Annotated in this window: 115 protein-coding genes, 1 tRNA gene and 1 riboswitch (1 of these 117 running past the window's edge); of the genes, 54 read left to right on the top strand and 62 right to left on the bottom strand. The window is 72.1% G+C overall.

The window, feature by feature from the left end; all coding sequences use genetic code 11:
* From BM339_RS36650 to BM339_RS36640, 3 genes are all read left to right on the top strand, one after another.
* Positions 1-520, top strand: the 3' portion of a protein-coding gene (locus tag BM339_RS36650; RefSeq protein ID WP_075023882.1) for a succinic semialdehyde dehydrogenase. The gene continues 1,061 nt to the left of window position 1, outside the view; only the last 520 of its 1,581 coding nucleotides appear in the window; the start codon falls outside the window, past its left edge; its stop codon occupies positions 518-520.
* Positions 521-529: 9 nt separating this feature from the next.
* The gene (locus BM339_RS36645) at positions 530-2,281 is read left to right on the top strand and encodes an FAD-dependent oxidoreductase (RefSeq protein WP_075023881.1); all 1,752 of its coding nucleotides are present in this window, start codon (positions 530-532) and stop codon (positions 2,279-2,281) included.
* 299 nt (positions 2,282-2,580) lie between these two features.
* Positions 2,581-2,901, top strand: a complete 321-nt coding sequence (locus tag BM339_RS36640) for a hypothetical protein (RefSeq protein WP_143118752.1) — start codon at positions 2,581-2,583, stop codon at positions 2,899-2,901.
* 52 nt (positions 2,902-2,953) lie between these two features.
* On the opposite strand, the gene BM339_RS36635 is transcribed toward BM339_RS36640, so the two are convergent.
* Positions 2,954-3,847: a zinc metalloprotease gene (locus BM339_RS36635; RefSeq protein WP_075023879.1), complete on the bottom strand. Its 894-nt coding sequence runs from the start codon at positions 3,845-3,847 to the stop codon at positions 2,954-2,956.
* 170 nt (positions 3,848-4,017) lie between these two features.
* On the opposite strand from BM339_RS36635, the gene BM339_RS36630 reads away from it, so the two are divergent.
* Entirely contained in the window at positions 4,018-4,746 is a 729-nt protein-coding gene (locus tag BM339_RS36630; protein ID WP_075023924.1) for a DNA alkylation repair protein, read from the top strand.
* Here BM339_RS36630 and BM339_RS36625 read toward each other — a convergent pair.
* The gene (locus BM339_RS36625) at positions 4,734-5,684 is read right to left on the bottom strand and encodes a zinc metalloprotease (RefSeq protein WP_021594094.1); all 951 of its coding nucleotides are present in this window, start codon (positions 5,682-5,684) and stop codon (positions 4,734-4,736) included. The genes BM339_RS36630 and BM339_RS36625 overlap by 13 nt on opposite strands.
* Positions 5,685-5,909: 225 nt before the next feature.
* Between BM339_RS36625 and guaA the strand changes: the two genes are divergently transcribed.
* Both guaA and BM339_RS36615 read left to right on the top strand, forming a co-directional pair.
* Positions 5,910-7,523: a glutamine-hydrolyzing GMP synthase gene (gene guaA / locus BM339_RS36620; RefSeq protein WP_177287869.1), complete on the top strand. Its 1,614-nt coding sequence runs from the start codon at positions 5,910-5,912 to the stop codon at positions 7,521-7,523.
* 135 nt (positions 7,524-7,658) lie between these two features.
* Positions 7,659-8,162, top strand: coding sequence for a GNAT family N-acetyltransferase (locus BM339_RS36615; protein WP_075023877.1), 504 nt, complete (start codon positions 7,659-7,661; stop codon positions 8,160-8,162).
* A gap of 14 nt (positions 8,163-8,176) precedes the next feature.
* Here BM339_RS36615 and BM339_RS36610 read toward each other — a convergent pair whose 3' ends face one another.
* Positions 8,177-8,818, bottom strand: a complete 642-nt coding sequence (locus BM339_RS36610; RefSeq protein ID WP_075023876.1) for a TetR/AcrR family transcriptional regulator — start codon at positions 8,816-8,818, stop codon at positions 8,177-8,179.
* A 71-nt stretch (positions 8,819-8,889) separates the two neighbouring features.
* Here BM339_RS36610 and BM339_RS36605 point away from each other — a divergent pair, with 71 nt between their 5' ends.
* The 3 genes from BM339_RS36605 to BM339_RS36595 all read left to right on the top strand — a co-directional run bounded on the left by BM339_RS36605 (position 8,890) and on the right by BM339_RS36595 (position 17,510).
* Positions 8,890-10,347 (top strand): carotenoid oxygenase family protein, encoded by a 1,458-nt coding sequence (locus tag BM339_RS36605; protein WP_075023875.1) that lies wholly within the window; start codon positions 8,890-8,892, stop codon positions 10,345-10,347.
* Positions 10,348-10,492: 145 nt separating this feature from the next.
* Positions 10,493-13,933 carry a bifunctional glycosyltransferase/CDP-glycerol:glycerophosphate glycerophosphotransferase gene (locus BM339_RS36600; protein ID WP_075023874.1) on the top strand — a complete coding sequence of 1,147 codons (3,441 nt, stop codon included), beginning with the start codon at positions 10,493-10,495 and terminating at the stop codon, positions 13,931-13,933.
* A gap of 40 nt (positions 13,934-13,973) precedes the next feature.
* Positions 13,974-17,510, top strand: a complete 3,537-nt coding sequence (locus BM339_RS36595) for a bifunctional glycosyltransferase/CDP-glycerol:glycerophosphate glycerophosphotransferase (RefSeq protein ID WP_075023873.1) — start codon at positions 13,974-13,976, stop codon at positions 17,508-17,510.
* A 122-nt stretch (positions 17,511-17,632) separates the two neighbouring features.
* On the opposite strand, the gene BM339_RS36590 is transcribed toward BM339_RS36595, so the two are convergent.
* The 8 genes from BM339_RS36590 to BM339_RS36560 all read right to left on the bottom strand — a co-directional run bounded on the left by BM339_RS36590 (position 17,633) and on the right by BM339_RS36560 (position 26,031).
* Positions 17,633-18,334, bottom strand: coding sequence for a class I SAM-dependent methyltransferase (locus tag BM339_RS36590; protein WP_021594087.1), 702 nt, complete (start codon positions 18,332-18,334; stop codon positions 17,633-17,635).
* A gap of 111 nt (positions 18,335-18,445) precedes the next feature.
* Entirely contained in the window at positions 18,446-19,225 is a 780-nt protein-coding gene (locus tag BM339_RS36585; protein ID WP_024934163.1) for an SRPBCC family protein, read from the bottom strand.
* A 165-nt stretch (positions 19,226-19,390) separates the two neighbouring features.
* Positions 19,391-20,245, bottom strand: coding sequence for an FAD binding domain-containing protein (locus BM339_RS36580; RefSeq protein ID WP_075023872.1), 855 nt, complete (start codon positions 20,243-20,245; stop codon positions 19,391-19,393).
* Complete coding sequence (locus tag BM339_RS36575) at positions 20,242-22,641, bottom strand: xanthine dehydrogenase family protein molybdopterin-binding subunit (RefSeq protein ID WP_075023871.1); 2,400 nt, start codon at positions 22,639-22,641, stop codon at positions 20,242-20,244. Before BM339_RS36575 ends, BM339_RS36580 begins: the two co-directional genes overlap by 4 nt.
* Positions 22,638-23,129 carry a (2Fe-2S)-binding protein gene (locus BM339_RS36570; protein ID WP_021594083.1) on the bottom strand — a complete coding sequence of 164 codons (492 nt, stop codon included), beginning with the start codon at positions 23,127-23,129 and terminating at the stop codon, positions 22,638-22,640. The genes BM339_RS36575 and BM339_RS36570 overlap by 4 nt, the downstream gene beginning before the upstream one ends.
* Positions 23,130-23,314: 185 nt before the next feature.
* Positions 23,315-24,022 carry a CHAP domain-containing protein gene (locus tag BM339_RS36565; RefSeq protein WP_021594082.1) on the bottom strand — a complete coding sequence of 236 codons (708 nt, stop codon included), beginning with the start codon at positions 24,020-24,022 and terminating at the stop codon, positions 23,315-23,317.
* Positions 24,019-24,144, bottom strand: coding sequence for a hypothetical protein (locus BM339_RS51935; protein WP_021594081.1), 126 nt, complete (start codon positions 24,142-24,144; stop codon positions 24,019-24,021). Before BM339_RS51935 ends, BM339_RS36565 begins: the two co-directional genes overlap by 4 nt.
* A gap of 348 nt (positions 24,145-24,492) precedes the next feature.
* Positions 24,493-26,031 carry an alkaline phosphatase D family protein gene (locus BM339_RS36560; protein ID WP_075023870.1) on the bottom strand — a complete coding sequence of 513 codons (1,539 nt, stop codon included), beginning with the start codon at positions 26,029-26,031 and terminating at the stop codon, positions 24,493-24,495.
* 245 nt (positions 26,032-26,276) lie between these two features.
* Between BM339_RS36560 and BM339_RS36555 the strand changes: the two genes are divergently transcribed.
* Positions 26,277-26,699 carry a cupin domain-containing protein gene (locus tag BM339_RS36555; protein ID WP_075023869.1) on the top strand — a complete coding sequence of 141 codons (423 nt, stop codon included), beginning with the start codon at positions 26,277-26,279 and terminating at the stop codon, positions 26,697-26,699.
* On the opposite strand, the gene BM339_RS36550 is transcribed toward BM339_RS36555, so the two are convergent.
* The 5 genes from BM339_RS36550 to BM339_RS36530 all read right to left on the bottom strand — a co-directional run bounded on the left by BM339_RS36550 (position 26,650) and on the right by BM339_RS36530 (position 31,485).
* The gene (locus tag BM339_RS36550) at positions 26,650-27,066 is read right to left on the bottom strand and encodes a hypothetical protein (RefSeq protein ID WP_075023868.1); all 417 of its coding nucleotides are present in this window, start codon (positions 27,064-27,066) and stop codon (positions 26,650-26,652) included. The two genes, BM339_RS36555 and BM339_RS36550, sit on opposite strands and share 50 nt — an antisense overlap.
* A gap of 66 nt (positions 27,067-27,132) precedes the next feature.
* Entirely contained in the window at positions 27,133-29,007 is a 1,875-nt protein-coding gene (locus BM339_RS36545; protein WP_075023867.1) for a Vgb family protein, read from the bottom strand.
* A gap of 178 nt (positions 29,008-29,185) precedes the next feature.
* On the bottom strand, positions 29,186-29,881 hold the full coding sequence (locus tag BM339_RS36540; RefSeq protein WP_075023866.1) for a TetR/AcrR family transcriptional regulator: 696 nt from the start codon (positions 29,879-29,881) through the stop codon (positions 29,186-29,188).
* Positions 29,882-29,981: 100 nt separating this feature from the next.
* On the bottom strand, positions 29,982-30,203 hold the full coding sequence (locus tag BM339_RS36535; RefSeq protein ID WP_244938760.1) for a hypothetical protein: 222 nt from the start codon (positions 30,201-30,203) through the stop codon (positions 29,982-29,984).
* On the bottom strand, positions 30,196-31,485 hold the full coding sequence (locus BM339_RS36530; protein WP_075023864.1) for a PspC domain-containing protein: 1,290 nt from the start codon (positions 31,483-31,485) through the stop codon (positions 30,196-30,198). Before BM339_RS36530 ends, BM339_RS36535 begins: the two co-directional genes overlap by 8 nt.
* A gap of 148 nt (positions 31,486-31,633) precedes the next feature.
* Between BM339_RS36530 and BM339_RS36525 the strand changes: the two genes are divergently transcribed.
* From BM339_RS36525 to BM339_RS36515, 3 genes are all read left to right on the top strand, one after another.
* Complete coding sequence (locus BM339_RS36525) at positions 31,634-32,824, top strand: ATP-binding protein (RefSeq protein ID WP_024934159.1); 1,191 nt, start codon at positions 31,634-31,636, stop codon at positions 32,822-32,824.
* Positions 32,821-33,462 (top strand): LuxR C-terminal-related transcriptional regulator, encoded by a 642-nt coding sequence (locus BM339_RS36520; protein ID WP_021593973.1) that lies wholly within the window; start codon positions 32,821-32,823, stop codon positions 33,460-33,462. Before BM339_RS36525 ends, BM339_RS36520 begins: the two co-directional genes overlap by 4 nt.
* 147 nt (positions 33,463-33,609) lie before the next feature.
* The gene (locus tag BM339_RS36515; RefSeq protein ID WP_177287868.1) at positions 33,610-34,365 is read left to right on the top strand and encodes a DUF4190 domain-containing protein; all 756 of its coding nucleotides are present in this window, start codon (positions 33,610-33,612) and stop codon (positions 34,363-34,365) included.
* 67 nt (positions 34,366-34,432) lie between these two features.
* Here the strand turns inward: BM339_RS36515 and BM339_RS36510 are convergent, their stop codons facing one another.
* From BM339_RS36510 to BM339_RS36495, 4 genes are all read right to left on the bottom strand, one after another.
* On the bottom strand, positions 34,433-35,344 hold the full coding sequence (locus tag BM339_RS36510) for a serine hydrolase (protein WP_075023863.1): 912 nt from the start codon (positions 35,342-35,344) through the stop codon (positions 34,433-34,435).
* A 51-nt stretch (positions 35,345-35,395) separates the two neighbouring features.
* A complete protein-coding gene (locus tag BM339_RS36505) occupies positions 35,396-35,851 on the bottom strand; it encodes an SRPBCC family protein (RefSeq protein ID WP_024934157.1) in 456 nt (151 codons plus the stop codon).
* Positions 35,852-35,963: 112 nt separating this feature from the next.
* Positions 35,964-36,647, bottom strand: a complete 684-nt coding sequence (locus BM339_RS36500) for a PIG-L deacetylase family protein (protein WP_177287872.1) — start codon at positions 36,645-36,647, stop codon at positions 35,964-35,966.
* A gap of 95 nt (positions 36,648-36,742) precedes the next feature.
* Positions 36,743-37,708, bottom strand: a complete 966-nt coding sequence (locus BM339_RS36495) for a nucleoside hydrolase (RefSeq protein WP_244938759.1) — start codon at positions 37,706-37,708, stop codon at positions 36,743-36,745.
* A 100-nt stretch (positions 37,709-37,808) separates the two neighbouring features.
* Here BM339_RS36495 and dhaK point away from each other — a divergent pair, with 100 nt between their 5' ends.
* The 3 genes from dhaK to dhaM are packed head-to-tail and all read left to right on the top strand — an operon-like array spanning position 37,809 to position 39,812.
* On the top strand, positions 37,809-38,804 hold the full coding sequence (gene dhaK / locus BM339_RS36490) for a dihydroxyacetone kinase subunit DhaK (protein ID WP_021593967.1): 996 nt from the start codon (positions 37,809-37,811) through the stop codon (positions 38,802-38,804).
* Positions 38,801-39,424 carry a dihydroxyacetone kinase subunit DhaL gene (gene dhaL, locus BM339_RS36485; RefSeq protein ID WP_218163855.1) on the top strand — a complete coding sequence of 208 codons (624 nt, stop codon included), beginning with the start codon at positions 38,801-38,803 and terminating at the stop codon, positions 39,422-39,424. Before dhaK ends, dhaL begins: the two co-directional genes overlap by 4 nt.
* A 1-nt stretch (position 39,425) precedes the next feature.
* A complete protein-coding gene (gene dhaM / locus BM339_RS36480) occupies positions 39,426-39,812 on the top strand; it encodes a dihydroxyacetone kinase phosphoryl donor subunit DhaM (RefSeq protein ID WP_021593965.1) in 387 nt (128 codons plus the stop codon).
* A gap of 50 nt (positions 39,813-39,862) precedes the next feature.
* Here the strand turns inward: dhaM and BM339_RS36475 are convergent, their stop codons facing one another.
* Positions 39,863-41,314: a gluzincin family metallopeptidase gene (locus BM339_RS36475; protein ID WP_075023861.1), complete on the bottom strand. Its 1,452-nt coding sequence runs from the start codon at positions 41,312-41,314 to the stop codon at positions 39,863-39,865.
* A gap of 291 nt (positions 41,315-41,605) precedes the next feature.
* Between BM339_RS36475 and pcrA the strand changes: the two genes are divergently transcribed.
* Positions 41,606-43,885 (top strand): DNA helicase PcrA, encoded by a 2,280-nt coding sequence (pcrA, locus tag BM339_RS36470; RefSeq protein WP_200871703.1) that lies wholly within the window; start codon positions 41,606-41,608, stop codon positions 43,883-43,885.
* 565 nt (positions 43,886-44,450) lie between these two features.
* Here the strand turns inward: pcrA and BM339_RS49155 are convergent.
* Both BM339_RS49155 and BM339_RS49150 read right to left on the bottom strand, forming a co-directional pair.
* Entirely contained in the window at positions 44,451-44,840 is a 390-nt protein-coding gene (locus tag BM339_RS49155) for a hypothetical protein (RefSeq protein ID WP_021593961.1), read from the bottom strand.
* Positions 44,837-45,076 (bottom strand): ribbon-helix-helix domain-containing protein, encoded by a 240-nt coding sequence (locus BM339_RS49150; RefSeq protein WP_021593960.1) that lies wholly within the window; start codon positions 45,074-45,076, stop codon positions 44,837-44,839. Before BM339_RS49150 ends, BM339_RS49155 begins: the two co-directional genes overlap by 4 nt.
* Before the next feature lie 134 nt (positions 45,077-45,210).
* On the opposite strand from BM339_RS49150, the gene BM339_RS36450 reads away from it, so the two are divergent.
* Positions 45,211-46,059, top strand: coding sequence for an SMP-30/gluconolactonase/LRE family protein (locus tag BM339_RS36450; RefSeq protein ID WP_021593959.1), 849 nt, complete (start codon positions 45,211-45,213; stop codon positions 46,057-46,059).
* Here the strand turns inward: BM339_RS36450 and BM339_RS36445 are convergent, their stop codons facing one another.
* Genes BM339_RS36445 through BM339_RS36435 form a run of 3 tightly spaced genes read right to left on the bottom strand, consistent with a single transcriptional unit; the run spans position 46,060 to position 48,354 of the window.
* Positions 46,060-46,737 carry a winged helix-turn-helix transcriptional regulator gene (locus BM339_RS36445; RefSeq protein ID WP_075023860.1) on the bottom strand — a complete coding sequence of 226 codons (678 nt, stop codon included), beginning with the start codon at positions 46,735-46,737 and terminating at the stop codon, positions 46,060-46,062.
* A 4-nt stretch (positions 46,738-46,741) separates the two neighbouring features.
* A complete protein-coding gene (locus BM339_RS36440) occupies positions 46,742-47,431 on the bottom strand; it encodes an alpha/beta hydrolase (RefSeq protein WP_021593957.1) in 690 nt (229 codons plus the stop codon).
* A complete protein-coding gene (locus tag BM339_RS36435) occupies positions 47,428-48,354 on the bottom strand; it encodes an LLM class flavin-dependent oxidoreductase (protein ID WP_075023859.1) in 927 nt (308 codons plus the stop codon). Before BM339_RS36435 ends, BM339_RS36440 begins: the two co-directional genes overlap by 4 nt.
* A 94-nt stretch (positions 48,355-48,448) precedes the next feature.
* On the opposite strand from BM339_RS36435, the gene BM339_RS36430 reads away from it, so the two are divergent.
* Positions 48,449-48,877: an organic hydroperoxide resistance protein gene (locus tag BM339_RS36430; RefSeq protein WP_075023858.1), complete on the top strand. Its 429-nt coding sequence runs from the start codon at positions 48,449-48,451 to the stop codon at positions 48,875-48,877.
* A gap of 52 nt (positions 48,878-48,929) precedes the next feature.
* On the opposite strand, the gene BM339_RS50330 is transcribed toward BM339_RS36430, so the two are convergent.
* The gene (locus BM339_RS50330) at positions 48,930-49,094 is read right to left on the bottom strand and encodes a hypothetical protein (RefSeq protein WP_177287867.1); all 165 of its coding nucleotides are present in this window, start codon (positions 49,092-49,094) and stop codon (positions 48,930-48,932) included.
* A gap of 288 nt (positions 49,095-49,382) precedes the next feature.
* On the opposite strand from BM339_RS50330, the gene BM339_RS36425 reads away from it, so the two are divergent.
* Positions 49,383-49,700, top strand: coding sequence for a hypothetical protein (locus BM339_RS36425; protein ID WP_021593953.1), 318 nt, complete (start codon positions 49,383-49,385; stop codon positions 49,698-49,700).
* Positions 49,701-49,752: 52 nt separating this feature from the next.
* Here BM339_RS36425 and BM339_RS36420 read toward each other — a convergent pair whose 3' ends face one another.
* Positions 49,753-50,169, bottom strand: a complete 417-nt coding sequence (locus BM339_RS36420; RefSeq protein WP_021593952.1) for a cold-shock protein — start codon at positions 50,167-50,169, stop codon at positions 49,753-49,755.
* A 365-nt stretch (positions 50,170-50,534) separates the two neighbouring features.
* On the opposite strand from BM339_RS36420, the gene BM339_RS36415 reads away from it, so the two are divergent.
* Together BM339_RS36415 and BM339_RS36410 are read left to right on the top strand one after the other, a co-directional pair.
* Positions 50,535-50,936, top strand: a complete 402-nt coding sequence (locus BM339_RS36415) for a DUF6069 family protein (RefSeq protein WP_075023857.1) — start codon at positions 50,535-50,537, stop codon at positions 50,934-50,936.
* Between the two features lie 50 nt (positions 50,937-50,986).
* A complete protein-coding gene (locus BM339_RS36410) occupies positions 50,987-51,427 on the top strand; it encodes a VOC family protein (protein ID WP_075023856.1) in 441 nt (146 codons plus the stop codon).
* A 49-nt stretch (positions 51,428-51,476) separates the two neighbouring features.
* On the opposite strand, the gene BM339_RS36405 is transcribed toward BM339_RS36410, so the two are convergent.
* Positions 51,477-51,989 carry a DinB family protein gene (locus BM339_RS36405; protein ID WP_075023855.1) on the bottom strand — a complete coding sequence of 171 codons (513 nt, stop codon included), beginning with the start codon at positions 51,987-51,989 and terminating at the stop codon, positions 51,477-51,479.
* 175 nt (positions 51,990-52,164) lie between these two features.
* Positions 52,165-53,412, bottom strand: a complete 1,248-nt coding sequence (locus BM339_RS36400) for an NsdA family TPR-like regulatory protein (RefSeq protein WP_075023854.1) — start codon at positions 53,410-53,412, stop codon at positions 52,165-52,167.
* Positions 53,413-53,710: 298 nt separating this feature from the next.
* Here BM339_RS36400 and BM339_RS36395 point away from each other — a divergent pair, with 298 nt between their 5' ends.
* The 4 genes from BM339_RS36395 (at position 53,711) to bluB (ending at position 56,609) form a co-directional block, all read left to right on the top strand.
* Positions 53,711-53,986 (top strand): hypothetical protein, encoded by a 276-nt coding sequence (locus BM339_RS36395; RefSeq protein ID WP_021593947.1) that lies wholly within the window; start codon positions 53,711-53,713, stop codon positions 53,984-53,986.
* Positions 53,983-54,375, top strand: coding sequence for a hypothetical protein (locus tag BM339_RS36390; RefSeq protein ID WP_075023853.1), 393 nt, complete (start codon positions 53,983-53,985; stop codon positions 54,373-54,375). Before BM339_RS36395 ends, BM339_RS36390 begins: the two co-directional genes overlap by 4 nt.
* A gap of 66 nt (positions 54,376-54,441) precedes the next feature.
* Positions 54,442-55,731 (top strand): hypothetical protein, encoded by a 1,290-nt coding sequence (locus BM339_RS36385; protein WP_143118751.1) that lies wholly within the window; start codon positions 54,442-54,444, stop codon positions 55,729-55,731.
* Between the two features lie 29 nt (positions 55,732-55,760).
* Positions 55,761-55,959, top strand: a riboswitch (cobalamin riboswitch).
* 35 nt (positions 55,960-55,994) lie between these two features.
* A complete protein-coding gene (gene bluB, locus BM339_RS36380; protein WP_075023851.1) occupies positions 55,995-56,609 on the top strand; it encodes a 5,6-dimethylbenzimidazole synthase in 615 nt (204 codons plus the stop codon).
* Here the strand turns inward: bluB and BM339_RS36375 are convergent.
* On the bottom strand, positions 56,518-57,687 hold the full coding sequence (locus BM339_RS36375; RefSeq protein WP_083598362.1) for a glycosyltransferase 87 family protein: 1,170 nt from the start codon (positions 57,685-57,687) through the stop codon (positions 56,518-56,520). The genes bluB and BM339_RS36375 overlap by 92 nt on opposite strands.
* Before the next feature lie 134 nt (positions 57,688-57,821).
* Between BM339_RS36375 and BM339_RS36370 the strand changes: the two genes are divergently transcribed.
* From BM339_RS36370 to BM339_RS36355, 4 genes are read left to right on the top strand one after another with little or no spacing between them, the layout of a single operon-like run.
* Positions 57,822-58,949 (top strand): sensor histidine kinase, encoded by a 1,128-nt coding sequence (locus tag BM339_RS36370; protein ID WP_075023849.1) that lies wholly within the window; start codon positions 57,822-57,824, stop codon positions 58,947-58,949.
* A complete protein-coding gene (locus tag BM339_RS36365; RefSeq protein WP_075023848.1) occupies positions 58,946-59,617 on the top strand; it encodes a response regulator in 672 nt (223 codons plus the stop codon). The genes BM339_RS36370 and BM339_RS36365 overlap by 4 nt, the downstream gene beginning before the upstream one ends.
* A gap of 38 nt (positions 59,618-59,655) precedes the next feature.
* A complete protein-coding gene (locus BM339_RS36360) occupies positions 59,656-60,039 on the top strand; it encodes a BlaI/MecI/CopY family transcriptional regulator (protein ID WP_075023847.1) in 384 nt (127 codons plus the stop codon).
* Positions 60,036-60,944, top strand: coding sequence for a M56 family metallopeptidase (locus BM339_RS36355; RefSeq protein ID WP_075023846.1), 909 nt, complete (start codon positions 60,036-60,038; stop codon positions 60,942-60,944). Before BM339_RS36360 ends, BM339_RS36355 begins: the two co-directional genes overlap by 4 nt.
* 279 nt (positions 60,945-61,223) lie before the next feature.
* Here the strand turns inward: BM339_RS36355 and BM339_RS36350 are convergent, their stop codons facing one another.
* The 3 genes from BM339_RS36350 to BM339_RS36340 form a co-directional block, all read right to left on the bottom strand.
* The gene (locus tag BM339_RS36350) at positions 61,224-61,700 is read right to left on the bottom strand and encodes a pyridoxamine 5'-phosphate oxidase family protein (RefSeq protein ID WP_075023845.1); all 477 of its coding nucleotides are present in this window, start codon (positions 61,698-61,700) and stop codon (positions 61,224-61,226) included.
* Positions 61,701-61,719: 19 nt separating this feature from the next.
* On the bottom strand, positions 61,720-63,165 hold the full coding sequence (locus BM339_RS36345) for an MFS transporter (protein WP_075023922.1): 1,446 nt from the start codon (positions 63,163-63,165) through the stop codon (positions 61,720-61,722).
* A gap of 72 nt (positions 63,166-63,237) precedes the next feature.
* Positions 63,238-63,726, bottom strand: coding sequence for a MarR family winged helix-turn-helix transcriptional regulator (locus tag BM339_RS36340; protein ID WP_075023844.1), 489 nt, complete (start codon positions 63,724-63,726; stop codon positions 63,238-63,240).
* A gap of 224 nt (positions 63,727-63,950) precedes the next feature.
* On the opposite strand from BM339_RS36340, the gene trpS reads away from it, so the two are divergent.
* A complete protein-coding gene (gene trpS / locus BM339_RS36335; RefSeq protein WP_075023843.1) occupies positions 63,951-65,000 on the top strand; it encodes a tryptophan--tRNA ligase in 1,050 nt (349 codons plus the stop codon).
* A 26-nt stretch (positions 65,001-65,026) separates the two neighbouring features.
* On the opposite strand, the gene BM339_RS36330 is transcribed toward trpS, so the two are convergent.
* The 4 genes from BM339_RS36330 to BM339_RS36315 form a co-directional block, all read right to left on the bottom strand.
* Entirely contained in the window at positions 65,027-65,644 is a 618-nt protein-coding gene (locus BM339_RS36330) for a TetR/AcrR family transcriptional regulator (RefSeq protein ID WP_200871702.1), read from the bottom strand.
* The gene (locus BM339_RS36325) at positions 65,634-66,557 is read right to left on the bottom strand and encodes a saccharopine dehydrogenase NADP-binding domain-containing protein (RefSeq protein WP_075023842.1); all 924 of its coding nucleotides are present in this window, start codon (positions 66,555-66,557) and stop codon (positions 65,634-65,636) included. The genes BM339_RS36330 and BM339_RS36325 overlap by 11 nt, the downstream gene beginning before the upstream one ends.
* Positions 66,554-67,363: a class I SAM-dependent methyltransferase gene (locus BM339_RS36320; RefSeq protein ID WP_075023841.1), complete on the bottom strand. Its 810-nt coding sequence runs from the start codon at positions 67,361-67,363 to the stop codon at positions 66,554-66,556. Before BM339_RS36320 ends, BM339_RS36325 begins: the two co-directional genes overlap by 4 nt.
* Positions 67,364-67,440: 77 nt before the next feature.
* Positions 67,441-68,310 carry a LysR family transcriptional regulator gene (locus BM339_RS36315; protein ID WP_075023840.1) on the bottom strand — a complete coding sequence of 290 codons (870 nt, stop codon included), beginning with the start codon at positions 68,308-68,310 and terminating at the stop codon, positions 67,441-67,443.
* Positions 68,311-68,386: 76 nt separating this feature from the next.
* On the opposite strand from BM339_RS36315, the gene BM339_RS36310 reads away from it, so the two are divergent.
* Genes BM339_RS36310 through BM339_RS36300 form a run of 3 tightly spaced genes read left to right on the top strand, consistent with a single transcriptional unit; the run spans position 68,387 to position 70,858 of the window.
* On the top strand, positions 68,387-69,103 hold the full coding sequence (locus BM339_RS36310; protein WP_075023839.1) for a CTP synthase C-terminal region-related (seleno)protein: 717 nt from the start codon (positions 68,387-68,389) through the stop codon (positions 69,101-69,103).
* Between the two features lie 32 nt (positions 69,104-69,135).
* On the top strand, positions 69,136-69,774 hold the full coding sequence (locus BM339_RS36305) for a TetR/AcrR family transcriptional regulator (RefSeq protein WP_024934149.1): 639 nt from the start codon (positions 69,136-69,138) through the stop codon (positions 69,772-69,774).
* Between the two features lies 1 nt (position 69,775).
* On the top strand, positions 69,776-70,858 hold the full coding sequence (locus tag BM339_RS36300) for a winged helix DNA-binding domain-containing protein (protein ID WP_256255647.1): 1,083 nt from the start codon (positions 69,776-69,778) through the stop codon (positions 70,856-70,858).
* On the opposite strand, the gene BM339_RS36295 is transcribed toward BM339_RS36300, so the two are convergent.
* Complete coding sequence (locus tag BM339_RS36295; protein ID WP_021596480.1) at positions 70,855-71,343, bottom strand: MarR family winged helix-turn-helix transcriptional regulator; 489 nt, start codon at positions 71,341-71,343, stop codon at positions 70,855-70,857. The two genes, BM339_RS36300 and BM339_RS36295, sit on opposite strands and share 4 nt — an antisense overlap.
* An 85-nt stretch (positions 71,344-71,428) precedes the next feature.
* On the opposite strand from BM339_RS36295, the gene BM339_RS36290 reads away from it, so the two are divergent.
* The gene (locus BM339_RS36290; protein ID WP_337959942.1) at positions 71,429-72,199 is read left to right on the top strand and encodes a dioxygenase family protein; all 771 of its coding nucleotides are present in this window, start codon (positions 71,429-71,431) and stop codon (positions 72,197-72,199) included.
* Between the two features lie 37 nt (positions 72,200-72,236).
* On the opposite strand, the gene BM339_RS36285 is transcribed toward BM339_RS36290, so the two are convergent.
* Positions 72,237-73,091: an NAD-dependent epimerase/dehydratase family protein gene (locus BM339_RS36285; protein ID WP_075023837.1), complete on the bottom strand. Its 855-nt coding sequence runs from the start codon at positions 73,089-73,091 to the stop codon at positions 72,237-72,239.
* 252 nt (positions 73,092-73,343) lie between these two features.
* Between BM339_RS36285 and BM339_RS36280 the strand changes: the two genes are divergently transcribed.
* Entirely contained in the window at positions 73,344-73,856 is a 513-nt protein-coding gene (locus BM339_RS36280) for an O-acetyl-ADP-ribose deacetylase (protein WP_083598361.1), read from the top strand.
* Here the strand turns inward: BM339_RS36280 and BM339_RS36275 are convergent.
* Positions 73,820-74,635, bottom strand: coding sequence for a TIGR03084 family metal-binding protein (locus tag BM339_RS36275; RefSeq protein WP_075023835.1), 816 nt, complete (start codon positions 74,633-74,635; stop codon positions 73,820-73,822). The two genes, BM339_RS36280 and BM339_RS36275, sit on opposite strands and share 37 nt — an antisense overlap.
* A gap of 55 nt (positions 74,636-74,690) precedes the next feature.
* Entirely contained in the window at positions 74,691-76,289 is a 1,599-nt protein-coding gene (locus BM339_RS36270; RefSeq protein ID WP_075023834.1) for an AMP-binding protein, read from the bottom strand.
* A gap of 190 nt (positions 76,290-76,479) precedes the next feature.
* On the opposite strand from BM339_RS36270, the gene BM339_RS36265 reads away from it, so the two are divergent.
* Complete coding sequence (locus BM339_RS36265; RefSeq protein ID WP_256255646.1) at positions 76,480-77,301, top strand: class I SAM-dependent methyltransferase; 822 nt, start codon at positions 76,480-76,482, stop codon at positions 77,299-77,301.
* Here BM339_RS36265 and BM339_RS36260 read toward each other — a convergent pair.
* Positions 77,289-78,047 carry an SDR family NAD(P)-dependent oxidoreductase gene (locus tag BM339_RS36260; protein WP_024934146.1) on the bottom strand — a complete coding sequence of 253 codons (759 nt, stop codon included), beginning with the start codon at positions 78,045-78,047 and terminating at the stop codon, positions 77,289-77,291. The two genes, BM339_RS36265 and BM339_RS36260, sit on opposite strands and share 13 nt — an antisense overlap.
* 134 nt (positions 78,048-78,181) lie before the next feature.
* On the opposite strand from BM339_RS36260, the gene mshA reads away from it, so the two are divergent.
* From mshA to BM339_RS36245, 3 genes are read left to right on the top strand one after another with little or no spacing between them, the layout of a single operon-like run.
* Positions 78,182-79,504 (top strand): D-inositol-3-phosphate glycosyltransferase, encoded by a 1,323-nt coding sequence (gene mshA, locus BM339_RS36255; RefSeq protein WP_024934145.1) that lies wholly within the window; start codon positions 78,182-78,184, stop codon positions 79,502-79,504.
* Positions 79,501-79,998 (top strand): type III secretion system chaperone family protein, encoded by a 498-nt coding sequence (locus BM339_RS36250; protein ID WP_021596489.1) that lies wholly within the window; start codon positions 79,501-79,503, stop codon positions 79,996-79,998. Before mshA ends, BM339_RS36250 begins: the two co-directional genes overlap by 4 nt.
* 29 nt (positions 79,999-80,027) lie before the next feature.
* Positions 80,028-80,828, top strand: a complete 801-nt coding sequence (locus BM339_RS36245) for a phosphoglyceromutase (RefSeq protein WP_021596490.1) — start codon at positions 80,028-80,030, stop codon at positions 80,826-80,828.
* A 52-nt stretch (positions 80,829-80,880) separates the two neighbouring features.
* Here the strand turns inward: BM339_RS36245 and BM339_RS36240 are convergent, their stop codons facing one another.
* Both BM339_RS36240 and BM339_RS36235 read right to left on the bottom strand, forming a co-directional pair.
* On the bottom strand, positions 80,881-81,366 hold the full coding sequence (locus tag BM339_RS36240) for a carboxymuconolactone decarboxylase family protein (protein ID WP_021596491.1): 486 nt from the start codon (positions 81,364-81,366) through the stop codon (positions 80,881-80,883).
* 96 nt (positions 81,367-81,462) lie between these two features.
* On the bottom strand, positions 81,463-82,644 hold the full coding sequence (locus BM339_RS36235) for an MFS transporter (protein WP_218163854.1): 1,182 nt from the start codon (positions 82,642-82,644) through the stop codon (positions 81,463-81,465).
* An 81-nt stretch (positions 82,645-82,725) separates the two neighbouring features.
* Here BM339_RS36235 and BM339_RS36230 point away from each other — a divergent pair, with 81 nt between their 5' ends.
* Positions 82,726-83,139 carry a MarR family winged helix-turn-helix transcriptional regulator gene (locus BM339_RS36230; protein WP_021596493.1) on the top strand — a complete coding sequence of 138 codons (414 nt, stop codon included), beginning with the start codon at positions 82,726-82,728 and terminating at the stop codon, positions 83,137-83,139.
* A gap of 22 nt (positions 83,140-83,161) precedes the next feature.
* On the opposite strand, the gene BM339_RS36225 is transcribed toward BM339_RS36230, so the two are convergent.
* The gene (locus BM339_RS36225; protein ID WP_200871701.1) at positions 83,162-84,235 is read right to left on the bottom strand and encodes a WD40/YVTN/BNR-like repeat-containing protein; all 1,074 of its coding nucleotides are present in this window, start codon (positions 84,233-84,235) and stop codon (positions 83,162-83,164) included.
* A gap of 47 nt (positions 84,236-84,282) precedes the next feature.
* Positions 84,283-84,945 (bottom strand): phosphate signaling complex protein PhoU, encoded by a 663-nt coding sequence (gene phoU, locus BM339_RS36220; RefSeq protein ID WP_021600145.1) that lies wholly within the window; start codon positions 84,943-84,945, stop codon positions 84,283-84,285.
* Between the two features lie 178 nt (positions 84,946-85,123).
* Between phoU and BM339_RS36215 the strand changes: the two genes are divergently transcribed.
* Positions 85,124-86,329, top strand: coding sequence for a sensor histidine kinase (locus tag BM339_RS36215; RefSeq protein WP_075023831.1), 1,206 nt, complete (start codon positions 85,124-85,126; stop codon positions 86,327-86,329).
* A 5-nt stretch (positions 86,330-86,334) separates the two neighbouring features.
* Complete coding sequence (locus tag BM339_RS36210) at positions 86,335-87,006, top strand: winged helix-turn-helix domain-containing protein (protein WP_476920303.1); 672 nt, start codon at positions 86,335-86,337, stop codon at positions 87,004-87,006.
* 53 nt (positions 87,007-87,059) lie between these two features.
* Here BM339_RS36210 and BM339_RS36205 read toward each other — a convergent pair whose 3' ends face one another.
* Together BM339_RS36205 and BM339_RS36200 are read right to left on the bottom strand one after the other, a co-directional pair.
* A complete protein-coding gene (locus BM339_RS36205) occupies positions 87,060-87,986 on the bottom strand; it encodes a copper chaperone PCu(A)C (protein WP_143118750.1) in 927 nt (308 codons plus the stop codon).
* Between the two features lie 171 nt (positions 87,987-88,157).
* On the bottom strand, positions 88,158-88,931 hold the full coding sequence (locus tag BM339_RS36200) for a hypothetical protein (protein WP_075023829.1): 774 nt from the start codon (positions 88,929-88,931) through the stop codon (positions 88,158-88,160).
* Positions 88,932-89,281: 350 nt separating this feature from the next.
* Between BM339_RS36200 and BM339_RS36195 the strand changes: the two genes are divergently transcribed.
* Together BM339_RS36195 and ispF are read left to right on the top strand one after the other, a co-directional pair.
* Positions 89,282-89,764 carry a CarD family transcriptional regulator gene (locus tag BM339_RS36195; protein ID WP_021599843.1) on the top strand — a complete coding sequence of 161 codons (483 nt, stop codon included), beginning with the start codon at positions 89,282-89,284 and terminating at the stop codon, positions 89,762-89,764.
* Positions 89,765-89,798: 34 nt separating this feature from the next.
* Entirely contained in the window at positions 89,799-90,269 is a 471-nt protein-coding gene (ispF, locus tag BM339_RS36190; RefSeq protein WP_021599844.1) for a 2-C-methyl-D-erythritol 2,4-cyclodiphosphate synthase, read from the top strand.
* Positions 90,270-90,274: 5 nt separating this feature from the next.
* On the opposite strand, the gene fahA is transcribed toward ispF, so the two are convergent.
* From fahA to BM339_RS36175, 3 genes are read right to left on the bottom strand one after another with little or no spacing between them, the layout of a single operon-like run.
* Positions 90,275-91,492: a fumarylacetoacetase gene (gene fahA / locus BM339_RS36185; protein WP_075023827.1), complete on the bottom strand. Its 1,218-nt coding sequence runs from the start codon at positions 91,490-91,492 to the stop codon at positions 90,275-90,277.
* A gap of 59 nt (positions 91,493-91,551) precedes the next feature.
* A complete protein-coding gene (locus BM339_RS36180; RefSeq protein WP_075023826.1) occupies positions 91,552-92,337 on the bottom strand; it encodes a hypothetical protein in 786 nt (261 codons plus the stop codon).
* Positions 92,338-92,365: 28 nt separating this feature from the next.
* Complete coding sequence (locus BM339_RS36175; protein WP_075023825.1) at positions 92,366-93,421, bottom strand: DUF2637 domain-containing protein; 1,056 nt, start codon at positions 93,419-93,421, stop codon at positions 92,366-92,368.
* A gap of 207 nt (positions 93,422-93,628) precedes the next feature.
* Between BM339_RS36175 and BM339_RS36170 the strand changes: the two genes are divergently transcribed.
* From BM339_RS36170 to rlmB, 5 genes are all read left to right on the top strand, one after another.
* Positions 93,629-94,375, top strand: coding sequence for a DUF6585 family protein (locus BM339_RS36170; RefSeq protein WP_075023824.1), 747 nt, complete (start codon positions 93,629-93,631; stop codon positions 94,373-94,375).
* Positions 94,376-94,478: 103 nt separating this feature from the next.
* Positions 94,479-94,835, top strand: coding sequence for a YciI family protein (locus BM339_RS36165; protein ID WP_235206289.1), 357 nt, complete (start codon positions 94,479-94,481; stop codon positions 94,833-94,835).
* Entirely contained in the window at positions 94,832-96,097 is a 1,266-nt protein-coding gene (locus BM339_RS36160; RefSeq protein WP_425475847.1) for an RNA polymerase sigma factor, read from the top strand. Before BM339_RS36165 ends, BM339_RS36160 begins: the two co-directional genes overlap by 4 nt.
* 105 nt (positions 96,098-96,202) lie before the next feature.
* Positions 96,203-97,597, top strand: a complete 1,395-nt coding sequence (gene cysS / locus BM339_RS36155) for a cysteine--tRNA ligase (RefSeq protein ID WP_021599542.1) — start codon at positions 96,203-96,205, stop codon at positions 97,595-97,597.
* Positions 97,598-97,720: 123 nt separating this feature from the next.
* Positions 97,721-98,632, top strand: coding sequence for a 23S rRNA (guanosine(2251)-2'-O)-methyltransferase RlmB (gene rlmB / locus BM339_RS36150; RefSeq protein WP_024934139.1), 912 nt, complete (start codon positions 97,721-97,723; stop codon positions 98,630-98,632).
* On the opposite strand, the gene BM339_RS36145 is transcribed toward rlmB, so the two are convergent.
* The 3 genes from BM339_RS36145 to BM339_RS36135 are packed head-to-tail and all read right to left on the bottom strand — an operon-like array spanning position 98,605 to position 100,675.
* The gene (locus BM339_RS36145; protein ID WP_075023823.1) at positions 98,605-99,765 is read right to left on the bottom strand and encodes an RNA polymerase sigma factor; all 1,161 of its coding nucleotides are present in this window, start codon (positions 99,763-99,765) and stop codon (positions 98,605-98,607) included. The genes rlmB and BM339_RS36145 overlap by 28 nt on opposite strands.
* Positions 99,762-100,109, bottom strand: coding sequence for a YciI family protein (locus BM339_RS36140; protein ID WP_075023822.1), 348 nt, complete (start codon positions 100,107-100,109; stop codon positions 99,762-99,764). Before BM339_RS36140 ends, BM339_RS36145 begins: the two co-directional genes overlap by 4 nt.
* A complete protein-coding gene (locus tag BM339_RS36135) occupies positions 100,106-100,675 on the bottom strand; it encodes a dihydrofolate reductase family protein (RefSeq protein ID WP_075023821.1) in 570 nt (189 codons plus the stop codon). Before BM339_RS36135 ends, BM339_RS36140 begins: the two co-directional genes overlap by 4 nt.
* 123 nt (positions 100,676-100,798) lie before the next feature.
* Between BM339_RS36135 and BM339_RS36130 the strand changes: the two genes are divergently transcribed.
* A tRNA-Thr gene (locus tag BM339_RS36130) sits at positions 100,799-100,871 on the top strand.
* Positions 100,872-100,939: 68 nt separating this feature from the next.
* On the opposite strand, the gene BM339_RS49145 is transcribed toward BM339_RS36130, so the two are convergent.
* The 4 genes from BM339_RS49145 to BM339_RS36110 all read right to left on the bottom strand — a co-directional run bounded on the left by BM339_RS49145 (position 100,940) and on the right by BM339_RS36110 (position 102,751).
* On the bottom strand, positions 100,940-101,062 hold the full coding sequence (locus tag BM339_RS49145; RefSeq protein ID WP_256255644.1) for a hypothetical protein: 123 nt from the start codon (positions 101,060-101,062) through the stop codon (positions 100,940-100,942).
* Between the two features lie 485 nt (positions 101,063-101,547).
* Complete coding sequence (locus BM339_RS36120; protein WP_177287865.1) at positions 101,548-101,976, bottom strand: hypothetical protein; 429 nt, start codon at positions 101,974-101,976, stop codon at positions 101,548-101,550.
* Positions 101,977-102,245: 269 nt separating this feature from the next.
* Positions 102,246-102,473, bottom strand: a complete 228-nt coding sequence (locus BM339_RS49140; protein ID WP_143118748.1) for a hypothetical protein — start codon at positions 102,471-102,473, stop codon at positions 102,246-102,248.
* Positions 102,473-102,751, bottom strand: a complete 279-nt coding sequence (locus BM339_RS36110) for a hypothetical protein (protein WP_143118747.1) — start codon at positions 102,749-102,751, stop codon at positions 102,473-102,475. Before BM339_RS36110 ends, BM339_RS49140 begins: the two co-directional genes overlap by 1 nt.
* A 219-nt stretch (positions 102,752-102,970) precedes the next feature.
* Here BM339_RS36110 and BM339_RS36105 point away from each other — a divergent pair, with 219 nt between their 5' ends.
* The 3 genes from BM339_RS36105 to BM339_RS36095 are packed head-to-tail and all read left to right on the top strand — an operon-like array spanning position 102,971 to position 105,612.
* Entirely contained in the window at positions 102,971-104,068 is a 1,098-nt protein-coding gene (locus tag BM339_RS36105; RefSeq protein ID WP_143118746.1) for a hypothetical protein, read from the top strand.
* Complete coding sequence (locus BM339_RS36100; protein ID WP_075023815.1) at positions 104,055-105,236, top strand: hypothetical protein; 1,182 nt, start codon at positions 104,055-104,057, stop codon at positions 105,234-105,236. The genes BM339_RS36105 and BM339_RS36100 overlap by 14 nt, the downstream gene beginning before the upstream one ends.
* Positions 105,190-105,612, top strand: a complete 423-nt coding sequence (locus tag BM339_RS36095) for a gamma-glutamylcyclotransferase family protein (protein ID WP_218163853.1) — start codon at positions 105,190-105,192, stop codon at positions 105,610-105,612. The genes BM339_RS36100 and BM339_RS36095 overlap by 47 nt, the downstream gene beginning before the upstream one ends.
* Positions 105,613-105,698: 86 nt before the next feature.
* On the opposite strand, the gene BM339_RS36090 is transcribed toward BM339_RS36095, so the two are convergent.
* The 3 genes from BM339_RS36090 to BM339_RS36080 all read right to left on the bottom strand — a co-directional run bounded on the left by BM339_RS36090 (position 105,699) and on the right by BM339_RS36080 (position 109,987).
* Positions 105,699-106,175, bottom strand: coding sequence for an NUDIX hydrolase (locus tag BM339_RS36090; RefSeq protein ID WP_256255642.1), 477 nt, complete (start codon positions 106,173-106,175; stop codon positions 105,699-105,701).
* A 17-nt stretch (positions 106,176-106,192) separates the two neighbouring features.
* Complete coding sequence (locus BM339_RS36085) at positions 106,193-108,070, bottom strand: IS481 family transposase (protein WP_075023813.1); 1,878 nt, start codon at positions 108,068-108,070, stop codon at positions 106,193-106,195.
* Between the two features lie 138 nt (positions 108,071-108,208).
* The gene (locus BM339_RS36080; RefSeq protein WP_143118649.1) at positions 108,209-109,987 is read right to left on the bottom strand and encodes an IS481 family transposase; all 1,779 of its coding nucleotides are present in this window, start codon (positions 109,985-109,987) and stop codon (positions 108,209-108,211) included.
* Positions 109,988-110,117 lie beyond the last annotated feature (130 nt).

Raw genomic sequence — 110,117 nt, 5'->3', positions numbered from 1 at the left:
GGCCGTGGAGGAGGGCGCGACCGTTCTCGCGGGCGGCAAGGCCCGTCCCGACATCGGCCCCCTGTTCTACGAGCCGACCATCCTCACGGACGTGACCGGCGACATGGACCTGTGCGCGAACGAGACGTTCGGGCCCGTCGTCGCGGTCTACAAGTACCGGGACGAGGACGAGGTCGTCGCCCGCGCCAACGACACGCCCTACGGGCTGAACGCCTCGGTCTGGACGAAGAACGCGGCGAAGGGCCGCCGCCTGGCGTCCCGCATCCACGCGGGGACGGTCAACGTCAACGACGGGTACGGCGCCGCGTTCGCGTCGTACGACTCCCCGATGGGCGGGATGAAGCAGTCCGGTGTGGGGCGCAGGCACGGGTCGGAGGGCCTGCTGAGGTTCACCGAGGTGCAGACGGTCGCGAGCCAGCACTTCATGGATCTGGAGCCTCCGGGCTCGATCGGCTACGCCAAGTACGCCGATCTGATGTCGTCCGGCATCAAGCTCATGAAGAAACTCCGCATCAAGTAGGGAACGCCCGTGACGCATGACTTCGACGTGCTCGTCGTCGGGTCGGGGTTCGGCGGCAGCGTGTCGGCGCTCCGCCTGACCGAGAAGGGGTACAGGGTCGGGGTGATCGAGGCGGGCCGCCGCTTCGACACGAACCCGTCCGGGGCGCCGGGGTCCCGGTATCCGGAGCTGCCGAAGACGAACTGGCGCGTGGCCCGCTACCTGTGGGCGCCGGCGCTCGGCCTGACCGGCATCCAGCGGATGCACCTCATCCGCGGCGCGAAGTCGAGCCGGGTGATGGTGCTGGCGGGGGCGGGCGTCGGCGGCGGGTCGCTCAACTACGCCAACACGCTGTACGTCCCGCCGGAGCCGTTCTTCAGGGACCGGCAGTGGGCGCACATCACCGACTGGCGGGACGAGCTTGCGCCCTACTACGAGCAGGCGAAGCGCATGCTCGGCGTCGTCCGGAACCCCACGACGACGGCGGCCGACGAGGTCATGAAGAAGGTCGCCGACCGGATGGGCAAGGGCGGGACGTTCGTCAGCACGCCCGTCGGCGTCCACTTCGGGCGCGGTGCCGGGATCGAGAGCGCCGACCCCTACTTCGGCGGGGTGGGCCCGCGGCGGCGCGGCTGCCTGGAGTGCGGCGAGTGCATGGTGGGCTGCCGCCACGGCGCGAAGAACATGCTCACGGAGAACTACCTGTACCTGGCCGAGCGGGCGGGCGCCCGGATCATGCCGCTCAGCCGCGTGACCTCGGTGCGGCCGCTGCCCGGCGGCGGGTACGAGGTCGCGATCGTGCGGACCGGCTCGTTCGGACGGAACCGCAAGGCCCTCACCGCCGGGCAGGTCGTCTTCGCCGCCGGCACCTACGGGACGCAGAAGCTCCTGCACAGGCTCAAGTCGACCGGGCTGCTGCCGCGCCTGTCGGACCGGCTGGGCGCCCTGACCCGCACCAACTCCGAGGCGATCCTCGGCGGGGGCCGCCGCAACGGCCGGCCGGGGCCCGACTTCTCCGAGGGCGTCGCGATCACCTCGTCGTTCCACCCGGCGCCGGACACGCACGTCGAGCCCGTCCGGTACGGCCGGGGCTCGAACCTGCTCGCCGGCCTGCAGACCCTGCTGGTGGACGGCGACCGCCCGGGGGAGCGGCACCGGCCCCGCATCCTGAAGTTCGCCCGGGAGGCGGTGCGCCGGCCGCGCGACCTCGTCCAGCTCCTCGACGTGCGGCACTGGTCGGAGCGGACGGTGATCGCGCTGGTCATGCAGACCCGCGACAACTCGATCACGCTGAGCCCGAAGCGGGGCCCGTTCGGCTGGGACGTCCGCGCGTCCGCGGGGCACGGCGAGCCGAACCCGACGTGGATCCCCGAGGGGCACGAGGCGACGCGGCGGATCGCCGAGGAGATCGGCGGCATCGCCGGCGGCACGTGGGGCGACCTGTTCGACGTCCCGATGACGGCGCACTTCCTCGGCGGCTGCGCCATCGGCGACTCCGCCGAGTCGGGCGTGATCGACCCCTACCACCGCGTCTACGGGCACCCGGGCCTGCACATCGTGGACGGCTCCGCGGTGTCGGCCAACCTCGGCGTCAACCCGTCGCTGACCATCACCGCCCAGGCCGAGCGCGCGATGGCGTTCTGGCCGAACCGCGCGGAGGGCGACCCCCGCCCCGCGCTGGGCGACCCCTACCGGCGCCTCGCGCCCGTCCCTCCGAAGAACCCGGTCGTCCCGGACGGCGCGCCCGCGGCACTGCGCCTGCCCATCGTCGACATCACCTGACATCGCGGCCTCCCCCGACTCGACTCCCTGGATTCTCGGACCCGCCGGAGCCCCGGGGAGGGGAAACGCGTTCCTGTGGATAACCCCCGGTGGTCGGCCAAGCCCCGGGGAGTGTTGTCGGCTATGTCGGGTTGAGGGGAGACGCGCCGGAAATGGGGATGGGGGGTTGCGGCTGGGGGTGCGCTTAGCGTTCGGGAATGCGCAAAGAAATCCCCCTGATCGTGGCGTTAGGCGTTCCTCTCGTGCTCGCGGCGACCGCTGGTCCGGTGCAGGCAGCGGACCGTCCGCAGGTGCTGCCGATGAGTGCGAAGCTGCGGAGTGAGCTGGCCCACGTGTACGAGCGTGAGCACAATCCTGGGCACTACCGCCGTCTCGTAGTGGAGAAGCAGAACGCGCACTACGGACGAGTGGGCGGACGCTACTACGCCGTCCTCGCACTCTGGTACCGCGACAGTCCCACCAAGAACACCGACGCGGGGGCGGCCTTTACCCGGCAGGCGCCCACAGGGCGTTGGAAGGTGATCATGGTGGACGGCGCCTACGACCCGTGCGCGCGTCCGGCTCCTGCGGCCCTCATGCGCGCGTGGCGCATGAAGGTCGCCGACTGCACCGCCCCGTAGGCGGCTACGTCCGGCGCCACAGCACGAGGGCTGCGGCGCCGGACGCCGTTCGTCAGGCGCGGTAGGCCGCCCACTGGGACTGCATGCGCTCCGCCTGGCCCGGAGTGAACTCGTACATGCAGGCGTCGTAGCTGTAGTCCATGAAGTTGTGGATGGGGTCGGCGCCTGCCGTGGAGCAGGTGTCGCGGCCGGTCGGGCAGCCCGACGCGGGGCTCTGCTCGGCGGGCGTGTCGGACACGCGGTCGCCCTGGCCGCCGCAGCCGTCCTGGAAGGTGTGGTACAGGCCCATCCAGTGGCCGACCTCGTGGGTACCGGTGTCTCCCTCGTTGTAGTTGCCCAGGGAGCCGCCCGGCAGGCTCTGGTAGTGGATGACGACGCCGTCCATCGACGGCTGGGAGCTGTACTCGCTCGGGAACGTCGCCCAGCCCAGGAGGCTGCTTCCCAGGTCGGCGGTGTAGAAGTTGAGGTCCTGGGCGTCGCCGGTGTGCAGGGCGTTCTTCATCTGGCTCTCGTAACGCTCGGGGTCGGAGAACCAGGACGCGTTCTGCGTCCGCTTGATCTCGGCGAGCGTGAAGGTGACGCCGCTTCCGGCGTAGGCGTCGTTGAGGACGTCGAGCTGGTTGTTCAGCACCGCGTCCGACACGTTGCCGGCGCTGCCGTAGACGACGTGGAAGTGCACGCGGACGGTGACGGCCGCGGCGGTTCTCGCCTTCTTCAGCTTGCCCAGGCGCTTGTGGAAGTCCTTCTCCATCGCGGCGACCTTGGCCGCTCCGGGCTGGTTCCGCTCCGTGACGTGGGCTCCGGCCTGGACGCGGGCCTGGGCGGGCTGGTCCGCGCACCGGGCGGACGGGGCCGCCGGGGCGGCGAGGGTGGCGGGGGCGGCGGGTGCGTACGCGGTGAAGGCGGCCGCCAGACCGAGGGCAGCGGCGATTCGGGCGCGTTTCATGGAACTCCTTGGGGGTGCGGCGCGAGCGGGGGAGCGCGCGCTGGGGGAGCGGAGTCTGTGCTGAGACAAGGGTGAAGGCGAATAATCATCACGTCTTTAGCAAACCTGGACGAACAGGTACGGGTAATGCTGAACACGGCGCCATGGCGCGACGGCGTAGCGTGTCCCGCATGGACGTGGAGGGGGAGACGGCGCGGGTCCTGGCGGAATTGCGGGCACAGGCGGATTCGTCACGGGCCGAGAACGAGAAGCGTTACCTGAAAAGCGGTCTCGTCCACATCGGCGTGCCCGTCCCGGCACTGCGGAAGGTCGCGCTGTCGGCGGTCGAGGCCAAGCCCACGCGGGAGGAACTGCTCGCTCTCGCCCGCGAACTCTGGGACGTCACCGACGAGGGCCGTCCCGTCCATGAGGCGCGCGTGGCGGCCATAGAGGTCCTCGCGAAGCGGGCCGCGTTGCTGGAGCCGCGCGATCTCGGAATGGCCGAGGCGCTCGTACGCGACTCGGCAAGCTGGGTGTACGTCGACCATCTCGCGGAGAAGGTGGTCGGTGATCTGGTCGTCCGCCACCCTGACCTGGCGACGGCACTGGACGCTTGGGTGGCCGACCCCTACATGTGGATCCGGCGTACGGCCGTCCTGGCCCTGCTGCGAGGCGTACGGACGGGAAACCCTGACCTGGGCAGGATCGACCGCTTCGGGGACGCGCTCATAGACGAACGCGAGTTCTTCATCCGCAAGGCCCTCGGGTGGGTCCTCCGCGAACTGTCCAAGAAGGACCCGGCGTGGGTGACCGCGTGGGTCGAGCCTCGCGCCGGCGCCATGTCAGGCGTGACACTGCGCGAGGCCGTCCGCCACCTGCCGCCCGCCGACGCGGCCCGGATCAAGGGTCAGGCGCGGTAGGCCTTCCACACCTTGTGGACACGGGTGCCCTGTCCGGCGGTGAACGACGTCATGCACGTGTCGTGGCCGTAGTCCATGTAGTTGTGCACCGGGTCGCGCCCCGGGGACGGGCAGGTGTCCTTACCGGTCGGGCAGCCGTTCGTGGGGTCGCGCTCGGGCGGGGTGTCGGAGACCCGGTCGCCCTTGCCGCGGCAGCCGTCCTGGAACGTGTGGTAGAGGCCCAGCCAGTGCCCGACCTCGTGCGTCGCGCTGAAGCCCTTGTTGAAGTGCTTGATGGAACCGCCCGGCATGCTGGCGTAGTGAATCGTGACCCCGTCCATCTTGGGATCGGTCTTGTACTTCCACGGAAACGTCGACCAGCCGAGAAGGTCTCCGCCTATGTAGGCGCTGTAGAGGTTCAGCGTCCCCTTGCCGCCCCTGCGCAGCTTCGGCTTGTACGTCCCCTCGTAGCGTTCCGGGTCGCCGAACCAGGCCGCGTTGTCGCTGCGGCTGATGGCGCGGAGCCGGAAGGAGACACGCGTGTTCGCGCCTCCGTTACGTCCTCCGTAGGACGCGTTCAGCGTGCTGATCTGCCGCTTGACCGCCGCGGTGGACACGTTGCCCTTGGCGCCGTCGTGAATTACATGGAAGTAGACGGGGATCGTGATCTGAGCAGCGCGCTGCAGGGCAGGGTCCGTAGAGCCGTCCGGACGTTCTGTCGAGCCCGCTGCCAGCCCCAGACCGTCCAGAACCTGGTTGAGACGCTGTTCGACAGAGGCCGCCTCGGCGGGCGTCAGCTCGTTGGGCTCCTCGCCATGGCCGCCTGTCCGCAGCCTCGCCTCCGGGTGCGCGCAGTCCGCACGGTCGAGCGACAGGGCGGGTCTGGCCGGCCCGGAGGGCCCCGTCGGCGCCGCGGGAGCGAGGGCGGCGAGCAGGGCGGCGGCGGCGAGCAGCTTCACGGCACTCCTAGGGAGGTCGCTTGCGGACGGGAAGCGGGCGAATACGAGGCGTCATCAACAGGTATCAGAGCGAAGCCCTCCGGTGCGTGCGCTCAAGGTAAATGGATGCCGACCGTTATCGGCTGATCGCACCATGTGAGGGTGGTCTGCGAGGTGCGCCGCATCGGCGCAGGCAGCGCCCCCTTAGACTGGGAGGCCCTTCCGGCCGTGCGAAAGGCGTAGTTGGTGGCCGCAGACCAGTCCTTTGACACCGTCCTCGTCGTCGACTTCGGCGCGCAGTACGCGCAGCTGATCGCGCGGCGGGTCCGCGAGTGCCATGTGTTCAGCGAGATCGTGCCGTCCACCATGCCGGCGGCGGAGATGCTGGCCCGGCGGCCGAAGGCGATCATCCTGTCGGGCGGCCCGGCGTCGGTGTACGCCGAGGGCGCCCCGATCGTGCCGGAGGGGTTGTTCGACCTCGGCGTCCCGACGCTCGGGATCTGCTACGGCCACCAGGTGATGGCGCAGGCCCTCGGCGGGACGGTCGAGAACTCCGACGTCGCCGAGTACGGCGGCGCGACCGTCGCCGTCACGTCCCCGGGCATGCTGTTCGCGGGGCTGCCGCACGAGCAGGCGGTGTGGATGTCCCACCGCGACTTCGTCAGCAGGGCGCCGTCCGGGTTCACGGTCACGGCGAGCACCGACGTCACGCCGGTCGCCGGCATGGAGGACCTGGAGCGCGGCTTCTTCGGCGTCCAGTTCCACCCCGAGGTCCTGCACACCGCACACGGCATGGAGATCCTGCGGCGCTTCCTCTACGAGGGCGCCGGCTGCCGCCCGAACTGGACGATGGTGAACATCGCGGACGAGTCGATCGAGGCCGTCCGGGAGCGGGTGGGGCGCAAGCGGGCCATCTGCGCGCTGTCCGGCGGGGTGGACTCCGCCGTCGCCGCCGCGCTCGTCCAGCGCGCCATCGGCGACCAGCTGACCTGCGTGTTCGTCGACCACGGGCTGCTGCGCAAGGGCGAGCCCGAGCAGGTCGAGAAGGACTTCGTCGCGGTCACCGGGGTGAACCTGCACGTGGTGGACGCCCAGGAGCGCTTCCTCGCCGCCCTCGACGGCGTCACCGACCCGGAGGAGAAGCGCAAGATCATCGGCCGCGAGTTCATCCGGGTGTTCGAGGAGGCGGCCCGCGAAATAGTCCACGGTGGATCCGGGGGAGCTGGGGGGTCGTCCCCCCAGAAGGGTGCTGAGGACGCCTCCGAGCCGGTCGAGTTCCTCGTCCAGGGAACCCTCTACCCGGACGTGGTCGAATCGGGCGGCGGCACCGGCGCGGCGAACATCAAGTCGCACCACAACGTGGGCGGCCTGCCCGACGACCTCCAGTTCGAGCTGGTGGAGCCGCTGCGCACCCTGTTCAAGGACGAGGTCCGCGCGCTCGGCGAGCAGCTCGGCCTGCCGTCGGAGATCGTCTGGCGGCAGCCGTTCCCGGGCCCCGGCCTCGGCATCCGGATCATCGGCGCCGTCACCCGCGAGCGGCTGGACATCCTGCGCGACGCCGACGCCATCGCCCGCGAGGAGCTCACCCGCGCCGGCCTCGACCGCGACATCTGGCAGTTCCCGGTCGTCCTGCTCGCCGACGTCCGGTCCGTGGGCGTCCAGGGCGACGGCCGGACGTACGGGCACCCGATCGTCCTGCGCCCGGTGACCAGCGAGGACGCGATGACGGCCGACTGGGCGAAGCTCCCGTACGACCTGCTGCGCCGCATCTCCACCCGCATCACCAACGAGGTCCGCGAGATCAACCGGGTGACGGTCGACATCACGTCCAAGCCTCCGGGCACCATCGAGTGGGAGTAGGCGGTCCCGCCCGCCCGGCCGTGGTGATTCCGTGGCGGATCCGTGGGAGCACGGATGTCCCGCCCCCTCCGCGGGCGGCACGCTCGACGAGCCGGTGACCGCCGGCCCGCCGTCCGCCGCCCGAGGAGGAACGCCATGGACTACGGCCAGCTCGTCAGGAAACTGTCCGTGCCGCCCGGTTTCGCCGTGCCCACACGGCTGACCCACGGCGACATCGTCGCCAGGGCGCTGTCGCGTGCCGATCTGGCCGATGACGTGCGCGGCATCAATGCGAGCATCGACATCATCCGCCGGACCCGTGGCGGCTCCTGGCCGGTGGAGAAGGTCACCGAGGAGTTCAATTTCGTCGACCTCGTGTGGCACGAGTGCGAGTTCCGGGAGGGCGACTCCTTCGCCTATGCCGTGTACGACGTCGCCGGTGCTTACCTCGGCTGCTGCTACCTGTATCCCATGGGACGGCGCACCCCGCTGTCCGAAGAGCTGGCGAAGTACGACGTGGACGTGAGTTGGTGGGTGACGCCCTCGGCGTACAAGGCCGGCCACTACAGCGGCCTCTACCGTGCCCTGCGCCATTGGCTGGCCGAGGACCTTCCCTTCACGGAGCCGTACTTTTCCAACCTGGAGATCCCCTCCGACTGAGAAGTGCCCGGACGTCAGGTTGGTCGTGCGCGATCGGCGGCATGGGTGGCGAGGGCTTCGGCGGCGTCGGCGAACATGTCGGCCAGCGCGGACGGGGTGGTGTCGAACTCGCCGTCCAGCCAGGCGATGAGGTTCTCGCCCCAGCCGGCCACCAGCATCGTCGCGGCGAAGTGCATGCGGGCCCCGGCGGCGGGCGGGATGTCGTAGAACTGCCGGGCGTAGTCGATGACGAGGCGCGTGTACCGGCGGCGGGCGGCCTGCCGGCGCGCGCGCAGGACGGGGCTGGCGGCCGCTTCGATGAGGACGACGCGGACCTTGCGCGGGTCGGCGCGGCCCAGGTCCAGGGCGGCCATCGCGGCGGAGCGGACGGTGGTGCGCAGGTCGGCGTCCGGTCCGGCGGCGGCCACTCCCTGAGCGGCGGCGTCGGCGACCTCGGTCACGATGCGGTCGTGGACGTCGGCCAGCAGCGCGTCCAGGTCGGCGTAACTCTCGTAGAAGTAGCGGGGGTTGAGGCCGGCGCGCGCGCAGACCGCGCGCAGGGACGTGCCCTGGACGCCCTCCGTGCCGAGCAGGTCGAGGGCGGCTTCCAGGAGCGCGGCGCGGCGGCCGGCGCGGCGGCGGTCGGCGGTGACGCCGCCGTAGGGGCGGGGACTCACCCGACAATCTTGACACACCTGTTTCCAGAATCTACGTTTCTGGAAACAGGTGTAGCCAGTTGGAGACGGCCATGTCCCTGCCCACCACCACGCCGGACATGGGGCAGATCTTCGCCCCCCTCATGCACGAGCACGACTACGTCATCGACGCGATCGACGGGGCGCTCCCGGCCGGCCTGACCGGGACCCTGTACCGGATCGGCCCGGGGAAGTGGGAGGTCGGGCGGACGCTGATGCACCACCTGTTCGACGGCGACGGGATGGTCTCGCAGTTCGCCTTCGACGGGCGGTCGGTGCGGTTCCGCAACCGCTACGTCCGGACGGGCCAGTTCAAGCACGGCCTGGTCTCCGGCGACCTGCGCGGCCCCGGCGTGGGGACGGCCCTCCCGGGCGGTCTCTGGGCCAACTTCGCCAAGGGGAAGGGGCCCGCGAACGTCGCGAACACGGGGGTGGCGATGCACGCCGGCCGGCTGCTGGCCCTGTGGGAGGGCGGCCCCCCGCACCGCCTCGACCCCGACACCCTGGAGACCCTCGGCCTGTACGACTTCGGCGGACGGCTGCGCGGCGCGCTCAAGTCCTTCTCCGCCCACCCCAAGTGGGATCCGGCGACGGGCGAGATGTTCAACTTCGGCCAGGATCTCGCCCCGCTGCCCGCCCTGAACTGCTGGAAGGTCGACCGGCGCGGCCGGATGCGGCGGCTCGCCAAGGTCCGGATGCTGAACATGCCGTGGAACCACGATGTGGCGCTCACGACCCGCCACATGGTGTTCGTCCTGGACCCGTACATGTTCGACCTGCGCACCATGATGAGCGGCGCGCCCGTCTTCGACGCGATCCAGCACCGTCCGGAGAAGGGGACGCGCTTCGTGCTCGTGCCGCGCGACGGCGGCCCCGCACGGATCGTGGAGCATGAGGCGCTCGTCCACGTCCACGTCGCGAACGCGTTCGAGGACGGCGGCGACACCGTCGTCGACCTGGTGCTGCTGGAGGACTTCGCCGCGGTCAGGCGTGACCTGTCCGAGTTCCGGACGCGCTTCACGGACCCGCCGCCCAGCAGGCTCATGCGGTACCGGATCACCCCCGCCGGGCGGGTGATCGAGACGCAGCTGTCCGAGCGGCCCGGTGAGTTCCCGCAGTACGACTGGCGGCGGTCCACGCGCCGGCACCGCTACACCTACATGACCGGGCGCACGGGAGCCGGCGGCGAGTACGACAGCGTCCTGAAGGTCGACAACGACACCGGCCGGACCGAGGTCCATGGGATGGGGCCGCACACGTTCGTGGGAGAACCCATCTTCGTCCCGCGCACGACCGATTCCGCTGAGGACGATGGGTGGCTGCTGGCCGTGGTCTACCTCGCCGCAGAGCATCGCTCGCAGCTCAGCATCCTGGACGCCCGGGACCTGGAGAACGTAGCCACGCTTCACTTGAAGCACCATCTTCCCTTCGGTTTCCACGGCACGTTCACGCGCAGGGTCGCCGATCCCGGGGCGCCGATCCCGCATCCGGACCGGCTGCCGATTCCCTGAGCGTCCGGGGCCCCCGACCTTCATGCGCCGGTCAACGGCCGCCAGGTGAGGTCAAGTCTGCGTCAGGGGACGGCCTGGCAATCGCGATGCGTGTTCAGGTGATGGCGTAACGTCACCATGCTCTGTGGGGCGAGGAGGAGGCCCCATGTCCCCGAAGCTCAGCGTCGTCGTGCCGTTCCACAACACCGAGGAGTACTTCCGGGAATGCCTGGAATCGCTGGCGGGCCAGACGCTGCGCGACCTTGAGGTGGTCCTGGTGGACGACGGGTCCACCGACAACGGCGCGGTGATCGCCAAGGAGCTGTGCGCCCGCGACCCGCGGTTCCGCCTCGTCGCCCGGGAGCACGAGGGGCCGGGACCCGCCCGCAACGCCGGGGTGCGGCAGGCGAAGGGCGAGTACCTGGCGTTCGCCGACGCCGACGACGTCGTGGACCGCGAGGCCTACGCGCGGCTGGTCGGGTCGCTGGAGCGGACGGGGTCCGACCTCGCCTCCGGGAACGTCCAGCGGATGGACGAGGACAGGACGTGGCAGTCGGTCCTGCACGAAGGTGTCTTCGAGGAGTCGCGTTCGAGGACGCATGTGTCGTCCATGCCGCTGCTCATGCGTGACCGTACGCCGTGGAACAAGGTCTACCGGCGTGACTTTTGGAACAGCTCCGGCCTGGAATTTCCCCCGGGCTTCTACGAGGACCCTCCAGTCACGGCGCGCGCGCACGCCCTGGCACGGTCCGTGGACGTCCTGAGCGAGACGGTCTACTACTGGCGCAAGCGGCCCGGGTCCATCACAGAGGACCGCTACGACTGGGACAACATCAGCCAGCGGATGCGGTCGGCACAGGCCGTCCGGGACGGTCTGGCCGGCTACGCGCCCCAGCTTCTGAACGCCTACGACGAGCACGCCCTCGTCCCGATCGAGCTCCGCGTCCTGTTCGAGGCGCTCCCCCGGACGCACGTCGAGCACCGCGAAGAACTCGTCGCCATGGGTGCGGAACTGGCGGGAGACATCAGCCCCCGCGTCCTGAAGCGCCAGCCGGCGATGACGCGCCTGCAACTGCACCTGCTGTGCCGGGAGATGCTTCCAGAGCTGCTGGAGGTCCTGCGCTTCGCGCACCTGCGCAAGACGGCGGACGCGCCGAGGGTGCGGCGCGGCCTGCGGCATCGCTGGTACGCGGAGTTCCCGTTCTTCGAGGACGAGGAGCGGGCCGTCCCGTCGCACGTGTACGACGTGACCGACGAGCTGAGGCCGGTGGCGGCGATCGACGGGGCCACGTGGGTGGACGGGCGGCTCCGCGTCGAGGGCCACGCCTACATCCGGCACCTGGACTCCTCCACTGAGGACGGGTCGCGCATCCGGCTGTGGCTGGTGGCGGCGAACAAGCGGGGCATCATGCGCGTGCCGGTCAGGCGGGTCCGGAGGCCGGACGTGACCGCCCGGTCGCGGCAGTCGGCGGTGTCCTACGACTGGTCCGGGTTCGTCGCGGAGATCGACCCGTCCGCGCTGAGGATGTTCGGGCGCTGGCGGGAAGTCGACTGGGTCCCGTGCGTGGAGATCGTCAACCGGGGCCTGCGGCGCCGGTCCACGTTCTCCAACCCGCGGCTCACCGCGCGGCAGTGGCCGGACGACCAGGAGTGCGCGCCGGACGTGCTCGTCCAAGGCGTCGCCGCGCGGCACCGGTTCGTGATCCAGGTCCGGCCCACGCCGGCGGCGGTCGTCGGCTGCCATCTGGAGGGCGGCGAGCTGTGGCTGGACGGCTGGAGCCGCGCCCCGCTGGGCGGCGAGCCGCGGGTCACCGCCACCCCCAGGGCGGGGAGGGCCACGGTGACCGGCCCGGTCGACCCGGCCGGCGGCGGTTTCCGGGCGAGGCTGCCGGTCGCGGGGCTGGCGCGGCGGCAGGGCGACTGGGAGGTCTTCCTGCCGGACGGGGTCCGGCCGTACCTGGACGAGCATCCGGCGGGCACGGCGTTCCCGGTCCCCGGCGGGGAACTCGAGATCGCCAGGACGCGGCGCAGCACGCTGCGGATCGTCGTCCGCGGACGCGTCCTCGCCGTCGACGAGGTGTTCTGGTCGCCCGACGGTGCCCTGCACCTGGCGGGCACATGCGTGGACCGCGTCGGACGGCCGGAGTCGCTGACGCTCCGCCGGAGGCGGTCATGCGAGGAGCACATCGTTCCCCTGGCCTGGGACGGCGAGCGTTTCACGGCGAAGTTCTCGCCCGCGCGAATGCCGGTGCTCGGCCTGTCCCGGCCGCTGGTCGCCGGTACCTGGGACGCCCTCGCCGTCGTCGGCGGCCAGGAACAACCCGTCGTCCTCAGACGGCACACCCTGCGCGACGTGCCCGAGCCGTACGAGGCGGGCCTTCACCGGATCACCGTCCGGGCCCAGAAGACCGACCATCTGGTGCTCCGGGTAGAGACGGCCCTGGACGACGACGAGCGCGGAGCCTACGCGCAGGCGCGGATACGTTCCGGGCACTACCGGCGCCATCTGAACCTGCCCGTCCGTGAACTCGCCGTATTCGACGCGTACCGGGGACGCCAGTACTCGTGCAACCCACGCGGCATCTACGACGAGCTTCGACGCCGCGAAACCGACCTGGAATGCGTGTGGGTCACCGAGAACGGCCAGTTCGGTAAGCCGGCGGGTGCCCGGACCGTCCTGGCAGGTACGCGCGAGCACTACGAGGCGCTCGCCCGCGCGCGCTACGTCTTCGGCAACTGGTCGCAGAAGGAGTGGTTCTCCAAACGCGACGACCAGACGTACGTGCAGTGCTGGCACGGGACGCCTTTGAAGAAGCTCGGCTACGACGTCAAGAAGATGCCCTACAAGCGCGCCGAGGGCGTCGACTGGATGGAGTACGACGTTTCCCGCTGGGACCTCCTGCTCGCCCAGAACGCGTTCTCGGTGCCGCTGTTCCGGCGCGCGTTCAACTACGACGGGGACGTCTTCGAAAGCGGCTACCCGCGCAACGACATCCTGCGCAGCCCGCACCAGGAGGAGATAGCCGCGGCGGTGCGCCGGCGCCTCGGCATCCCGGAGGGCAAGCGGGTCGTCCTGTACGCGCCGACGTGGCGGGACGACTTCCACCACGCGGTCGGCAAGCGAGCCTTCCGTCTGGAGTTCGACATCGACCGGTTCAGGGCCGCGCTGGGCCGCGACCACGTCCTGCTCCTCCGGACGCACTACCTCGTCACCGACCGGCCGAGGCTCAAGCCGGGCGACTGCGTCATGGACGTCTCGGTCTACCCCGACATCTCCGAGCTGTTCCTCATCACCGACGTGCTCGTCACGGACTACTCCTCGTCCATGTTCGACTTCGCCGTCACCGGCCGCCCGATGGTGTTCTTCACCTACGACCTGGAGCGCTACCGCGACCACGTGCGCGGCTTCTACTTCGACTTCGACGCGGAGGCCCCGGGCCCGCTGCTGCGGACCGCGCAGGAGGTCGTCGAGGCGCTGGGCGAGCCGGCCGCTCTGGAGGCCGGATACCGGGACGCCCGCGCCGCGTTCGCCGCCCGGTACTGCCCGCACGACGACGGCCACGCCGCCGCCCGGGTGCTCGACCGGGTCCTCCAGCCGCCCCGATGACCACCGACCAACCCCTGAGAACCCCACCACGGAGCCGCTCGTGTCCCCGCAGGTAAGCATCGTCGTCCCCTTCCACACCACCGATGGCCGGCTGGCGGAGTGCCTGGAGTCGCTCGCCGCGCAGACGCTGCGCGACGTCGAGGTGCTCATGGTGGACGACGGGTCGGGCGACGGCGGAACGGTCCTCGCCAAGGACTTCGCCGCGCGCGACGACCGCTTCACGCTCGTCCAGCCCGGTCCCGGCACGGCCGCCGTCGACGCCGGTGTCGAGGAGGCGAAGGGCCGCTACCTCGCGTTCGCCGACGGTGAGGACGCGCTGCCGCCGTATGCCTGCGAGCTGCTGGCCGGGACGCTGGATTCGACCGGATCGGACCTCGCGGGCGGAAACGTCATGTGCCTGGACGGGGAACAGGTGTGGCAGTCGCCGCTCCATGGGGACGCCTACGCGCAGACGGTGAAGTCGACGCACGTGACCGGTCACCCGTCCCTGCTGCAGGACAGGATGGTCTGGAACAAGGTCTACCGGCGCTCGTTCTGGGACGCGCACGGGTTCGAACTCGGGAACGGCCAAGACGCGCTGGTCGCCGTGCAGACACAGGTGCTGGCCTCCGCCGTGGACGTGCTCGACGCGACCGTCTACTTCTGGCGGGACCGTCCGGGGACGGCGACACGGCTGCGTCCCGGCCCGGCGGACATCACCCAGCGGATGGCGACCCTGGCGAGCGTGCGGGATTTCGTCCGCGAGCACGCACCGGACCTCCTCCCCATCTACGACACGTACGCCCTGGACCTGGACGTGCGTGAACTCATGCTCGCCCTGCCCGCCGCCACGTGGGAGGAGCGGGAGCGCCTGGTCGAGCTGGGCGCCGAGGTCGTCGCCGACGCCGGGCGTTCCCCCGCGGCCGGGCTGGAGGCGCTCAGGAGGCTGGAGACGTACCTGCTCGGCGAGCGCATGCTGCCCGAGCTGCTGGAGGTGCTGCGCTTCGAGGAGAACGGGCCGCGGGACGTCCCGCTCGTGTCACGGGGCCGCCTCCGCCCGCGCTGGTACGCCCGCTACCCCTTCTTCGACGACGCGGAGAGGGGCGTCCCGGAGGACGTGTACGACGTCACCGACGAACTCGCCCTGTGGGCGGACGTCGACCGCGTCGAGTGGGACGTCGACACGCTCATCGTCGAAGGCCACGCCCACTTCGACCGGCTGGACGTGTCGTCGGCGGCGGACTCCCGGATCCGCGTCTGGATGCGCGACGTGCGGACCGGCAAGGAGATCAGGCTGCCCGTGGAGCGGAGCCGCCGGCCGGAGGTCACGGCGCGCTCCGGCCAGTCCGGCGTCTCCTACGACTGGTCGGGGTTCACCGTGCGGGTGGAGCCCGACTACCTGCTGGACGGCGACGAGTGGCGGACGGCCACCTACGAGCTGTTCGCCGAGGTGACGACGGCCGGGCGCAGGGCGTCCCGGCGCCTGACCGCGATGGCGCCGGCCGTGCGCTGGACGGCGCCTCGGCAGGTGGACGAGCACGTGGCCGTCCAACCGGCCGCCGGTGACGACGACGTGTTCGTCGTCCACGTCAAGCGCGCCAAGGCCGTCGTCACCCGCATCCGCTGCGAGGACGGCACGCTGGTGCTGACCGGATGGACGCGGCGCGCGCTCGGCGCCGGAGCCGCCATGGTGGCGCAGCGCCGCCACGGGGGGCCCGAGGTCCGGGGCGAGGTGACGCTGCGGCAGTCGGCCGTCCTGCGCATGGCGGAGGGCACCGGGTTCGACTTCACCGCGAAGCTGCCCCTGGAGTTCCTCGGTTCCATCCCGCCCGGCGAGAACGGGTCCGCGCCCTACCGCGCGCACCTGCGCGACGCCGTCGACTGGGACATCCGGCTGACCGGCGAGGGAGGCCCGCTGAGGCTCGCCGTCGCGAGGAACGTCAAGGTCGCCCGGTACGCGCTGCCCGACCGTGCGGGACGCGGCCGGGAGTTCGCCCTCACCCGCACCGCCTTCGGGAACCTGCGCGGTGTGGAGCGAAGCCGCCGCCCGGTCGTCACGGGCGCGGAGTGGGACGAGAACGGCCGGCTCACGCTGAGCGGAGACTTCAGCGACCCTCGAACCCGTCCCGACCGCCTCGTTCTGCGGCGGCGCCGGTCGGGCGACGAGCACCGCGTCCCGGTCACGTGGGAGGAGGACCGCTTCACCGCGGCGGTCACGCCGTCCACGATGGCCGTGTTCGGGACGGACCTGCCGCTGAGCAGCGGCACCTGGGACCTGGTGGCGCGCACGAGTGCCGGCGAGGTGGCCGTCGTCGTCGCGCGTGAGGCCATCCCCGACCTCCCCGGCCCGCGGCGCCTCGGCACGCACGACTTCGCGGTCGGCGTCCACCAGGTCGACGCCCTGACCCTGGAAAGCCGCCCCGCCCTTGAGGAAGACGAGGCGGGCGGCCACGCACAGGTGCTCCTCCAGCAGCGCGACTATCCCGTCTATCTGCGGAGCCCCCTGTCGGACATCGCCGTGTTCGACAGCTACAACGGCTCGCAGTACAGCTGCAGCCCGCGGGCCATCTACGAAGAGCTGAACCGTCGCGAGACCGATCTGGAATGCGTGTGGGTCTCCCAGGACGGCCAGTTCGCGGTCGACGGGAAGGCTCAGACCGTCCTGGCGGGAAGCCGCGAGCACTACCGCGTCCTGGCGCGCGCCCGGTACATCGTCACCAACCAGGGATTGCCGTCCTGGTACGTCAAGCGGGAGGGGCAGACCTACCTCCAGACATGGCACGGCACCCCGCTGAAGCGTCTCGCCTACGACCTGCGGGACATGCCGTACCAGCGCGCCGAGCGCCTGGACTGGATGGAACGGGAGGTGCCGCGATGGGACCTCCTGCTGTCTCCGAGCCCGTACGCCACCCAGGTCATGCGGCGCGCGTTCAAGTACGACGGTGAGGTCCTGGAGACGGGATATCCCCGCAACGACATCCTCAGCACACCCGAGTGGGAGCGCATCGGGACGCGCATCCGCAAGCGCCTGGGCATCCCCCAGAGGAAGAAGGTCGTCCTCTACGCGCCGACATGGCGGGACGACCGGTGCCACCCTGACGGCAGGCGCGGGTTCTCCCTGGAACTGGACGTGGAGACCATGCAGCAGGCCCTGGGCAAGGATCACGTCCTTCTCCTGCGGACCCACCACCACGTCACCGACCGGGACCGTATCGCCACGGACCAGGCCGGCGGCTTCGCCATCGACGTGTCCCGCTACCCCGACATGGCCGAGCTGTACATGGCGGCCGACGTGCTCATCACGGACTACTCGTCCGCGATGTTCGACTACGCCGTCCTGGGCCGCCCGATCGTCCTCTACACCTACGACCTGGAGTGGTACCGGGACCACCTGCGCGGCATGTACTTCGACCTGGAGGCCGAGGCCCCCGGGCCGGTCGTGCGGACGTCCGCGCAGGTGGCCGAGGCGGTCAGGGCCGCGCCCGGCGGCGAGCAGGACTACGCGGACGCCTACGACCGCTTCTTCGTGAAGTACTGCCCGCACGACGACGGCCAGGCGGCGTCCAGGGCGGTCGACCGCCTCTTCGGCGCGTCCTAGGCGGTGCGTCCTGAGCGGTGCGTCCTGAGCGGTGCGTCCTGAGCGGTGCGTCCTGAGCGGCGCGTCCTGAGCGGCGCGTCCTGAGCGGTGCGTCCTGAGCGGCGCGTTCTAGGCGCGCCGTCTCAGCCCGGACGGCGGGCCCGCGCGAACAGCCACGCGCCCGGCCACGACGAGACCGGCAGCCGCCGTTCCAGCGCGGCGGACAGGCGCAGGGCCTCGTTGGCGAGCGGGTGCAGGGGAGCCAGGTCCTCTCCCCGCGCCGTCCGGTTCCTGAGCAGGCGCAGGAACGGCCGATGCAGGACGCCCCTGCTCCACACGCGCTCCAGCACGAGCCCGGCACCCTCCAGCAGCTCGGCGAGCGTGCGGCGGGTGTAGCGGCGCACCCGTCCGAGCGACACGTCATGCGCCGACCACAGGGCCATGTCGCACGGCACGGACACCAGGGCGGTCCCTCCCGGCCGCAGCACCCGCACGATCTCCGCGGCCGCCCGCGCGTCGTCCTCCACGTGTTCGAGCACGTCCAGCGCCAGCGCCAGGTCGTACTCGCACGGCGGGAGCGGCAGGTACCGCGCGTCACCCTCGTAGGCCTCCACGCCGGACGCGCGGGCCAGCACCACGGCCTCCGGGCTCAGGTCGATCCCGGTCGCCCGCCAGCCGTGCCGCATCAGCACCCGGCAGCAGGAACCCGACCCGGCCCCGATGTCGACGCCCGTCCCGGGCACGCTGAAACGCAGCAGCTCCGCGGACAGCATCTCCCGGCGCTCGCGGTACCACCAGTTGCCGTCCTCGATCCGCGCGATCCGCTGAAGGTCGATGGTGTCCACAGGACAAGCCGACGGCATCGGCGGCGGCGCGTTCCACCACCGCCGCCGAACGCGCACGGATCGTTGACCCCGGTTTGACCCGGGGCCGGTACCGGCCGGTCTCCGCGGAGGTCAGCCCTTCTTCCGCCGCCGCAGGAAACGGAAGGCCAGCAGCACCGCGATCAGGCCGCCCAGCGCCGGCACCGCGCGCTTGGCGACCGACGGCCCCGCGACCTCCAGCAGGTCGATCGCGTCGTCCTTGGTCGCCACGTGGAGCGGCGGCCGCGCGGGCGCCGCCTTGGCCGGTCCGGGCTTGTCCGCGGACTCCTCCGGCTTCGCGGACGCCGTCCCGGTCTCGGCCTCCACCTCCGGCTTCGCGGCCTCGGCGGGGCTCTCAGGGGCCGCCGCCGGGGCTTCGGCGGGAGCCTCCGCAGGAGCCTCGGCGGGCGCCGCCCCGCGATCCTCGCCCGAGGTCTCCAGCTCGGCCGCCAGCGACTTCGCGAACCGGTCGATGACCTTGGAACCGACCTCCGACAGGATGTTGCGGCCGAACTGCGCCGGCCGGCCCGTCACGTTCAACTTCGTGTGGACGGTCACGCGCGTCGTGCCGTCCTCCTCGTGCAGCCTCGCCTGGACGGTCGCCGCCGCCGTCCCCGACCCGCGGGCCTCCTTGCCGGACGCCTCCATCGTCACCACGCGGGCGGACTCGTCCGCCGAGACGATGCGCGCGGTGCCGCGGTAGGTGATGGTCATCGCGCCGACCTTCACCTTCATCCGCCCGGCGAACTCCTCGCCCTCGGCCGAGTCGAGGGTCGCCCCCGGCATGCACGCCGCGACGCGCTCCACGTCGAGCAGCACCTGCCAGGCCTGATCGACCGGAACGGGGACGGTGAAATCGTGGTCGAGTTCCATGATCAAATGTCCTTATCGTCCGCGGACCCTGCCGCGACCCTACGGTGGCCGCCCGTCGCGCCGCCAGTGGGGATCCCGACGGCCCGTACCCGGCGGCGCGCCGGCCATGCGGCCGGACGCCCGCGAACCGCGGGATCCGGCCGCACGACCGCGCCGTGCGAGAGGTCAGCCCGCGGCGGCGGCGAGCGCCCGCGCCGTGAGGACCGTCGCCAGATGCGCCCGGTACTCCGACGACCCGTGCAGGTCGGTGGGCGGTTCCGTGCCGGCCGCCGCCTGCGCCGCGGCCGTGCGGAACGCGTCCTCCGACGCGGCCCCGCCCCGGACGGCGGTCTCGACCGCGTCGGCCCGCACCGGCTTCGGACCCATGTTGGTCAACCCGACGCGCGCCTCCTCGATCCCGTCGCCGTCGCGGCGGACCGCGCACGCGACACCGATGATCGCCCACGCCTGCGCCGTCCGGTGGAACTTCTCGTAGTGCACGCCCCAGCCCGCGCCCATCTTCGGCACGCGCACGCCGACGAGCAGCTCGTCCGGCTCCATCGCCGACGTCATCCAGTCGACGAAGAACTCCGACGCCGGGATCTCCCGCTCCCCGCGCACGGACCGGACGAGCAGCACCGCGTCCAGCGCCAGCGCGACCGCGGGAAGGTCGGCCGCCGGATCGGCGTGGGCCAGCGACCCGCCGAACGTCCCGCGGTGCCGGACGGCCGGGTCGGCGACCGTCTCCGTCGCCCGCGCGATCAGCGGCGCGTGCTCGCGCACCAGCGGATCACGGATCACCTGGTGGTGCGTCGCCATCGCGCCGATGACGACGGCGTCGCCCTCGTCGCGGATCTCCCGGAGGCCGTCCACCCGGTCCAGGTCGATCAGGGCGTCCGGGTAGGCGAGCCGCAGCCGCAGCAGCGGCATCAGGCTCTGCCCGCCGGCCAGCACCTTCGCGTCCTCGCCCGCGTCGGCCAGCGCCCGGCAGGCGTCGTCCACCGAGGCGGGACGGACATAGTCGAACGTCGCGGGGATCACTGGGCACCTCCGGCCGAACCGAGCCCGCCGCCCGCGCCGGGTTCGGCCGCGGCGGGCTTCTCCTCCGCGTGCAGCGCGCGCCACACGCGTTCGGGCGAGCACGGCATCGGCACGTCGTGCACGCCGAACGGCCGCAGCGCGTCCACGATCGCGTTGACGACCGCCGGCGTCGAGGCGATCGTGCCCGCCTCGCCGACGCCCTTCACACCCATCGGGTTGGACGTCGCCGGCGTCTCCGTCCGGTCGGTCGTGAACGCGGGCAGGTCCGCCGCCGACGGGACCAGGTAGTCGGCCATGGTCGTCGTCGTGAGGTTGCCCTCCGCGTCGTACACCGCCTCCTCGTAGAGGGCCTGCGCGATGCCCTGCGCGAGCCCGCCGTGCACCTGCCCCTCCACGATCAGCGGGTTGACGACCTTGCCGACGTCGTCCACCGCCACGTACTTGCGGAGCTTCACCATCCCGGTCTCGGTGTCGACCTCTGCCGCGCACAGGTGCGTGCCGTGCGGGAAGGAGAAGTTGTCCGGGTCGAACGTGGCGTCGGAGTCCAGCGAGGGCTCGATGCCGTCGGGCAGGTCGTGCGCGGCGAACGCGGCCAGCGCGACCTCCTGCAGCGTCTTGCCCTCCTCCTGGACGCCGCGGACGCTGAACCGCCCGCCGCTGAACTCAAGGTCCTGTTCGGAGGCCTCCAGCAGATGCGCGGCCACCTTCTTGGCCTTGTCGACCACCTTCTCGCAGGCCGAGAACAGCGCGACACCGCCCACGGCCAGCGAACGCGAACCGTAGGTGTCCATCCCCTTGTGGGATATCGCCGTGTCGCCGTGCAGGACCTTCACGTCCTCGAACGGCACGCCCAGCCGGTCGGCGGTGATCTGCGCCCACGCCGTCTCATGGCCCTGCCCGTGCGCGGACGAGCCGGTGACCACCTCGACCTTGCCCGAAGGCAGCACGCGGACGGCGGCGTGCTCCCAGCCGCCGGCACCGTACGACAGCGAGCCCAGGACGCGGGACGGAGCGAGACCGCACATCTCCGTGAACGTGGACACCCCGATGCCCAGCTGCACCGGATCCTGCCGTTCCCGCCGGTCCGCCTGCTCCGCGCGCAGCTTGTCGTACTCGAACAGCTCCAGTGCCTTTCCCGTCGCCGCCTCGTAGTTGCCCGAGTCGTACGTGAGACCCGCGATCGTCTCGTACGGGAACTCCTCGTGCTCGATCCAGTTGCGGCGCCGCACCTCGATGGGGTCGAGCCCCAGCTCGGCGGCGAGCTCGTCCATGACCCGCTCGATCGCGAACGTGGCCTCCGGACGCCCGGCGCCCCGGTACGCGTCCGTGGGCGTCTTCGTCGTGAAGACCCCCGTGCAGGTGAACGACAGCGCGTCCATCTTGTAGATGCCGTTGAACATGAACGCGCCCAGCAGCGGGATGCCGGGAGTGACCAGCATCAGGTACGCGCCCATGTCGGCCAGCAGATCCACCTTCAGGCCGCGGATCCGGCCGTCCTGCTCCGCCGCGAGCGTGATCCGCTGGATCTGGTCGCGCCCGTGGTGGATGGTCATGTTGCCTTCGCTGCGCGTCTCGGTCCACTTGACGGGACGGCCGAGCCTGCGCGCCAGCAGCAGCGCCAGGACCTCCTCCCCGTACACCTGCAGCTTGGAGCCGAAGCCGCCGCCGACGTCCGGTGCGACGACCCGGAGCCGGTGCTCGGGGATCCCGGTGACCGTGGCCAGCATCAGCCGCAGGATGTGCGGGATCTGCGTGGCCGAGTACAGCGTGAACTCGTCCCCTTCGGGGACGCACAGGACCGACCGCGGCTCCATCGCCGTCGGGATCAGCCTCTGCTGGATGTAGCGGCGCTCGATCACGACCGGCGCGTCCGTCATCGCGGCGTCGAGATCCCCGTTCTCGAACACCCACGTGTAGGACTTGTTCGTGCCCAGACCGTCGTGCACCAGATCGGCGCCGTCGGCGATCGCCGCCTCCATGTCCACCACGGCGGGCAGCGGCTCGTAGTCGACGTCGATCTCCTCCAGGGCGTCGACCGCCGCGGCCCTGTCCCGGGCCACGACGCACGCCACCGGCTCACCGACGTAGCGGACCTCGTCCACCGCCATCGGCGGATGGTCCGGCAGCCTCATGTCCTCCGTCACGACCCACGCGCAGGGCAGCGACCCCTGCTCGTCGGCGAAGTCCCGCCCGCTGAACACCCCGACCACGCCGGGACGCTCCTTCGCCGGGCCGGTGTCCACACCGGTGATCCGGGCGTGCGCGTACGGGCTGCGCAGGAACGCCACGTGCAGCGTCCCCGCCGGGGTCATGTTGTCGGTCCACCGCGTCCGGCCGGTGATGAGCCGGGCGTCCTCCGACCGCTTCCGCGGGCTGCCTACCTCCTGCACGGTCACGGCGTCACCTCCTGCCGGCCCGGCTCGCGCATCTCGCTCGCCGCGCGCCGGACGGCCTTGACGATGTTCTGGTAGCCGGTGCACCTGCACAGATTGCCTTCGAGGCCCTCCCGGACCTCCTCCTCGGACGGGTCGGCGTTCTCCCGCAGCAGGTCGAGCGACGCCATGATCATGCCCGGCGTGCAGTAGCCGCACTGGAGCGCGTGCTCCTCGTGGAAGGCCCGCTGCATCGGGTGCGGGGTGCCGTCGACGCCGAGGCCCTCGACGGTCGTCACGTCACGGCCGTCTGCCTGGACGGCGAAGACGGAGCAGCTCTTCACGCTCAGCCCGTCCATCAGGACGGTGCAGGCTCCGCAGTTGCTGGTGTCGCACCCGACCGGGGTTCCGACCTTCCCCAGCCGTTCGCGCAGGTATTGGACGAGAAGGAGGCGCGGTTCGACGTCGTCCTCGTACGTCGCTCCGTCGACCTCGACACGAATACGTGGCATGCGTTTTCTCCCAGGGACGTCTCGGGGTGGACTTGGAGAGACGTCCCCTGGGCGGGGCGCGCGAATCCGGCCACGTCATCGGGGCCACCTCCGTGGAAGGCGACCCTACGAACCTATTCCGCTGTTGAATCCCGTACTAGCCCCAGACGCGGTTTGTTTACCGACGTCTGGGGCACTGATGGGCGCTAGTGGACGCGGAGTAGAACAGGCCAGGTCTTCGCGCCGACGATGCCGTCGTCGTCGACGCCGCCCCACCGCTGGACCGCCTTCACGGCCTTCTCGGTGGCGTCGTCGAACTTGCCAGTCATGCTCACCTCGGGGTGGCTGCGGGCCAGCAGCAGCCCCTGCACGCTCTCGACGTGCTCGCCGGTGTCGCCCTTGCTCAGCTCGGGGAGCTTCTTCACCATGTCCTCCGTCCAGTTGCCCCCGCCGTAGGCGGGCCTTCCGTAGCCGGCGATCACACCGGAGTCCCGGACGCGCCGCTTCACCGCGTCGCCGGTGTTGCCCTCGATGGTCTGCAGCCGCCCCCCGCCGAGCACCTTCTCGACGACGCCGACGTGGTCGATGGCGCCCACGTTGTTGGTGGCACCCCAGTCGAAGAACACGATGTCCCCGGGCTTGGCCTGATTCACACTGGCGGTCGTCCCGCTGTGCCAGCGTCCGGCCTTCTGGAACGCTTCCGCATGCCAGACCGTGTAGGCGTAGTCCTTGCCCAGGCAGACGGCGTCGTGGTTGCCGCTGTGGCGCGCCCAGTAGGTGACGGCCATGTCGCACCAGGCCGCTCGGAGGAACTCGTCTCCGTGCCTGGAGGCGTACTCCTTGGTGATGGTGTTCGGGCGGCCTGACATGCCGAGCGACTTGCGGGCCTCGGCGATCATTCCGGCCGCGCTCATCCGGAACCCTCCCCACGGAAGATCCCGTCGGCGTCGGGCTCGCCGTAAAGCTCCCTGAGGATCTGCTCCTCGTCGGGTTCGGTGGCCCGGTGGACGTCGGGGTGGACGTCCACTTCGTCCATATGAGTGGCTTCTGTCGCGTCTGTTCTGTTTTGGGGGGTCATGTGCTCCTCCGGGAGCGTCGGCCTTTGCCGTCCCTTCCGTTCCGTTCCGTGGGCGGCTCCCAACCGACCGTAATGGGCCGACCCCTTACTTCTCCGGTTTTCGCCCTAAAACACACCCTTGGACCCCGACACCCTCTCCACCAGGTAAGACGCCGGACGAGGCGGGGGCCCAGCGAGTGCACGCAGGCGATTTCCGGTGGTTAGGGGGTAGAGCCCGCCGTATGTTCCTCTTCTTCTCGTCCAGGTTGGGGTGCTTCGGATCGATGCTCGTGACTCTGGTGCTCACCTGGATCGCGTATCTGGTCCTCAGCCGCTGATTCGGCGCGGATCGAGGGTCTCGGTGTGGAGGATCGCGCCGTCCAGGTCCCGTAGGTGGACGGTCAGGGCCTCGGTGCGCCCGTCGATCCGGACCTCGCCGAAGAACTGGTGGCCCTCGGCCGGGGACGTGTTGGCGCGGGGCGGCGCCTTGACGAACCTGAGCTGCGGGCCGAACGTGCCGTCGAGTTCGTTGGGGCCGAAGGCGCCGGCGTTCAGGGGACCCGACACGAACTCCCAGAAGGGGTCGAAGTCGGTGAAGGACGCCTTCGCCGGGTCGTAGTAGTGGGCGGCCGTGTAGTGGACGTCGGCCGTCAGCCACACCATGTTCCGGACACGGTGCCGCCGCGCGTAGGAGAGCAGGTCGGCGATCTCGCGCTCGCGGCCCAGCGGGGCGCCGTCGTCGCCTTGGGCGGCGCTCTCCTGCGCGGTGCCGTCCGGGACGATCAGCCCGATCGGCATATCGGCCGCGATGATCTTCCAGGTCGCCCGGGAACGGCGCAGTTCCTGCTTCAGCCAGGTCAGTTGTTCGGCGCCGAGGAGGCCGTTCTTTTGGGTGGGGGAGGTGTTCGCGTCGTTCGGGGTCTTGTACGTCCGCATGTCGAGCATGAAGACGTCCAGGAGCGGGCCGTAGGAGATTCGCCGGTACATGCGTCCGGAGCGGGCGGTGCGTATGGGCGTGTACTCGAAGACCGCCTGACGTGAGCGTTGCGCTAGGACGTCCACCCGTTTCTCGGTGTACTGCGGGAGGTCGAGGATCTCGCCGGGGTACCAGTTGTTCACGGTTTCGTGGTCGTCCCACTGGTAGAGCATGGGGACGCGCGCGTTGAACGCCCGGAAACCGGCGTCCTCCAGGTTGTAGCGGAACTGGCCGCGGAATTCGGCGAGCGTCTGGGCGACGGCAGACTTCTCCTGCGTGACGATGTTCCGCCAGACGCGGCCGTCCGGCAGGGTCACCGTCTCGCTGAGCGGGCCGTCGGAGTAGACGAGGTCGCCGCTGCACAGGAAGAAGTCGGGGTCGGCGGTGGTCATGGCCTTGAAGATGCGGTAGCCGCCGAGGTCGGGGTTGATGCCCCAGCCCTGGCCGGCGAGGTCGCCGGACCAGACGAAGCGGATGTCCCGGCGGTCGTGGGGCGCGGTGCGGAGCCGGCCGGTGACCGGCTCGGAGGTCAGCCCCCGGTCCAGGCCGGCCAGGCGGACCCGGTAGTGCAGGTCCTCGCCCGGGGGCAGGCCGCGCAGCAGTGTCTTGCCGGTGAGGTCGGTGTCCGGCGTCATGATCGGGCCGCGCACGGTACGGGCGTGCCGGAAGTCGGGGCGGCGGCTCACCTCGACCAGCATCCGGGCGGGCCGGTCCGAGCGTGCCCACACCACGGCCTCGCGGGCCGTGACATCGCCGCTCTGGACGCCGTGGGTGAGGTTCGGGCGGTCGCGGCGCAGCAGGGCGGCGCCGCCGGGACGGTCGCCGAGCAGGGAGAACGTCGCCCCACCGGTCATGACGAGGCCACCGCGCAGTACGGTCCGACGGTCCATGGGCGCTCCGTTCACTCGATCCATACCCGCGCGCATGCTCTCCACGCCGGGCGGACGTCCGGTGGACTCTGGGTGATCGGCTTGACAAGGGTCGGTTACGGAGTGTCTTCTTGTCTCCGTGACGAAGCGCGTGTCGACCGACAGCCCCGTGGCCCTGCGCCGCGTGGCCAGCGCGCTGTGTCCTTCGTGTTGTCGCTGACCTCAGTTCATACCGGCCGACACACGTACACGAAGGACTTCTTTCCGTGGTTCCCGATCTCACCATGCGTGGCCAGGACGATCCGCACGGCCGCGCGACCATCGTCAGCCCGCCGACCGTCGGGCAACTCGCCGCCCGTGTCCGCGAGCTGGCCGGACGTCCCGGCGAGTGGTGGGGGCTCGTCCGCTTCGACGCCGCCGGGCCGGTGCATGTGCCGCTCGACGGGGAGGCGTGGCTGACCACCTGGCCGCCCGGTCCCGGCGGGACGGTGCACGGCCAGGTCAGCACCCTGATCGCGGGTGAGCTGGCGGCGGTGACGATCACCGGGCGGGGCGTCACCGAGCGGGCGCTGCGGGCCAACCGGGTGCGGGTGCACGGCGGGCCGCACGCGGTGACGAACCCGGGTCCGGCGTTCGCGGTCAGCCTGCACGCCGGTGGAGCACGTCCCGGCGACCTCCCGTCCAGCTGACCACGAGCTTTCCCGAGCGCAGCTCGGCGTGGCCGGTGAGCCGGTCGCGGGAACCGTTCGCGCAGGTCAGCTTGATCTTGCCGGACGCGTCGACCGTCCCGGTGCAGAAGCCGGGCGCGTTCAGGGCGGCGGCGCCCCGGTAGAGGAAGAGCGCCACCCGGCGGGAGCCGGAGCCCGCCGTCGTCCAGTTGCCGTCGAGCGACGACTTCTTCTCCGCGCCGGGCCGCACGCCGTTCAGCACCGGCGGTGTGGGGCGGGCCGAGGCCGTCGTGAGCTTGGACGAGGACGCTGCGGGCGGTTCGGAGTCACTGCAGCCGGCCAGCGAGACCGTGAGCACCAGGGGCAGCGCGAGCACGGCCGGGCGCATGGGTCCTCCAGGAGGTAGGGCGCGCGGCGGGCCCCAGGGGGCGGGCCCGCCGCGCGGGCGCGGGGGTCAGCGCGGGGCGACCCGGACGGTGGTCTTGCGCGGGGCGGCCGGGAGGGCGCCGGGCGCGACCGGGGTGCGGGCCTTCTCGAGGAGTTCGGCCGCCGGGCCGGGCACCGCGGTCTCGGGTGTGTTGGAGGGGTTGATCCCGGCGGCGAGGCTGATGATCCCGGTCAGGTTCATCGAGTTCTCGGACGCGGGGGACGGCAGCCCCATCATCTGGTTGATGACACCGTCCAGGATCCCGAAGGGGCCGCAGCCCTTGGCGGCCGGGACGGCGACCGGCGCGTCGATCGCGATCTGCGCGGCGCCCCACGACATGGCCGGGTTGATGGCCAGGCCGCCGGTCCGGAACGCGGGCGCGAGGTCGGCCTCGATGGGGCCGATGACGCAGGTCGCGCCGAGCAGCTGGTTGTTGAGGTGGACGTTCAGGGACGCCTTGGCGCCGAGGCCGCCGGAGAGCGAGACGTGGATCGGGCCGGCGAGCGACTGGGTGACGGTCAGCCGGTTGACGTCCCACATGGCCGCGGGGGTCTTGCCGAGGATCGGGCCGACCAGCGGTAGCTGGCCGATCAGCCCGCCCGGGACCTCGACCGGCGCGGACTCCAGCTGCCGTCCCGTGACCGGCGGTTTCAGCACGAGGTCACCGGTCTCGTCCGGTTCGCCGATGTAGCCGGTGATGCGGATGGCGCCGGCGGGCAGTTCCTGCTCGAACGAGCCGATCTTCACGCTGCCGCCGGTGGTGACCTGGGTCTGGCAGATCTGCCCGGCCGGGCACTGGTTCATGAACCGGGCCGCGCCGTTGGGCGAGCTGCCGGCCCTGGTGGGCGGGACGGCGGGGTTGCGGGTCCCGGCGGGCGGTGCGGCCGGGTCGAGGTGGCCGATCAGGCCGCGTCCGGGCTCGGTGAACCACAGGTGCCCGCCGGGTCCGCTGATGATCCGGGCGGGGGCGGACAGCGTCGCCGGCAGCGGGTGCTCGCGCATCGCGCCGGACAGCGGGTCGACGCTCGCGATGTTGCTGGCGGCCATCTCGGTGATCCAGAGTCTGCCGTCCGGGCCGGCGGTGATGCCGCTGGGCATGGAGTCGGCGACGGGGGTGGCGTACTCGGTGACCGCGTGCGTGACGGGGTCGATGCGGCCGACCTTGCCCGCGCCGGGCTCGGTGAACCAGAGGTCGCCGTCGGGACCGGTGACGATGCCGCCCATGACGGGGCTGCCGTTGCGGCCGTTCGGCGTCGGGTAGGACGCGACCGCGCCGGTGGCGGGGTCGAGGCGGCCGATCGTGCCGCCGTTCGTGGTGAACCAGATGGCCCGGTCGGGGCCGGTGGTGAGCTCGACGGGGACGAGTCCCGTGGCGTAGGCGGTGACGGTGCCGGACGCGTCGATGCGCCCGATGGAGCCGGAGGAGCGGCCGGTGAACCACATGGCGCCGTCCGGTCCGGCGGTGATCCCGGTGACCTGGGCGTTGCGGAAGCTCACGGTGCCGGTGGTGGGCAGCTCGTAGAGGGTGGACGCGCCGGTCGCGGGGTCCACGCGGCCGACCCGCGGGACGCTGGTGGACAGGTCGGTGAACCAGAGCGACCCGTCCGGCGCGGCGGCCATCGCGTCGGGGATGCCGAGCAGGTCCCTGGAGTTGGGGCCGACGGCGTACTCGGTGACCTTGCCGGCGGCGTCGACACGGCCGATGCCGCCGCTGTTCGCGGCGTACCAGACGGTCCCGCCGGGGCCGGCGGCGAGGCCGGACGGCACGACGTCCGGGACCGGAAGGGCGATCTGGGTGACCGGGCCCGCGGCGGCGGCGACGCCCGGGACGGCGGTCAGGGCGCCCGCGGCGAGCGCCAGCGCCGCGGCGAGGGAGAGGGCTTTCCTGCGTCGATGGCGCATCGCCACCGCCTCCTTGGGAACCGTGGAACCCCGAGTCCGAGACAAGATCCACCGCCACTAGAAACCCGTAGGTTTTTCACGTCAAGACGCCGGATGATCTCGGGCCGTTTCCGGTCAGGAGGTCAACCGGCGGACCGCGGCGGGGGTCGTCGGCACGTCCAGGAGCCGGAGGCGCCGGTCAGGCGGGATCGAGGAACGCGGACGCGGTCTCACGGCCGGCGAAGGGGAGCAGCGCGAAGTAGGTGAGCGGCGCCAGCAGCGCCGGCAGATCCTCCGTCTCGTCCGTCTCCATCCGGACGTGGATCGCGCTGTAGACGCCGCCGACGATCGCGTCCACCACCGCGACCGGGACGGGCGGCAGCGACGGATCGGTGAAGAAGGCGCGGAACCGCGCGAGGTTGTCGATGCGCGCCCGCCGGACCTGCGGGCCGGCCGCGTTCACCTCCACCAGCGACGCCCGCGCGAACCGCGGCTCGCGGGCGAGGACGGCGAGCAGCGTGCGCAGCGCCGCGTGGATCCCCTCCGGCCAGGACGGCGCGGACTCGTACGCCTGCGTCATGCGGCCGAGCAGGATGTCCATGCCGCGCCGGTAGGCGGCGAGGAAGCAGTCGTCCAGGTCGGTGAAGTGCGCGTAGAACGTCTTCTTGGTGACGCCCGCGCCCTCGGTCACGCGGCTGATCGTGGTGTGGGCGTAGCCGCGCTCGGACACGATCTGGACGAACGCGTCGATCAGGCGCTCCCGCTGGATGCCGGCGACGGTCTCGGGGGACAGGCCGTGCCGTCCGGGCTTGATGGCGCGGCCGGGGTCGAGCGCGGAGCGGGATCCGGGCAGCACGTCCGCGCACCCCTCCGGGTTCCCGGCCTGCCCCGACATCCGACCTCGTTCCGTCACCTGCCGTCGAGATCACACTACTCGGCGTTCCCGGCGGGCAGGAAAGGCGGGCGGGCGTGCGGCCCGTGCCACGGCCCGCGTGTCAGCGCAGGTCGCGGCGTCGCGAGCGGGTCAGCACCCGGACGGTCCCGACGAGCCCGAGGCCGATCAGCACCACGGGGATCAGCGTCGTCGCGGGCAGGACGTCCTCGTCCGACAGGCCGTCCACGAGGAACAGGGCCGCGAGGAGGAGGAAGAACAGCCCCGTGACGGGCCCGGCCGGGTCGAACCGGAACCTCTTCTTCGCCACGTCCCCCTCAGCCACGGTGCACGTCCACGTCTCCGAGCTTGCCGCGGATCCGCAGCACGATCACCGGCGGGTTCCCGCTCGATCCGCTCTCCGGTTCCAGGGTCCGGACGTCCCTGGCGTTCGGCCCGCTCGTCGTCCGCCGGTCGACGCGCAGGTCGCCGAGCCCGATCTTCGCGTCCAGCAGGACGCGGGCGGTGGGCGGCAGCGTGACGTCCAGCCCGCCGAGCCCGACCCGCGCGTCGATCTCGATCCGCTGCCCGGCGGCGAGCGGGAGGGCGGTCAGGTCGAGATCGCCCTGGCCGACGCCGACCTTGTAGACCTGGTTCGTCTGGGCGGGGTCGGTGGGACGCCACTCGATCTCCCCGTACTCGGCGTTGCGCGGCGCGTCGCCCGCCACCGCCGTGGTCAGCATGGCGAGGGTCAGCACGGTGCCGGCCGCCGCGAGGCCGCGGGTCCGGAACCAGCCGCCGAGGACGAGGCCGCACCCGATGACGGCCAGGGCGGGCGCCATGACGATCAGCCACGAGTCGGGCGCCGTGTACGCCTGCGCGACCGGGATCATCGCCGCGCCCGCGGCCATCGCGGCCAGCAGCGTGATCGTCGCGACCGGCGAGTGCCCGCGGCCGTGCCGCCCCTTCGCGGGGGCCGCGGGCCGGACCGGCTCGGGGGCCTCCTCCCACGCGGCCGAGTACGCGGCGAGGTCGATCATGCCCTCCGGGAGCCCGCCCGCCGCGGCCGGGCGCGGCTCGTCCTTGCTGAGGGAGACGCCCGCGCCGTCCTGCCGCGCCCAGGGCGCGGACGGCTCCGGCGGGTGCCCGGTGATCCGTTCGGGGACGGTCCGCGCCGCGGAGACGAGGTCGACGCCCCGCGAGTGCGCGACGAGCAGCACCAGCCCGAACACGACCAGGAGCGCGATCGCGTCGGTGGAGACGCCGCCGACCACGCTGAACACGACGCCGGCGCAGAGCAGCGCGCCGAGGATCGACAGGACGCCCTGCGCGTCGAACCACCGCTTGAAGAGCTGCTCGGCGAGCGACGACTCCTCCGGGCTCGCCGGCATCAGCAGCGCCGCCGCGATGTAGAGGCAGACGCCCTGCCCGTGCGCGAGGACGAGGACCGCGAACCCCACCCTGAACACGACGGGGTCGATGCCGGTGTAGCGGCCGAGGCCGGTGCACACTCCGGCTATCAGCCGCCGGTCGGCGTCACGCGTCAGCCGCCGGTAGCCCGTGTCCGTCTTCTCCTGGACAGTCTTCTCCTGGACCGTCTCGTCCCGGACCGTCTCTTCCTCGCCCATGCCGCCATCGTCGCGCGTCCCGCCCGCCCGGGGTATCGGGGACGTCCCTGATTCGGACCCTGAGACGGGCCCGGGGTGGTTCCCTGATGCGGTTCGCGCCGGGGCATGTGACGATCGATGACGTGGGAGAACGCAGGGGAGGACGGCGGTGAGCCAGGAGACGGCCGAGCGGCCGGGGGCGACGCCGGTCGCGCCGCTCCGGCTGGAGCGCGCCGCGGAGGGCCGGCTGGTCGCCGGGGTGTGCCGCGGCCTGGCCGCGCACCTCGGCGTGGACGTGTTCCTCGTCCGGGCCGCATTCGTGCTGCTCACGATTGCGAGCGGGCTCGGTGTCGCCGCGTACGCCGCGTTCTGGATCCTGGTGCCGGCCGCGGAGAAGGCCGGCCGGCCGGCCGGGCGGCGGGGCCGCGACTGGGGCCAGTTGCTCGCCTACACGGCGGTCGCGCTGGGCCTCGCCGCGCTGCCGTGGGGCGCCGCCGGGGTCGCCCGGTGGGCGCTGTGGCCGTTCGTCGTCGGCGGGGTCGGCGCCGCGATCCTGTGGCAGCAGGCCGACCGCGACCAGCGGCAGCGCTGGACGCTCCCGCTGCGCGAGCGGTGGCTGCGCAGCCTGCTCGGGCTGCTCCTCGTCGTCGGCGGCATCGGTGGGTTCGTGGCGCAGAACGTGGACGCCGACCAGGCGCGGTCGGTCGTCATCGCCATGCTGATCATCCTCACCGGGGTCGCGGTGATCGTGACGCCGTGGGTGGTGCGGCTCTGGCAGGACCTGGACGCCGAGCGGCACGAGCGCATCCGGTCCCAGGAGCGCGCCGAGCTGGCCGCGCACATCCACGACTCGGTGCTGCACACGCTGACGCTCATCCAGCGGAACGCGCACGACACCCGCGAGGTGCAGCGGCTCGCCCGTTCCCAGGAGCGGACGCTGCGGACCTGGCTCTACCAGCCGCGCGCCGACCCCGACCGGACGTTCGCCGCCGCGATCCGGGAGACGGCGGGCGAGGTCGAGGACGACCACGGCGTGCCGATCGAGGTCGTCTGCGTGGGCGACACGGCGCTGGACGAGCGGCTCGGCGCCGCGCTGCAGGCCGCCCGGGAGGCGATGGTGAACGCGGCCAAGTACGCCGAGGCGCCGTCGGTGTCGGTGTACGCGGAGGTGGAGGGCGACGAGATCGCCATCTTCGTCCGCGACCGGGGCAAGGGCTTCGACCTCGACCAGGTCCCGGAGGACCGGATGGGCGTCCGGGGGTCCATCATCGGACGTATGGAACGCAACGGCGGCAAAGCGACCGTTCGTACCGCCCCCGGCGAGGGAACCGAAGTGCGGCTGGAGATAAAGAGGGCATGAGCGACGGGTTGAAGAAGGTCGTGCTGGTCGACGACCACCAGATGTTCCGGACCGGCGTGAAGGCGGAGCTGGGCGGCGGCGTCGAGATCGTGGGCGAGGCCGGCGACGTCGACGAGGCGGTCTCGGTGATCCGCGCGACGCGGCCGGACGTGGTGCTGCTGGACGTCCACCTGCCCGGCGGCGGGGGCATCGAGGTGCTGCGGCGGCTGCACGGCGCCGTCACCTCCAAGTTCCTCGCGTTGTCGGTGTCGGACGCGGCGGAGGACGTGATCGGCGTCGTGCGGGGCGGGGCGCGCGGCTACGTCACCAAGACGATCTCCGGGCCGGAGCTGACGGACGCGATCGGCCGGGTGGCCGAGGGCGACGCGGTGTTCTCGCCGCGCCTCGCCGGGTTCGTGCTGGACGCGTTCGCCGCCACGGACGTGCCGGCGGTGGATCCCGAGCTCGACCAGATCACGCAGCGGGAGCGGGACGTGCTGCGGCTGATCGCCCGCGGCTACGCCTACAAGGAGATCGCGAAGGAGCTGTTCATCTCGGTCAAGACGGTGGAGACGCACGTGAGCAGCGTCCTGCGGAAGCTCCAGCTGTCGAACCGGCACGAGCTGTCCCGCTGGGCCGCCGCCCGCCGCCTCGTGTAGCGGCCTTGCGCAGCGGGCAGGGCGGATACCTTTGCCCACGCCTGCCCCGGAGGTAAACGTTTTCACCGCGACTGTGAGCAAATCGTAATATCGGAATCCGGCCCAGGCTGATCATCGATACCGTCCGATATGGGACAGTCGCTCCCCATGACCTACCCTCCCCCCGGGCCCGGGCAGCCGGGCCCCGAAGCTCCGTATCCGCCCCCGCCCATGCCGGTGGAACCCGGCTACGGCTCTCCTTACGGCTCCAAGGCCGACAAGACCAACGGCATGGCGATCGCCGCGTTCGTCACCGGCCTCCTCGGCTGCCTCGGCGTGCTCGGCATCATCCTCGGGGTCATCTCGCTCAGCCAGATCGGCAAGAACGGCGGCAAGGGCCGGGGACTCGCGATCGCCGGCATCATCCTGTCCTGCCTGTGGATCGTCGTCGGCATCGCCCTGTTCGCGCTGCGCGGCAGCGGCGGCTCCGGCGACGACACCGGCGGCGCCACCCCCAAGGTCACCCAGACCAAGCCCGAGAAGGTCGACGCCCAGAAGATGCGGGTCGGCAACTGCATCAACGACGACGCGGGCGCGACCAGCGGCACCGCGACCAGCGAGCCGGTCGAGGTGGAGAGCGTCAAGATCGTCCCGTGCACCCAGCCGCACGACGGCGAGGTGACGGCGGTGTTCCGCCTCAAGGGCTACGCGATGCCGCCGGAGTCGCAGCTCCAGCAGCTCGCCTCCAACGGCTGCAAGGCGCGCACGCAGGCGCGGCTCCGCCGCGACCCGGCCGCCGGAAGCCTCGCGAACTCCTACTACTACCCGACCGCGGACTCGTGGAAGTCGGGTGACCGGACCGTCACCTGCGTCGCCGTGGCAGCCGCCGAGGGCAAGAAGCTCACCCGGCCACTGGCCCGCTGACGATCCCGGCGCGTGCTGGGCGGCCGGCCCGCCGCCCGGTCCCCGGGATCCGCCGCCGGACGCCGGCTCACGCGTGCGACGCGCGCATCGTGTCGGCGACCATGTCGGCGACGTGCTCGACCGTCGCCACACCCGAACCCATCGTCGGGTTGCCGCCGCTGCACACCGCGATGAGGAAGTCGTGGTCGGCCCCGGTGATCCGGCCGACGCTGTTGACCGCCCACCCGTGACCCTGGCGGTACACCGGCGTCCAGCCGTTCTTGAGCGCCACCTTCTCGCCCGGACGGGCCGCGGCGCTGATCCCCCACGCCTGCTCCTCCATCACCGAGCCCATCAGGCCGAGGATGTAGCGGCGGCCGGGCGCCTTCAGCGCGCTCCTGTCGGACGCCAGGTGCCTGAGCAGCCGCACCTGGTCGGCGGGACTCGTCCAGGACGAACCCCACGACCCGGGGAACGGCTTCGTCTGCTTCAGGCCGAACGCCGCGTTCGCCTTCCTGACGCCGGCCCCGCCGCCGGCCGCGGAGTAGAGGGCGTCCGCGGCGGAGTTGTCGCTCTCCCGGATCATCCGCTCGGCCAGGTCGCGCTGGCCGTCCGACAGTCTCCGCTGGTCGCGCTGCCGCTGCAGCAGGAGGCTCGCCAGGATGTCGACCTTCATGACGCTGGCGGAGACGAAACGCTCCTGCTCGTTCTCGCCGAAGGCCAGCCCGGTCTTCAGGTCCGTCGCCATGATCCCGGCCTCGCCGGGGCGCTTCTCGAAGTAGGCGCGGACCGCCCGGCGCAGCGCCGCCGCGTCGAACGGGCGGGTCGTCGCCCTGGCCGCGGCGGTCCGTCGCCCGGCGGGCACCCTCCTGACGGACTCGGACGCGTTGACGGTGACGCCGCTCCTGCGGTTCGGCCCGTCCGCCACGGCCAGGTACGTGGCTGCCCCCGCTCCGGTGGCACCCGCCGCCAGGACGAGCGTGATGAGATGGCGCCGCATCGATCCCCCCGAACTCGTGCGACATTCCGTGCGACCGGATGAACCGGTGCGTCAGATGGCGCCGGGAAGGCGGGCGGCGCAGCCCGGCTCACAGCGCTCGGCGTGCCGCGCCACCCGGCGCGCGTAGGCGTCCAGCCGGCGGCGCAGGACGGCGCGCGTGAACGGCCCGGTGCCCGGGAACCCGTCGACCTCGCCGCGCCAGCGGATCAGCGTGCCCGCGGCGTGCGCCTCCAGCGTGACGTCGGCGCGCAGGCGGCGCGGCGGCGGCCCGGCCTGCGCGACGTACCCGTAGTGCCGCGGCGGATCCCAGGCCACGACCTCCTCGCGCCAGGACCGGACGTACCGGACGGCCCCGAGCCCGTTCGGGTGCTCGGCGCCGGCGGACTCCCGCCGCACGCGCGTCCAGAACCCGCCCCAGGCGTCCCACGCCTCGGCCACGCACAGATGCTTGAAGATCACTTCCGGTGCTGCGGAGGATGTGGCGGTGGCCTCGATCTCCTGCGGCATGATGACCCCCCGTGTTGTGACACATGGGGTACATGCCCGATCTGGGGCTAATTACGGCCTGTAAAGAGTCATATTTGATGCGTGACCGTATTTAGGGGTGGGTGGGTGCTCGTCACGCGGTGTCGATGACGTGGAAGGACTCGGCCAGGGTGCCCTCGGGCAGCCCCGCCGCCGCGGCGTTGCCGCCCAGCCAGCCGCGCAGCATCTCCGCCAGCCCGTCGCCCATGTGCGCCGTCTGGCTGGCGTGCGCCCGCAGCGCGTTCAGCTTCCGCTCGAACCGGGCGGTGATGTCGACGTAGTGGTTCACGACGGGCCCGCCGCTGAACCACACCTCGCGGACCGTCCACGCCTCCAGCCCCTCGTCGGCGAGCAGCTCCGGGAACGCGTACGGGTTGCGGGCGTCGGGGTAGACGGCGTCCAGCGCGGCGGAGCCGACCGCCCGGTGGTCGGGGTGGCTCGGGTAGATCCGCTCGTAGTTGCGCTCCGGGCTCGGCATCACCACCCGGTCCGGCCGCACCTGCCTGATCACCCGGGCGATGTCGCGGCGCAGGTCCAGCGTCGCCTCGACCCGGCCGTCCGGGTAGCCGAGGAACCGGACGTCGCCCACCCCGACGCACTTGGCCGCCGCGCGCTGCTCCTCGCGGCGCAGCGCGGCCATCTCCGCCCGGGTGATCGCGTCGTCGAAGCCGCCCGCGTCGCCGTCGGTGACCATGAGGTACACGACCTCGATGCCCCGGTCCGTCCAGCCGGCGACCGTCCCGGCCGCGCCGAAGTCGATGTCGTCGGGGTGCGCCATCACGGCGAGGACCCGCTGCAGCCCGCTGTCGTCCAGAACGTTGGTCACGGTTTCAACGATAAGGTCGGCGAACGGTTTCCCGGCAATCCGGAAGATCAGAAGGACGTCAGCGCCGCCAGCAGCCTCTCCTTGAACGCCTCCACGTCGCTGCCGACCGCGACCTTGACCGGGCGGCGGGTGTCCTCGGCGGGCAGCGAGCGCGCGTCCCACACCGTCGTGCCGCGCGTCAGCTCGCCCCGCAGCTCCACCCGGACGGGACGGTGCGCGTACTCGCCGAGGTCCGGGTCGACGACCAGCATCGCGGCGAGCGCGTCGTGGATGACCGCGCCGCGCCGCCTCAAGGTCGGCGTGTAGGCGTCGGCGTAGAACTCCAGGATGCTCGCGGCGAAGCGGGTGACCGGGGTGCCGTGGGCGGCCAGCCGGTCCAGCCAGTCGTCGTGGACGGCGGTCGGGTGCGTCGCGTCCAGCGGCACCAGCACGACCGGCCAGTCCGCCGCGAACACCAGGTCGGCGGCCTCCGGGTCGTGCCAGATGTTCGCCTCGGCGTGCGTGGTGATGTTGCCCGGGTGGTCGAACGCGCCGCCCATGACCACCACCTCGCGGATCAGCGACGGAAGCGCGTCGTCCAGCAGCAGCGCCGCGCCGAGGTTGGTCAGCGGGCCGGTCGCCAGCAGCGTCAGCTCGCCGGGCGCCTCGCGCGCCATCCGGACGATCTGCGCCGCGGCCTGCTCGGCGACCGGACGTCCGGCGGGCTCGGCCAGGTGGGTGTCGCCGAGGCCGTCCGTGCCGTGCCAGTCCAGCGCGTAGTGGACGTCCTGCGCCATCGGCCGGGCGGCGCCGACCGCCACCGGCACGCCCTGCTCGCCCGCCTTGACGCCCGCGGCCTCCAGGACGCGCAGCGTGTTCAGCGCGCCGGTCATCGGGTCGATGTTGCCGTGGACCGTCCCGACCCCGGCCAGTTCCGCCTCGCCCGCCCGGACCAGGGAGGCCAGGTACAGCAGGGTCATCGCGTCGTCGATGCCGGTGTCGCAGTCGTAGAGGATTCGTGGTGCTCTGCTCACGTGTGCAACCTATGCCGCGCGGGGCGCCCCGGCATCCCGATAAACGCAAGATCGACGATTGGGCCTGGGATGCGGCGTCCCACCGGGGTAGAGCAGAGACATGCGCAAACTCATCAACGCTCCGGCGGACGTGGTCTCCGACGCGCTGCGCGGCCTGGCCGCCGCGCATCCCGAGCTGACGGTCGATCCGGGGAACGGCACCGTCGTGCGGGGGGACGCGCCGCGCACGGGCAAGGTCGCTCTGGTGTCGGGCGGCGGCTCCGGCCACGAGCCGCTGCACGCCGGGTTCGTCGGGCACGGGATGCTGGACGCCGCGTGCTGCGGCGAGGTGTTCACCTCGCCGGTGCCCGACCAGATCATCGCGGCGACGATGGCGGTGAGCGGCGGCGCCGGGGTGCTGCACCTGGTGAAGAACTACACCGGCGACGTCATGAACTTCCAGATGGCCGCCGAGCTGGCCGAGGACGAGGACATCGAGGTCACCTCCGTCATCGTCGACGACGACGTCGCGGTCGAGGACAGCACGTTCACCGCCGGGCGGCGCGGCACCGGCGCCACCCTGTTCGCCGAGAAGATCGCCGGTGCGCTCGCCGAGGAGGGCGCCGCGCTCGCGGACGTCGCGGCGGTCGCGCGGGAGGTGAACGAGCGGAGCCGGTCGTTCGGCGTCGCGCTGTCCTCGTGCACCGTCCCGGCCGCCGGGTCGCCCACGTTCGAGCTGGGCGAGGACGAGATGGAGCTCGGCATCGGCATCCACGGCGAGCCCGGCCGCGAGCGCGTCGAGGTCGGCACGGCCACGGAGATCGTGGACGCGTCGCTGAGCGCGATCGACGCCGACATGCCGCTGTCCGGGTCCGAGGTGCTCGTGCTGGTGAACGGGATGGGCGGCACCCCGCTGATCGAGCAGTACGTCGCCTACGCCGCCGCCGCGGAGTGGCTGGAGGGGCACGGCGCGACGGTCGTCCGCCGCCTGGTCGGGCCCTACGTCACCAGCCTGGAGATGGCCGGCTGCATGATCAGCGTGTGCCGGGTGACGCCGGAGCTGACCCGCCTGTGGGACGCCCCGGTCGAGACGCCCGGGCTCCGGTGGGGCCGGTGAACGCCGAGGACCTCGCCTCCTGGATACGGCACGCGGCCGAGCTGGTGGCCGCCGACGCCGGCCGGCTGACCCGGCTGGACGCGGCCATCGGCGACGGCGACCACGGCCACAACCTGGACCGCGGCTTCCGCGCCGCCGTCGAGGCGCTGCCGGACGACACCACGCCGGCCAAGGTGCTGATCGCGGCCGGGCGCGCCATCGTGTCGAAGACCGGCGGCGCGTCCGGTCCGCTGTACGGGACGGCGCTGCGCCGCGCGGGCAAGGCGCTGGGCAACACCGAGGACGTGGACGCCGCCGCGCTGGGCGCCGCGCTGAAGGCCGCGCTGGAAGGCGTCCAAGATCTCGGCAAGGCCGTCGAGGGCGACAAGACCATGGTGGACGCGCTCGTGCCCGCCGTCGCGGCCTACGAGGCGGCGCTCAGCGGCGGCTCCGGCCTGGCCGCCTGCGTGCGCGCCGCCGCGGACGCGGCGGCCGAGGGTGCGGACGACACGGTCCCGATGCGGGCGCGCAAGGGCCGCGCCAGCTATCTGGGCGCGCGCAGCGAAGGGCACCTCGACCCCGGAGCGTCGTCCACGGCCCTGCTGCTCCGCGCGCTGGCCGACGTGGCCGGGGAGGAGTGACGTGGTCGGGATCGTGATCATCTCCCACAGCCCGACGCTCGCGGAGGGCGCCGCCGAGGTGGCGCGGGCGATGGGCATCGGCAAGGCCGTCGTGGAACCCGCCGGCGGCGACACCGAGGGCCGGCTCGGCACCAGCATCGACCTCGTCGAGCACGCCGTCGCCGCAGCGGACGGCGGCGACGGCGTCGTGCTGATCGCCGACATCGGCAGTTCCGTGCTGACCGGCGAGATGCTCATCGAGGACGCCGAGCGCGACGACGTCCTGTTCGCGGACGCCCCGATGGTCGAGGGGGCGGTCGCCGCCGCGTCCATGGCCGCGACGGGCGCGGACCTCGCCGCCGTGCACGCCGCCGCCGAGTCCGCCCGCGACCACCGCAAGACCGGCTGAGCGGCGGCCGTGGCGGGCCGCAGGGGCCGGCCCGCCACGGCGGTTCGGTGCTACTTGCCGAACACCCGGCGCAGCTCGTCCAGCTCCTCCCGGAGGATGTCCTCGTCCGCCAGGGAGCCGCGCCTGGCCAGCTTCTCCGCCGCGACGACCTGGTACTCCGGCATCTGCAGGGTGCCGCAGCAGCGCGACCGGTCCTGGCCTGCCCGCAGGCTCGCCGAGTGCTCGTCGTGCGGCTCGACCTCCGTGACGTCCTGCCCGTCCCCGGTGTAGCCGGCCTCGGCCATCGGCACCCGCCCGCTCATCAGGTCGCGCAGCGGCGTCACCGCCGTCGTGATCTCCCGGACGGCGAACCGGTTGCGGATGAACGTCCGGTAGATCGCCGGGTCGCCGCGGCTCGCCGAGATCTGCAGCATGTTGTTCGCGACGTCGACGTACCGGGCGCCGGTCCCGGGCGACGCGACGATCGCCTCGAACACCAGCCGGCACAGCGCGGACGCCGTCTCGATCAGCACGATCGCCGGGTCCTTGGTGCGCCGCTGCCGGCCCATCTCGAAGGTGTACAGGTCGGCGAGCACGTCGTAGACCGCGCCGGTGAACACCTGCGAGATGGCGTGCACCTCGTTGCCGACGTCGCCGAGCCTGAGGTCGTTGTCGGCGTCGCGGAGCCCGGACGGCCTGCCGAGCGCCCGGCCGAACTCCTCGGCCAGCTCCGGCAGGAACGACCGGTCGTGCAGGTTCGCCTTCGTGAGCGCGACGAGCGCCTCGGCCTGGTCCGGCTCCGCCAGCGCCAGGAAGATCGCCGTGATGTCGCCGAACGCCTCGTGCAGCCCGCCCGTCTGGGGCGGGTTGTCCGCCGACAGCCAGCCCGGCTTGAGGCCGTCCAGGATCGCGTGGCCCGTCTCGTGCGCGACGATGTCGAGCGACCGGCACGTGTGGACGACGTCCGCCGGCGGCCGCCCCTGCGGGGTGAAGGACAGGAACTTCAGCGCCTTCGCCGTCCGGCTGTAGAACGCGTTCGCGCCCTCGCCGGCGTGCGGGAACACGGTGAGGCGGTCGGTGTTGCCGCCGACGTTCCACGCGAACGGGATCGGGTTGCCGCCGTTGTGCCGCTCGTACATCGCCATCGTCCGCCGGACGACGGCGAACGTGTGCGCGCAGTCGAACTCCGCGCTGCCGGCGGCGAACACGAAGTCGCCGCTGACGTTGCGCGCAACCGGGGTGACGCCCGGCAGCTCCGTCCGGACGCGGGCGTCCGCCGGGCCGATCAGCACCACGGTCGGGATGAAGGCCGGCCGGAAGCCGAGCTCGGTGACCGACGGGTCCTGCTTGTAGACGAGGAACCGGTGCCCGCTCCGCGCCGGCACCGGGACCGGCACCGGCCGCGGGACGGGCGGGGCCGCCGCCCCCTGCGCCACCCGCGCCGTCGCGCCCGGCCACTGCGCGGGGACCTCGGCCGTCTCGCCGTCCCGCCGCCCCTGGAGGTCATGCTGGTGGATCGTCATCGATGCCACTTCCCCTTACGGTGCGCGAGTCCCTGATGACTCCGCGCTCCTGCGGAGGGGCATGCCGGGACGCGACACGGGGTTTCGCGTCCTGGTCACGGACCGGCCGGGCCGGTCCGGCGGGGTGTGCCCGCTCCGTACTCGACAAGTTGCGCCGGTCAGGAGATCGAGTCAACCGGACGCCGCGAAAAGGTCCCCCGTCTGTCCACATGCTGCCGCGCGGGCCGGCGGGCGGCCCCGGGTCGGCGGACGAGCCGAAAACGTCTCCGCCGAGCCGTAGACTCGCACGTGATGTCGAAGACCGAAGCTCACCCCTTGCTCGATGGCCTCAACCCGCAGCAGCGCGCCGCCGTCGTGCACTCCGGCGGCCCCCTGCTGATCGTCGCGGGCGCCGGCTCGGGCAAGACCCGGGTGCTCACCCACCGCATCGCCCACCTGCTCGGCGAGCGGGACGTGCACCCCGGCCAGATCCTCGCGATCACCTTCACCAACAAGGCCGCGGCCGAGATGAAGGAGCGCGTCGACGCGCTCGTCGGGCCGCGGTCGCGGGCGATGTGGGTGATGACGTTCCACTCCGCGTGCGTCCGGATCCTGCGCCGGGAGGCCAAGCGCCTCGGCTTCCCCACGAGCTTCTCGATCTACGACCAGGCCGACGCGAACCGGCTGATGGCGCTCGTCTGCCGCGAGCTCGACCTCGACCCCAAGCGGTACCCGCCGAAGTCGTTCAGCGCCCAGGTGTCGAACCTGAAGAACGAGCTGATCGACTACGAGACGTTCAAGAACCGCGCGTCCACGCACATGGAGCAGACGCTCGGCGAGGCGTACGAGATGTACCAGGCGCGGCTCCAGCAGGCCGGCGCCATGGACTTCGACGACCTGATCATGATGACGGTCAACCTGCTGCAGGTGTTCCCGGAGGCCGCCGAGCACTACCGGCGGCGCTTCCGGCACGTCCTGGTCGACGAGTACCAGGACACCAACCACGCGCAGTACGAACTCGTCCGGGAGCTGACCGCCCCGATCTCGGGCGGCCCGGCCGACGGCGGCGAAGGGCTGGGCGCGGCCGAGCTGTGCGTGGTCGGCGACGCCGACCAGTCGATCTACGCGTTCCGCGGCGCCACGATCCGCAACATCCTGGAGTTCGAGCGCGACTACCCGGACGCGACGACGATCCTGCTTGAGCAGAACTACCGCTCCACGCAGACGATCCTGTCCGCGGCCAACGCGGTCATCGAGCGCAACGCCGACCGCAAGCCGAAGAAGCTCTGGTCCGACCAGGGCGAGGGCCACAAGATCACCGGCTATGTGGCCGACAACGAGCACGACGAGGCCGCGTTCGTCGCCCGGGAGGTCGACCGGCTCACCGACGAGGGCGACGCGCGCCCCGCCGACGTCGCCGTCTTCTACCGCACCAACGCGCAGTCCCGTGTCTTCGAGGAAGTGTTCATCCGGGTCGGGCTGCCGTACAAGGTCGTCGGCGGCGTCCGGTTCTACGAGCGCAAGGAGATCCGTGACGCGCTGGCCTACCTGCGCTGCCTCGCCAACCCCGAGGACACCGTCTCCCTGCGCCGCATCCTGAACGTCCCGAAACGCGGCATCGGCGACCGGGCCGAGGCCTGCGTCGAGGCGTACGCGTCCCGGGAGCGGATCTCCTTCTGGCAGGCGCTGCGCGTGCCCGAGGACGTCCCGGGCATGGCGACCCGCTCGATCAACGCCGTCCGCGACTTCGTCACCCTGCTGGACGAGCTGCGCGCCGCCGCCGAGACGCTCACCCCCGCCGACCTGGTCGCCGAGATCCTCAAGGCCAGCGGCTACCTCGCCGAGCTCCAGGCCTCCAAGGACCCGCAGGACGAGACCCGCGTCGAGAACCTCCAGGAGCTGGAGGCCGTCGCCCGCGAGTTCGAGGAGCGCCTCGACGGCGAGTCCGCCGAGGGCCGCCTGCCCGAGTTTCTGGAGCAGGTCGCCCTGGTCGCCGACGCCGACTCCATCCCGGGCGGCGCGAAGGGCGGGCCCGTCCCGCCGGGCGAGCAGCCGGAGGAGACCGAGCACGGCGTCGTCACCCTGATGACCCTGCACACCGCGAAGGGCCTGGAGTTCCCGGTGGTCTTCCTCACCGGCATGGAGGACGGGGTGTTCCCGCACCTGCGCGCCATGAGCAACCCCAAGGAGCTCGAAGAGGAGCGCCGGCTCGCCTACGTCGGCATCACCCGCGCCCGGCAGCGCCTCTACCTGTCGCGGGCCACGATGCGCAGCTCGTGGGGCGCGCCGCAGGTCAACCCGCCGTCCCGCTTCCTCGGCGAGATCCCGAAGACGCTGGTCGACTGGGAGCGCGAGGCGTCCTCGACGTCCGGCTCGGCGATGGCGCAGATGGCGTCCCGCCCGGGGACGCGCTCCCCGGGGAACCGTCCCGTCCCGTCGCTGTCCCCGGGCGACAAGGTCACGCACGACGCCTTCGGCCTCGGCACCGTCGTGTCCGTCTACGACCGGGGAGAGAAGGCCAGCGTCGACTTCGGCGGCGACTACGGCGTCCGGACGCTGGTCCTCCGCTTCGCCACCATCGAGAAGCTCTGACGACGCCTTACCGGCAGGTGCGCGGCACCTGCCGGGGGCCGGTCGCGCGGGTGTAGCGGGCCGCCATGGCGCGCAGGTGGTCCGCGAGGTCCGGGTTCGCGGTCAGCGTCTCCGCGTCGGCGGACGGCCCCGGGCCGGGCAGCGCGACCGTCGCCGCGGTGAGCGCGCCGACGCGGTGGCGCAGCCGCGACGGCAGAGAGGGCTCGCCGAATACCGGGCCACCGGATTCGACTGGCGGGCACGGGAAGCGGCACTGAACGAGTTCCCGCGACGGGATCGGCTATCTGGCATTGCAGTCGACTCGTCCGCAGGCGCTGGCGTATTCCTTGAACGACTCGCCGGTCGGCCAGCTGGCTTGGATCGTGGAGAAGTTCCACGAGTGGACGGACCCGGCGATCGCATCACCCGATGCGGCGGTCGACCGGGATCAGCTTCTCACCAACGTGGGCATCTTCTGGTTCACGGGCTCCGGCGCCTCCTCCGCCCACGCCGTGTACGACGGCATGAAGGCTCGGAGTACGACCGAGGCGGTCGTTTCGCGGCCATGGAGGTGCCGTCCGAGGGGCTAGGGGATCTGCTCCACGCGGACGCCGGGGACGGACTTGTAGACGTCCGGCTCGGCGGTGATCAGCGGCCAGCGGCGCCAGCGGGCGGACCAGGCGGCCTGGGCGGCGTCCATGCCGAGGTTCGGGATCGTGGTGACGAGCAGCCCGGTCTGCTGGGCGATCACGTCGTCGAGGTCGTCGACGTGGACGACCTGCATGCCGGGCAGCCGTTCGAGGACGGCGCGGCCGTGGTCGGGGACGAGTTGCCACGCGCGCGCGAGCGCGGTCGCGGGGATGACGATCGTGGCGTGCTGGGCGATGGACGCGCGGAGCCGGGCGCGGACGTAGATGGTCTTGCCGGTCGCGAGGTCCAGGAGGGCGGTCGAGTCGAAGACGTGACCGGTGATCACGCGACGTCCCGGCGGGACGGCGCGCCGTCCTCGACGAGACGGTCGACCATGGCCTGCTCGTCCGGGCTGGGCGGGCCGAAGAGGTCGTCGATGGTGGAGGCGTCGCGCAGATAGGCCAGCTTGAGGCGCGCCCCGTCCGCGAGGAACCCGGACACCGAGGGGATCTTCTTCTCCTCGGCGAGCCCCTGCAACGTGGCGGCAAGCTCGTCGGGGAGCGTGATGTTGACTCTCGCCATGGGGCACAGAATACACACTCGGATGCCCTCCAGTGTGTACTCGGATGGGTGGAATTCTCAGTCCGGCCCGTGTCGATCCGGGCGGTGGCCGTTCGTGTAGAGGGTGGGACACCGTCGGCGGAGAAGGGACGGGGATGACGATGGAGGTCGTACGGACGCTGCTGACCGGCCGGGGGCTGGTCGAGTCGCCGCGCTGGCACGGGGACCGGCTGTACTTCTCCGACTGGTCGGCGGGCGAGGTCGTCGCGGCTCGCCTGGACGGGTCGAGCGAGGTCGTCGCGCGGGTGGAATCGCTGCCGCTTTGCACCGCCTGGCTGCCGGACGGTCGCATGGTGATCGTCTCGTCCGCCGACGGGCTGCTGCTGCGCCTGGAGCCGGGCGGGCGCCTCGTCACCCACGCCGATCTCGGCCGGAGGGGGTGGAACGACGTCGTCGCCGACGACCGCGGCAACGTCTACGTCAACGCCATCGGCTTCGACCCGACGGCCGGGGAGGAGTTCGCGCCCGGACACGTGTTCCTGGTGCCGGCGGACGGCCCGGTGCGCCAGGTGGCCGACGACATCGCGTTCCCCAACGGGATGGCGGTGACGCCCGGCGGCACGACACTGATCGTCGCCGACTCGTACCGCGGCCGCCTGGTCGCGTTCGACATCGGCGCGGACGGAGGGCTGTCCGGCCGCCGCGTCTGGGCGGAGCTGGGCGAGGGCGTCCCGGACGGCATCTGCGTCGACGCGGAGAACGCGGTCTGGTACGCCGACGTCCCCAACCGGCGGTGCGTGCGCGTCGCCGAGGGCGGCGAGGTGCTGCGGACCGTCGCCCTCGACCGGGGCGGCTTCGCCTGCGTGCTCGGCGGCCCCGGCGGGACGACCCTGTTCGTCACCGCCGCCGAGTGGCGCGGCATGACCGAGGCGGAGCCGGTGGTGCCCGGCAGCGGCCGGGTCCTCACCGTCCAGGTCGACGTGCCGGGCGCCGGGCAGGGGTGATCACCCGGCGGGCTTGCGGGAGCCCGGGGGCGGCAGGCTGAACAGCCCCGCGAGCCGCCGCAGGGCCTCGGTGTCGCCGGACGCCGACGCCGAGCCGTCCCGGATCGCCTCGGCGAACGAGCCGCCGGCGCCCGTCAGGCCGACGAGCGCCTCCTCGCCGATCGTGATCGTCGCGTCCGGGTGCTGGGCGGGGCCGTGCAGCGCCTCGATCGTCCCGTCGTCGATCCGGGCGTGGAAGACCTCGTCGTCGACGCGGAACTCGTACACGGCGCGGAGCCCGGCGGCGGCCTCGGGATCGAAGGAGGCGCGCAGGCCGAGCACCGTCCAGCCCGGGTGGAACGTCTCGGTCTCGCGGCGCTCGCCCATCGCCCACTTCAGGCCCCATCTGGCCAGCGCCATGACGGCCGGGCCGAGGTCCTCGCCGGCCTCGGTGAGCGCGTACGCGGGGGTGCGGGCGGGCGGCGGCAGCGTGATCTTGCGCACTAGGCCCTCGCGCTCCAGGTGCTTCAGCCGGGCGGCCAGCAGCCCGGTGCCGAGGCCGCGCAGGCTCGCCCCGAGGTCGCCGAACCGCTTCGGCCCGGTCAGCAGCTCGCGGACCAGCAGCAGTGTCCAGCGCTCGCCGACGATGTCGAGGGTGCGCGCGGTCGCGCAGTACTGGTTGTACGTTCGCTGTTCCACTTCATCACTCTAGACTTCGCGCTTCCCGTTCCTGAACCTCCAGGAGGAGGCGGGCGAGCGGTTCCGGGTCGGTCAGCATCACGTCGTGGGGGCCGTCGAGGGCGATCGGCCGGTATCCGACGTCCTTGCCGAACCGGTCGAAGGGGTAGGTCAGCGGCCTGCAATAGACGGCCGTCCCGGGGATCCGGTCGACGGCGCCACTGAGGCGGGTGCGCTCGGTGAACGTCCGGAGGGGCTGGGGGAGGAGGCGCGCGGCCAGCCGGTCGGCCACGCCGGGGTCCGTGATGCCGAACGCGGCCGGGGGCGGGGCGGGGATCCGGCGCCCGTCGCCGAGCGTCTCGGCCGCCGTCCGGGCCAACTGGACGAACGGGTCCGGGGCCAGGTCGAACATGCCGGCGCCGTCGGGCCCCGCCCACCCGTCCACCATGACGACGTGGCCGACCCTGCCGGGGCGCGCGTCGGCGGCCTCCCGCACGACCAGGCCCGCGTAACTGTGCCCGACCAGCACGACCTCGTCGCGGACGGTGTCGAGCGCGGCGACGACGGCCGCGGCGTGGTCGTGGAGGCCGTGGTCGTCACCAACGCCGAGGGTGGGGGTGAGCGTGCGCGCCCCGGCGGCGTGCAGCAGCGGGACGACCCGCTCCCAGGCCCAGGGACCGTGCCACGCACCATGAACGAGAACGAACGTGGTCATCGGTGCGCCTTCTCGCGCAGCAGGGGAAGGGCCTCGTCGCCGAACCGCTCCAGGTCCGCGTCGTGGTCCTCGGTCGCCAGCCGGATCACCACGTGGCGGGCGCCGGCTTCGATGTAGCCGCTCAGCCAGTCGGCGGCCTGGCGGGCCGTTCCGGCGAACAGGGCCTGGACGGACGCGACGAACTCCAGCGGCGCGTCGTAGTAGCGCTCGATGCTCGTCCGCAGCCGGTGGCGGGCCTTCTCCGGGTCGTCGTCCAGGCAGAGCGTCGCGTACAGGGCCGGGGTCGCGCGCCCGATCAGCTCGCGTTCCTTCGCGTACGTGGCCGCCTCGGGCGGGTAGGGGAGCCACCCGTCGGCGAGACGCGCCACGCGCGGCAGTGCCGTCCCGCTCCCCGCCAGCCAGATCGGCGGCCCTCCGGGACTCGTCGGCGGCGGCACGATCCGCACGTCCGAGAACGCGAAGTGCCGCCCCTGGTAGGAGACCGCGTCCCCGGTCCAGAGCCGCCGCATCGCCTCGATCGACTCCTCCATCCGGCCGACACGGCGGCCGAACCCGACCCCGACCGCCGCGAACTGGGCCTCGGTGGCGGGCATCGGGAACCCGGCCCCCATGCCGGCGATCACCCGCCCGCCCGACAGGCGGTCGAGCGTGGCGAGCTGGTGGGCCAGCAGGATCGGATGGCGCAGCGCCGGCAGCAGCACCGCCGTCCCGAGCGCGACCCGCTCGGTGGCCTGCGCCACGGCCGCCAGCAGCATCAGCGGGTCGGCGCGCGGCCTGGTCACGGGGCTGTCGCCCGCCCAGACCGAGTCCAGCCCCAGCTCCTCGGCCCGCCGCGCCTGGGCGACGAGCCGCCCGGGGTCGTGCTCGCCCAGCAGGTCCTGCTCCCGCGTCGGCAGCAGGTAGCCGATCTCCAGCCTCGCCATCGTCGCCTCCGGGTGATCGTGGTTCCACGACCATAACCGTTGACTTCTTCTTTTTGAAGTGCAAGATTCAGACATCAACAGGATGGAGAGTCACATGACCGCACCGCTCTACACGGCCGAGGCGCAGGTGACCGGTGGCAGGAACGGCCGCGGCCGGACGTCCGACGGGCGCCTCGACCTCGACCTGCGCCTGCCGAAGGAGCTCGGAGGGGACGGCGAGGGCGCCAACCCCGAGCAGCTCTTCGCGGTCGGCTACGCGGCCTGCTTCGGCACGGTCCTCGCGATGGTCGGCCAGCGCGAGAACCTCAAGGCCGACGACGCGCGGATCGACGCGTCCGTCGCCCTCATCCCGGCCGGCGGCGGCCGTTTCAAGCTGGGCGCGCACCTGCGGATCTCGCTCCCGTCGGTCACCGACGAGCAGGCCGTCGACCTGGTCAAGGCCGCACACCAGGCGTGCCCCTACTCCAACGCCACCCGTGGCAACATCGACGTGGCCCTCCAGGTGAACGGCACCGACCTGTAACCCCCGCCGCCGAGGTCGGTCGGACCGCTCCGCGCCCCGACCGACCTCGCGTCTAGTCGTACGGCAGGTAGTCGCTGGAGCCAGTGCCGGGCGCTTCCCAAGGGGAATCGGCGTTGGCCGGGCCGGCCGCGAAGACCATGCCGATCGCCAACGCGCTGACGGCCAGGGCAGACGTGATGAGCCGCATTGTCACCTCGATGTCGACGAACCTTTGCACAGAGACAAGCACATGAGCACTTCAGATTTGTGTCATCCCGTCTTCTCCGGCAGGGCCGCGATCGTCCACGAGCCGGCGCGGTGCTGATGGAGTAGGCCCGCTATTGGACTGAGGTCCGCCGCCCCCTGGATCTGAAATGACTCGCTAATCTCGGGTTCATGTCGACGGTGAGGCACGTGGCGCGGGCGGCCTGGATCGGCCATCACGGTTATTCGAGGCCAGCAGACTGGAAGAGACCGGAGTGGTCAGCGCCCTGAAACGTGGCCTTGCGGTTTCGTCGGCGCGAACGTGAACGTCGCGCTCAATCTCTACCAGGCGTGGGAGATCGACCCGAAACTCCTCGCCCGCGTCGCGAGCGCGAGCAGCTTCATCAGCCGCAGTTCAGCCGCGGCCGGCGCCCTCTGCGCCGGCTACATCGTCGCGCGCCTGGGTCCGGAACGGGCCGCGGACGTTGTCTTCGGCCTGATGGCCGTCCTCGTCGCCGTCGTCGTCGTGATCATCTACGCCAACCGGTTGACCAGCCGGGACACGGCCCCCGGCGTCCTCGTCCACGCCCCGCCTCCCGAGCAATCGGAACAGCCGCTGGAGCCCGTGTCGGCCCACTGAGCCGCTACGGCGGGAGGCGACCGCCTCCTTTCGCAAGAGTTTCAGCAGTCTTCTAGTCGCCGGTGAGTGTCACGCTCAGGTAGCCCAGGGCGAAGGCGGAAGGTAGGAACAGGGCGCCCCACTCGATGCTCATGAATATTGAGACGAAGAAGGCCACGAAGGACGCGATGCAGAGCGCCATTAGTGCGTGCCCGAGTGCTCGTCGCCAGCCGGGGACCGGCGTCGAGGTCGGCCTTGGGGGCGGGGCGGGCGGCGGTGGGGCCGACGTTCCCAGCGGAGTGACCGTGACGGCGTGAAGTCCGTGCACGTCGCGTCTGACGTCGAACGACACGCGCTCCCCGGCCTCCAGGGTCTTGTACCCGTTGCGCTGGATATCGAGGTACTGGACACGCAGCTCGGGGCCACCGTCCTGCTGGATGACGCCGAATCCCCGCTCATCGTTGAACCACCGAACGCTGCCCTCGGCCATGAACGGAAGCCTCCTTCGCAGCGGCGTTCCTGCCCGAGCGTAACCGCATGATCGCAGCGACCGCCATGGGATTGCCGGCGCGGCCGGACCGCCTGCGGGCTGCTAGATGACCTCGTCCGTCAAGCGCCAAGCCTGCACCGTGACAAACGCGGCGGCGGCCACAACGACAAGTGATCAAAGCGAAGCAGGGAGTCGATGCCGCTGCTACCCGGCGCCCGCCGCGTTCTGCACCTGTCACCGGGGACTCGGTCGGTGTGAGCACCTCTCCAGATTCCTTTCCGCGGTGGTGTCGAAAGGTGTCGGGCCCGTTCGTAGCCAAGGTGAGAGACCGGCAACGGCCGGTCGCCGCACACCGGAGGTTCACGATGTCCGTCACCACCACCGTCCCCGCTCCCGCGAAGCCGCTGATCATCGGCGGCCTGACCGCCGCGGCCGTCGCCTCCGCGGTGACCGCGACCGTCGCCGCGGCGGGTGAGCTCGCCGGGATCAGCCTCGACATCGGCGGGAAGCCCATCCCGGTGCCCATGTTCGCCGTGCTGACCGCCTTCTTCTCCGCGGTGGGCCTGGCGCTCGCGCTGGTGCTGGCTCACGTGGCCCGCCGTCCGCGCACGGCGTTCGTCCGCACCACGATCGCGCTCACCGCGTTGTCGCTCGTGCCGGACGTGCTCGCGGACGCGTCCGCGGCGACGAGGATGCTGCTGATGCTGACGCACGTGGTCGCCGCCGCGATCGTGATCCCGGCCGTGGCCCGCCGCCTTTCCGCCTGATCCCATCGACCGCCATGGAATTGTCGGCGGGCCTCCGTACGCTCGGGCGTATGGCGCTCAAGCGGATGGACAACGTGCTCATCGTCGTGGACGACCTCGATGCCGTCATCGCGTTCTTCACGGAACTCGGCATGGAGCTTGAGGGAAAGGGGCCGCTCGAAGGTCGCTGGGCGGAACGGGTCATCGGGCTCGACGACGTCGAGCAGGACATCGCCATGCTCCGGACCCCGGACGGTGGCGGCCGCATCGAGCTGGCGCGTTTCCATCAGCCCGCGGCGATAAGGCCGGAGCCGGAGAACCCGCCGGCGAACACGCTGGGCATTCGCCGCGTCATGTTCGCCGTCGACGACATCGAGGACACGGTCGCCCGCCTGAAGACCCACGGCGCCGAACTCGTCGGCGAGATCGTCCGATACGAGGACGTCTATCTGCTCTGCTACGTCCGCGGCCCCGAGAACATCGTCGTCGGGCTGGCCCAGGAACTCGGCTGATGCCCGCCCCACGGCCGGCTCCGTGAGGGGGAGCCGGCCGCGCGGTGGCTCAGCCCATGCTCTTGGCGCCGTCCAGGGACTCGCGGATGATGTCCGCGTGCCCGGCGTGCTGCGCCGTCTCGGTGATGATGTGCAGGATCACCCGGCGCGTCGACCAGTGCGTCTCGGTGTTCCACGGCGCCTTGGGCAGGGGCTGGACGGCGTCCAGGTCGGGCACCGTGGTGACGAGCTCGTCGGTCCTTCGGGCCACCTCGTCGTAGGCGTCCAGCACACCGGCCAGCGTGTCGCCGGGCAGCATCCGGAACTCCTCGGCCCGGCGGGCGAAGTCCTCCTCGGTCATCGCGGTGAAGTCGGGCATGGCGGACGGGCCCTCCACGATGAACTCCGCCCAGCCCCGCTCGACGCCGGTGACGTGCTTGATGAGGCCGCCCAGGCACAGCTCGCTGGCCGTGGTCCGCAGCCCGGCCTGCTCGTCGCCGAGGTCACGCGTGGTGAACCGCAGGAAGTGCCGGTACTTGGCCAGCATCGCGAGCAGATCGGCCCGCTCCCCGGTGAGCTCCATAAGTTCCGCCTTCGTGGTCGTCGTTCCATCGGTCAACGACCACGCTAGAGACCGTAGCGGCCAGATCCTGTCCTGAATCCACGGCGGAGCGGCGCACGGCCGCCGTCTCACTCGGCGGCCGCGTGCGGCGCTGTTTCGTCGTTCTTCTGGCCGGGCCGTTCCTCGCCTGCCCAGATCAGTGCGCAGCGGTGGCGAGCCTGGCGTACGCGTCTCGAACGGCGGGCCTGCGAGCGTCCTTGGAAGACGTCTGGATGAGGGCCGTTACGGCGTTCTTGCGGACGGTGTGGGTCCTGCGGTGTCCGGCGGGGAGACCCTCCAAGACCTTCATCACGTGCTGGGCGCCAGTGTCGGTGTCGCCTTCCTGGATGAGGGTGGTCGCGCGGTACATCTCGACCTGTGCGGGCCCGAGCACGCTCTTGGACGTGTAGGACGCCAGCGCATCGTCCTGGGCACGATGAGCACGGTCATGCTCGCCAGTGTGGGTGTGTACGTAGGCGGCGGTGTGGTGCAGTCGCTGGACCGACCATCCGAGAACGGAGTCTTGGTTGTCTCGAACGCCGTCGGGAAGACGATCAAACGCCCGCTGGAGGTCCTCCAGAGCGGCCTGAGCCTCGGCATGCCGCCCCATCTTGGCCAGTGCCTGTGCCCTGGCGGAGTGAGCGCCTGCCGACCCTGCGCCTGGCGTCTTCCCTGCGAGCGCTATGGCCTGGTCGGCGGTGTGCAGGACGAATGGCTCGTTTCCCTCGTCGACCAGCGCGAGCACCCCATGACGCCCGCGGGCTAGCGCTCCGAAGTCTGGGTCGCCGGACTCGTCGGCGGCGCGGATGGCGGTGCGCCACCAGCGACGGGCGCTGCGCACGTCGCCCAGCCCGATCAGTGAGATGGCGGTGAACATCGACAGATGCGCCGCCGCGTTCACGAGACGTGGTCGTGCGGCACTGGTGGCGCGGGAGATCAGCAGGTCGAGTTCGGCGAGGTCGGCGAGCATCTCCGGGAGCACCTGCCGGGGCGGCACGAAACCGGCCTCGCGGGCGTAGTCGTAGACCACCTGCTCCCATGCGTCGGCGTCGCGGGTGGTGGCTCCGGTGGTGAGCGTGCCGGTCAGGATGGCGCGGAGACGTTCGGCGTCGTAACCGAGCTGGGTGACCGGGGCCGCTGCTGCGGTGGTGGCGAGGATGCCGAGAAGGGCGCGGCGCTTCACTTCGTCGTCCTCGAAGTCGTGGTGGGGGTCATAGGTAGAGGATGCCTCTTTTCCCGGGCCGGTTGAGAAGAGGTCTGAAGGGTCTAATTTGAACGCTTTCGCGTAGGCGTGGGCCCAGTCGCGAGGGTAGTTCTGTCCCTTTTCCCAGTCGTAGATCTGACGTGCGAGGTTGGCCGGGTTTCCCTTCTTCAGGCCGTCCGCTCTCAGGAGTTGCCTGGCCATCTCGTGTTTACTCCAGCCTCGCGCTTCACGCTCGGCGCGGAGGCGGGCTGCCCACATTGGGGGATTTTGGGCAGTCATCGGCATGTGCCCCCTTTTGTGGACCCGGAGACTTTCGAGTCTCCGGGTGTCTCCGGGTCTGTCTCCGCATTCTCATCTTTTCTCGCTCCCTGTGACGCCGATTTACTCAGAGTCGCGGGGCGAGTTGATGCTTGTCCTGCCTCCGAAGACGAAGGCGGCCCCGACCCGGTGCGCGAACACCGTGTGGGTCGGGGCCTGACCAGGAAGAGGTGTCCTGGCTGTGGACGATGGTAGAACCCCCGAGCTGCGTCTCGCGGCGCTTGCCGCGCATCTGTCCGCGCGCAGGCTCGACGTCGGGCTGGACTCCCGCGGGCTGCGGGTGAGGAAGGCGCAGGCCAAGGGCCATGTCGAGGACACGATCTCCTGCCGCGTCCGGCCGGAGGACGGCGGGCGGCTCTGGTACTTCACGTCCGGAGGCGAGCCGATCGCGCCCGCCGACCGGGTCACGGACGCCGCCGTGTTCGTCCTCGGCCACCTGGCCGGTGAGGGCCGGTGACCCCCTGGGCGATGGCCGAGATCGACCCCGAGCGGATCGCGGCTGGGCTGGCGCGCAGGTTCCCCGGCTGCTGCGTCTGGCTGGGCGAGTACACGGGGAGCTGGTGGGCGATGACCGGGGACCGCCTGGTCGAGGCGCCCGACCCGGCCACGCTCGAACGCCTGCTGGACGGGCTGAGCCGCCGCGCTCACGCCCGCCGGTACGCGTCCTTTCAGAACCGCACGGCCGGACGGGGCACGCCCCCACCTCCCCGGGCGTCCCGTCCGGCCGTGCCCACCGGGCCCCCGACCCGGCGTCCGGCCGTGCGGGCGAGGCGGATCGAGCGGCGGCCCCGGGGCGGCCTGCTGCGGCGGCTGTTCGGCTCGTTCGTGGTCATTGAGGGGTGGTGATCCACGGCGAATCCTGTGATCGTTGAGCACTGTCAGTGGTGCCCCCGACACGGACAAGGCTGGACGATGGCGACTCCCCGAATGCGGATCGACCCGGTGACCCGGGAGCGGCTCGGCCCGCGCGCCCTGGCCGAGCTGGACGTGAACCTCCGGCCGGTCGACTGCCAGACGTGCGGGCGGTCCCTCGGGCGCTGGGGAAAGCCCGCGCTGGAGGTCCGGGCGGAGGACGGGTTCGCGGCGGCGGCGCTGCACCACCAGCGGTGCCGCCCGCCCGCGTGGGTCGATGGCGGGCTCCAGACCACGGAACTCCAGGCCGCCGGGCGGCCGCACGTCACGTGGCGGGCGGGCTGCTTCCGGCTGCTGCCTGGCGAAATGCCCCTCTTCCTGGTCAACCCCACCTACGAGTACGCCCTCCTGCGCGAGGACGGCGGGTGGCGGGTCGCGAACCTGGAGCCGTTCGCGCGGCTCGGGTTCGGGCTGGAGTTCCCGTCGAGGCCGCTCCCTCCGCTTCCGGCCCTGTCGGCGTCGATCGACGGGGACCGCGTGAGCGTCGACGTCCGGCACGACGGCGCGGTCATGCACGCGTGGCGCGACGTCCCCGTCGAACACGACATCGCCAGGGTGACGCACAACTGGGGCAGCCTCATGGTCGGGGTCACCACGCTCGTGGACGTCAGCAGGCCGTTCCGGATCGAGGGGCTGATGGATCTGATGGTGGTCGGCGGGGTGGCGCTCGCCCAGGCGCCGCTGGTCTCCGTCTCGTACGCACCGGACGCCCAGAAGCTCAAGCCGCGCGAGCACTCCGACCAGCAGGTCGAGGCGTTCAGCCTGGCCGCCGAGGCGATGCGGAGGGTCTTCGACCTGGAGCTCGACGACAGGCAGGTCGCCGCCGGGTTCGCGCTGTCGGACGGCAAGACCATGCTGATTCGGCGCTTGGCGGGCCGGGACAGGAACGCCGTCCTGTACATGCTGAGCGTCTACTACGCGCTCTGGTCGCGGGACGGGGACGACGAGCCGGAGAGGGCGTGCGGTGTGCACCTCATCGCTCCCGACGCCGCGAGCGCCGACGAACTCGCGGGGTTCTTCTCGGCCGCCGCGGAGACTGGCGTGCTCGGATCGGTCGGCAGGTTGGGCGCCTCCCCGCTTTCCGACGAGGGCTCGGCCGCCTACCTGTCCGACGCCGTCATCGGGACGGCGGAGGAGTTCGCCGCCGCCTTCAACGCCTATCGCGACGCGGGCGGCGAGTGGTCCCTCCATGCGAGCCGCGGATACATCGCCATCGCGATCGACGCGTCCGAGGCGGGCATCACCCGGGCGGACTTCATCCGGCACTACCCCAAGGTGGTCGCCTTCTGAGGAGCGGTCGCCCCCAGTAGGGTGCCAGGTGGCATGAACTGATGCGGGGTGCCCCATCTGGGGAGAATCGGGAAGCCGGTGCGAATCCGGCACGGGCCCGCCGCGGTGACCGGGGAGCAGCCGCCCACGCGCGTACGATACGCGCGGCCACTGGCCGGAAGGCCGGGAAGGCGGGCGGTCGAGCGTTGATCCGGGAGTCCGAAGACCGGCCTCGCTCCACACGGCCGCCGTCCGCGGCGGCCCGTCGCAGCGGGAGCCTGCCCATGAACGTCTATGACGCCATCCACCGCCGCCGCGACGTGCGCGCCGAGTTCACCGGTGCGCCCGTTCCGGAGGACGTCCTCGGCCGGATCCTGGCCGCCGCGCACGCGGCGCCGAGCGTGGGACTGTCCCAGCCGTGGGACTTCGTCCTCGTCGGCGATCCCGGCATCAGGGCCGCGTTCCACGAGCACGTCCAGGCCGAGCGCGCCGCCTTCGCCGCGACGCTGACCGGGGACGCCGCCGAGCGGTTCGCCCGCATCAAGATCGACGGGGTGCTGGAGGCCGGCCTGTCGATCGTGGTCACCTACGACCCGGAACGCGGTGGCCCGGCGGTCCTCGGCAGGCACGCGATCGCCGACGCGGGGCTGTACTCGGTCTGCCTGGCCATCCAGAACCTTTGGCTCGCCGCCACCGCCGAAGGGCTGGGCGTCGGCTGGGTGTCCTTCTACCGGGAGCCGTACCTTCGCCGCCTGCTCGGCGTTCCCGCTGGGATCCGTCCGGTCGCGTGGCTGTGCGTCGGCCCGGTCACCCATCTCGAACCCACCCCGGATCTCGAACGGCACGGCTGGCGTCAGCGGCGTCCTCTGGCAGCCGCCGTTCACCATGACCGCTGGTGACCCGAAGCCGGACGGCCATGTGGGCCAGGAAGAACACGCCGGCCAGCAGGTAGCAGTTGGCGACCGGGGTCAGGAAATGGAGGCCGTATTGGCGCGGGTCGCCGTTGTGGGGCGTCCACCAGAGCGGTGACAACACGAAGAGGATGTAGCCGCAGACGGCGGCCCTTCGGTCATTGTCGCGGAGGAGTACGGCCAGCACGGGGACGACCCAGACCCAGTGATGAGCCCACGAGATGGGGGAGACCAGAAGGCCGGTCACGCCGGTCACCGCCGTGGCGCTCAGCCAGTCGCCCCGCCTGGCCCACGCGGCTGCGAGCAGGAGCCCGAAAGCGCCGATCGTCAGCGGGATGGCCGTGTACCAGTCTCCGACCTCGGCCGTTCCTCTCAATATGCGGGTCAGTGCCCCATAGGGAGATTGGTTGCTGATGTACGGGACGCCCACGCGGGACGTGTCGTAGAAGGTGTGCAGCCAGTAGAGGCGGGACGCGTCCGGTGCGATGGCGTAGGCGAGCAGCGTGCAGACGGCGAAGGTCGCGGCGGCCGTGACGGCGTCCTTCGTGCGTCGCGTCAGCAGGAGAAGGACGACGAAGACGGCCGGTGTCAGCTTGATCGCGGTCGCGATGCCGATACCGATCCCGGCGGGACGGCCGAGAGCGACGCGATGCATGTCCGCGAGGACGAGAGCGAGCAGGAACAGATTCACCTGCCCCAGGAAGAACGAATGCCACACCGGTTCGAGCAGCAGGCCGGCGGCGACCGCGAGCGTGAGAGAGACTCGGCGGCCGGCCAGTTTCCCCGTCACCGTGCACGCCCATACGAACGCCGCCAGGGCGGCCAGTTGCCACAGCATTCGCGCGAAGGTAAGCGGCAGCGCGGCGAGGGGAGTGAACAATGCGGCCATGAAAGGCGTGTTGGTGAACCAATGGTCGGCGAGTTGCTCCCGGTACAGGCGCGTGCCGTCCGTCACGGCCTCCCCGCCCAGCCAGTAGATACGGAAATCCAGCGAGTCGTAGACGGCGGAGAAGACCACGATTCCCAGGATTTCGAGAGCCAGAACCAGAGACACCCAGCGCTTCATGCGAATAACGGTGTCGGCCGACCCCTTTCACAGGCATCGGGCCGCCGGACACATTCACGAGGGGCGCTTGTAGCCCGGAGGATTAAGCCTCCAGGCCAATGTGCCGGAGAAGGGCCGACGGTTACGATCGGCGCATGTCCGCCCTTCCGCTGAGCCGAGCGCGCCATGTCGCGTGGACGGCGCTGCTGTGGTCCGGGGCCGTCCTGTACCCGGTCGTCGTCTACGTGGCGCTGAGGAGCGGACGGCAGGGCTACGCGGGTCTGGAGATCCTCCTTCCCGTCCTGCTCACCGTCCTGGTCGCGGTACTGCTGACCCGGCACCCGCTGCCCGCCCACGCGATCCTGCTGCTCACCTGGACCGTCGGCCTCCTGGAGATGCAGATCGGGGCCATCGCGGGCCTGCAGATCCTGCTCACCGACCTGGCGGTCTGCTACATCGCGGCGACCCGCTCGCAGCGGGTGTCCCTCGGCGTGGCGGCCGTGACCCTCGCCGTGCAGGGGCTGTCCGTGGCCGCGTTCCTGTCGGCCGACGACGTCCTGCTGATGGCCGTCGTCCTCGCGATGGCCGTCACCTGGATGACGGGGAACTCGGTCCGCGTGCGGCGCGCCCACGCGAAGACCCTGCGCGAGCAGGCCACCGCGCAGGCGGTCGCGGCCGAGCGGCTGCGGATCGCGCGGGAGCTGCACGACATGGTCGCGCACAGCATCGGCATCATCGCGATCCAGGCGGGCGTGGGCGGACGGGTGATCGACACCCAGCCCGCCGAGGCCCGCAACGCGCTGAACGCCATCGAGGCCACCAGCCGCGACACCCTGTCCGGGCTGCGGCGGATGCTCACCGCGCTGCGCAGGGACGACCCCGGGGCGGCGCCGCTCGGTCCCGTTCCCGGCCTGGACGACCTCGCCCGGCTGGCCGAGGCCACGATGGACGCCGGCGTCACGGTCGACCTCCGGACCGAGGGCGAGCCGAGGCCGCTCCCGCCGGACGTCGACCTGTCGGCATACCGGATCGTCCAGGAGGCGGTGACGAACGTCGTCCGGCACGCGGGCACCGACCGCTGCCGGGTGACGATCGGCTACCGGGACGCGGAACTCGCGATCGAGGTCGAGGACGACGGGCACGGCGGCATGGTCGGCACCGGGTACGGCATCACCGGGATGCGCGAGCGGGCCGCCCTGCTGCGCGGCGAGTTCACCGCCGGGCCGCGTCCGGAGGGCGGCTTCCGGGTGGCGGCCCGCATCCCCGCGCCGGCGGCGGCATGACGATCCGCGTCGTGCTGGCCGACGACCAGCCGCTGATCCGGGCCGGGCTGCGCGTCCTGGTCGCCGACACCCCGGACATGGAGATCGTGGGCGAGGCCGGGACGGGCGCCGAGGCGGTCGCGCTCGCCGAGCGGGCCGCGCCGGACGTCGTCGTGATGGACATCCGCATGCCCGACATGGACGGCATCGAGGCCACCCGCCGGATCACCGGCGCCCACGTCCTGATGCTGACCACGTTCGACGACGACGAGTACGTCTACGGCTCGCTGCGCGCGGGCGCGAGCGGCTTCCTCGTCAAGGACATGGCGCTGGAGGAGATCCTCGCGGCGATCCGCGTCGTCGCGAACGGGGACGCGCTGATCGCGCCGAGCGTCACCCGGAGGCTGATCGCGGAGTTCGCCGCCCGCCCCGAGCCGAGATCGGAACCGGCCCTGGAGCCGAGGCGGGCCGACGGCGTCACCGACCGCGAGCGCGAGGTCCTGACGCTCGTCGGGCGCGGCATGACCAACGCGGAGATCGCCGAGGAGCTGTACATCAGCGTGGCGACCGCGAAGGCGCACGTCGCGCGGCTGCTGGCCAAGCTCGGCGCCCGCGACCGCGTCCAGCTCGTCATCGCCGCCTACGAGCTGGGCCTGGTCACGCCCCCTACGGGCGGTAGTACTACCTGACGTGGTCCCCTCCGGGACGGTCGGATAATCTGGAATGCGTGAAGGGTCTGGGAGAGCTTGAACGCACGGTCATGGAGGTCCTCTGGGCGCGGGAGGACGCCGGCCACGAGGCGGCGACCGCCCGTGACGTGAGCCGTGCGCTCGCCGGCGACCGCGACCTCGCGCACACCACCGTCATGACCGTCCTGGACCGGCTCGCCAAGAAGGGCTTCCTTGAACGGGAGCGCGACGGCCGCGCCTGGCGCTACCACCCGGTGGCCAGCCGGGAGATGTACGTCACCGAGCTGATGCTGGGCGCGCTCAACGAGACCGGCGACCGGGACGCCGCGCTCGCCCATTTCGTCCGGTCGGTCTCGCGGGACGAGATCGACGTCATTCGGGAGACCCTCGCGGGCCTCACGGGCAAGGAACCTCCGGCATGACCGGCACCGCCCTGCTCGCATTGATCTCACTGGGGACCGTCGGCGGGGCGCACCTGCTGTCCCGGGCCCGGTGGACGTGGCGGACACCGCGCATCGGGATCGCGCTCTGGCAGGCCCTCGGGCTGTGCTGGGGCGTCGCCACGATCGGCGCGCTGCTCGGCCTCGCCCTGCTCCCGTACGGCAAGGGCGTGCTCGGCGGGCTGCCCGGCCTCTACGACGACCAGGCCGCCCGGCTGAACGCCGTGCAGGTCGCGGCGCTGCTCAGCGCGATCAGCCTCGCCGGCGTGCTGGTGGTCATGCTGATGTTCGCGGTGGCCCGGGTCATGCGGGCCCGGCGGCGGCACCGGGCGCTGCTCGCGCTGGTGTCGCGGCGCGACTCGGCCGTCCCCGGCACCCTCGTCCTCGACCACCCCGGCGCCGCCGCGTACTGCGTGCCGGGGGTCCGCTCGTCCAAGGTCGTCGTCAGCGCCGGGACGCTGGAGCTGCTGGACGACGGCGAGCTGGCCGCGGTCCTCGCGCACGAGCGCGCCCACGCCCGCGAGCGGCACGACCTGGTCCTGCTGCCGTTCGCGTCGCTGCGCCAGGTGTTCCCGCAGTTCCGGCTGGTCGGGCGGTGCCTGGACGCGGTGGAGCTGCTGATCGAGATGGCCGCCGACGACCGGGCCCGGCACGGCCGCCCGCCGCGCGAGCTGGCGACGGCGCTGCTGCGGTTCGCCGCCGCCCGCCCGGCCAACGCCCCGTCCGGCACGCTCGGCGTCGCGTCCCGCAGCGACATCCCGGTGATGGCGCGGGTGAACCGGCTGCTGGAGCCCCAGCCGCTGTCCCGCCGGACCCGCCTCGCCGCCACCGTCGCCGTCCCGGTCATCGCCGGCCTCCCCCTCGTCCTCCTCGTCCTGCCCCACTGATAGTCAGCGTCCTATCTGGGGGGACGACCCCCAGACCGTCCGGCAAGGGGGACTGGCCGCTGCCTTCCACTGCGCTGGTGCTCCGTTTCGGGCATCGGTCAGTGCCTTGTCTGGGGGGAGGACCCCCAGACTCCCCGACAAGGGGGCTGGTCGCTGCCTTCCGCTCCGCTGGCGCTTCGTTCCAGGCATCGGTCAGTGCCGTATCTGGGGGGGACGCCCCCCGACAAAGGGGGCTGGTCGCTGCTTTCCGCTCCGCTGGTGCTTCGTTCCCGGCATCGGTCAGTCCGCGATGACCGTCCCGTAGAGGCGGGAGACGCGGAGGCGGATCACCAGCCGGCGGTCCTTCACCATCTGGTCCAGGAACGCGCGCTCGTCGGCCGGATCGTCGAAGCCGGGCGTCATCGCGAGCAGCTCGCGCCCGGCCGCGTCACCGGGCTCCTCGCTCACGCCGGACAGGTCGGCGGTGCCTTCGGCGACGGCGAACGCCATGTGGTCGGCGCTCGACGCGTGCAGCGCGGCGCGCGGGTCGTTCCGGAGCTGCCTCACCTTCGCCCGCTCGGCCGTCGTGGAGATCCGGGCGACGCGCTCGTCGGGGTCCCACGTGTAGACGACGGTCGACAGGTGCGGGTGGCCGTTCTTCTTGTTGGTGGCGAGGACGGCGAACCGCTGCTCGCCGAGCAGGCGGGCCAGGTCGTCCTCGGTGACGGGTTTCGGGCCGGGCCCCTGGCCGGGGCGGTACTTCGCCGTCTCGGTCATCGTCAGGCTCCTTCGGGCGTCAGGCGCTGGTGGGGACGGTCTCGGCGGGGGCCGCGGCGTCCACCACGGGCTTCGGGGTGCGCAGGACGAGCAGGGCGACGGCGAGCGCGGCGGCCAGCAGGCCCGCCGACACGGCGAACGCCAGGTGGTAGCCGCCGGTGAGCGCGGCGGCGCCGTCCCGCCCGTCCAGGCGGAGGGACTCGATGCGGGACGCGGCGAGCGTGGTCAGCACGGCGACGCCGACCGCCATCCCGACCTGCTGGACGGTGTTGAACAGCCCGGACGCGATGCCCGCGTCATCGGGGCGGGCGCTGGACATGCCGAGCGAGGTCAGCGACGGCAGGACGAGCCCGGCCCCGGCGACCAGCAGGAACACCGGCAGGAGGTCGGTCACGTAGTCCGCGTCCACCGGGACGGTCGTCAGCCACGCCATCGCGCCGATCAGCAGGAGCAGCCCGCCCACCAGCACGGCCCGGTCGCCGAACCGGTTCGACAGCCGGGCGGAGACGAACAGCGACACCGCCCCGATCATGACGGCCGCGGGCAGCATCGCGAGGCCGGTGTCGAGCGCGCTGTAGCCGAGGACCCGCTGCATGTACAGGGCGACGATCACCTGGAACGAGAACATCGCCGACAGGGTGAGCAGCTGCACGGCGTACGCGCCGGAGACGTTGCGGGAGCGCAGGATGCGCAGCGGCATCAGCGGGGTCGCGGCGCGGGCCTGCCGGACGGCGAACCCGGCGAGCAGGAGCAGCGACACCGCGCCGAGGCCCAGCGTGTGCGCGGAGATCCAGCCGTGCCCCTCGACCTTGACGACCGTGTAGATGCCCAGCATCAGCCCGGACGTGACGAGCAGCGCGCCCCACACGTCCGCGCCCGCCTTCAGGCCGATGCCGCGGTCGCGGGGCAGGGCCGGGAGGGCCAGCAGGACGGTGGCGACGCCGATCGGCAGGTTGATCAGGAAGATCCAGTGCCAGCTGAGCGCGTCGGTGAGGACCCCGCCGAGCACCTGCCCGATGGACGCGCCGGCGGCGCCGGTGAAGCTGAAGATCCCGATGGCCTTGGCCCGCTCCCGGGGGTCGGTGAACAGCGTCACGATGATGCCGAGGACGACCGCGGAGGCGAGGGCGCTGCCGACCCCCTGGAGGAACCGGGCGGCGATCAGCAGGCCGGCCGTGGTGGCGGCGCCCGCCAGCACGGACGCCGCGGTGAACACCGCGTTCCCGGCGAGGAACAGCGTGCGGCGGCCGGCGAGGTCGCCGAGCCGCCCGGCGAGGAGCAGCAGGCCGCCGAGCGGGATCAGGTAGGCGTTCATGATCCAGCTGAGCCCGGCGGGGGAGAAGCCGAGGTCCTCCTGGATGGCGGGGGTCGCCACGGTGACGATGCTGCCGTCGAGGATCGTCATCAGCATGGTGGCGGACAGCACGGCGAGCGCTGCCCAGCGGGAGCGGAGCGGTGCGGACATGGTCATCTCCTGTCTCAGGGACACAGGAGGAACCGTAGCAGATGGTTTTGTTGCGGACTATCTCTGACGGATTTACTTCGTCCGCTCGCGCGCCCGGCGCACCGCCCGCGGGCTCTCCGACGGCGTCGCGAGATGCCCGTTGACCAGGGAGGTCAGTGCCCGGACGAGGGCGTCGCGCTGGTCCTCGGGAAGCGAGCCGAGGGCGGCCTCGTGGACGCCGTCCACGATCTCCTGGCTGCGGGCCGCGACCCGGGCGCCCTCCTCGGTGACCGCGATGATCCGGGCCCTCCGGTCCGTGGACGACGGCCGGCGCTCGGCGAGGCCCGCCTTCTCCAGGGCGTCCACCGTGACCACCATGGTCGTCTTGTCCATGTCTCCGATCTCGGCGAGCTGGATCTGGGTGCGCTCCTCCTCCAGCGCGTGCACCAGGACGCAGTGCATGCGCGGCGTCAGCCCGATCTCGGCGAGCGCCGCCGTCATCCGGGTGCGCAGGACGTGGCCGGTGTGGTCGAGGAGGAAGGACAGGTCCGTCTGCGTGCTCGCGGGGGCCATCGACGTCATGCGTCCAGCCTACCCACGATGGTTTCGTTCTAGATTATCTATAGGCAGTCGCATTACGTGGGCTATGCTGACGCCATGAACCGCACCGCGTGTCTGGGCTGGTGGCCGTCCTAGGACGGCCGACACTCACGCACGCCACGGGCCGTCCGCCGGACGGCCCTTTCTCTTTCCTCGGTGACGCGGGCCGGTCCGGCGAGACGGCCGGAACCGACGAGGAGAGACCCATGGAGACCATCCCCGAGAGCCTGCGCGCCGCCGAAGCGCGGAGCCGCGAGCTGGAAGAACGCATCGCGGACGACCCCGGGTCGTTCCGCATCCTGACCGGCGACAGGCCCACCGGCCCGCTGCATCTCGGCCACTACTTCGGCACCCTCGCCAACCGCGTGCGCCTCCAGCGCGCCGGCGTGGAACTGATCGTTCTCGTCCCCGACTACCAGGTGCTCACCGACCGGGACGTCGCCGAGCACCTGTCGGAGTACATCGAGGGGCTCGTCGCCGACCATCTGGCCGCCGGGTTCGACCCGTCCACCGGGACGATGTTCGAGCACAGCGCCGTCCCCGCGCTGAACCAGCTCATGCTGCCGTTCCTGTCGCTGGTGTCGGTCTCGGAGCTGAGCCGCAACCCGACCGTGAAGGACGAGATCGCGGCGTCCCGGCAGGCGTCGGTCAGCGGGCTGATGCTCACCTATCCCGTGCACCAGGCCGCCGACATCCTGTCCTGCAAGGCGAACCTCGTCCCCGTCGGCAAGGACCAGCTGCCGCACCAGGAGATCACCCGCACCATCGCGCGCCGGTTCAACGAGCGCTACGGCCCGGTGTTCCCGGTGCCGGACGCACTGCTGTCGGCCGCGCCGAGCCTGCTCGGCATGGACGGCCAGAAGATGAGCAAGAGCCGCGGCAACGCCATCGCCCTCGGGGCCACCGAGGACGAGACCGCCCGGCTGATCAGGAGGGCCGTGACCGACGGGGACCGGAACATCACCTACGAGCCGGAGACCCGGCCGGAGGTGTCCAACCTCGTGCTGCTCGCCGCGCTGTGCCAGGACCGCGACCCGCGCCTGGTGGCCGAGGAGATCGGCGGCGGCGGGGCGGCGGCGCTGAAGAAGGTCGTGACCGACTCGGTGAACGAGTTCCTGCGCCCGCTGCGCGCCCGCCGCGCCGAGTTCGCCGCCGACCGGGCCTACCTGCGCGGCGTCCTCGCGGCGGGCGACGAGCGCGCCAACGAGATCGCGGACCGCACGCTGGAGGAGGTCCGGGCCGCCATGTCGTCCTAGCGTGGAGCGTCCTGGTGTGGAGCGTCCTAGCGCGGGGCCAGGCCGCGGAGCGCGGTGGCGACAAGATCGTCCACGGCGTCCAGGGAGACCGGCCGGGCGATCCCCCGGCCCTGGAACAGCACCGACAGGACCGGCTCGTGGCAGGCGCCGACGATCATCGAGGTGGCCGCCTCCACCCGGGCGTCCGGGGCGAGGCGGCCGAGGTCGCGCTCGGCGCGCAGGTAGGCGGCCAGCCGCCGGTTCCAGTCGCCGCTACCGCCGCTCAGCGCCGCGAACCGGGTGAGGACGTCCGGCTGGGCGACCAGCCCGGCCAGCACGGGCAGCAGCCCGTCGTGCAGGCGGAGCCCGTGCTCGACGTACGCGCGCAGGTTCTCCTCGACCGTCCCGGTGCCGGGCTCGGGCAGCGGGGGCAGCGGCCGCTCGACCGCCTCCGCGTGCGCCCGCAGCGCGTGCGCGAGCAGCTCCTCCTTGTCGGAGAAGTGGTTGTAGAGGACGCCGTCGGCGACGCCCGCCTCGCGGGCGATCGCGCGGACGGTCAGGCCCGCCGCCCCCCGCTCGGCCATCATCCGCCGGGCCGTGGCGATCAGATGCTCGCGCAGGGACCGGCCGCCGCCGCCCAGCGCCGCCGCTCTTCTAGGTGACATCACCGGCATCGTATTGAGTCAGCTCGAACCCGTGCGCGGCCAGCTCGGGAAGGAAGCCCGCTTCGACGGCGTCCTCGATGTGCCGGACGCCGGGCGGCATGCCCTCCAGCCGCCGGACGACCAGCGCGGTCGCCAGGCCCGTCGCCCGGCTCTGCCGCCGGCCCGCGAACGCCCGGACGGTCCCGCCGGACGCGGCCGCCACCGCGAACCCGTCCCCGCCGACGTGGACCCGGCTGAACGCGGCCCGCACCAGGCGCAGGTCACGGAACCGGGCGAGCCGGGGGAGGGCGGCGGTCAGCGCGCGGGAGTCCAGGGCGAGACCCGTCCGGACGCTGCCAGGCAGCGTGTACTGGTCGGAGAACGGGAAGCGGTGCACCGTCCGGACGCCGTAGGGCGCGGGGAACCGCATCCGCCACGACTCGCCCAGCCCGCCGAGCGAGCCGAGGGTCCAGTCGACGGCCGACGGCCCGTGCCGCTCCCCGGACCCGATCAGCACGCCGATGTCGACGTCCGCGCCGCGGAACTCGCGGGCCAGCAGGTTCGTGACACCGGGCGCGAGCCCCACGCTCAGCACCGCCGTGGCCTTCCGCTCGGCCGCGAGGCCGTCCAGCTTCTCGATCCCCGCGAGTATCTCGTGCGAGGCGGAGACGTCGACGTAGTGGACGCCCCGCGCCAGGCACGCCTCGGCGACCCGCACGTTCCCGGTCTCCGCGCACATGACGATCGCGTCGGCGTCGATGTCGGCAGGGTCGTCCCCGCGCAGGTCGAGGCGCATCGGGATCGCGCCGTCCACCGTGCGCGCCTTGGCGAGGTCGCGCCCGGCGACGACGATCTCCGGCACGTGCCCGCGCAGGCCGGCGACGACCTCCCGGCCGACGGCCCCGTACCCGCCGAGGATCACGACGCGTCTCATCGGCGGGCCGTCACGAGCCAGGCGGTGCCGCGCAGCCGGACGGCGCCGTCGCGCTCGAACGGGCGCATGGCCTCCGCGACGGCCGCGCGGATCTCCTCGCCCGCGCCGTAGTTGTAGCGGATCGGGCCCCAGCCGGAGAAGAACTCCGCCGCGTCCTGCGCGTCCCGTCCCCAGACCTGCTCGGCCTCCACCTTCCGCGCGGTCACGCCCGTGAACCCGGCGCCCTCCAGGACCTCACGGGCGCGGCCCGGGTCCGACAGCGACAGCGGCCCGTCGTGCCCGACGGCGGGTTCGTCGCGGGCGGGGAGCACGGCGAAGACCGACGCGAGGTCGGTCTCGCCGAGCGGCGCCATCGACAGGAACGCGAGCCGCCCGCCCTCGCGCAGCGCCCGCCGGACGTTGCCGAACGCGGCGACCGGGTCGGCGAAGAACATGACGCCGAACCGGCTGATCGCGACGTCGAACGCGGCATCGGCGAACGGGTACACCTGCGCGTCGCCCTGCTCGAACGTCACGTTCGCGACGCCCTCCTGCGCGGCGAGGGAGCGGGCGCGGCCGAGCATCGGCCCGGACAGGTCGACGCCCGTCGCGCCGCCGAGCCGGGCCCGTTCCGCGGCGAGCCGGGTGACCTGCCCGTTCCCGCAGCCGAGGTCGAGCACGCGGTCGCGCGGCCCGATCGCGGCGGCGTCCAGCAGGTGCCCGTTGAACCCGCCGTTCGTGGCGTCGTACCGGTCGTACCGCTCGGCCCAGTGCTCGCCCTCGTACCCGTTCCACGCCTCGGCCTGGTGCGTGTTGACGACCTTCATGCCCCGCCTCCAAATGAACGCATGTTCATGAACATGCGTTCATACTGCGTCCATGACGGCCCGGGTGTCAAGAAGCGTCAGGTCAGGGCGGCGACGAACGACGCGCTCGCGGCGTCCGGCGTGCGGGGATGCAGCAGTTCCGTGCGGTGGACGATCCGCGGCTCCCCGACCGGGACCTCGACGAGACCGCCGCCCTCCGCCGCACCGGCGGGCAGGACGGCGAGGCCGTGTCCCGCGCCGAGCAGGCCGAGGAGGAGTAGCAGGTCGCCCCCGTCACAGGCGAGGGACGCGCGGAAGCCGTCCCGGACGCCCACCGCCTCCCGGAGCGCCGCCAGCGGGACGGCCGTGTCCGGAGCGTCCAGCCACAGCGCGTCGACGAGATCGCGGAGGTCGAGCCGGGACCGGGACGCCAGCGGGTGCGAGACCGGCAGCGGGACCACCAGCGGCCGTTCGGCCACCGCGACGGCGGTGAGCGGCACGTCCAGCCGCAGCGGGTCGCTGGGCGCGGCGATGCCGTCCACGAGCCCGAGGTCCAGGTCGCCCGTCGCGACGGCCGCGCCGATCCCGGCGCGCGGCAGGACGCGGACGGTGACGTCCAGCCGGGGATGGGCGCGGCGGGCCGCGGCGAGCGGCTCCGCCACATGGACGGCGGCGAGCGGCGAGGCGCCGGCGCGCAACCGGGTCCGGGGACCGGCGGCGAGCCCGGCGATCTCGGACCGCGCCGCCTGGAGCCGCAGCAGGATCGGCCCGGCGTGGTCGAGCAGCCGCGCCCCGGCCTCCGTCGTCCGGACGGGCCGCCGGTGCAGGAGCGTGACCTTGAGGTCGTTCTCCAGCGAGGCGATCTGCTGCGACACCGCGGCCTGCGTGTATCCGAGCTCACCTGCGGCGGCCGAGAACGAGCCCGTCCGGACGACGGTGACGAACGTGCGCAGCAAATGCGGATCCATTGGATAAGTGTTGCTTATCCAGACATCGGAAATCATCGTTGGTGCTTAACCACGCGCGGGCGGCAGGATCGAAGCCATGAGCTTCGTCGCACGTATCGCGCTTGTCGGAGACCGGTCGCCGCACGTCCAGTCGCACGTCCGCATCCCGGGCCTGCTGGAGGCCGTCAGAGACCGGGAAGGCCTGCTGGTCGAGGCCTACTGGATCCCGACCGACGAGGTCGGGGACGGCCTGACGGGCTTCGACGGGGTGTGGCTCCTGCCCGGCAGCCCCTACATGAGCGAGGCCGGCGCCGTGGCCGCGGCGCGCTCCGCAAGGGAGGGCGGGATACCCGTCCTGGGCACGTGCGGCGGCTTCCAGCACATGGTGCTCGAATTCGCCCGCAACGCCTGCGGCCTCCCGGCGGCCGGGCACGCCGAGTACGACCCCGCCGAGGAGGACCCGGTCATCGCGCCGATGGCCTGCTCGCTCGCCGGGCACGAGGCGGAGGTGAACCTGCTCCCGGGCTCGTCCGCCGAGAAGATCATGGGGACGACGCGCAGCATCGAGCGGTTCAACTGCGCGTTCGGCCCGAACCCCGCGTACCTCGGCCTGCTCGCGGCGCACGGCCTGCGCTTCACCGGCCACGACGACGACGGCCAGGTCCGCATCGCCGAGCTCCCGGACCACCCGTTCTACTTCGCCACCCTCTTCCAGCCCGAACTGGCCGGCGACGGCACCCGCCCCCACCCGGTCATCACCGCCTTCACCACCGCCTGCGCCTCACGCGCCCAGGATGGCATCGGCGTAGAGTAGAACGGAATTCTTCGTTCCCTTATGATGGGGGCATGGAGACGACGGCACGGGCGCCCATGAGCGGGCGCAAGGCGCAGGCGGCACGCAACGACGAGCTGATCCGGGAGGCGGCCCGGGCGGTGTTCACCGCCGACCCGGGCGCGCCGATCTCCGCGGTGGCCGAGCACGCCGGGGTGGGGATCAGCGCCCTCTACCGCCGGTACAAGAGCAAGGAGGACCTGCTCCAGAAGCTCGCCGACGACGGGATGGACCGCTACCTCGCCGAGGTGGAGCGGGCCCTCGACGACGACGGCGACGCGTGGGAGGCGTTCGCCGGCTTCATGCGCCGCTGCCTGGACATCGGCGCCGGCTCCCTGACCATGCGGCTCGCGGGCGCGTTCCCGGTCACCGAGGCCATGAGCCGCAAGGGCCAGGAGATCCATCTCGCCACGACGCGCCTGCTGGAGCGCACGAAGGAGGAGGGCGCGCTGCGGCCCGAGATCGAGGTCGGCGACATCTCGGTCATGCTGGAGTACCTGCACGGCATCCGGATCGGCGACGACGAGCGGATGAACCGGCTCCAGCACCGCTACCTGGCCCTCATGCTGGACGCCCTGCACCTGACCGACCGGCAGGAGCTTCCGGGCCCGCCCCCCACCTGGCAGGAACTGCGGGGCCGGTATGGCGGCTGAGATGCTGGGACGCAGGGACCTGAACCGGGCGCTGCTGGCCAGGCAGCTGCTGCTCGAACGGCACGCCATGCCCGCCCTGGACGCCATCGAGCACCTCGTGGGCCTCCAGTCGCAGGCTCCCGGCCCGCCGCACATCGGGCTGTGGAGCAGGCTCGCCGGCTACGCGTTCGACGAGGTCGCGCCGCTGATGACCGACCGCCGGGCGCTGCGGATCGTGCTGATGCGCGGGACGCTGCACCTCGTCAGCGCCCGCGACGCCCTGGCCCTGCGGCCGCTCACCCAGGTGATCCTCGACAACCACCTGAGAGGCCGCCGGGCCGACCTCCACGGCATCGACCTCGACGCCGTCGTCGCCTGGGCCCGCGACCGGCTGGAGGAGGCGCCGCGCACCGACAAGGAACTCCGCACCCTGCTCGCCGAACGGTGGCCGGACGCCGACGCGGCGCTGCTCGCCTGGGCCGTCCGCTGCAGCGTGCCGCTGGTGCAGGTGCCGCCGCGCGGCATCTGGGGCGCGACCGGGATCGCGCGGCACACGACCCTGGAGGCGTGGCTCGGGCCGGCGGAATCCCTCCCGTCCGTGGACGATCTGGTGCTGCGCTACCTGGGCGCGTTCGGGCCGGCGAGCGTCCGGGACGTCCAGCACTGGTCGGGGCTGACCCGGCTCGGCGAGGTCGTGGAGCGGCTGCTGCCCAAGCTCGTCACGTTCCAGGACGAGGAGGGGCGGACGCTGTACGACCTGCCCGAGGCGCCGCGTCCCGATCCGGAGACGCCGGCGCCCGTGCGGTTCGTCCCCGACTTCGACAACCTGCTGCTGTCGCACGCCGACCGGGCGCGGATCATCACCGAGGAGCGGCGCAAGCGCGTCTTCACCGTCAACGGCATCATCCGAGCGACGTTCCTGGTCGACGGCTTCGTCCACGGCATGTGGACGATGGAGAAGAAGCGCGGCGAGGCGACCGTGCGCATCGACCCGTTCGACCCGATCCCTGAGCGGGACCGCACCGCCCTGGAAGAGGAGGGCATGCGGCTCCTCGCCGCCGCGCACCCGGAGGCGAAGGCGCACCGCGTGGAGTTCGCCGCCTAGCGCGCGCAGGGCGCCTCGCGGTCCGGATCGAGGGAGGTCAGCAGGGCGCGCAGCGCCTCGCGGAACTGGAGCATCTGCTCGCGGCTCAGCGGGTCGAACAGGTGCCGCCTGACCTCGGCGACATGGCCCGGTGCCGCTTCGGCGAGCACGGCGTACCCTGCGTCGGTCAGCCGGCAGATCGTGGTGCGGCGGTCGGAGTCGTGCTTGCACCGCGCCACCCAGCCGGCCTCCTCCAGCCGGTTGACGGCGTGGGACAGGCGGCTCGGCGAGGAGTAGACGACCTCCGCCAGCTCGGTCATCGTCAGCGCGCGCCCGGGTGCCTCCGACAGCATCGCCAAGATCATGTAGTAGGTGTGCGGTAGGCCCGAGTCACGCTGGAGCTGGCGGTCGAGGGCCTCGTTCAGCAGTCTGGACGTCCACAGGAAGGCGCGCCAGGTCTCCTGCTCGTCGTCGTCGAGCCACCGTGTCCCGGTCGTCTCCGTCATGCCGCCAGTCTACCCAAACGTTTGAATCCTCAAGACTTGAAGATTCAATAAAAATGGATATAGTTGAAGTCTCAAGTAAGAAGGGATGATCACGATGACCCGGATGCCCGTCCTGTACCTCAGCCACGGCGCACCGCCGCTCGCCGACGACCCGCGGTGGCCCGGCGAGCTCTCCCGCTGGTCGGGCCACCTGCCGAAGCCGGAGGCGGTCCTAATGGTGTCGGCGCACTGGGAGGAGGCGCCGCTCAGTGTCGGCGCGACACGGCGGGTGCCGCTCGTGTACGACTTCTGGGGGTTCCCGGAGCGGTACTACACCGTCCGGTACGACGCGCCCGGCGCCCCCGGCCTCGCCGAGGACGTCCGCAAGCTCCTGCCCGGCGTGCACCAGGACGAGGAGCGCGGGCTGGACCACGGCGCGTACGTGCCGCTCGTGGAGATGTATCCGGACGCCGACGTCCCCGTGCTGCAGATGTCGATGCCCACCCTGGACCCGGAGCGCCTCTTCGAGATCGGGCGCGGCCTCGCGCCGCTGCGCGACCAGGGCGTACTGATCATCGGGAGCGGGTTCACCACGCACAACCTGCGCGAGATGCGGCCGGACTTCGACGCCGAGCCGCCGGCGTGGTCGGCGGAGTTCGACGAATGGGCGGACCGGGCCGTGACGGGCGGCGACGTCGACGCCCTGCTCGACTTCCGCGCCAAGGCCCCCGCGGCGCGCATCGCGCACCCGCGGACCGAGCACTTCGCGCCGCTGTTCATGGCGCTCGGCGCCGACGCGGACGCGCCGTCGCGGCGGCGGTCGGTCATCGACGGCTACTGGCTCGGCCTGTCCAAGCGCTCGTTCCAGTTCGGCTGACCGGACCGGCCGGAACGTTCCCTCGCGGGCCCGGCGGTCAGTCCGCCCGGACCGCCGAGTCCATCTGCGCGAAACCGGTGCGCCACGACGCGACCTGCGGCTTCCACCCGAGGCTCAGCGCCTTGGCGTTGGAGGCCGCGCGCCCCGTCGCCGCCGCGTGCCGTCCCGCGTTGCCCGGCGTCGGCGCGCCGAGCGCCGCGCTGTAGACGGGCAGCCAGTCCGCCGTGGTCGCCGGCTCGTCGTCGACGATGTTGACGGCTCCGGCGGGCCAGTCGAGCGCCGCGAGCGCCGCCGAGGCCGCGTCGTCGGCGTGCACGAACGACGTCCAGGACGGCGCGAGGCGCAGGCTGCCCGCGCGCACGCGCTCGGCGATCGCCCCGTCCGGCGCGTACCAGGTGCCCGGGCCGTAGAGCGCGCCGTAGCGCAGCACGACGCCGCGCGGCATCTTCGAGACGGCGCTCTCCAGCGCCGCGATCCCCTCGTACGGGGGCAGGTTCGCGTCGAGCGGGTCGGTCTCCACGGCGGGCGCGTCGCCCGGGACGTACAGCCAGGCGATGCTCTGCGCGACCATCGTCTCGACGCCCGCGGCCTTGGCGGCGTCGACGAGGTTCCGGGTGCCCGCGATCCGCAGATGCGAGTTGGCCTCGAAATCCTCGTCGGCGAGGTCGGTGAGCTGGTGGATCACGGCGTCCGGGTCGATGGCGGCCACGGCGGCGCGGACGTCGCCGGTGTTGAGCACGTCCAGGACGACCGGCGACGCGCCGAGCTCGCGCAGCATACCGGCGCGTTCGGACCGGCGCGTCGTCCCTGCGACCTCATGGCCCGCCTGGACGAGCAGCGGGATCAGCCGGCGACCGACGACTCCGGTCGCTCCGGCGAGGAGAATCTTCAAGGGGGTACCTCCGCGACTGTCGCGCCCTCGCGCATCGTCTGCTCTGGTGTCTGTATGCACTGGTCACGCCCGGCGTTCCGCATGGACACCCCCCTGCGTCCGGCCGGACGACGTCGGACGAGCAGCACCCACCCCGGAGCCTCGTCCGCCATGAGCGTACCGCCGGGAAGCGCCCGAACGCGTTTCGCGTCCACCCCGGCAGAGAATTCTTCTCTTCTGATGGGGTTCGGCCACACTGGAGGAACGGCGCAGATGAAGATCACTCTCGTCCGGGGCGACATCACCGAGCAGGAGGTCGGCGCGGTGGTGAACGCGGCCAACTCGTCGCTGCTGGGGGGCGGCGGGGTGGACGGCGCGATCCACCGCAAGGGGGGTCCCGAGATCCTGGACGAGTGCCGCAAGCTCCGGGCGTCGCAGTACGGCGGCGGGCTGCCGACCGGCCAGGCCGTCGCGACGACGGCGGGGCGCCTCCCGGCCGACTGGGTCATCCACACCGTCGGTCCCGTCTACTCCTCCACCGAGGACCGCTCCCACCAGCTCGTCTCCTGCTACCGCGAGTCGCTGCGCGTCGCCGACGAGCTGGGCGTGGAGTCGATCGCGTTCCCGGCCGTGTCGGCGGGCATCTACGGGTGGCCGGTGGCCGACGCCGCCCGTATCGCGGTCGGGACCGTCCGGACCACGTCGACCAAGGTGACCGAGGCCCGCTTCGTCCTGTTCACCGCGGACGCCTACGAGGCGTTCGAGCGGGCCGTGGGCGAGCCGTAGCCGGGCGGCCGGCCAGGTCCGGGCGGGCCGGCGAAGGCCTGCGCGATGTCCAGCCAGCGTTCGGCGTCCGGTCGGGTGGCGGTGAGGGCCAGGTCGTCGCGGTGGCGGCGCTGGGTGACGGCGTGGCAGAAGTCGAGCGCCGGGCCGGTGACGGACTGGCGGGCGTCCGGCGGGCCCCACGTCCACTCCTCGCCGTCCGGTCCGCGCAGGGCGACGCGGAACTCCTCGGCGGGCGGCTCCAGGCCGCGGGTGCGGAACGAGAAGTCGCGGGTGCGGACGCCGATGTGCGCGACGTGCCGCAGGCGGTGCGTGGGCGCGCGGCGCTCCCCGAGCGCGTCGGCGACGTCCTCGCCGTGCGCCCAGGTCTCCATGAGCCGCGCGGTCGCCATGGACGCGACGCCCATCGGCGGGCCGAACCAGGGCAGGCGCGTGCCCGGCGGGACGGCGGCGAGGGCGTCCACCATGCGGCGGCGCCCGTCGCGCCAGCGGGCGAGGAGGTCCGCCGGGTCCTGGGCGGCGCCCGCGCGGGCGCCGTCCTCGACGAAGCCCTCCGGGTTCGCGAGGGCCGCTTCGATGATCTTGGGGAACGCCTCCGGGTCGGCGGCCGCGACGAGGGCCTGGCCGTCGGTCCAGGCGAGGTGGGCGATCTGGTGCGCGATCGTCCAGCCCTCCGCCGGGGTCGGGTCGGCCCACCGCGCGGCGGGCAGCGGCGTGACCAGGGCGTCGAGCGAGTCGCCCTCGGCGGCGAGGTCGGCGAGCAAGCTGTGCAGGTCCGGCATCACGCCAGGATCCATCACCGCGAACCGCCGCGTACAGGGCCCGGCAGAATCCCGTTCAGTCGAGGAGCGCCCGCGCGGCGGGGTAGTCGGCCTTGCCGTTGGGCAGGCGCAGGCCGGCGTCGGTCCGCACGAACGCCTTCGGGATCTTGTAGCGGGCCAGGTGCGCGGCACAGCCCGCGCGCAGCTCGCCGTCCGGCGGGGCGCCGGCGGGGGAGACCACCGCGACGATCTCGGCGCCCCAGCGCTCGCTGAACCGGCCGAGGACCAGGGCGTCCGCGACGCCGGGCAGGCCGCGCAGGACGGCCTCGACCTCCTCGGCGAACACCTTCTCCCCGCCGGTGTTGATCGTTGTGGCCTCGCGCCCGCGCACCTCGACCGTGCCGTCGGCGAGGAGGCGCGCCCGGTCGCCCGGCACGACGAGGCGCTCGCCGTCCACCGTCAGGAAGGTGGCGGCGGTCCTCTCCGGATCGCCGAGGTAGCCGAGCGGGATGGAGCCGCCCTTGGCCAGCCAGCCCAGCTCGTCCTCGCCGGGCGCGAGCCGCCGGGACCGGTCGGCGCTGAGCACGGCCGTGCCCGCCGCCATCGCGAACGTCCGCGCGGACGCGCCGGTCCGAGTGACCTGGAAGCCGCTCTCGGACGAGCCGAGGACGTCCACGATGCGCGCGTGCGGCAGGAGCTCCAGGATGCGCTCCTTCACGGCGGGGCTGATGGCGGCGGCCGAGTTGACGAACGTCCGCAGCGGGCGCAGGTCGTGCGGCCGGGCCTCCAGCGCCGCGGCGACCGGGCGGGCGAACGCGTCGCCGACCAGCGGCATCCGTGTCGCCCGCTCGCGCTCGGCGGTGGCCATCAGGTCCGCGGCGTCCAGGCCGTCCACCCGGTCGGGGAACACCACGCACGCGCCGGCGCACCAGCCGCCGAGCGCCGACCAGGTGCCCGCGCCGTGCATGAGCGGCGGCCCGACCAGCACCCGGACGTCGCTGCGCACGGCCCGCTCGACCGCCTCGCCGAGATCGGTGAGCGGGCTCCCGTCGCGGCGCCGCATGCCGAGCGGCCCGAGCATCAGGTCGCCGATGCGCCACAGCACGCCCTTCGGCATCCCCGTCGTGCCGCCGGTGTAGAGGATGTGCAGGTCACCGGCGCCGGGCCGGACCGGGAGCGGCTCGGGCGACGCCTTGGCCAGGGCCTCCTCGTAGTCGAGCGCGCCGGGCAGGAGCGCGGCGCCGGACCCGTCCGCCACCTGGAGGAGGAGCGGCCGGACGCCGAGCCGCTCGACCACGCGGCCGATGGCGTCCGCGAACCGCGCGTGGTAGAGCACGGCGGCCGGGCGCGCGTCGGCGAACAGGTGGGCGAGCTCGTCGTCGACGTACCGGTAGTTGACGTTGAACGGCGCGACGCGGGCCCTGTGCGCGCCGACCAGCCCCTCCAGGTACTCGGGCCCGTTGTGCAGGTAGAGGGCGAGGTGGTCGTGGGGCGACTCGGACGGGCCGGACGCGGCGCCGGTCGCCCCGAGGCCGCGGGCGTGCAGGACGCCCGCCAGCCGGCGCGTCCGGTCGGCGACCTCGCGCCAGGTCATCCGGCGGTCGCGCCACACCAGGCACTCGCGGTCGGGGATCGCGGCGGCGATGGCCTCGTGCAGGGTCGCCAGATCGAGCATCGGCACTCCTCTGGGGGCGGCGTCGGGGCAGGCGGCTGCGCAGCACCGTAACCGACGACTTACCGAATCATGTTCAGCGGGGTTGGCGGACAGGGCGGGAAGCGCGGGCAACAGCGGTGTTCGCGGCAACAGCGGTAATCACGGCAACGGAGGCCTCAAGGCATAGGCGGCGACAAGGAACAATTGCCGCGTGCCCCCAGTCCCCAGGCCGCGGGGGGAGGTGACCCGCGGCACCACCGCCCCCAACCGGCTCCGCCGGATCGACCGCTGGATCGCCGCCACCCAGACCCGCGCCCTGCGGTCGGACGCCCGGCCGCTGGCCGTCGACCTCGGCTACGGCGCGTCCCCCGTCACCACCCTCGAACTGCACGCGCGGCTCCGCGCGGTCGCGCCGCGCCTGGAGGTCGTCGGCATCGAGATCGAGCCCGCGCGGGTCGCCGCCGGGGTGGCCTTCCTCGCGCAGGCCGGGCCCCGCGACGGGCTGTCGTTCGCGCGCGGCGGGTTCGAGCTGCCGGTGCCGCGCCCGCCCGTCCTGGTCAGGGCGTTCAACGTCCTCCGCCAGTACGGCGAGCCGGCGGCCTGGCGGGCATGGGACGACCTGCGCGCGCGCCTGGCCCCGTCCGGCGTCCTGGTCGAGGGGACGTGCGACGAGATCGGGCGCCGCGCGGTCTGGGTCACGCTGACCCGGGACGGCCCGCGGACGATCACGTTCGCCGCCCATCTGCCCACCCTCGACCACCCGTCGGCCCTGGCCGAGCGGCTGCCGAAGACGCTGATCCACCGCAACGTGCCGGGCGAGCCCGTCCACGAGTTCCTGACCGCGTTCGACCGGTGCTGGGCTACCGCCGCGCCGCATTCCGCGTTCGGCCCCCGCGCGCGCTGGGTCGAGGCCGTGTCACTGCTGGCGCGAACCCATCCCGTCCTGGCGAGCCCCCCGTTCGGTGGCCGGAACCGGTGGCGCCTGGGTGAGGTCACGCTTCCGTGGGAGGCGGTCGCCCCTCACTCCCGGTGAAGCTTGTACGGGGCGGCCTGCACGCGCGGCTGGACGTCGATCCGGTCGATGTTCACATGCGGCGGACGCGTGACGGCCCACGCGACGCAGTCCGCGATGTCGTCGGCGACCAGCGGCTCGGGCACGCCCTCGTACGGCTTGACGGCCTTCTCCTCGTCCCCGTGGAACCGGACCAGCGAGAACTCCTCGGTCTTCACCAGCCCCGGCGACACCTCGGTGATCCGGACGGGCTCGGCGACCAGTTCGAGCCGCATCACGTCGTTGACGGCGTAGGCGGCGTGCTTGGCCGCGTTGTACCCGCCGCCCCCCTCGTACGGGACGTGCGCGGCGATCGAGGTGATGTTGACGACGTGCCCCGCGCCGCTCTCGATCAGCTTCGGCAGGATCGCCTTGGTCACCCGCACGAGACCGAGGACGTTCGTGTCGTACATCGCCTGCCACTCGGCGAGGTCGGCCGTCGCGACGGTGTCCATGCCGAGCGCGCCGCCGGCGTTGTTGACCAGGACGTGGCAAGGGCCGACCGCCGCCGCGAGCGCGTCCACCGACTCCTGCGACGTCACGTCCAGCGTCACCGGCGCCACCGCGCCCGCCCCGGGCACGGTCTCGGCGATCTCCTTGGCGAGGGCGTCGAGGCGGTCCCGGCGCCGCGCGGCGAGCACGACGTTGAACCCCTCCGCCGCCAGCCGCCGCGCCGTGGCGGCCCCGATCCCGCTGCTTGCTCCGGTCACTATCGCGGTCTTGCGCATGCGCCAAGCCTCCCAGGTCCCGGCGCGCCCGATACCGGTGAGGTCGGTCACTCCGGCGGCCGGTCACGGTTGGCCCCCACGCGGAGGGAACACCCCACGCGGTGGATAGGTTGCACTACCGGAGGTGGTGTCCGGTGTCGCGTCGTATCAACCGGGTTGCGACGGTCAGTGTTCATACTTCCCCCCTCGACCAACCGGGGACCGGCGACGCGGGCGGCATGAACGTCTACATCGTCGAGGTGGCCAAGCGGCTCGCCCGGCGCGGCGTCGAGGTCGACATCTTCACCCGCGCCACGTCGCGGGCCCTGCCCCCCGTCGTCGAGCTCGCCCCCGGCGTCCTCGTCCGCAACGTCGTCGCCGGGCCGTTCGAGGAGCTGGACAAGACCGAGCTGCCCCGGCACCTGTGCGGCTTCACGTCCGGAGTCCTGCGCGCCGAGGCGTGCCACGAGCCCGGCCACTACGACCTGCTCCACACGCACTACTGGCTGTCCGGCCAGGCCGGCTGGGCGGTGAAGCAGCGGTGGGGCGTCCCGCTCGTCCACTCCATGCACACGATGGCCAAGGTGAAGAACGCGGCCCTCGCCGACGACGACAATCCGGAGCCCGCCGAGCGCGTGCTCGGCGAGCAGCAGGTCGTGGCCTCCTCCGACCAGCTCGTCGCCAACACCGCCAAGGAGGCCCGCGAGCTCGTCGACCTCTACGACGCCGACCCCGCGCGGGTCGCCACCGTCAGCCCCGGCGTCGACCTGTCGCTGTTCCGCCCCGAGTCGCCGATCCTCGCCCGCAGCACCGGCCTCCTCCCGCACCGCACCGGGCCCGCGCGCCGCCGCCTCGGCCTGCCCCGCGACGCCTACGTGCTGCTGTTCGTCGGCCGCATCCAGCCGCTCAAGGCCCCCCACGTGCTGCTGCGCGCGGTCGCCCGCATGCTCGACGACGACCCGGCGCTGCGCCGCAGGCTCGTCGTCGCGGTCGTCGGGGGACCCAGCGGCTCCGGGCGCTGCCGCCCCGAGGGCCTGCAATCGCTGGCCGCCGCGCTGGGCATCTCCGACGTCATGCGGTTCGAGCCGCCGAGCCCGCAGCCCGAGCTGGCCGACTGGTACCGGGCCGCGGACGTCACCGTCGTCCCGTCCCACAGCGAGTCGTTCGGGCTGGTCGCCGTGGAGTCCCAGGCCTGCGGCACGCCGGTCGTCGCGTCCCGCGTCGGCGGGCTCTGCACGGCCGTCGCGGACGGCGAGTCCGGCGTGCTGGTCCCCGGCCACGATCCCGCCGACTACGCGGCGGTCCTGCGCCGCCTGCACGACGAACCGGGCCTGCACGCCCGCCTCGCCCGCGGCGCCGTCCGGCACGCGGACGGCTTCGGCTGGGACGCCACCGTCGACCGCCTCCTGGACGTGTATACCGGTGCCATGACTATCCCGGCCGCCCACGCCGCTCCCTCCGCGGAGGTCACCGCATGAGCGAAGCTGCTGTCGACACCATCCGGAAGACGCTCAAAGCAGCCGAATTGGAGTTCGACGAGCCGCGCGAGAACGCCTTCTTCGTCAAGCTCCCCGGGCAGCACAAGCTCGCCACCATGACGTGGCTGATCGTGGGCGACCACTCCCTGCACGTCGAGGCGTTCTTCTGCCGCCGCCCCGACGAGAACCACGCCGAGTTCTACCGGTTCCTCCTGGAGAAGAACGGCCGCATGTACGGGGTCGCGTTCGCCCTCGACGACGTCGGCGACGTCCACCTCGTCGGGAGGGTGCCGCTCGAATCGGTCTCCCCGGACGAGATCGACCGGCTCCTCGGCTGCGTCCTCACCTACTCCGACGAGAACTTCGACAAGGCCCTGGAACGCGGGTTCAAGTCGTCCATCCAGCGCGAGTGGGACTGGCGCGTCAAGCGCGGCGAGAGCCTCGCCAACCTCCAGGCCTTCGCCTCCTTCGCGGACCCGGCCAACCGCGAGTGACCCGCACCGGGCCGATAGGCTCTGGTCCCATGGCGACCCTGGTATTGCTCCGGCATGGCGAAAGCGTCTGGAACGCGGAAGGGCTGTTCACCGGCTGGGTGGACGTCGACCTGTCCGCGAAGGGCGAGAGCGAGGCGACCAAGGGCGGCGACCTGCTGCTTGACGCCGACATCACCCCCGACGTGCTGCACACCTCGCTGCTGAAGCGGGCCATCCGCACCGCGAACATCGCGCTGGACGTGGCCGACCTGCTCTGGATCCCCGTCAAGCGCTCCTGGCGCCTCAACGAGCGCCACTACGGCGCCCTCCAGGGCAAGAACAAGGCGCAGACGCGCGAGGAGTTCGGCGAAGAGCAGTTCATGACGTGGCGCCGGTCCTATGACACCCCGCCGCCGCCCATCAAGGACGACGACCCGCTCTCGCAGGTCAACGACCTCCGCTACGCCGAGTTGCCGTCCGAGCTGATCCCCCGCACGGAGTGCCTGGCGGACGTCGTCGACCGGCTCCTGCCGTACTGGTACGACTCGATCGTCCCCGACCTGGCCGCCGGGCAGACCGTCCTCGTCGCCGCGCACGGCAACTCCCTGCGCGCCCTGGTCAAGCACCTGGACGACGTCTCCGACGAGCAGATCGTCGGGCTCAACATCCCGACCGGCATCCCCCTCGTCTACGAGCTGGACGACGACTTCGCCCCCCTCAAGCGCGGCGGCGAGTACCTGGACCCGGCCGCCGCCAAGGCCGCCATCGAGGCCGTCAAGAACCAGGGCGCCGGCAAGCCCCCCGTGGCCCCCAAGGACGCCCCCAAGTCCAAGCGCGGCCGCAAGAAGTAGCCCGGCAGGGGCCGCCGTCCGCGGACGGCGGCCCCTGCCCGGCGGTTTCCGATCAGGCCGACATGGCGTCGAGCATCCCGGCCTTGTAGAACCCTCCCTGGTTGCGCACGATCACGTTGAAGCGGTTGGTCGCGTTGATCATGGCGATCACGGCGACGAGCGCGGCGATCTGCTCGTCGTCGTAGTGCTCGCGCACCTGCGCCCAGGTCTCGTCGGACACGCCCTGGTGGGCGTCGGCGATCCGGGTGCCCTCCTCGGTGAGCGCCAGCGCGGCCCGCTCGGCGGGCGTGAACACGGTGGCCTCGCGCCAGGCGGCGACCAGGTTCAGCCGGACCGCGGTCTCCCCGGCGGCCGCGGCCTCCGTGGCGTGGATGTCGATGCAGAGGGCGCAGCCGTTGATCTGGCTGGCGCGCACCTCCATCAGCTCCATGGTGGCCTTCGGCACCGCCGACTCCTTGATCATCATGCCGACGCCGTGGAACCGCTTGGCCATCTTGCCGCCGAAGGCGGTGGACATCAGGTCGATACGGGGTCCCATGAGTTCGTCCTCCCTAGTGGGGTGCGCGCCGCGCGGATCGTTCCCGCGGCCTCCGAACATGGAGATGCCGGCGACCTGGTCGATGTGACACCAAGGTCATGTGTCCTGTGCCACCCGTGACGGCAGGGCGGTGACCGCCCGCCCGTCGCCGCGGTGGATGTGGACGGCCAGCACCAGCCCGGCGAGCGTGAGCAGCGCCGCGGCGGGGAGGAGGGAGCGCACGCCCGGCCCGTCGCCGATCAGCGTCCCGCCGAGCCAGCCGGCGAACGCGGCGGCGACCTGGAAGCCGGACGCGTTCACGGCCACGGCGAGGGTCGGGGCCGCCCCCGCGCTGGTCAGCACGCGGGCCTGCATGCCCGGGATGATCGCGAAGGCGAGCACGCCGAGCACGAAGGTCAGCACCGCCGCGAGCGGCCGGACGCCGGCGACGGCCCAGAACAGCCCGAGGACGGCCGCCAGCGCGCTGAGGAGCCGGATCAGCGAGGGCATCAGGGCCCGGTCCGACAGCCGGCCGCCGAGGAGGTTCCCGATGACCGCGCCCGCGCCGTACACGAGCAGCAGCACCGGGACGGCGCCCTCGCCGAAGCCGCCGATCCCGGTCAGCAGCGGCGCGATGTAGGTGAAGACGGTGACGGCGCCCACGTTGCCGAGGGCGGTGAGCGCGATGGCGAGGCGGACGTCCCGTCCGGCGAACACGCGCAGCTCGCCGCGCAGCGACCCGGGCGCGGCGCCGGGGGCGGCCGGGACGGAGCCCAGCACCATCGGCAGGGCGACGGCGGCGATCGCGGCGACCGCCGCGAAGGCGGCCCGCCAGCCGAGGTCCTGGCCGACCAGGGTGCCGAGCGGGGTCCCGAGGACGATGCCGAGGTTCATCCCGAGCGCGACCTTCGCGATCGTGGACGCCTCCCGGCCCGGGGCCGCCATCGAGACGGCGGTGGAGATGGCGACGGCGAAGAACGTGGCCACGACCAGGCCCGCGGCGAACCGCGCCGCGAGCAGCACGGGGTAGTTCGGCGCGAGCGCCGAGCCGAGGTTGCCCAGGACCGACACGGCGACGAGCCCGCCGATCAGCGGCCTGCGCGGCAGCCGCGCGGTCAGCGCGGTGACCACCGGCCCGCCGACGATCATGCCGAGCGCGTAGGCGCTCACCAGCCGCCCGGCCTCGGGAACCGACACCGACAGGTCGCGGGCCACGTCGGGCAGGATCCCGGCGATCACGAACTCGCCGGTGGTCAGGCCGAAGACGACCAGCATCAGGGACAGGAGGGGAACGGGCACGCGAGGGCTCCATATGCTTCGAACTCGTATGATTCGAACTAGCAATATCATGACTCGAAGCACATGGGCTACACTCGGGGCATGGACGAGCAGATGGACCGGGACGTGTGCAAGCTCGTCCACAAGTTCGCGCAGCGGCTCGACGTCCACGTGCGCCGCATCGCCGACGAGGTGGGCATGACCGCGAGCCAGGTCGTCGCGCTCCGGGAGCTGTCCGAGCCGATCACGGCGCGCGAGCTCGCCCACCGCATGGCCTGCGAGGCCTCCAACGCCACCTTCGTCCTCGACCGGCTCGAAGGGCAGGGCCTCGTCGAGCGCCGGCCGCATCCCACGGACCGGCGCGCCAAGCAGATCGTCCTCACCCCGGAGGGCGAGCGCGCCCGCGCCGGCGTCGTCGAACGGCTGAGCGCCCACTCGCCGCTCACGCCGCTCAGCCCCGCCGAGCAGGACTCCCTGCGCGACCTCCTCCAGACCCTGCTCGCGGAGCCCGCGTAGTCACGCCGCCGGGATCCTCGCCCTAGCCGGTGAAGGTGAGGCGGGCCGCGCGGCCCTTCTCGCCGGACGCCCAGCAGCCGCCGCCCGGCACGCAGTCGACGGTGTCGAAGCTTCCGGTGTCGAACCGGGTCCAGGTGCGGCCCCCGTCCAGGGAACCGTCGCTGCCCGTCGGGCCCACGGCCAGCGCGGCCGGGCCGAAGTACGCGAGCCCCGAGCGGTACTCGGCCGGGGGACGGCGTGCCGCCCGCCACGTGCGGCCCCCGTCGGAGGTCGTCGCCGCGGCCGTCGGGGACGGCTCGCCCGGCCGGTAGTCGCCGCCGACCGCGACGCCGTGCCGGGCGTCGCGGAACGCCACCGCGAACACCCCCTGGGACGGGCTGCTCGGCAGCGGGGTGTCGGCGACCGTCCAGGTGAGGCCGCGGTCCCGGGAATGGAACACCCGCGACCGGGAGCCGCCGCCCGTCGCGAGCCACACGTCCCGGGGCCCATGGCTCACCAGGCACTGCCCGCTGGCGGCGAACCCGGCCTCGCCCTCCAGCGCCGGCGGCATCCCCTCGTCCGGCAGCACCCGCCAGGTGCGCCCGGCGTCGCTGGTGGAGATGATCCGGAACCGGCCGTCGACCGGGTCGCTCATGGCCAGCCCATGCCGGGAGTCGAAGAACGTGACGCAGTCGTAGAATGCCCTGGGATCGTCGTTCTGGAAACCGAGCGTCCAGCTCCGGCCGCCGTCCGAGGTCGCGTAGACGCGCGACGCGTCGCCTTCGCCGATGGCGAGGACGACGGCCCGCCGCGCGTCGAACGCCTCGATGTCGCGGAACTCCAGCCCGGCCGCGTCAGGCGGGGCGACGTCCTGCCACGTGCGGCCGGCGTCGGTCGTCCGCAGGACCGCCCCGCCGCTGCCCGCCAGCCAGGCGACCTTCCCGCTCACCGCCGCCAGCCCGCGGAAACGCGCGTCGCCGCCCGTCGGCGTGAGCCGCCAGCCGGGCCCGCCGGCCGCCGCCCGCGCGGTGCCCGGCACCGCCAGCGACGCCGCGACCACCGCCCCGCACGCTCCCGCCACGGCCAGGGTCCGGACCAGCGCCCGCATCGGTCTCATGGGGCGCAAGCTAACGCGTGATGATCAAGCCGTCCAGGCCCGGCGGCTCAGGGCAGCTCGGTGATCTCCTCGGGCCGCTGGCCCGTCACCAGGTAGACGACGTTCTCGGCGACGTGCACGGCGTGGTCGGCGAAGCGCTCGAAGTAGCGGCCGGCCAGCGTGATGTCGACGGCGGGCTCGACGCCGTGCCGCCACTTCGGGGACAGCAGGATGTCGAACAGGCGGCGGTGGAGGCGGTCCATCTGGTCGTCGTCGGCGTCCAGCTCCAGGCCCATCTCCACGTCCTGCGACGCGATGACGCTGCCCGTCTTGGCGATCATGCGCTCGGCGATCTGCCCCATCTCCAGGACGGTCGCCTGCAGCTCCGGCGGGACGGCCGACTCGGGGTGCCGGCGCCGGGCCGTCTTGGCGATGTGCACGGCGAGGTCGCCCATGCGCTCCAGGTCCCCGCTCATCCGCAGCGCCGTGATCAGCGTGCGCAGGTCGCCGGCGACCGGCTGCTGGCGGGCCATCAGGTCGAACACGGTCGCCTCGATGGCGGCGTCGATCTTGTTGACGTTCTCGTCCCCGCTGATGACCTCCTCCGACAGCCGCAGGTCGGCGTCCAGGAGCGCGGTCACCGCACGGGCCATCGCGGACCGTACGAGGCGGGTCATCTCCACCAGGCTGTCGGTGAGGGAGTCGAGTTCCTCGTGGTAGGCGTCGCGCAATTGAAGATCCTTTGGTGTGGTACCGGACCCGCCGGGGGCCGGGCGGACTCGCCCACGCCACAGCCTGCCGCATGACCGTGAACACCCCCGGATAACAAAGTGAACTTTGGAGGAACGAGAGGGCGACGACCAGGTCCGCGGTAAAGGATCGGCCCGAACGCCGCTTACGATCCGAGGTGTGGAGGTCGAGATTGTCGCGAGCCTTGCCGGGCTCGCCGGGCTCGCGATCGGGCTAACGACTGGATTGGCGGTGCGCGTGAGCGAGCGGGCCCAGCGGACGGCGGTCCCGGCGGCACCGGTGGGCAGCCTGCCCCCCGGCGTCGCCTCGGTGCTCAGCGTCCTGCGGTCCTCGGCCGTGGTCGTGGACGGCGAGGACAGGGTGCTGCGGGCCAGCTCCGCCGCGCGGGCGTACGGGCTGGTCAGCGGCGACCGCCTGGTCGTGGACGAGGTGCTGGCGATGGCCCGGCTCGTCCGCCGGGACGGCGAGATCCGGGAGACCGAGATCCAGGTCGCGCCGACCGGGCCGCGCAGCCGCGCGGACGGCCGCTGGTTCGCTGTCCGGGTCGCGCCGCTCGGGTCGCACGGGCTCGTCCTGGTGCTCGCCGAGGACCTCACCGACATGCACCGCACCGAGGCCATCCGCCGCGACTTCGTCGCCAACGTCAGCCACGAGCTGAAGACCCCGGTCGGGGCGCTGGCGCTGCTCGCCGAGACCGTCGAGGGCGCCGCCGACGACCCCGAGGCCGTCCGCCGGTTCGCCGGGCGGATGCAGTACGAGTCGGTGCGGCTCACCAACCTCGTCCAGGACCTGATGACGCTGTCGCGCGTCCAGGGCGACGAGCCGCTGCCCGAGCTGGCCCCGGTCGACATGGACGAGGTGATGGCCGAGGCGCTCGACCGCTGCCAGATCAAGGCCTCCGCCAAGGACATCGAGCTCGCGTCAGGCGGCGAGGACGGCCTGCGGGTCCGCGCCGACCAGGAGCTGCTGGTCACCGCGCTGCGCAACCTCGTCGACAACGCCGTCGCCTACAGCCCCGAGCACACCCGCGTCGTCGTGTCGACCCGCAAGAGCGACCACTGGCACGTCGAGGTGAACGTGACCGACCAGGGCATCGGCATCCCGGACGCGGAGATCGAGCGGATCTTCGAGCGGTTCTACCGGGTCGACCCGGCCCGCTCCCGCCAGACCGGCGGCACCGGGCTCGGCCTCGCCATCGTCAAGCACGTCGCCGGCAAGCACGGCGGCGACGTGACGGTGTGGAGCAAGGAGGGGCACGGGTCGACGTTCACGATCCGGCTCCCGCTGCTCGACACCCCCCGCCGTCCCGCCGCGGGGACCAACGCCAGAGCCCTAGAGAACACCCGCCGGGAGGCAACACCGTGACCCGCGTGCTCGTCGTGGAAGACGAGGAGTCGTTCAGCGACGCACTGTCGTACAACCTGCGCAAGGAGGGCTTCGAGGTGGCCGTCGCCGCCACCGGACCCGACGCGCTGGACATCTTCGAGCGCAACGGTGCCGACCTCGTGCTCCTCGACCTGATGCTGCCGGGCCTGCCCGGCACCGAGGTGTGCCGGGAGCTGCGCGCCAAGTCCAGCGTGCCGGTGATCATGCTGACCGCCAAGGACAGCGAGGTCGACAAGGTCGTCGGACTGGAGCTCGGCGCCGACGACTACGTCACCAAGCCGTTCTCCACCCGGGAGCTGATCGCGCGGATGCGCGCCGTCCTGCGCCGCCAGGGCGAGGTGGAGGAGCCCGCCCCGGCGGCGCTGGAGGCCGGCCCGGTCCGGATGGACGTGGAACGGCACGTCGTCAGCGTCGGCGGCGACCCCGTCCAGCTCCCGCTCAAGGAGTTCGAGCTGCTGGAGGTGCTGCTGCGCAACGCCGGGCGCGTCCTGACCCGGATGCAGCTCATCGACCGCGTGTGGGGCGCCGACTACGTGGGGGACACCAAGACGCTGGACGTCCACATCAAGCGGCTCCGCGCCAAGATCGAGAAGGCGCCGTCCACGCCGCGCTACATCGTCACCGTCCGCGGGCTCGGCTACAAGTTCGAGCCGTGATGTGAACGCGAGAACGGCCCGTCCTCGGGGGACGGGCCGTTCGCGTTTCCAGGTCAGTGACCGGCGGCGGGGGACTCGGTGCCGCCCGGCTGCGCGGGGCTCGTGGCGCCGCCCGGGGTCTGGCCGGCCGGCGTCTCACCGCCGGGCGTCTGGCCGCCGGGCGTCTCGCCGCCGGGGGTCTGGGTTCCGGAGGCCTGTGGCGTCGGGGACGGCGCCGGGGTGCTGGGCAGCGGGTAGGAGAGGTACTCGTCCTGCCGCGGCACCAGGGGGACCTGGAACTCGACGGAGCCGGCCTTCTCGAACCGCATCGTCACCGGCACCGACGCGCCGGCATGCAGTTCCTGGGTCAGCGACGGCAGCACCACCAGGGGCTGCTCGCCGCCCTGGGGCACCGGGACGGTCTGCCGCGGGCTCGCGGTGTTGCCGGACGTCGGCGTCTCGGACACGTTCGGCGTGGCGCCCTGGCCGGTGGGCTCCGGCGTCGCGCCCTGCCCCGTCGGCTGCTGGGTCGCGCCGGCGGTCGGCGTGCCGCCCGGCCGCCGCGTCTGCCGCGTCGGAGTCGGCGTCGGGGACGGCGTGCCGAGCAGCTTGACGAAGCTGCCCGTCCCGTCCGGGGCGGCGGGCGGCAGCGCCAGGGCGCCGCCGTCGATCTTGCCCGGTCCGCCGAAGGCCGGCGAGCTGACCGCGACCAGCCGGTCGGCCCGTCCCTTCACCTGGTTGATGATCGCGCCGTAGAGGGGCAGCGACGTGCCCGGCGCGACGGCCTTGCCCGGCTCGGGCACCAGCAGGAACATGTTGCGCAGGTCGATCTGCGGCGCCGCGGGCCTGTTCTTCGGGACCGTCACGTTGACGCCCTCGGTGAGCTGCGTCGGGGCGGCGCTCTGTGGCTCCTCGCCGGCGCCGCAGCCGGAGACCACCGGTGCGATGGCGACGGCGCCCGCGATGGCGAGCACGACCACTCGGCGGCTGTTACGGATCACGGCGTCGGTCTCCTCGCGAGATATCGGTTCCAGAACTTGGCACGGAAGGTTGTGAAAACGGCGTGAGACACGCCAGGGGAAGCGTACCGAGGTCATGCCGGTACCCCCTCCCCGGGGTGGCCGACACGCCCTGCGCGTCGGCCTGAGCCGTGCCTCGGCCTGAGCCGTGCGTCAGCCGGAGCGCAGCGACTCCACCTTCCCGGTCAGCTCGGGACCGGGGCGCGGCGCGTGGACGACCTCGGTGACGACGCCGTCCGGCTGGACGAACACGGCGGTGAGCGAGGAGCCCGTCGGGCCGGGCGTGCCGGGGGCGGGCGAGTAGGAGCCGGCGAGGACGCCGTCGCGGTCTTCGAGGATCTGCGGCGTCCCGTTGTGGGCGGTGCCCGCGCACGCTCTGAGCTCCTTCAGCGACACGGGCTCGCGGTCGCCGGCGGGGCGCGGGTCGGCGACGAGGTAGAAGTTCAGCGTGGACGCCTGCGTCCGGCCGGCCAGCTCCGCGACGAGGTTCTCGCACCGGTACCCGGGCGGGGCGATCGCGATCACTCCGGGCCGCAGGTCGATCAGCCGCTTCGGCGTGTGGTCGCCGGCCACCAGGTCGACCTGCCGGTCCGGCAGCAGCCCGCCGACCTCGCCGGGGCTCGCGGAGGGGCGCGGCGCCAGCTGGGCGCCCGTCGGGCGGGGCGCGGGACGCGGCCCGAACGCCGTCATCAGCACGCCGCTGAGCAGCGCGACGAGCAGCGCGCCCGCGATGATCGGGATGGCGACGCCGAAGCGGGTGAACGGGCGGGTGAGGCGGCGGGTCCGCTCCCGGCGCCGGCGGCGGCGCTCCTCGCGGCGGTAGGCGACCACGTCCCGCTCCAGCTCGCGGGCGTCGTCGGGCACGACGACGTCAATGCGCGGAAGCCCGTAGTCGTCGGGCTCCGGGTCGCCGCCGTCCGGCCTCACGCAGCACCTCCCTCGCGGACCCGGGTGCCACGGGACGCCGTCCCGTTCGGGCCCTTCCGGGCGCTTCGTACCCGCGCGACCCGGCATGTTCACATCCCAGTATGGAACCCGTCCGCGCGTTCCGGTGAAGGATGCTTGTAACCGGGGACCGCTTACCGGTAATGGCGCTCCGGCGCAGGCAGAGTGCCCTGTCGGCTACGCTGAGTGTGGGGAACTGGACGGCGATGCACCGATAAAGGGCTTTGTCAATACCCCAGAATGCGGTTTGACCTGCGCATTTGTCGGGAACGTCGGTTCGGACACCCTCGTTTCCGTGCTACCCTGGTTCTAGCGGAAGGGGTACTTGTCACATGACTTTCCAGGTCGGCGACACCGTCGTCTACCCCCACCATGGGGCTGCTCGGATCGAGGCCATCGAGACTCGCACCATCAAGGGTGAGGACAGGACCTATCTGGTTCTGAAGGTTGACAAGGGCGACCTGACAGTGCGGGTCCCGGTCGAGAATGTCGAGGACGTGGGCGTCCGGGACGTCGTCGGCCAGGACGGGCTTGAGAAGGTGTTCGAGGTGCTCCGCGCACCCTACACCGAAGAGCCCACCAACTGGTCGCGCCGGTACAAGGCGAACCTTGAGAAGCTCGCTTCCGGCGATGTCAACAAGGTCGCCGAGGTCGTCCGCGACCTCTGGCGGCGCGACAAGGAGCGCGGCCTGTCGGCCGGCGAGAAGCGCATGCTGGCCAAGGCGCGCCAGATCCTGGTCAGCGAGCTCGCGCTCGCCGAGAAGACCAACGAGGACAAGGCAGAGGCCCTGCTCGACGAGGTCCTGGCCAGCTGACCGGCCGGCCGAGTTGACCGAGCGGCTTCCACGGGTGGGCGTCGGTACCGACGTCCACCCGTTCTCGTCCGTCCCGCGCCCGCTCCGGGTCGCGGGCCTCGACTGGCCCGGCGAAGGCCACGGCCTCGCCGGCCACTCCGACGGCGACGTCGCCGCGCACGCCGCCTGCGACGCCCTCCTGTCGGCATGCGGGCTGGGTGATCTCGGCGCCGTCTTCGGCACGTCCGATCCCCGCTGGTCCGGCGCGTCCGGTGTCGACCTGCTGCGCGAGGTCGCCCGCCGCGTCGCCGCCGCGGGCTGCACGATCGGCAACGTGTCCATCCAGGTCATCGGCAACCGCCCGAAGATCGGCAAGCGCCGCGCGGAGGCCGAGAAGACCCTGACCGAGGCGCTGGGCGGCGCCCCCGTCACGATCTCCGCCACCACCACCGACGGCCTCGGCCTGACGGGCCGCGGCGAAGGGCTGGCCGCGATCGCCACCGCTCTGGTCCTCCCGCCCGCCTGACGGCGTCAGCCCTGGGCCGGATGGACGGTGCCGGTCACCTCGCCCAGGCTGATGCGGGAGCCCGACGCGCCCGGAGCCTGGGCGCGGAGCGTCACCGTGTCGCCGTCCTCCAGCCACGTGCGTTTCGTGCCGTCGTCCAGTTCCAGGGGCTCCTGGCCGTTCCAGGTGAGCTCCAGCAGGCAGCCGCGCTGATCGCGTTCGGGGCCCGACACCGTCCCGGACGCGAACAGGTCGCCGGTGCGCAGCGGCGCGCCGTTGACCGTCGCGTGCGCGAGCTGCTGCGGTGACGTCCAGTACATCGACGCGAACCGGGGCCGCGCCGCCACCTGCCCGTTGATCATGACCTCCAGGTGCACGTCCAGCCCCCACGGCTCGTCGCACCGCAGGTACGGCAGCGGCTCCGGGTCCTGGACGGGCGGGTCGACGCGCGCCGGCTCCAGCGCCGCGACCGGCACCACCCACGGCGAGATCGACGTCGCGAACGACTTGCCGAGGAACGGGCCGAGCGGCCGCGACTCCCACGCCTGGAGGTCGCGGGCGCTCCAGTCGTTCACCAGGACGAACCCGAACACGTGGTCGCGGAACGCGCCCGACGGGACGCCGCGCCCCGCCGCGGAAGGGACGCCCGCCACGAACCCGACCTCCACCTCGAAGTCGAGCTGCAGCGACGGCCCGAACGACGGTTCGAGGTCGCCCGGCGTCCGCCGCTGCCCGCACGGCCGGATGACCGGCGTCCCGGACGGGTACACGGTCCCAGACCGGCCGTGGTAGCCGACCGGCAGCCGCTTCCAGTTCGGCGGCAGCGGCTCGCCGTCCGGGCGGAAGATCCGGCCCGCGTTGGCGGCGTGATGCTCCGAGGAGAAGAAGTCGACGTAGTCCGCCACCACGAACGGCTTCAGCAGCTCCACGTCCGCGACGGCGATCAGGTGCGGCTCCACCCGGTCGCGGTACGCCTCGTCGGTGAGCAGCTCCGTCAACCGCTCCCGGTTCGCCTGCCAGGCGGTCCGTCCCGCGACCATGAAGGCGTTCAGCGAGCCGGACGCGAAGTAGCGGCGGTCCTCCACCAGCCCGGCGGCGGACAGCGCGGCGAGATCGAGGACGTGCTCCCCGATCGCCACGCCGACGCGGGGAAGCTCCCCCCGCCGGGCGAACACCCCGTACGGCAGGTTCTCGACTCCGAAGCCGCCGTCCTGACTGCCCGCAACCCACGAAACGGTCGTCATGGACACTTATCTTCCCCGGTCATGCACTTTCATCCGGTCCGTGCCGCGGCCCGCGATGGTCAGCGACCGGACGGGGAAAAGGCCTCTTTCCTGATCAGGGCCAGGGCGTCCATTGCGGCCCCGAGATCGGGCACGCCCACGGCCGCCAGCGACCGCCGCACCGCCCGCGCCGTCTCCTCGGGCAGCCCGGCCAGTTCCCTGGCGACCCCGCCCGGATCCTTCCGCTCAAGCGCCTCCAGGACACCGCCGGTGGCTCTCTGACGCGTGGCCGCCGCCGCGGCCAGGAGGAGGTTCGGGACGTCGTGGCCGGAGGGCGCCGCGATGGTGAAGGGAAGATCGCGATCGGCGCAGGCCCGGATGAAGGCCGCCGTGTCGGCGGGCGGGCCGTCCGGGCGGTGGTGGGCGCCGAGGTCGGCGCCGCGGGCGCGGGCGGCGGCGATGCGGTCCAGGGCGTCGCGCCGGCCGGGCGAGCGGCGCACCCCGATGTGCGCCCGCGGCCCGGCCGGGAGCCGGGCGAGCATGACGGCGGTGGCCCGCGCCTGGTCCGCGTCGCCGGGCAGGGCGATCTCCACGGCCGACGGCCGGACGCGCGGCTCCGCGCACGCGGCGTCCAGCGCGTCCGGCAGGTCCTCGATCCCGGTGTCGGCGACCAGGACGAGGTCCAGGAAGTCCTCCGGGACGAGACGGGTCCGCAGTTCGGCGAACCGGGACGCGGGGCACCGCAACCGGCCGACGACCCGGTCGCGGGCGGCCTCCCGGTGGGCGGGCAGCGCCGCGTCCGCCGGGGCGCGGCCCGGCGGGCAGAGCCCGGCGTCGTCGAGAAGCCGAGCGAGGAGGGCGCTCATGCCGCCTCACTACCCGCGACCCGCCGGGCTAGTCGACGGGCGGGGTGGGGCCACTGCGGAAGTTGCTCGACGGGGGCGGGTTCGCGTCGTCGGCGTCCGGGTCCTCGGCGCGGTCGGCGGGCGGGCCGTCGTGGTCGTCCTCGTCGCCGCCGGGGCCGTAGGGCGCGGGCATCACGATGTCGGGACGGGTCGTCGACGCGACCGGGGCCTCCTCCTCGCCGGCGCGGTCGCGGCTCCGGACGAGCTCGACGTCGGTGGGCAGCGACGCCGGGGCCGGGTCCAGCGGCGCGCGGGGCTCCGGCAGCGGGTCGAGCGGCGGGGCCGGCTCGGACGACAGGCTCTCCTCGTACGCGACCGGTTCGAACTCCTCCTCCGGCTGGTGCGTTCCGTCGTCGACGGTCTCCCGGGCGGGCTCCTCGGCCTGGAACGGCAGGATCGGCTCCGGCTCGTGTTCGGGCTCGGGCTCGGGCTCCGGCGCGGGCCCGGGTTCAGGCGCGGGCTCGTCCAGGAAGACCAGCGAGGGATCGGACTCCGCCCCCTCGCCCGCGGGGGCCGCCAGCGCGAGCGGTGGCGGCGCGGGCTCCAGGACCTTGACGTGGCCGCGCTGCGTCTCGGCGGGCGCGGCCTCCTCGGCCGGGGGACGGGCCACGCGGATCTGCTTGAACATCGTCAGCCACAGCCACACCGCGATCACCAGCATGACGTGCGGCGCCACCGCCACGCCCGCGCGCAGCGCGTCGTCCGGCAGTTCCGCGAAGCCCCGGACCGAGCGCTGGACGGAGATCGCCGCGCCGCCCGCGACGAGGACGATCAGCAGCGTCCAGCGGAGCAGCCGCGTCCACCAGCGGGCGTTGCGGGTGACGACGAGCGACAGGATCGTCATCACGGTGAGCGTGTCCGCCATCGCCGGGTACAGCGGCGCCCAGCGGCGGCTCACCCGTCCCGCGAGGGCGAGTTCGCGGAGCGTGTCGTAGGTCAGCGCGAACGCGCCGCCCGCCAGCGCGGCGACGACGAGACCGGCGGCGGCGGTCAGCAGCCGCCGCTGCGCCGGCGTGTAGGAGGGCCGGGAGGAGTCAGATGGCATGTCTCTCGTTCCGGAAGGGAGGGGTCCTCCGCCGAGATTAACCAGCGGGGACGGAGCCGAACCGCAACTTCTTGGTGATCACCTTGTCGCTGCGCACGATAAGCGGGGAGACGTACGGTATGGGCGTCGACACGCCAACGGGAGGGCAGCGGATGCCGCACGGCAGGTTCGGGAGCGTGACGCGGACCCGCTCGGCCGGGTAGCGCGGTGGCGGCGCTTCCCCGGGGCCGGCTCGGCGAACCGGTCCGGGTCTTCGACGGGCGGTCCGCCGGCCGCCGCACGTGGGGGTGGCTGGCGCTGCTGAGCCTGGCCGCGGCGGCGCTGATCCCCGCGGCGATCGTCTACCTGCGCGACCGCGTGTGGTGGGTGGGCGTCCCGGCGCTCATCCTGTCGATGGGGTACGCGGCGGCGGCCGGGTGGATCGCCGGCCGCGACCGCCCGCGCCTGCGCAACAGGGTCGCGTGCCTGCACACCGGCGGCCTGTCGGTCGCCGGGCCGGGCGGCGAGACCCGCCACACGTGGGACGAGCTGGTCTCGGTGACGGTCTCCGGTGTCCCCGGCGGGCCGGGCGGGCGCGTCCGGTGGCGCTTCACGATCGTCGCGGACGACGGGAGCGTGCTGCGGCTCGGCGACGACATCCCCGACGTCCGGGCCCTCGGCGTGGCCGTCGCGCGGGAGGTGACGGCCCGGATCGTCCCGCGCCGCCTCGCGGAGGTGAAGGCGGGGGAGGAGGTCTGGTTCGGCCCGTTCGCGGTGGACATGGACGGTGTCGAGAAGGACGGCGAGCGGCTGCCGTGGAGCGCCGTCCGCGACGTGGTGATCGAGAACGGCCTGGTGACCGTGCACGCGCGTCCCGGCCGGGCGGACCTGATGACCGTCGCCGCGCAGATGCCGGACGCGCTCGCGTTCACCGTCCTGTGCCACCAGGTCAGGGACATGGCCGAATCTTCCTGAAAAATGTCCCGGCCGGGATGTCGAGAACGCGCCGCCCGCTCCGATCCTGCTGTGACCGGCCCCGCTGGGGCCGCCACGACGACGAGGAGAACCCGTGAAGTACATGCTGCTGATCTACAACCGTCCCGGCTTCGTCGAGGAGCTGGGCGAGGCCGAGCGCGACGCGCTGTTCGCCGACGTCGGCGCGATCATGAAGGAGCTGGAGGAGTCGGGCGAGTGGGTCGGCGGGGAGGCGCTCGCGGACCCGTCCACGACCAAGACCGTGCGGGAGCGGGGCGGGCAGCCGGCCGTGACGGACGGGCCGTTCCTGGAGGCCAAGGAGCACTTCGCCGGCTACCTCACCGTCGACTGCGAGACCGAGGAGCGGGCCGTGGAGATCGCCAGGCGGTGGCCGGACGTCCGGTACGGGGGGCACATGGAGGTCCGGGCGGTCATGAACCAGTCCGGGACGGAGATGTGAGCACGCCCCCGGCCATGGACGGCGGTGTCGCCGAGGAGCTGCTGCGGACGCTCGCGCCGCAGGTCCTCGGCACGCTCGTGCGCCGCCACGGCGCGTTCGACGCCTGCGAGGACGCCGTGCAGGAGGCGCTGCTCGCCGCCGCCGTCCAGTGGCCGGGGGACGGCGTCCCGGAGAACCCGCGCGGCTGGCTGCTGACCGTCGCGACCCGGCGGCTCACCGACCAGTGGCGCAGCGAGCGGGCCCGCCGCGACCGCGAGGCCGCCGTGTCCGCGGACGGGCGGGACGAGCCGGGACCGGACGCCGAGCGGCCCGGCGACCGCGACGACACGCTCACCCTGCTGTTCCTGTGCTGCCACCCGTCGCTGTCGCCGTCCTCGCAGGTCGCGCTGACGCTGCGCGCGGTCGGCGGCCTGACGACGGCGCAGATCGCCCGCGCGTTCCTCGTCCCGGAGGCGACGATGGCGCAGCGGGTCAGCCGCGCCAAGCAGAAGATCAAGGCGGCGGGGGCGCGGTTCGCGATGCCGCCCCCGGCGGAGCGGGACGAGCGGCTGCGGGCCGTCCTGCACGTCCTGTACCTGATCTTCAACGAGGGGTACACCGCGTCCAGCGGCCCCGACCTGCAGCGGACCGGCCTCACGGCCGAGGCGATCAGGCTCGCGCGGGCCCTGCACGGGCTGCTGCCCGGCGACGGCGAGACCGCCGGGCTGCTCGCGCTGATGCTGCTCACCGACGCCCGGCGGGCCGCCCGGACCGGCCGCGACGGCATGCTGATCCCCCTCACCGAACAGGACCGGACGCTCTGGCGCCGGGACGCGATCGACGAGGGCACCGCGCTGATCACCGCCGCGCTCACCTGGTCGCCGCCGGGCCCCTACCAGGTCCAGGCCGCGATCGCCGCCGTCCACGCCGAGGCGGCGCGGCCCGAGGACACCGACTGGCCGCAGATCCTCGCGCTCTACCGGCTGCTGACGCACCTCGCCCCGAACCCGATGGTCACGCTGAACGAGGCCGTCGCGCTCGCGATGGTCGACGGCCCGTCCGCCGGGCTCGGCCTGCTCCGGACCCTGGACGGCGACGCCCGGATGTCCGGCCACCACCGGCTCGCGGCCGTCCGCGCCCACCTGCTGGAGATGGCCGGCGACCCGCGCGCCGCGCGGGCCGCGTACCGGGACGCCGCGCGCACCACCACCAGCCTGCCCGAACGCCGCTACCTCGACTCGCGCGCCGCACGACTCGACCGGGACGACGATGGCGGCGCCTGACGCACCCGGCGTCCCGACCGGACGGGGCGGGCCGGGACGCGACGGGACGAGCGACGCCACCGCGATGAGGCCACGCACTGGACCCCGATCCAATAACCTGAACGTGTGAGCCTGCGCCTTTACGACACCGGTACCCGTAGCGTCCGCGCGTTCGAGCCCCTGGAAGAGGGCCGCGTGGGGATGTACGTGTGCGGTGCGACCCCGCAGGCGGCCCCGCACATCGGGCACCTCCGCTCGGGCGTCATCTACGACGTCCTGCTGCGCTGGCTGCGCGCGTCCGGCTACGAGGTCACGTTCGCGCGCAACGTCACCGACGTCGACGACAAAATCATCGCGGTGGCGGCCGAGACGGGCGTGCCGTGGTTCGCGGTCGCCGAGGGCAACCAGCGCGTGTTCGGCCAGGGCTACGACCTGCTCGGCTGCCTGCCCCCGACGATCGAGCCGCGCGCCACCGGGCACGTCCCGGAGATGATCGTGCTGATGCGGCGGCTCATCGAGAAGGGGCACGCCTACGCGGCGGGCGGCGACGTGTACTTCGACGTCGACTCCTGGGCCGGCGAGTACGGCGCGCTGTCGAACCAGCGGCTGGAGAACATGCGGCCGACCGGCGACACCCCCAACGAGGACCTCAAGCGCGACCCGCGCGACTTCGCGCTCTGGAAGGGCGCGAAACCGGGCGAGCCGTCCTGGGAGACGCCCTGGGGCGAGGGGCGCCCCGGCTGGCACCTCGAATGCTCCGCGATGGCGACCAAGTACCTCGGGCCGACCTTCGACATCCACGGCGGCGGCGTCGATCTGATCTTCCCGCACCACGAGAACGAGATCGCCCAGTCCCGCGCCGCCGGCGACGGCTTCGCCCGCTACTGGCTGCACAACGGGCTCCTCACCGTGGACGGCGAGAAGATGAGCAAGTCGGTCGGCAACGTGGTGCTGCTGCCCGACCTGCTGGGCAAGGCCCGCCCCGTCGAGGTGCGCTACTACCTCGCCTCGGCGCACTACCGGTCGCTCATGGACTACACCGACGCCGCCCTGGCCGAGGCCGTCTCCGCCTACCAGCGCATCGAGGGCTTCGTCACGCGGGCGTCCGAGGTCGTCGGGGCCGCGCCCCCCTCGTCCGTGCCACCGGCGTTCGCGTCCGCGATGGACGACGACCTGGGCGTCCCGCAGGCGCTGGCGGTGCTGCACGAGACCGTCCGGGAGGGCAACAGCGCCCTCGCGTCCGGTGACCGGGACGCCGTGCGCGAGCACCTGGCGGCCGTCCGGGCGATGGCGGACGTCCTCGGCATCGACCCGCTGTCGCCGCAGTGGCGCTCGGCGGGCGACGAGGACCTGCGTCCCGTCGTCGACGCCCTGGTCGCCGTCGCGCTGGAGCAGCGGCAGGCGGCCCGCGCCCGCAAGGACTACGCGGCGGCCGACGCCATCCGCGACAGCCTGTCGGAGGCCGGCATCGTCGTCGAGGACACCCCGCAGGGCCCCCGCTGGGAACTGAAGCGCAGCTGACCGCTCAGCCCCGCGGGGCGGATAAAATCGGACCTTCGCGGGGGTTCGCCGTCCGCTGAGATCTTGAGCCGCCCGGCAGCCGCGAGGGCGAGCACGCAATCGTCGCGAGGGGCGTCATCGACAATGGCCAAGCGCAAGAGCAAGGGACCCACCCCCAAGGCCGAGGACCGGCACTGGCACGGCAAGCGCCAGAAGGCCCGCGCCGTCAAGAACGCCAGGCGCACCGGCACCCCGACGCTCGGGCAGGGCGCGCGCGCCAAGTCCGCCGAGCCGCGCGCCACCGGCCGCCCCGCCGGCGCGCGGCGCGCCACCGGTGAGGTCCCCGAGCTGGTCACCGGCCGCAACCCGGTCGTCGAGGCGCTGCGCGCCGGCGTCCCGGGCACCGCCCTCTACGTCACGTCCGGCACGGACGAGCGGGTGCGCGAGTCGATCCAGCTCGCGGCCGACCGCCGCATCCCGCTGCTGGAGACCGGCAAGAACGAGCTCGACCGGCTCACCGACGGCGCCGTCCACCAGGGCATCGCGCTCCAGGTCAAGCCGTACCGGTACGCCCACCCCGACGACCTGCTCCAGGGCACCGCCCCGCTGATCGTCGCGGTGGACGGCATCACCGACCCCCGCAACCTCGGCGCGATCGTCCGGTCGGCGGCCGCGTTCGGCGCGACCGGCGTCGTCGTCCCGGAACGCCGCGCGGCCGGGATCACCGCGGGCGCGTGGAAGTCGTCCGCCGGAACCCTGGCGAACGTCCCCGTCGCCCAGGCGACCAACCTCACCCGGCAACTCAAGGCGTACCAGAAGGCGGGCTGCTTCGTCGCCGGCCTGGACGCGGCCGGCGGCGTCACCGTCGCCGACCTGGAGGTCGCGTCGGGCCCGTTCGTGCTGGTGGTCGGCTCGGAGGGCAAGGGCCTCGGACGCCTGGTCGCCGACACCTGCGACCTGCTCGTCACCATCCCGATGCCGGGCCGCGCCGAGTCCCTCAACGCCGGCGTCGCCGCGGGCATCGCCCTCTACGAGGTCAGCCGCCTGCGCGCCTGAGACAGAAAGGCCTTCTCGGCCTCGTTCTCCGTCCGTCCGGCGGCCTCCTCGTACGCCTCGGCGGCCTCCGCGACTCGCCCCAGCCGCCGGAGCAGATCCGCCCGGATCGCGTGGAACAGGTAGTACCGGCCGAGGTCGAGCCGATCCACCAGCTCCAGCGCTGCCTCCGGCCCTTGGACCTCGGCCACCGCCACGGCTCGGTTCAGCGCCGCCACCGGAGTCGGCGCCACCGCCATCAACTGGTCGTACAACTCAAGTATCTGGTCCCACCGCGTGTCCTCGACCGTCGCCGCATCACTGTGCACAGCGTTGATGGCTGCCTGGATCTGGTACGGCCCAGGCCGGTCGATCTCCAGGCACCGCCTGACGAGCGCCTGCCCCTCCACCACAAGATCGCGATCCCACAACCCCCGATCCTGCTCGCCGAGCAGCACCAGCTCACCCCCGTGGAGCCGAGCGGCCTTGCGCGACTCCACGAGCAGCATCAGCGCCAGCAGCCCCAGCACCTCCGGCTCGTCCGGCATCAGCTCCCGGAGGACCCGCCCCAGCCTGATCGCCTCGGCCCCCAGCTCCTCGCGCCCGCCATACCCCTGGTTGAAGACCAGATAGATCACCGCGAGCACCCCCGACAGCCGCCCCGGCAGCTCCTCCTCATCCGGAACCCGGTACGGAATCCCCGCGTCCCGGATCTTCGCCTTCGCCCTGACGAGCCGCTGCGCCATCGTCGCCTCCGGCACCAGGAACGCCCGAGCGATCTCCGCCGTCGACAGCCCGCCCAGCAGCCGCAACGTCAACGCCACCCGCGCCCGCATCCCCAGCGCCGGATGGCAGCACGTGAAAATAAGCCGCAACCGCTCGTCCATGACCTCCGGCTCGACATCATTCATCATCACGGCCTGCGCCTGCTTCCCCGCCCGCGCCGCCTCCCGCCGCAGCCGGTCGACCGCCTTGTTCCGCGCCGTCGTGATGATCCACCCGGCCGGGCTGGGCGGCATCCCGTCGTCCGGCCACCTCCGCACCGCCTCCGCGAACGCGTCCTGCACCGCGTCCTCGGCGACGTCCACGTCGCCGAAGACCCGCACCAGCACGGCCACCGCCCGCCCGTGCTCCTCCCGGTAGACCTCCTCGATCACACCTCTCCCTGGAACGGCCGCACCTCGATCGGCAGCCCCGTCACCGACGCGAACCGCGCCGCCACCTTCAGCGCCGCGTCCAGATCCTCCACCTGGATGATCGTGATCCCGCCGATGTGCTCCTTGCCCTCCGTCCACGGCCCGTCCGTCGCGATCACCTCGTCCCCCCGCCGCCGCACCACCGTGGACGCCTCGGGCCCGTGCAGCCCCCGCCCGAACACCCACGACTCCTGCAGCTCCAGATCCCGCCGGATCTGCGCGATCTCCCCCATGACCGGCTCCAGCACCTCCGGCGGCGGCACCTCGCCCACCGGCTGGATCATGTTGAGCGCGTACAGCTTCATGCCTCCTCCTTCTCGTACGTGGCGATCAGGACCCCGGTCGTCGAGGTCACCTCGCTGACAAGCCGCAGGGGCACCTCGACACCCCCGAAGAGCCGCCGCCCCGACCCCAGCACCACCGGATGGATCATCAGCATCAGCCCGTCCACGAGCCCCCGCCGCATGAGTTCCCCGGAAAGCTCCCCACTCCCCAACACGGTGAGCCCCTGACGCCGCTTGATCCCTGCCACCTCGGCCACGTCCCCCACCAGCACGGAGTTCTCCCAGGGCAACTCCCGCAACGTCCTGGACACCACATACTTCGTGACCCGGTTCAGCGCCTCGGTGTACGGATTCCCGTCCGTCTGCTTGGGCCAGTGCCCGTAGAACTGCTCGTACGTCCGCCGCCCGAGCAGCAGCGCCCCGTCCCCGCCCGTGCGCTTCCCCAACTCGGCGCCCATGACCTCGTCATTCCCCGCGAGCGCCCACCCACCGCGTGCGAACCCGCCCCGCACGTCCTCATCGGCCGCCGCCGGCGCCTGCATGACCCCGTCCAGCGACACATGCTCAACCAGAACCAACGTCCCCACGCCGATCCCCTCCTCGTTCGTCTCACCCCCTACACGAACGAGCCCCCCACCAGATCGACACAGCCCCCGAAGAAACCTCCTCGCACCCCCCACCCCACGTCGACTACGATGCGGGACGAGCCCGCCGGCGTAGCTCAATTGGCAGAGCATCTGTCTTGTAAACAGAAGGTTAGGGGTTCAAGTCCCCTCGCCGGCTCCCACCTCAAAGGCCCCTTCCGATCTTGGAAGAGGCCTTCTTGCTAACGGGTTTGCTAACAGCAGCGCCTACGCGACCCCGTCCACCCGTCCGGCGAAGATGGCGGCCGCCTCGGCAAGCTGCTCGTTGACGACGTGGGCGTAGACCCTCAGCGTGATGGCCGGGTCAGCGTGCCCAAGCCGGGCCGCCACCACGTGTACGAGGCCCCGCCGGAGCGCAGTGAGGAGTTCGGTCTCCTGTTCACGCAACTCCAGGACATCCGGGGCCAGCTCCGGCGTCTGAGTGCCAGGCTCGACGACTTGGACGAGCGCACGAAGGACTTGTAGACAGGGCCGTATCGCCGATCGGCAGGCCCGTAGCACGGGACATCACGAGGTCGTTTCACCGGCACCCGTGGGCACCGGTCCTGACCACGAGGTCTGCGGGGTCTCCTGTAACGACCGCGCCGCAGGGACCCACGGCGCCCCACCGTTTAGCCCGCCGCGCAGGTGTCAGGGCCATGGCCACCCGTCGGGGCACGTGAGGGCAATGGCAAGCTCCCGAATCGACACCGCCTCCACCAGGCGCCACCCGTCGCCACCGCGGACCAACGCCCAGTAGGTCCGGGTGTAGGGCCCCAACCAGCAGCAGACCCCGAACCGTTCGGCAAGCTGGTCCAGGGCCGCCGCGGTCTCCATCAGGTCCCGTCCGTCCTCCAGGACGAGCGGGCCACCGCCACCCACCGCTCCAGCAGTGTCGATATCTGCGACACCGCCAGGTCCACGCGCGAGCAAGGCGCGAGCAGCTCCCCGGTACTGGACCGATACCACCAGCCGTCATCCCTGCCGACGATGGTGATGCTGTCTCCCAGGCACGGCGCGTCCGGGAAGTGCACCCGCAGCATCGGCAGTGTTTCGGCATACCGGCGGTCCACCGTCCATCCTTGGCGGCGCAGCGCCCGCCCGAGCCGGTTGAGCAGCCGCCGCGCGGTCGGCGGCCGAGGCGGCGCGGCCAGTACATCCGGGGGGACAAGCACCCGCCGCGCCGCCTCAGCCTCCCCCAGGGCCGCCCTGTGCTCCAGGACGGCCCGGCCCGGTGACGGCGGGGGAGTCCACGCCACCATCACCAGGCCCTTTTAGTGATCGGACGGCCCGCGCGCCGCCGCTCCTGCACCAGCGCCTCACGCAGCGCCGACGAGTCCGGCCGGATGACCGTCGGGTCAACGCCGGCGGCCGGGTCGTGCAGGGTGGCGACCCAGTCGCCGGGACCCCCGTCCCATCGCCGAGACCGCCAAATCCGGTGACCGGTGAACTCCGCCCGGAGGCGTCGGAGCACCGAGTCATCACTTTGGGCACGCGTTTGCATCGCAGGGTTCCTCATTCGGAGTTGCTCATCTCAGGCCGCCCCGGTCTCGCGTGTCGGGGAGGCCGATTCGGCCTTGTGAACCCGGGCCGTGATCTGCCGTGTCCGCGCGTGGAGTTCATCGAGTTCCGCAGCGATCTCGGCGAGTTCCGCAAGGAGGATCTGTCGCTCTTCCTCGGTCAGGGCGACCGCCTTCTTCCTGGTCATCGAGCGCCGCGCAGGGGGAATCCGAACAACTCGGGAGGCCTTGTTGCCGGTCATCACTCGCCGCCCCCCAACAGGTGCAGGCCCTGAACGTGAGTGGCGATGCGGCGCGCGGTGCCGGCCATGTCGTTCACCGGGTGCTGGTGGTTGCCGCGCGCCCAGGAGAAGAATCGGCCGGTGAAGCTGACGAAGACCCAGAGGTAGACCCCGGGCGCGTCGGTGTCGACGGCGAGCCCGGCAACCTCGTCCCTCACCTCGGAGCGGATCTCGTGCTCAGCGAGCGCACCCCGCAACTCGGCCAGCAATTCCAGCTCTAGCGACATCGTCGTTTCCATCGGTTCGCCCCTTGGTGGTAGCGGGGCTGGTGATACGGGGCCACGGAACTGAGCCGCCCGCGCCGTGTCACCGGTCCCGCTGTCGATCACACCTACGACTCTCGCGGGGAGCCATGTCGCGTCGCGATACCGAGCGTGACGCATCTCGTGCGCCTTGCTCTCGTCTCGTCTCGTCTGTGTCGCGTCCCGTGCTAGCTTCGGCCTGTCGGAAGGGCGAAGATGACCAATCCCCCCGTGCGGTTGAAGGGCTTGATCCTTGAACGCCATTGGCAGACGCACCGGACATTCATCACCGAATACGACAAGGCGGCGCGCAAGGTCGATCCCGCTTTGGTGGGTCGGGGGCCGAGCCGCGCTCAACTTCACCGATGGATGTCGGGCGAGCTGAAGAGCCTTCCCTACTCCGACCACTGCCGCGTGCTGGAGAAGATGTTCCCCGGCTGGACCGCTGAGCAGTTGTTCGAACGCGTCCCCACCCAGGCGGTTCCCAAGGCCCCCGCGGACGACAGCGGGGAGGGCTCTGTGCAGGCGGGGGACCTGCTCGCCACCATTGACCAGAGGCTCCAGTCACCGGCCGGTGAGGTTGAGTGGGGTACGGCTGACACGCCGCCCGCCGCCGTGCCCCCTGCGCTGCTCGACACCGTCGAGGGTGTCAGCGACCAGGCACGGCAACTCGGCCGACGCCTCTTGGAACTGCAGCAGGTGTTACGCCTCAGCGAGGAAGAGACCGCCCAGCTTGCCGCTCTGTCGGGAAGCATCGTGGAACTGTCGTTGACCACTGACATCGACATCGGCCCCGACGGTTGGTCACAGGTGACCTACCGGCACCAGTTGCTCAACCTCAGCGACAAACCGATGACGCGACTCGCCCGAGACGTGTGGTTCGAGTACACCGAGAAGCGTCTCACCATCGAGCCGAACGCCGACTCCGAGCGGCGGATCATGATCCAGCGCATCCACGACACCGCGAACCTGTCGAAGTTCGCATGCCAGATCTCTCCACCGATCCAGCCCGCAGAGTCGGCCACGATCGCGTTCACGATCCGAGGCGGACGGTTCCTCCGAGACCACTACTGGCGCCAAGGCATCGCGCGATACCTGCGGCACTACACTCTGCGCGTCCGACACCGGGGCGCCGGACAGCTCTTGCGCTGCACGGCGGCCGAGGAGCACCCGGACGGCTCGGAGAACTCCGCCGAGGCTGACTTGGTGTGGGACTACGACGGTGACGATGTCGTGATGACCTTGACCCGCAACTACCTGCGCCCGAACCAGGCTCTCACTCTGCGATGGGACGTCCCCCATGAACCTGCGTGACGAGATCGAGACCGCTCTACGAGCGTGGAACGCCTACGAGATCGCCCGCGGCGGGTCACCGGTCATCGACTTCGACTGCCACCCGATCGGCCCCGCCCCCGAGCCGGCCCCCGACCGGCTCACCGTCTACCGCCAGCTCACCGAACTCCGTCCCGCCGCAACCGGCCCGTTGGCGACCCGCCTTGACGCCGATCTGGCCTACCTCGGAGCCCTCCTCGGTGAACACCGCCCCCTCAGCGACTACGTCCGCGCGACCCAAGGGTGCGGCACGGCCGGGTGGCCAGAGGAGTACATGGCCGAACGCGCCGAGCAGGCCCGTACCGCGCTCGCCGATCTCGGCATCACCTGGGGCCCGCACACAAACGCCGAACTCCGCCAGGCCGAAGGACTCCTTGAGGTCAGCGAGGCCCCCGACGCAATCCGGCAAGCCACCGAAGACCTAGAACCCGCCGTACGGCAGGCCACCGGCAGCACCGCGCCCTATCGGCTCACCATCGAAACGGCCGAGGTAGATGCCTACTGGGCGTACTGGCTGGACGGAGCCGGGCAAGACGTCCGGCTTCGGCTCAACCTCCCCAACGTCGAGTTCACCCAGACCGGCGCCCGCCAATTCGCCCTGCACGAGGTACTCGGACACGGCCTCCAAAGCGCCGGCTACAGCGCCCAGGCCACCGCCGAAGACGTCCCATGGGTACGACTTCTCAGCATCCATGCACCCCAACAGGTCATGCTCGAAGGACTCGCCCAGGCATGGCCTTTGTTCCTGCTCCCCGAGGACAAGGTGCTCATCGCCCGTGTGCGCCTGGCCCACTACACCCAACTCGTCCTCGCCCAGGTGCACCGAGCTCTCAACGACAGCGCGCCCGCCATCGAGTGCGCTGACCACCTCAGGGCCGCGGTCCCGTGGTGGACGGACAAGACCATTGCGGGCTACCTCGCCGACCGGGGCACCGACCCCCAGCACCGCACCTACATGTGGGCGTATCCGGCCGGGTTCGACTGGTTCGCCGCTCTCGCGGACGCTGACGTTAAGGTGTCCGGGGAGGTACTCCATGCCGCATACCGAGCCCCGCTCACCCCAACCGATCTCGCAGACCTCTGGCCGGCGGGACCGACTGTCGGTGGACCCGGAGGCCCTGTTCGTCTACGGAAGCCTCCAATTCCCTGAGGTCCTGTTCGCCCTCATCGACCGCGTCCCCGACCACGAACCGGTAGCCGCCGAGGGATGGCGAGTCACCACCCTCCCCGGGCGCGTCTATCCCGGACTCGTCCCCGCACGGACCACCGCAACGGGCTACCTGCTGACCGGCCTCACTCCTCAAGAGTGGCAAGTCCTGGACGCGTTCGAAGACCCCGTCTACGAACTCGTCCGCGTCGACCTGGCCGACGGCCGCCACGGCTGGACCTACGCATGCAACGAAGGCGCCGACGTCGGCCCCGACGACTGGTCACCCGAACACTTCGAGACCCAGCACCTCCCGGCCTACGTCATCCGCTGCGAAGCATGGCGCCGCCGCTACGAGGCGAGCGAGCAAGTCAGCTAAAACCCCAGTTCAGCGGGGCCACGCCTGAATGTCGGGTCTCAGGACGTGTGTGACAGATTCGGCTCAGGAGGTGGGTGACACTCCGGCTAGATGATCTTTTGTTCTTGGTCTGAGGGTACGGCGGTTTGCTGCCGCTTGTCAGTCGTGGTGGCCCATCGGGAATCGATGTGGCCCAACCAAGCGTCTTGATCATCTGCCAGGGGCTGTTTCAGCGGTAGCGGCTGGAAATGGCAGGCGAAGGTCAGGTCGGCGTCATCTCCATTGCCGCATACCGTGTGGTTCCACGTGTCTGCCGTGGTTGCGGGTGCTTGAAGATGGAAGTACGTGGTCCTGCGCGGCTGGCGGGTGTCGGGATGTGGCTTGTTCTCAGCGGCGATTTGCTCGACCACCGAGACGGTGCGCAGACCGGTCTCTTCGAAGACCTCGCGCAAGACGGCTTGTTCCAGGTCCTCGCCGGGCTGGACGCCGCCGGCGGGGACCTGGGTGCCGGCCTGAGGCGCGCCGACGTGGTCGAAGACAAGGAGTTCGGGAGCGGCACGATGTCTGATCACGTAGGCGGCCACGCGGATTCTGGGTCGGGTCACACGAGCATTGTGCGTCCGTCGGAATCGCACTCGCGAGGCCGCGATGTGGTCGGTCGTGATGGCTCCGGTTTGCGTGCTTTGAACCGGGCGATTGGTTTGGTGGTGGTGCGGGCGACCTCGGTGATGATCTGGTCGGCGAGGCTGATGCGGAAGGTGCCGTCGGTGTCCTGGATGGTCACGGTGGTTCCGGCGTGGCCGATGCCGACCTGGATCTTCTGGCCGGCGATGACGACTTGGCCGCGGCTGCTGACCTTGCGCTGGACCCGGATCGGTTCGGCCGCGGGTTGAGGGCCGGGGCCGGCGAGGCGGGCGTCGCGGATGCGCCCGATGTCGGTGACGGTGAGCGGGTTGGGCAGGGTCCGCAGCAGGGTGTGCCCGTCGATCAGGTGCAGTAGTGAACCGTCGATGCGGACGGTCAGGCGGCGTCCGGCCAGGTGGTAGCCGACCGAGTGCTGGCGGCCGCCCAGCGACAGCAGTCCGCAGCCGTTGATGGTGCGGTCGACCTCGATCGCCTCACCCGGTCCGGGACGGGTCGGTGTGGCCAGGGGGTCGATGCGGGAGCCGCCGCCGGCCAGCAACTGCCGCAGGTGACCGGTGGTCAGCCGGGAGGGGACCTTCTTGATCCTGGTTCCAGCGGTCAGCAGTTCGACGGTTCCGGTGTCGGCGCGCAGGGTGAGGGTGAGCCCGGCGCGGTGCGGGCCGAGCCAGAACTGCTGGCCGCAGACCGTCAGGTTGCCCGAGGCGGGGATGACGCGGGTGAACTCCACGGCCAGGTTCACCGGGTCGATGCCGTTGGCCGACAGCACCAGCCCCGTGGCCGTGGCGGGTTCGGGTTCCCGGCGAGGCGGTGGCACCACCACCTCAGGCTCGGATGCCCTCACAGCTTCAGCAGCGGGCTCAGGTTCGGGGTCGGGAAGGGTCCGCAGTGTGGGTGGCAGGCGCAGCGGGAGATGGTCGTCGCAGCGGGATTGGAACCGGTCGGCGGGGCGGTCCATGTCCAGGGACTGGTGCGGCCGGGCGGTGTTGTAGTCGGCGACGAAGGCGTCCAGGACCTGCTGGGCGTGCTCGATGCCGGTGAAAGTGTCGTGGTCGTCGAGCAGTTCGCGGCGCAGCGTCTGGTGGAACCGTTCGACCTTGCCGGTCGTGGTGGGCGAGCGGGGCCGGGTCAGCCGGTGGGCGATGCCGTTCTCGCGGCAGATCCGGTCGAACAGCACCTCGCCGCCGCGGCCGAACCGGGCGGTGAACTGCTTACCGTTGTCGGTCAGCAGCTCATCGGGAATCCCGAACCGGCCCAGCGCGTCGGCCAGGGCCAGGCAGACGGCCCGGCCGGTCGGACGGGCCACCACCGCGGCGATCACGCAGTACCGCGAATGGTCGTCCACACCGGTGACGACCTTGCATTCGGTGCTGTCGGCCAGCATGATCCCGCCGACGATGTCCATCTGCCACAGCTGCATCGGTTCCGAACGCTGCCAACGCGTGTAGTCCTCGCGCCGCCGGCCCCGCGGGACGACTTGGACCAGGCCCTGCCGCACCAGCACCCGGTGCACCATGGCCCGCGAGGGCACCGGCTCGGGACAGCCCCGCCGGGACAACTCCCACACCAGACGGCGAGCACCCCACGAGGGATGATTACGCCGCAGCTCACAGATCAGCGCCTCCACCTCGGCAGGCGTCCGCGACGGCGATGAGACCGGACGCGAGGAACGATCCGATAACCCGGCCAAGCCCTCATCGCGATACCGGCCCAACCAGCGGTGCACCGCCTGACGCGACACCCCGAACCGGCCCGCCACCTCGGTGACACTGGCCCCGGACAGCACCTGCAGCACAGCCTGATACCGCTGCTCCACCACGCTCGACTCCACCAGCACTCGGCGAAGTGTCACTCACGTCCTGAGCACGATGTGTCACGCAGGTCCTGACACCCGACACAGGGCGCCCATCCTGTCTAGTCCCAGGAGATGCTTGACGTTTTGGTCCCAGGACATGCTTGACGGATGTTCTAGGAATCATGGGGCGGCCTTGCGGGGCCGGTGAGCCTTGATGCTTCGGACGGGCTGGGTGGTGGTCCGGCGGACCGTCCGCACGTCGTCGTCGCCCAGTTCGATGGCCAGGGTGGTGTCGGCGACGTGGATGGTCACCACCCGGCCGGCGTGCAGGCGGCCCAGTGCGATCTTTTGCCCGGTGACCATGACCACGCCGCTGTTGCTGGCCCGCCGCTGAACGGTGACCGGTTCGGTGCGGGGCCGGGGCGGTGGACCGGCCCGCCGTAGTCCGCGCAGCGCCTGGACCTGGTCGGGTGTGAACGGGTTGGGGCGGGTGCGCAGCAGTTCGCGGGTTTGGGGGTCGAAGAACATCAGGGTGGCGGGTTCGATGCGGATGCCGACGCGGCGGCCGCGCAGGATCTCTGCGGCCAGCACCATGCGGCCGCCCAGGCCGACGTTGCCGTCCTTGTTGACGGTCCGGTCGACCTCTCCCGCCTCGCCGTCTTCGGGTGGCGGCAACGGGGGTGGCCCGGCTTTGCGGGCTCCGCGGGCGGCCAGTGCGGTCAGGTCGGCGGTCGACAGGTGTGAGCGCACGGATTTGATCCGGGACCCGGCGTTGAGCAGGTGGATGACATCGGTGTCGGCCCAGAACGTCACCGTGACACCGGCCTGGGCGGGGCCGAGCCAGAACTGGCGACCGGCCACGAACATGTTCCCGCTGGCCGGAACGGTTCGTTCGAACTCCACTGCCCCGCCGTCCCACACCCTTATCTGGGCGGCTTGCGCCTGCACATCGGTGCCGGCAGGGTCGGCGGGTTCGGCTTCTTGGGCGGCCGGTGGGACGGCGGCCAGGCGGACCGCGGCGGGCAGCCGCAACGGCAGCAGCTCCTGCTCGCCCTGGGCGGTGCGGGTGTCGAACCGGTCGGCCGGGAACGCCATGCCCAACGATTGATGCGGGCGGCGGGTGTTGTATTCGACCACCCAGCCCGCCACTGCAGCCCGGGCCGCAGGCAGGTCATCGAACGGCACCGCGTCATCCAGCAGCTCTCGCCGCAGACTCTGGTGGAACCGCTCGACCTTGCCCGTCGTGGTCGGTGAGCGAGGCTGCGTCAGCCGGTGCACGATGCCGTTGTCCCGGCAGATCCGGTCGAACAGCACCTCACCGCCATGCCCGAACCGGTCGGTGAACTGCTTGCCGTTATCGGTCAGCACCTCACCCGGCACCCCGAACTCACGCAACGCCGCCGCGAACGCCAGGCACACCGCCCGGCCCGTCGCCCGCGGCACCACCTCAGCGATCACACAGAACCGCGAATGGTCATCCACCCCGGTGACCACCTTGCACTCCGACCCATTGGCCAACAACACCCCGCCGACGATGTCCATCTGCCACAACGCCATCGGCTCCTCGCGCTCCCAGCGGCGAAACTCCTCCCGCTTGCGGCGCCGCCGGCCCGGCTCGATCAACCCATGCCGCACCAGCGCCCGATGCACGCCCATCCGCGACGGCACCGGCACCACACCCAGCCGACCGATCTCATGCACGATCCGCACCGGACCCCACCGCGGATGCTCCCGCCGCAGCTCACACACCACGGCCTCCACCTGCGCACTCATCTGACCCGGCGAAGACACCGGACGCCGGGACCGATCAGCCAGCCCCGCCAGCCCCTCAGCCCGATAACGCTTCACCCAGGCATGCACGCTCTGACGCGACACCCCGAACCGGGCCGCCACCTCGATCACCGGCACCCCCGCCAGCACCTGCAGCACCGCCCGATACCGCTGCTCCACCACCGACAACTCGACCAGGCCCAATCCCGGCCTCCCTGACACGCGACGCCCGCAAACGAACACGCGACAGCCAAGCCGAACAGGCACCCGTCAAGCATGTGATGGGACAGAGATGTCAAGCATGTCCCGGGACAGGACA

Origin of the sequence: Actinomadura madurae (assembly GCF_900115095.1) — a bacterium.
GTDB lineage: Bacteria > Actinomycetota > Actinomycetes > Streptosporangiales > Streptosporangiaceae > Spirillospora > Spirillospora madurae.
This window is presented reverse-complemented; position numbering and strand designations above follow the sequence as displayed.

Bases quoted from the DNA above. Each gene is read 5' to 3' on its own strand.
- BM339_RS36640 (WP_143118752.1), top strand. From the start codon at position 2,581: ATGAGTGCGAAGCTGCGGAGTGAGCTGGCCCACGTGTACGAGCGTGAG.
- BM339_RS36635 (WP_075023879.1), bottom strand. From the start codon at position 3,847: ATGAAACGCGCCCGAATCGCCGCTGCCCTCGGTCTGGCGGCCGCCTTC.
- BM339_RS36630 (WP_075023924.1), top strand. From the start codon at position 4,018: ATGGACGTGGAGGGGGAGACGGCGCGGGTCCTGGCGGAATTGCGGGCA.
- BM339_RS36615 (WP_075023877.1), top strand. From the start codon at position 7,659: ATGGACTACGGCCAGCTCGTCAGGAAACTGTCCGTGCCGCCCGGTTTC.
- BM339_RS36605 (WP_075023875.1), top strand. From the start codon at position 8,890: ATGTCCCTGCCCACCACCACGCCGGACATGGGGCAGATCTTCGCCCCC.
- BM339_RS36600 (WP_075023874.1), top strand. From the start codon at position 10,493: ATGTCCCCGAAGCTCAGCGTCGTCGTGCCGTTCCACAACACCGAGGAG.
- BM339_RS36585 (WP_024934163.1), bottom strand. From the start codon at position 19,225: ATGGAACTCGACCACGATTTCACCGTCCCCGTTCCGGTCGATCAGGCC.
- BM339_RS36570 (WP_021594083.1), bottom strand. From the start codon at position 23,129: ATGCCACGTATTCGTGTCGAGGTCGACGGAGCGACGTACGAGGACGAC.
- BM339_RS36565 (WP_021594082.1), bottom strand. From the start codon at position 24,022: ATGAGCGCGGCCGGAATGATCGCCGAGGCCCGCAAGTCGCTCGGCATG.
- BM339_RS51935 (WP_021594081.1), bottom strand. From the start codon at position 24,144: ATGGACGAAGTGGACGTCCACCCCGACGTCCACCGGGCCACCGAACCC.
- BM339_RS36560 (WP_075023870.1), bottom strand. From the start codon at position 26,031: ATGGACCGTCGGACCGTACTGCGCGGTGGCCTCGTCATGACCGGTGGG.
- BM339_RS36550 (WP_075023868.1), bottom strand. From the start codon at position 27,066: ATGCGCCCGGCCGTGCTCGCGCTGCCCCTGGTGCTCACGGTCTCGCTG.
- BM339_RS36545 (WP_075023867.1), bottom strand. From the start codon at position 29,007: ATGCGCCATCGACGCAGGAAAGCCCTCTCCCTCGCCGCGGCGCTGGCG.
- BM339_RS36540 (WP_075023866.1), bottom strand. From the start codon at position 29,881: ATGTCGGGGCAGGCCGGGAACCCGGAGGGGTGCGCGGACGTGCTGCCC.
- BM339_RS36530 (WP_075023864.1), bottom strand. From the start codon at position 31,485: ATGGGCGAGGAAGAGACGGTCCGGGACGAGACGGTCCAGGAGAAGACT.
- BM339_RS36520 (WP_021593973.1), top strand. From the start codon at position 32,821: ATGAGCGACGGGTTGAAGAAGGTCGTGCTGGTCGACGACCACCAGATG.
- BM339_RS36515 (WP_177287868.1), top strand. From the start codon at position 33,610: ATGACCTACCCTCCCCCCGGGCCCGGGCAGCCGGGCCCCGAAGCTCCG.
- BM339_RS36510 (WP_075023863.1), bottom strand. From the start codon at position 35,344: ATGCGGCGCCATCTCATCACGCTCGTCCTGGCGGCGGGTGCCACCGGA.
- BM339_RS36505 (WP_024934157.1), bottom strand. From the start codon at position 35,851: ATGCCGCAGGAGATCGAGGCCACCGCCACATCCTCCGCAGCACCGGAA.
- BM339_RS36500 (WP_177287872.1), bottom strand. From the start codon at position 36,647: ATGGCGCACCCCGACGACATCGACTTCGGCGCGGCCGGGACGGTCGCC.
- dhaK (WP_021593967.1), top strand. From the start codon at position 37,809: ATGCGCAAACTCATCAACGCTCCGGCGGACGTGGTCTCCGACGCGCTG.
- BM339_RS36475 (WP_075023861.1), bottom strand. From the start codon at position 41,314: ATGACGATCCACCAGCATGACCTCCAGGGGCGGCGGGACGGCGAGACG.
- pcrA (WP_200871703.1), top strand. From the start codon at position 41,606: ATGTCGAAGACCGAAGCTCACCCCTTGCTCGATGGCCTCAACCCGCAG.
- BM339_RS49150 (WP_021593960.1), bottom strand. From the start codon at position 45,076: ATGGCGAGAGTCAACATCACGCTCCCCGACGAGCTTGCCGCCACGTTG.
- BM339_RS36450 (WP_021593959.1), top strand. From the start codon at position 45,211: ATGACGATGGAGGTCGTACGGACGCTGCTGACCGGCCGGGGGCTGGTC.
- BM339_RS36440 (WP_021593957.1), bottom strand. From the start codon at position 47,431: ATGACCACGTTCGTTCTCGTTCATGGTGCGTGGCACGGTCCCTGGGCC.
- BM339_RS36435 (WP_075023859.1), bottom strand. From the start codon at position 48,354: ATGGCGAGGCTGGAGATCGGCTACCTGCTGCCGACGCGGGAGCAGGAC.
- BM339_RS36430 (WP_075023858.1), top strand. From the start codon at position 48,449: ATGACCGCACCGCTCTACACGGCCGAGGCGCAGGTGACCGGTGGCAGG.
- BM339_RS36420 (WP_021593952.1), bottom strand. From the start codon at position 50,169: ATGGCCGAGGGCAGCGTTCGGTGGTTCAACGATGAGCGGGGATTCGGC.
- BM339_RS36415 (WP_075023857.1), top strand. From the start codon at position 50,535: ATGTCCGTCACCACCACCGTCCCCGCTCCCGCGAAGCCGCTGATCATC.
- BM339_RS36410 (WP_075023856.1), top strand. From the start codon at position 50,987: ATGGCGCTCAAGCGGATGGACAACGTGCTCATCGTCGTGGACGACCTC.
- BM339_RS36405 (WP_075023855.1), bottom strand. From the start codon at position 51,989: ATGGAGCTCACCGGGGAGCGGGCCGATCTGCTCGCGATGCTGGCCAAG.
- BM339_RS36400 (WP_075023854.1), bottom strand. From the start codon at position 53,412: ATGGCCAGGCAACTCCTGAGAGCGGACGGCCTGAAGAAGGGAAACCCG.
- BM339_RS36385 (WP_143118751.1), top strand. From the start codon at position 54,442: ATGGCGACTCCCCGAATGCGGATCGACCCGGTGACCCGGGAGCGGCTC.
- bluB (WP_075023851.1), top strand. From the start codon at position 55,995: ATGAACGTCTATGACGCCATCCACCGCCGCCGCGACGTGCGCGCCGAG.
- BM339_RS36375 (WP_083598362.1), bottom strand. From the start codon at position 57,687: ATGAAGCGCTGGGTGTCTCTGGTTCTGGCTCTCGAAATCCTGGGAATC.
- BM339_RS36370 (WP_075023849.1), top strand. From the start codon at position 57,822: ATGTCCGCCCTTCCGCTGAGCCGAGCGCGCCATGTCGCGTGGACGGCG.
- BM339_RS36365 (WP_075023848.1), top strand. From the start codon at position 58,946: ATGACGATCCGCGTCGTGCTGGCCGACGACCAGCCGCTGATCCGGGCC.
- BM339_RS36355 (WP_075023846.1), top strand. From the start codon at position 60,036: ATGACCGGCACCGCCCTGCTCGCATTGATCTCACTGGGGACCGTCGGC.
- BM339_RS36350 (WP_075023845.1), bottom strand. From the start codon at position 61,700: ATGACCGAGACGGCGAAGTACCGCCCCGGCCAGGGGCCCGGCCCGAAA.
- BM339_RS36345 (WP_075023922.1), bottom strand. From the start codon at position 63,165: ATGTCCGCACCGCTCCGCTCCCGCTGGGCAGCGCTCGCCGTGCTGTCC.
- BM339_RS36340 (WP_075023844.1), bottom strand. From the start codon at position 63,726: ATGACGTCGATGGCCCCCGCGAGCACGCAGACGGACCTGTCCTTCCTC.
- trpS (WP_075023843.1), top strand. From the start codon at position 63,951: ATGGAGACCATCCCCGAGAGCCTGCGCGCCGCCGAAGCGCGGAGCCGC.
- BM339_RS36330 (WP_200871702.1), bottom strand. From the start codon at position 65,644: ATGTCACCTAGAAGAGCGGCGGCGCTGGGCGGCGGCGGCCGGTCCCTG.
- BM339_RS36325 (WP_075023842.1), bottom strand. From the start codon at position 66,557: ATGAGACGCGTCGTGATCCTCGGCGGGTACGGGGCCGTCGGCCGGGAG.
- BM339_RS36320 (WP_075023841.1), bottom strand. From the start codon at position 67,363: ATGAAGGTCGTCAACACGCACCAGGCCGAGGCGTGGAACGGGTACGAG.
- BM339_RS36315 (WP_075023840.1), bottom strand. From the start codon at position 68,310: ATGGATCCGCATTTGCTGCGCACGTTCGTCACCGTCGTCCGGACGGGC.
- BM339_RS36310 (WP_075023839.1), top strand. From the start codon at position 68,387: ATGAGCTTCGTCGCACGTATCGCGCTTGTCGGAGACCGGTCGCCGCAC.
- BM339_RS36305 (WP_024934149.1), top strand. From the start codon at position 69,136: ATGGAGACGACGGCACGGGCGCCCATGAGCGGGCGCAAGGCGCAGGCG.
- BM339_RS36300 (WP_256255647.1), top strand. From the start codon at position 69,776: ATGCTGGGACGCAGGGACCTGAACCGGGCGCTGCTGGCCAGGCAGCTG.
- BM339_RS36295 (WP_021596480.1), bottom strand. From the start codon at position 71,343: ATGACGGAGACGACCGGGACACGGTGGCTCGACGACGACGAGCAGGAG.
- BM339_RS36290 (WP_337959942.1), top strand. From the start codon at position 71,429: ATGATCACGATGACCCGGATGCCCGTCCTGTACCTCAGCCACGGCGCA.
- BM339_RS36280 (WP_083598361.1), top strand. From the start codon at position 73,344: ATGAAGATCACTCTCGTCCGGGGCGACATCACCGAGCAGGAGGTCGGC.
- BM339_RS36275 (WP_075023835.1), bottom strand. From the start codon at position 74,635: ATGCCGGACCTGCACAGCTTGCTCGCCGACCTCGCCGCCGAGGGCGAC.
- BM339_RS36270 (WP_075023834.1), bottom strand. From the start codon at position 76,289: ATGCTCGATCTGGCGACCCTGCACGAGGCCATCGCCGCCGCGATCCCC.
- BM339_RS36260 (WP_024934146.1), bottom strand. From the start codon at position 78,047: ATGCGCAAGACCGCGATAGTGACCGGAGCAAGCAGCGGGATCGGGGCC.
- BM339_RS36250 (WP_021596489.1), top strand. From the start codon at position 79,501: ATGAGCGAAGCTGCTGTCGACACCATCCGGAAGACGCTCAAAGCAGCC.
- BM339_RS36245 (WP_021596490.1), top strand. From the start codon at position 80,028: ATGGCGACCCTGGTATTGCTCCGGCATGGCGAAAGCGTCTGGAACGCG.
- BM339_RS36240 (WP_021596491.1), bottom strand. From the start codon at position 81,366: ATGGGACCCCGTATCGACCTGATGTCCACCGCCTTCGGCGGCAAGATG.
- BM339_RS36230 (WP_021596493.1), top strand. From the start codon at position 82,726: ATGGACGAGCAGATGGACCGGGACGTGTGCAAGCTCGTCCACAAGTTC.
- BM339_RS36225 (WP_200871701.1), bottom strand. From the start codon at position 84,235: ATGAGACCGATGCGGGCGCTGGTCCGGACCCTGGCCGTGGCGGGAGCG.
- BM339_RS36195 (WP_021599843.1), top strand. From the start codon at position 89,282: ATGACTTTCCAGGTCGGCGACACCGTCGTCTACCCCCACCATGGGGCT.
- fahA (WP_075023827.1), bottom strand. From the start codon at position 91,492: ATGACGACCGTTTCGTGGGTTGCGGGCAGTCAGGACGGCGGCTTCGGA.
- BM339_RS36180 (WP_075023826.1), bottom strand. From the start codon at position 92,337: ATGAGCGCCCTCCTCGCTCGGCTTCTCGACGACGCCGGGCTCTGCCCG.
- BM339_RS36175 (WP_075023825.1), bottom strand. From the start codon at position 93,421: ATGCCATCTGACTCCTCCCGGCCCTCCTACACGCCGGCGCAGCGGCGG.
- BM339_RS36165 (WP_235206289.1), top strand. From the start codon at position 94,479: ATGCTGCTGATCTACAACCGTCCCGGCTTCGTCGAGGAGCTGGGCGAG.
- rlmB (WP_024934139.1), top strand. From the start codon at position 97,721: ATGGCCAAGCGCAAGAGCAAGGGACCCACCCCCAAGGCCGAGGACCGG.
- BM339_RS36140 (WP_075023822.1), bottom strand. From the start codon at position 100,109: ATGAAGCTGTACGCGCTCAACATGATCCAGCCGGTGGGCGAGGTGCCG.
- BM339_RS49140 (WP_143118748.1), bottom strand. From the start codon at position 102,473: ATGACCGGCAACAAGGCCTCCCGAGTTGTTCGGATTCCCCCTGCGCGG.
- BM339_RS36110 (WP_143118747.1), bottom strand. From the start codon at position 102,751: ATGGAAACGACGATGTCGCTAGAGCTGGAATTGCTGGCCGAGTTGCGG.
- BM339_RS36105 (WP_143118746.1), top strand. From the start codon at position 102,971: ATGACCAATCCCCCCGTGCGGTTGAAGGGCTTGATCCTTGAACGCCAT.
- BM339_RS36100 (WP_075023815.1), top strand. From the start codon at position 104,055: ATGAACCTGCGTGACGAGATCGAGACCGCTCTACGAGCGTGGAACGCC.